This window comes from Pseudoalteromonas sp. T1lg22 (assembly GCF_002964645.1).
Taxonomy (GTDB): Bacteria; Pseudomonadota; Gammaproteobacteria; order Enterobacterales; family Alteromonadaceae; genus Pseudoalteromonas.
Window position 1 is genome coordinate 1 of record NZ_PQBY01000017.1, and the last position, 93858, is coordinate 93858.

Sequence of the window (93858 nt, forward strand, 5' to 3'; positions counted from 1 at the left end):
CATCCATGAAGTATCTCCCCTTCGCGCATCCATGCGCTCACTTCCTCGAACTGCGAAGCGGGGCTTCGGTTTCTCGTCACCCAAACTCAGCAGTGAAACGGAACAGCCGGATGGCCGGCCCCGGTCGAGGATAGTGTGGCATTTGCTATGTGAAAGTAGGTCATCACCAGGCTCCTATTCAGAAAAACCCGCTCAATGAGCGGGTTTTTTGCGTTTGTAGGTAGGCCTCTTAGGCCGACAATGCGGCATGTCATTGTGGCATGTATTTGCACCTTGTCGGGGTAAACCCCGACCTACAATCAATGTAGCGGGTTTTTTGCGTTTGTAGGTCGGTCTTTTAGGCCGACAATGCGGCATGGATTTGCACCTTGTCGGGGTAAACCCCGACCTACAATCAATGTAGCGGGTTTTTTGCGTTTGTAGGTCGGTCTTTTAGGCCGACAATGCGGCATGGGGTTGCACCTTGTCGGGGTAAACCCCGACCTACAACGGCCTTGTCGGCCAGCCCCGACTTAAAAAACTCCCACAGCTATCTGTAGGCGCGGCTTTAGCCTTGCAAAATCAAGATATAAAAAACACGCTTGGATTAGGCTGGCTTTTCTTGGTATTAAGGGAGTGAACTTGTTAGGCTATTAGGGATGATTAGAGAATAGTGTCGAGGTTGTTGTGATAGCACTAGGTGCATATTTATTGGTGTTTGCACTATTTGGGGTGGCTGCCACTTATTTTGCTAAATTTCTTTATTTTCAATGGCGCCGCCAAGAAATGCGGCCCCGATATATTATCAGGGCCTTACTTTGTCTCTTGGCGATTATTGTCCTGTCTTTACTGCTCAGCTTATTTGGTTACTGAGATTAGTAAACCGAAGAAGAGGAGCCCTGAATTTTAACGCACTGGGACTGTTGGCACTGGGTTGATGGACGCATTAGGTGTTCGCAAATGCTCACTGCCCCGGTCTTCAGGTTAAATTGACGCTCTTGCACAGTGATTTCTTCTGCCAATGTTTTAACCTGGGCGGCATCTGCTGTCTTAGTCGAAAATACAAGGTATTCATTGGCACCACCACAGGCTCTGCTGCCAACGGCAACCACCTGGCATTGCTCAGTGCTATCACAGGATTTATCCGCCGTAAGTTCATGGATCTGCTTATAACCTTGAGCGATAGACTCAGGGGTGGCGGTGATCTGCATATTTTCCACTCTGATAGGGTTTTTTGTAGTGACCAGCTGTTTAGGTGCCGGCTTAAGTTGGTTGTCTAGTTGTTGTGCTTGGTTTGGCTGTTCCGCAGCTAAGGTCTGAGTTTCCGCTTGGCTACTGTTATTACAGGCGCTAAGCGCCAGCACCGCGATGGCTATAAATGATAATCGCATAATAAGTTTATTCTTTTGTTGATGATCTTAAGCACCATCATACTGACATTTTAGCCGTGCGCAAATGCTTGCTTTTTATCCTTTAACCATACCTGCACTAATTTTCAATGCCCCCTTGGGTAAGCTTTTTGGGATCCAGTAATTGCAATAAGTCTTCATAGGGAATATCTGTTTCAGCGGCGGCGACATCGAGTATGGCACGCTTTTCGGCATAGGCTTTTTTAGCGATTTGCGCCGCTTTTTCATAACCGATAATTGGGTTTAGGGCGGTGACTAAAATAGGGTTTTTAGCTAAGGAGCGGGTGAGATTTTCTTCGCTTACCTTAAAGCTGGCGATGGCTTTATCGGCCAGCGCTCTACTGCTGTTGCTAAGTAACTCTATGCTTTGCAGTACGTTATAGGCGATCACCGGCAACATAACATTGAGTTCGAAATTACCTGACTGACCGGCGATTGTGATAGTGGTGTCGTTACCTATCACCTGAGCGGCGGCCATGGTGGTGGCTTCCGGGATCACCGGGTTGACCTTGCCGGGCATAATCGATGAGCCAGGCTGCAGTGCTTCCAGCTCTATTTCAGCCAAACCACCGAGCGGGCCCGAGTTCATCCAGCGCAAGTCATTGGCTATTTTCATTAGTGCCACCGCAGCGGTTTTAAGCTGCCCAGAAACGGCGACCACGGTATCCTGGGTGGAGATATGAAAGAAGAGGTTCTCTGCGGCACTGAAATCCACGCCAGTTTGCTTGGTCATTTCTTTGGCAAAATGTGTAGCGAAATGTGGATCGGCATTAATGCCAGTGCCGACCGCAGTGCCCCCTTGAGCGAGCTGTAACAGGGCAGCTGCGCTGTGGCTGATATGGGCTCTGGCGGCGACGATTTGCGTGTGCCAGGCTGACATGCTTTGCGCAAAGGTAACCGGCATGGCATCCATAAGATGGGTGCGTCCGGTTTTGACCAACTCGCCAACCTGTTCAATCTTGGCCGCGATCACCTCTGCAAGATGATCCAAGGCTGGTAGCAGTTCCTGCTCGATGGCAATGGCACTACTGACATGGATGGCCGTGGGGATTACATCATTAGAGCTTTGCCCCATATTCACTTGATCATTGGGGTGCACCTTGGCACCGAGCAGATCAGTGGCACGGGTGGCAATCACTTCATTGGCATTCATATTGGTGCTGGTGCCTGAGCCGGTCTGAAATACATCAACGGGGAAGTGTTCTAAGTGCTCTCCAGCGATGATTTCGCTACATGCTTTGGCGATAGCCGAACCTGTCTTGGTATCTAAATAGCCGAGCTCAGTATTGACCTTAGCTGCGGCGCGTTTGATATGGGCGAGCGCGGTAATAAAGCGGCTCGGCATGGTTAGCGAACTGATTTTAAAATTATTTACGGCGCGCTGTGTTTGCGCTTGATAGAGGGCGTTGACGGGAACCTTGAGCTCCCCCATGCTATCGTGTTCGCGGCGGTATTTAGGGGTCATGCTCTGCTCCTGAAGGCTAGTAAAGTCGGTAGTTAAGAAAGCCAGGCGCTAAGTTGTCGCCTGGCTTGATGGACTTTTAGTCGAGATAGGCTTTAAGCATCCACACCAGCTTTTCCTGTTCTTTGATGTAGTCGCTCATTAATGCCGCCGTGCCTTCATCTTCATTATCACTGGCATCGACAAGAATGTTGCGCTGCATCTTGATCAAGGTGGTATAGCCCTCAAGGAGGTTTTGCAACGCCTGACCACCATCGCTGATATTTTTAGCCTCGTTGATCTGGCTCAGCTCGATATAATCTGTAAACGCATGCAGCGGTTCCCCTCCCAGGGTAAGAATGCGTTCGGCGATTTCATCGACCTTTTCCAGTAACAGGTTGTAGATTTCTTCAAATTTGACGTGCAGTTCGAAAAAGTCGCGGCCTTTTATATTCCAATGAAAGCCTCGAGCGTTCATGTATTGAATTTGATAGCAGCTCAATAAGCGGTTGAGCTCATCGATGATAGTTTCTGTTTCTTGAGTATCTAATCCAATAGCATTTACTTGCGACATAGCTGTCTCCTTTGCGTTTAGAAGTTGTCTTCAGTATGGCTTAAAGCCCATTAATAACAAGCGGATAAAATCGATTTAAGCCATCAAATAAAATGATTTGCATACGCTTGTAACTAATGACATGGGCATGATTTATGCCAAAAACAAGGTGCTCATGGTGAAATATTGATCTATCGCAAAGGCGGATTGTGAGCTCAAAAAAGCGACACTGAAAGTTGATTTAGCGCAATATTTGTATGCACTAGGGGAGCATAATCTGAACATCGACATAGGAGATGTGGTTATGAATAAATCGAAAAAAGCTGAAATCACAGTTTGTGTTATTGCCGTTCTCACCTTTGTAATTACTTTAGTGGGTCACCTTGCCGGTGCCAGCTACGCAAATTCCGATGCCTTCGGCATGATTGCAGCACCTATCCCTCTAGTGCTGGCTATTATCGCTATGGTTGCTTATAAGATTGCCGCTGCTGCTGAGGATTAATCCTCGCGCAGTTGCTCAAGAATATAAGCAACGACTTTGCGGGAGTAGATCAGGCTGGTGTGGCTAAGGTGAAATATTTTGTGCTGCGCCATGCCGTTGAGCTTGGTTTCATCGACCTTGACCGTACCATCGCATGGGTGTCCCTGTTCAAACAGGGGTAACAGGCCCAGAGGTAAGTCACCGGCAATGCTGTAGAGCTTGGCGTTAAAGGGCCAGTCTTGATTTTCACTGGCCAGATATTCCAGGCTGTTTTTTAGCAGCGCCTGCATACCTTTTTGCTGCATATGATGGACTATCTTGGCACCCTTGTGGGGCGTGCCCAGGGTAAAAACCTTTTTTACCTGATCCGCTTGGGGGAAATCCTGGCTGAGATAGCGTCGTGCGATCAGGCCGCCCAAGGAATGGCAGACAAAGGCGCAGTCCTGATCGCCGATAAAGGCATTGATGCGGGCGAAGATCTCATCGGTATTGGGATCTAAGGTGTTATATGACAGGTTGAGTATATCGTAGCCGTGTTTTTGCAGCCGTGCGCACAGAGGGCGCATAACAAAACCCGACATATACAAGCCATGTAAAACTACTACCTTAGTGATCATACTTATCCTTACCCACACCTTGACCTAGGTCCGACATAATTCATGACGAATCGTCACCAACACTTTGTCCCAGTTTTGGCTATTTAGCCCTGACCCTGCCAAGAGGTCAAGGTAATTTGCAGCGTTTGCTCCTGGTTGCTCACCCATACTTCGGCATCTTCTATGCTAATGGTGAGGTCGACGCTGCGCGAGGCCATGGCCGCCAGTTGCTGAGTCTGCTCATAGTTCAAGCTGATCACCCTAAGATTTTTAAACTGGCTTAACTTTTGCTGATTCTTTTGCCACCAAATTTCCTGGTTGTTTTCGCCATAGGCGTACAGCACTACTTCTTGGGCACGAGTGCAGGCTTTTTTGAGGCGCTTTTCATCGGGCAGACCGAGATCTATCCACAGGCTGATGCTGTCATCCATTTCCCGTTGCCATAATTCCGGCTCGTCTTCGGCGCACAGGCCTTTGGTAAATTGCAGCTCATCATTGGCATGTAAGGCAAAAGCCAGCAGGCGGATCATCAGTCGTTGCTCGGTTTCCGAAGGATGCTGGGCGACGGTTAAAGGGTATTCTTGATAGTGGTGGCGATTCATATCACTGATATTGAGACGCGCTTTAATTATGGTGGCCTTTAATGCCATAACAACTACTTCCTAGGCGAGCAAAGCGGGCAGTATACACCCTCATCTGCTCATTTGCTCTAGCTCGTTGGCAGGCAAAGTCGTGAAACTCGGCGCCAGCGATAGTACAATAGGGGTTATTGGTAGAGTTGCATGCGTAACTTCGGCGCTCAAAGTGGTGTTTTATAACGCTGCACCAGCAACTGCTTGATTAAATATAAGGTTATAAAGCGAATGAGTAGAGCAGGAATTCAATGGTTTCCGGGCCATATGAACAAGGCGCGCAATGAAATAAAAGAAATCATGCCGCAAATGGACGTGATTATTGAAGTACTGGACGCGCGTATTCCCTACAGCAGCGAGAACCCCATGGTGGGTGCACTGCGCGGCGATAAGCCGGTGATCAAGATCCTGAATAAGGCCGATTTGGCCGATCCACAGATGACCACGCAATGGCTCAATTATCTTGAGCAGGAAAGTGGTGTTAAGGCTCTGCCGCTGGAGCATGATAAGGCCGCGCAGGTGGGCAAAATAGTCGAGCTGTGTAAAAAGCTGGTGCCTCACAAGGTGGGTGCCGATAAACAAATTAAAGCCATGATCATGGGTATTCCCAATGTTGGTAAGTCGACCTTGATCAATACCCTGGCGGGGCGTATCGTCGCCAAAACCGGTAACGAACCGGCGGTAACCAAGGCGCAGCAGCGGATTAAAATCGATGAAGGCATCATGCTTTATGATACCCCAGGAATGCTCTGGCCCAAGGTTGAGAATGAAAACTCCGGCTATCGCTTAGCAGCCACCGGCGCTATTCGCGATACCGCCATAGATTATGAAGAAGTGGCCAGCTACACCGCGGAGTATTTGCTTCAAGCTTATCCGCAGTTGCTGATTGACCGTTACAAGGTTAACCCCTTACCCGAGCATGATTATGACTTTATGTTGGCGGCGGGTAAAAATCGGGGCTGTATTCGTGGTGGTAACCAGGTAGACCTGCATAAGTTCTCGGAAATTTTAATCAATGAGCTGCGCGATGCAGTGCTTGGCCGAGTGAGCATGGAAACGCCTGAGATGCGTGAGCGCGAAGAGCTGATGGTGGCTGAACTACGCGCCGCAGCCGAGGCCAAAAAAGCGGCCAAGGAAGAAGAAAAGCGTCAGCGCCGCGCCCGGGCCCGTAAGAACCGCCGTTAATCTACGGGTATTAAATCACAGACATAAAAAAAGCCCGCAAGGGCTTTTTCTACCCTAGAAAGTATCACTATTTACGGTGAGTGTGTGACACAAAATAGTAGCATTGTGTGACATAATTGAAAGCACAAATGGCTTTTGTGCAGCTCTCTACCCATACTTATATATCTTAATCTAGGCAGGGAGTGCCACACATGCAATACGTCTACACCAAGCATACAGGCAGCAAAACATGTCTAACTTGTGTTAACCACCAAAACCCCAAATCGATTGATGTTATAACTCGAGACCTCGTTACCAATGCCGATATTAAGTTTATCGAAAAAGAGTTAAGCGCTAAGTTCTTAAGAGCAGTGGGCGAAGTGCATTATCTCTTTAGGAAATATTAGAATTTTATTGTATATCTAGTACGATGTATAAAACTTCGAGGCTGCAGGCTATTAAATCTATGGAAGGTATTGAATACTCGAACTTTGAAAAAGAGACTCTTAAAGCTATAAAGCATTGTACTGGTCGAGTCAGACAATGCTGTGAAAATGCCATAAAGCATTTGGAAAAAGCCTGTATTTTAGAGGGCTTCGATAATGAAATGGCGGTATTCAGAGGTATAACAGCCGAGGAAGAAGCTGCGACTGCCCTCATTCTTTGCTTAAAAAATCATCGTTATAGAAATGCGGAGAAGTTAGACTTCAAAAAACATCTAGTGAAATTAGGGGGCTCTCAATTTCTAGAACACTTAAGGAAACAACTTTTCAGCTACCTTAAAGTCCAAGATTTCCCCGCTGAGTTAGCGAGGCTGTATTTTACAGAGGTTAATGGACGTCCTGCTTTGGGGTTGAAATTAAAACTAAAAAATACTGGCTTTGATATCATTCCGAAGCCACCACTTAACTTCAGCTCGTTTGAAAAAAGTTCAGGCCAACATATTAAATATGATGCTACTTTTAAAAGATTTTGGGCTGAGAACGATATTGATAACGCCCTTAAATACCTAAAGAGTATAGCTAACGAGAGAAATAAGCTTCTTTACGCTGATAGTTCAGGGAAGCCTTGCGTAGAAGGTCATGTTGATGAGTACATTGTCTCTCAAAAAGACAAGGTTTTTAGGTTTCTATACCTTATTCTATTGATAGACCCTTGGGAGAAAAAAGAGGGCAAGTCAAAATTTGTACAGCAGGCTCTGGATTCTTATCTACTTTTACTTGAGAAAATAGATGCACATGAATGTGCTGAAATGCACCAAAATTTGGGAAGCTTAACTTGAAAATATATGCACTATTGTTCCTTGTGCTTTGTTTATCCCAACAATTGCATGCGAAAGAAATTGACGTGTACGCTTTTTGTGATGCATCCACTAAGTTTCTGAAGAAATTATCAGTACTTCCCTTGGAAGATTTGGTTGCTGTAAAAAGCGCCATAGCAGCTTCTAGTTCGTTAGAGGAGCTTTCAGTAGCGTCGGGAGTGCCATACATAGATTGGATAGAGGATACTCAAAAACAGCTCTTAGTTAGTGAGAGTGATGCTAAGCTCATTGTTTTCGAGCAGGTAAAGCCAATTGAGTTTTCGAGATATAGCCGAGTAATAAATATGCATGGCGTAAAAGATCACCGTTTATGGGATAAGGTACTTAACGATTGTGTATCTGTTAACCTAGCAGCTTTAATTGATTAGTTTAGTCGATAAGTGATTGTCTTTTAGTAAGACTCTATTCTAATTTCCTATCCCATAACGGTATGTACATCACTCGTATCATCAAAGGTAAAAGGAATAGGTGGGGGGCAAAAATAAGAATTAAAATTACTGCTACTACAGAACCAAAAATAAAACTGAACCACAGTACGAAACCACCAATTAGTAAGCCTGTTACAACGATGTTCCAAATTAATCTAAAGGGTAAAAAAACTATGTTTTCTAGCACAACATACCTTGTCTATAAGCGCTATTTTATCAAATAACGATACAGCATAGCGCTTCTGTAATTCAAGGTTTCAGCAAGACTGATATCGTTTATGAATGGGGACACTCGTTAATGTGGGTTAATAGGTTTATGAAAAATTTTGGGTTTATCGCAACTATATTTTTAGCTTTTTCCTTTGTGGGATGTAGCTCGGGCAAAAAGCTCACAGAAGAGGAAGTAGATATTTTAACTCGGCTCTATAAAAATATACAAAAGAGACAGACGCAGCGATTTACAGGACGAGATGAGGAATTGAAAGCCTATGTAGATGCTTTTGTTGTATGCAACACCAAAATATACCCCTACCATTCTGAACAGGCAGAGATTACACGCTCGTTAATTCAGGACAAGTTATATTCTTATGTTGGCTTTATAGAAGACAATTCTTATTATAACACTGTGCATTTTGCCATGGCCAATCCCGCATTGGGTTTAGAAGTGTCCCCGATATTCGAATTACTTGCATCACCTACTTTAACTCAGAAAAAAGTATTGAGAGATAACTATGATACCTTCATAGGAGGTGCTAGAAAACAACTGGAAGATTATTCCACCAAACTTATTGAAGAGAAAAAATCCTTTGCTAATTTGCCAATTGAAGAGAGGAGACAAAAGGGTTTAATTCTCGTTTCACCGTTTATTTGTAGCGAGGCTGATTCTTACCTTGGGTTGTTCGACTATTCTTTAGTTGGCGAATTTAAAACATTATCTAGAACTTCGGCTGCTGAAATGATTAGAAGCTCTAGCAGTCAGTCCAGAATTAAAGCTATAGAGCAATTTAATAAACTCCCTAACAATTAGAACCTGTTCAAATTACTAGGATGGTGGAAAAATATATAGTTGCGAAAGGTCTGCTGAGCGCCTTGATGGCGCCGCTACTTTTTTACAAGCATTTCGGTAAAATATCTCGTTGATTTTAAAGAGTTAAACTTAGCCTATCTAAAAGCCTTTTAGCTTGAGTAGTTTGCCACTTCTTACCATCAGCGTTGACGGAGCTTAGAGTTCTAGCAAGAGCGCTATAAGATTTATGATTCTTGAGTAGTTCAGTCACAAGGGGGCGTAATTTTTCAGCTCTAGCTACAGCAGCTTCTCTCTTAGCTAGTATCATTTTATCGTGACCTTCTCTAATACCTCCAAGCTTTACACCTCTAGCTTTAGCTTCTTTCAGAGCAGCTTTGGTTCGTTTACTTATAAAGTCACGTTCCTGCTCTGCTAAGGCCGCATATATATGAAGTTGAAATTTGTCTGCATTAGGCATTACAGCCACTTTAACATCAATCTCTTCAATAACTCTTGAGAACACACTCACTTTACGAGAAAGACGATCTACTTTAGCGATTAATAGCGTAGCGTTGTTACATTTACAGGCTTTTATGGCCTCTTGAAACTTTGGACAATCCTCAATATTTGAACCACTGTGAATGCTTGTGTACTCACTAAGTATCCTGTAGGGAGTGTCTGAGTATGTATCAAGGAAGATTGATATGTCTCGCTGCTGAGCCTCTAATCCCAGACCAGATTCACCCTGCTTTTTAGTCGATACTCTGTAGAACAAAACATACTTTCTCATATTCATGTCCACGTGGATTACGGTGTGGATTTTACACTATACGACTTCAGTTACACAATCAACCAGCATTGCAAAGTGTAACTATGTTCACATAAACATAATAAATATATATGTATCAATAATTTATGCATTATTTGATGCTGATACAGCGTCACGCTGACTAAATAAAAAATAAAAACCTTTATAATCAGTATGTTACCGATTTCAATTTAAGGCTAAGTAACTATTTATTTTTTCTTTTTCTTTTGACTATTAGCTTTCGCAATTCGTTAAACACATTTTGCGTTACGCAGCAGAAAGTAAGTTCTCAAAAGAGACTCTATTATCTGTCACTATACAGTTCTTTCTACCTTTTGAAGTCGCTCTTTTTGCTATGTAGGCCATCCAATTTAATACCTTCATAGCGTTATTATTTGTAATGTTGACTAGGCAACGCTGACCAATTGTATTCGCTTTAATAGCAGCCCTACGCTCATCGGAAGTCTCATAAAATACATCCCACAGAGCCAAATGCTGTGTGTCATATTTATTAAAGTCTGTGATGATGTTGTAGCCCGTAAATTTGTAAGGGCGTGCATAATCGACAGATCGCATTTTTTCCACTGCTGGTTTGAGCATGGATTTATTACCTTTGTTCTTAAGCATCTCTCTGACTTTAGATCTAAAGCTTTTGTGAGGATCTAAGCTAGGACTACATTGGTAAGTAATAAAGCAATGGAAGTGTGAGCCTTTAGTTACAGTAGACAACTGATCTGTGGGATCAGTATGCACTTTTGAAGATTCCTTAGAATATTCTTGCTTGATGACAAGTAGACTCTCAGGGAAAGATTTATTTAGTAGGTTTGTAACATCATTAAATCTAACATTATCGTTAGCGTACAAGATAAGATGGGCTATTTGCTCGCCTAGAATATTACCCTGTGAATTAGGATCAAATAAATCAGCTATCCTATTAAACCATGTTGCATTTACTTTTTCTTTGACCTTTGGTGATATATTTTTTATAAATCTATGCTTGGATTTAGGCATTTAAAACCTCCTTTTATTGAAAACCCCTTTTTAATTTTTTCATATAAACCTCTAAAGAGAACTAATAGTGGTTAACTAAAAAAGATAAAAACGAACCAAAACAGATAAAAAATAAAAAGCCTTAAATAACAGAAGGTTACAATTTCACCTTCACCTTAGCCTCAATCACTTTTCAGTGATTTAGATATTATTTTACTTTATAATTAATTATTTTTACCATTTTTAACTTTGGTTATTCGAACCTATATATAAATTCAAAACAAAGCTTACTTAGCTAAATTTTTATTTTAATAGGATATACTATTGATACCATTTGAATTATACGATCTCTATCAAAGCCTACTTTATATAGATTCAAGGCGAGCCTATAAGCTGGTGGTTGAGAATCAGAGAACGAGTAACCAAGCTTCTCTATGAGAGACTTGATATTTATTTGCTCTTTTACATTATTCATTGTTTTTATTTCCGTGTTGAAAGAGGGGCCAAATGCTACTCTCCATTGCAGGTGACCCCTCTTGGTTTGATTGTAAGCTGTTATTAAATGATGCTTAAAAGCGCTTCTTTTAACTTTTGCTGGTTGAGAGAATGCTTATTCTCAGCATCGACTCTTGCTTGCTCTTCTTGTTCAATGAGTAAATTCTCAATGTAGCTTTCTTTGATAGCTGTCAGTTCTGCTTTGTATTCTGAAGCAATTTGCTTTTCTAGAGCTTCTAATTCTTGATCTTGTTCTTGTTGTGGTTTCGTAAAGGCTATTCGGTATGTTCCACCAGCGACTATAGTTGTTCGTTGATAATCAATATCCGCATCTTTGAGAGTAGTAGTTAGAGCTTCTACAGCATCCTTAAACGTCCTGTATGGTAATATAACGAGCGCATTCGATTCTCTATCACCTAGGTTAGGAAACCCTTTTAAATAACTTATACGTGCATTCTGGACACGTCTATCTAGTTCAGCCTTGTCTATTTGCCAAGCTTGTTTATGTTCATCTAGTAATTTCTTCAGAGGAGGCGATAACTTTTTAGTCATTAGTACCTCCTAAAACTTGGTAAATAGCTTGGTTCATTGATAGTCCCTTGTTCATAAGGTTAAGAATTTTTAAGTAACTACCGTTGTTGCCATGTTGATCAAACTCAATCCCAATTTCTTTGAGTAAGTTTTTTAGTTTGGTGATAGTTTTAGTGTGTACGGAATTGATGAGCTGGCCTGTTTTTAGGCAATAAGTTTCCGCACAAACACTGTGTATAGTGTATGTGTTCATACTTTCCCTTTATAATTTTAATTGTTTAGAAATAAACTCATAGGTATGAGAGCATAGAAAAGCCGCGTATTGGGCTGTGATGAGTTGTAAACTGATTAGACAAGAAATTAATTAATCAGCTTACATACTCATTATAACACCAGATTGCTATTTTTGCAAATGATTCTCATTTACATGTAGCTTACTAGGTTGATATAACGCTGAGCTTTTTCAAGATTTAACTCAGTATACCCAGTGGTGACTGTTTTGGCCCCGTGCCCTATCAGTTTGTACTTGTATTCATCACTAATATCACCGAAGCAAGAGATAACGTTGTGTCTGAAGCTATAAAGCACTAACTGATTGCCAGCTTCGTCATTATTGGGTATCTCAAACTCTTTCCTGAATAATGCGAACCTATTAGTAAGCTGGTTACTATTAAGCTCGAATAGTTCATCATCCATGCTTTTTGTGTCTACGTAATCCATAAAGCCTTTCTCAAGGATTCTTTTGTGTATTGGCACCTTTCGTTTTGCATTCTTGGTTTTGCCGCTCAAGATTTGAATATAAATAATTGAGGTTTCTGTATCTGTAACTATTTGAGATTTCCTTAGAGTTGCAACTTCTTTATTTCTCATACCATGATAAGCCATAAGTAAAATAGGCCAAGAGTAGGGACTACTGAGATTCGCAAAACAATGCTTAACGATTAAAGTTGCTTTGTCTTTGGGCAGAGGAGCCCTTCCTGCTTCTCTATTTTTTGGGACTTTTAGAACAGCTTTATCCATGGGGTTATGGCTTATGTAAGACTTTCTAACAGCTTGAAAAAATACGATGTTTAGAACTTCCTTGGTATCACCCAAAGTTGAGGAGCTAAATAAGTATTTAGGGTTTATATTGTCTAGATCGCCATTTAAAAGAAGTTCCCAGCGATTTGCTCTTTGGATTTCTGTCTTTTCTTCATTCTTAATTTTATCGTTCTCAGGATTGAATCCTAGCTCTTGGCCACCTGAGAGTTTTGGCATTCGACACAAGAAGTGCCAATTCTCTTCTATTGTCTCAAATGTAATTTCATCAAGGTGGAGTCCCCTGAAGGCTTCCTTTAAGTCTCTGAATTTACCTTCATGCGATGTTCGCTTGGTTTTACTATAGTCTTTCCACAAATCAAATACTTCTTCCTCCATTTCTTCAAATAGTGGAGCTGTACTTTTTGGTAATGGGTTTAAGTGAGGAGCGGGAGTAGGTTGCCTAATGTTAAACCTGTTACACATGCTCTCTAGTTCTAACTTGAACGCAATGTTGTCACCATCTTTGTAGGCGTTAGTTAGGTTTTGTGCATGGATTTGAAGCTCATTAGATAGGTAATCTAGTTTTTCACTGTAAAGAGTTGGAAGAGCGAGAGCGTCATACAATTCGTGATTGGTTATCACCCATTCATCTGACTCGTCGTCGTACTTTGCAATATCAGTAGTAGAAGCACATGTTGCCTGTTTGCCTGCAGTTGAAGTTATTAAAGAGGTAATCCATTGCTTGAAAGTTGGGAATGATGGAATAGTTTGCTGGGATACAGGGTAACTACAGTTCTCTATCTGATATTTTGTGTATCTCTGTTTATCGGTTTCTTTGAACCACCGCTCCATATAGGTATTGTTTGTCCCTGAAAGAGGGTTTGTAACGGCTTTTCCGATTCTGGATAACTCATTCGCTCTATTTACTATTAAAGCTTCAATGTATTGATTTAACTCTTCTTTAGTCACAAGCTTTCCCTTACTTTCTGACTTATTGAGGTAATCTAATATAGCCTGAACATACTCTCTGCTTCTACTTGGAGAGTCGGTTTTTAGGCTTTTACGGTAAATACAATCAGATAAGCGAATATTGAAGTGATAGATTTCATGGCGTCTAATAGTGTGCCTTATTGTGTTCATACTTTGTGTCCAAATGTGTGACACTTTCTAGGGGACTATCTAACGTCATGAAATCACAGACATAAAAAAAGCCCGCAAGGGCTTTTTTGTTTTCATATCTACCGTCACCGATATGAGCAATGTAGCAAGTAAAATGTAGTGCGGTTGATGGATTGACCATATCAAGGGGCGTTGAATTGACCGCCATCAACCTGTGCCTTACGAGCGCTAAGCGTGTTTCAGGGTCGTGAAACAAATTTTCAGTAACAAGCGGGTTTAAATTCTCTCAACTTGTTGAGATTGATTATCAATTAGATTTAAGGGTCAGTCAACAGTTATTGCAAATAATTCTCAATTAAATTTTTCATGTCTTTTTATACTTAACTCGTTTAAGGTCAATAGCTAAGATCTGGCAATAGAATTATTGCTCCAGTCTCTCGCGGATTACGCTATGGTTATTAAAACAATAAAGGGGATGTACTAGTATGAGTCAAGATAATTACCCTCAAGGACATTTTTGCTGGGCCGAGCTGTGCTCAACAGACTGGCAAAACGGCAAGACCTTCTACGGCGATTTTTTCTCTTGGTCGGCGCACGATCAGCCTATTGGAGAAGGTGTGTATTACACCATGCTGCAAAAGCAGCAGCAGGATATTGCCGCCATGTATCAGATGCCCGCCGATCAGCAGGCGCAGGGCGTGCCTAGCTATTGGCTGACTTATATTGCCGTTGATGATGTCGACAGTAAAACCGCCGCTGCCAAAGAGCTTGGAGCCAGCATAGTGCATGGTCCGCATGAGGTGCCCGGTGCCGGGAAAATGGTGTTGCTATGCGATCCCGGTGGCGCCATGGTGGCTTTATGGCAGGGTCAGGGCCATAAGGGTTCACAACGTAAGAATGAAACCAACACCCCTTGCTGGTTTGAACTGGCCACCCGGGACATGCGCGCCAGCACCGAGTTTTATAAGCAGCTGGTGGGCTGGCATAGTGAATCACACCCTATGGACGATATGGAATACAGGGTTCTCAGCATTGATGGTGAGGAAATTGGCGGCATGCTGGAAATGAATGAGCAGTGGCCGGACGACATTCCATCGCATTGGATGGTGTATTTTCAGGTTGATAACTGCGATGAGCAGGTGGAGCTGGCAAAAAAACTCGGCGCTGAGGTGTGCGTAGAGCCTATAGATATTCCGGATATTGGTCGCTTCAGCGTGATTAATGACCCCCAAGGCGCGGTATTTTCGGTTATTCAACTACAAGGATAAGGCAATGACTCAACATGTGGTGATTACCGGTGCCAATCGTGGCATAGGCCTGGAATTGGCTAAGCAGTACGTGAATGCCGGTGCCGAAGTAAGCGCCTTGGTGCGCCAAAGCAGCGATGAACTTGATGCTTTAGGTGTTCAGGTGATCTCTGGTATCGATGTTTGCGAACCCGAGCAGGTACGTGATCTGGCAACCAAACTTGATAATAAGCCCATAGATATTTTGATTAACAACGCCGGGGTGTTACACAACGAAACCTTGGCGGATATGGACTTTGCGGCGATAGAGCAGCAGTTTGCCGTCAACGCCCTGGCACCTTTGCGCGTTACCCATGCCTTGGGGCATTTATTGCCCGCCGGTGCCAAGGTGGCGATGATCACCTCACGCATGGGCTCTATTGCCGACAATGGTTCTGGGGGCTATATAGGTTATCGCATGTCTAAAGCGGCCCTGAACGCTGCCGCCGTGAGCCTGGCCCACGAACTTAAGCCGCGTGCCGTTGCGGTTGGTTTATTTCATCCCGGTTTTGTGCAAACGCGTATGGTGGGTTTTGCCGGTGACGTCAGCCCCGAGGTCGCAGCGCAGCGCATAAAGCAGCGGATCGCCGAGCTGGACTTGGCCAATACCGGCGGCTTTTGGCATGCCAATGGTGAGCGCTTACCCTGGTAAGCGGCTCACTACTTCACTATCTACATTTAAGCAGGCGGCAAGTGTGTATAGGATCACCTGCTCCGCCTCATTAATTTCGCCATCGTGGCTAATGCAGAGCTGGCAGGCTTGGACCAGCACCTGCTTCTTCGCCTGCGGCAAGGCTTTCACTATGCTTAAGGCGCGTTGTAAACGGGTGACCTGACATTGGGCATCGCCATAATAGCGCATGGGTAACTGCAAGGCCTCGGAAGCAGCATTAAGGGCTGTTGCCTGTTGCTGCTCATCACTGTGACCAAAGCTGGCAAGGGCGTTAAGCAATTGCTCGCAGGCCGTTCCGATAAGCTTTTTATTAAGCCCACCTATGGCGCTTGTACTGGCTTCACTCAGGGCGTGGGCGCTCAGTTCATAGAAGGACCAGGCATGAAGGTCCAAACTACCATCTACGACAACAATATTTTTTAGCTTGGCTAAAAACTCCCGCTGTCCATGTATTGGCAAACAACGTAGTGCCCCTATGGCAACCTCCAACAGCATCAGCTTTTTACTCATGCCAAGCCCTGCCAAAGAGGCTTCCGCCTGGTCGAATTTAAAGGCATCGACATAGGGTAACGCGACAATCTGACGCAGTTGTGCTTGGCGCTGCTGCCAGTCTTGATGCAGGCAGAGCATCATTACCAGCCACTGGGCATCCACTGGCTCATGAGCCAGGTAACCAAGGTTGGCATCGACTCCTTCAAGTTTTATCTGATTCAGGTTGTTGTTTTGATGTCGCGCCACCTGAAACTGACTTTGCTCATGCGCCGCCATCATGGCGCCATGCACCGTCGTATGGGCATGGCCTCTGGGGCGTTCGGTAAGCACGCCATCCCAGCTGGGGTCCAGTGCTCGGATGCGCTTGCTCAGAGGCGGATGGGTGCTTAACCAGGATAGCCAGGGACTGAGCGCATCGGAAAAAAACAAATGGCTATATAAATGCGCATTGTTTTGTCTCAAGGTGTTTTTGCGTGGGCTTTCGGCTATTACCAGTAAGGCCTGAGCCAGGTCATAGGGGGCGCGAGTGAGTTCGGCGGCTCCGGCATCGGCGAGGTATTCCCGCTGGCGACAGACCAGGGCCTTAATGGCATCGCCGAGCTGAGTTCCAAGCCAGCCAAACAGGGTAAGTATCAGGCCAACGATGGCGCCAAAGCCGGCTCCGTCGCCTTTTTGGGCGTGTCGGCGCGAGGCATGCATGGCGCTGTAGATAAGATTTTCACCAGCCTGGCCAATAAAGGTAATGCCGAAGAGTAAGGCCGTCATACGCACATTAAGGCGCACATCGCCGTGACGAATATGGCTGAACTCATGAGCTACCACCGCCTGTAATTGCTCGCGACTTAGCTGTTGTAAGGCTCCTTGAGTAACGGCAATAACACTGTCCTGTTTGTGATAACCGGCGGCAAAAGCGTTGATGCTGGGCTGACGTTCAAGTACATAAACCCCGGGTACCGGCATTCGTGCGGCGATGGCAACTTCTTCAACCACGTTCAGCAATTGACGATGCAGTGGATCATAACTGTTGCTTTGCACCTGCTCACCACCGAGTTGTTGAGCAATAACGTGACCTCCGCGGCGCAGTTGCAGGTATTTATAGACCACGGCCGCCATGATCACTGAGCCTATGGTCAGGGTGACGCCAAGGTGTATACGGCTGCCGTTCTCCAGAGGTTGAAGACCATAATTAAAGAATGTATAGGGATCGGTGGCGAAGACGCGCATCAACCACAGTAATGGCCAATGGGCGAGGGCGATCAGCAGGGTGACCGCGAGAACAAACAAGGTAACCAGCAGCCAGGTTTTACGCCTAGCCTGGCGCTGGTGTTCAAAGAAGTTGTGCACGGCTAGTTAAAGGAAACTTTCGGTGCCTGACGTTGTACTTGTGGGTCTTCCAACTGCAATAGTGGCGCATCGATACCATGACCCGTCATTTTCGCAACCAGTACAGGAGGGAAGCTTTGCTTAAAGCTGTTGTACTGCATCACCGCGTCGTTATAGGCCTGGCGGGCAAAAGCGATACGGTTTTCTGTGCTGGTAAGCTCTTCGCTTAGGTTGGCCATGGTGCTGTCGGCTTTAAGGTCGGGATAATCCTCGACACTAATTTGCAAGGCACCGAGGGCACTGCTTAGTGCGCCTTCGCTGGCGGCCAGCTGTGCCAATTTGGTGGCATCAATATTGCCTTGATGCAGCGCTTGCAGGGCGCTTACCGCCTGGTTACGGGCGGCGATAACCGCTTTTAGGGTGGTGTTTTCATGATCCAGATACGCCTGCGCGGTAGCAACCAGGTTAGGCACCAGGTCATGGCGGCGGTGTAATTGCACGTCTATCTGTGCAAAGGCATTTTGAAATTCGTTCTTATACTGTACTAGATTGTTGAAGATTATTACCACGGCTATGGCGACAACAACCAGTATGATTAAAAGTACTGTCATGTGCGTTCTCCTCCCTAATTACTTGGTTAATATACCCTATCTGGTTACAAAAGCAGCCAAAGCAAAGACTTTTTTTGCTATTATGAGGGCTGATTATCGACTTTTTCGGGGTTTTCCGTGGAATTATCGCAAGGCGCTGTGCTTAGCCTCCCTTTGTTTTTACTCAATGACTCACTTTATTCTCGCGACATGAATGAACCAGATCTGCTGTTAGAGATAGAGCTGGACGAAGATCTGCTGGCGCATTTATGCCAAAACCCCAGCGCCGAGCAAACGGTGAGCCTGCAGCTTAGCAGCTATGAGCTGCGTCCTCAGGCTCAGCCCTTGTTGTCTTGTGAGCATCAGGCCATGCTGACTTTAAGTCGTGGCCCGTTATTGGCAGCAGTCCTGGAGTGCAGCGATGGTCAAAGCTACGTTTCGCCCCAGTTGGAAATGATGCCAACCTTCGACCTCGGTGACGAATATGAATAAACTGGCGTGGATGCTGGTTCTGGCGTTTTGTACCGGCTGCGCCGTACTTGGTGCTCAGAAATATGACAGTCTCTACGGCCAACAGCTGGTGGAAAATCGTCAGCATCCCATTTCTATCGAGCAGCAGAACTTCTTCCAACAAGAGGTTAGACCCATAATCGATAACCGCTGTGTGGTCTGTCATGGCTGTTATGATGCGCCGTGCCAGCTGAAAATGTCCTCACCTGAGGGCATAGAGCGTGGTACCTCAAAAGACTTGGTGTATGACGGTACCCGGTTATTGGCGTCCGAGCCGAGTCGTTTATTTATCGATGCACACACCACGGCGCAGTGGCGTGATAAGGGATTTAATCCGGTGCTCAATGAGCGCCAGCAAAATCCTCAGGCCAATTTAATGGCCAGCGTTATGTATCGCTCCCTGGCTCTTAAACAGCAGCATCCTTTGCCAGAACAGGCCATCTTGGGTAAGGAGTTTGACTTTAGCCTGGATCGCCAGCAAAGCTGCCCGACCATAGAAGAATTTGAAGACTACGCTCTCGACAACCCGTTGGCGGGTATGCCCTATGGCTTACCTGCGCTAAACAATGCGGAAATGGCAACCCTGACGAATTGGTTGCAGCTGGGGGCGCCCTTACCCGACGCCCCGGAGATCAGTACCGGGTTACAGGCCGAGGTCGATAAGTGGGAAACCTTTCTTAATCGCGACGAGTTAAAGCACAGATTGAGCGCCCGTTATATTTATGAGCATTGGTATCTGGCCAATATCTATTTTGCTGATGTGGAGCGCGGACAATTCTTTAAGCTGGTGCGCTCCAGCACGCCGCCGGGGCAAGCCATTAAGGTGATCGCCACCCGCCGTCCTTATGAAGACCCCAAGGTTAAGCGCGTTTATTACCGTTTACAGGCGTCCCACAGTACAGTACTGGCGAAAACCAATATTCCGCTATTGCTGAATGACGGTAAACTTGCGCGTCTGCAGCAGCAGTTTATTGATGCCGAGTACCAGGTCACCCGTTTGCCCGGTTATAGCATAGAGGTGGCCTCCAACCCCTTTAAGGCCTTTGCCGCCATCCCGGTGCGCTCTCGCTATCAGTTTATGTTGGATGAGGCCGAGTTGATTATTCGCGGCTTTATTCAAGGCCCGGTATGTCGCGGGCAAATCGCCCTCAATGTGATCAATGACCAATTTTGGGTGGCCTTTGTCGATCCGCAATTTATCGGTGCCGAGCAATTCGAGCAATTTTTAGAGCGTCATGAAGACACTCTGGATATGCCAGCGCAGGAACAAAGTAATGCACTGCCCATCTCTAGCTGGGTCAAATATGCCGCCAAGCAAAGCGAATTTCTAGAAGCCAAAGCGGCTTTGGCAAACGAAGTTTTTGCCGACGGTCAGCACTTAACCCCGGACCTGCTCTGGCAGGGGGAGGGCTATAATGACAATGCCGCCTTGACCATTTTCCGCCATTTTAACAGTGCTACTGTGGTGAAGGGCTGGGTGGGCGAAGCGCCGAAAACGGCGTGGATCCTCGACTATTCCCTGTTCGAGCGCATTCATTACCTGCTGGTGGCCGGGTTTGATGTTTACGGTAATGTCGGTCATCAGCTGCTCACCCGTCTCTATATGGACTTTTTGCGTATGGAAGGGGAAGACAACTTTTTGTCTTTATTACCTCTGGAGGAGCGTGCCCAATTGCGTGCCCACTGGTATCGCCGCTCACCGAAAAGCCTGGTCGAGTTCCTTAAAGACTCGGACATCCGCTTTACCCAACCCAGCGGGATAAGCTATAGCAGCGACGATATGCAGCAGGAGCTTTATCGCAAGTTGGCGGCCAAACTGGAGCCTGTGCTGAGCAAACGTTATGACTATCGTCAGGCGCCAGAGGTGTTGCAGCGCCTCAATGCCCTAGATAGTAAGGCGGTAAACCTATTGCCCCAGGTCAGTTATATCCTGGTGGGCGATAAGGAGTCTGAGTATCAGGCCTATACCCTGGTGCACCATAACGCCCATTACAATATCAGCAGCCTGCTACGCGAAGAGGCGCAGCGCGCCTACGATGAAGATAAGGCTTTGGTGGTGCCCGGTTTTATCGGTGACTATCCGGAAGCCTTGTGGGTGCTCAGTGAAGAGCAGCTAACTGCCTTTGTGCAAGGCTTGGAACAGATGCGCAATGAGCAGCAGTATCGGGCCCTGAAAAGTCGCTTTGCGGTGCGTCGCAGCGACCCGGATTTTTGGCGCTATAGCGACTTGTTACACCAGGTCTCAAAGCGCTACCGCGGCAATGAATACGGCCTGTTTGATTATAATCGTCTGGAAAATCGTTAGCTTAGCAGTTTATGGTGCAACAATTTTATAACACTTGTGTACTAGTGTTTGTTTTGGCAAAATTGTTGTGCTCGTGCCTATTAGAAAGAGAATAACAATGCACTATTGGTCTATATTTTTAATTATTGTCGCAACGGCATTCACTGCTCAGGCGAATGAAAAGAAGTTGAATAAGTGTATTAGCCCTTCGGGTAAAGTGGCCTACACCACGGAGCCTTGTCCTGCGGGACACCGTGAACAGGTGGTGCGTGAGCAGATGTCGCTGATGCAGTTTGCGCAAAAAGCGCGTCAGGCACCGGACGTAGGCCCTAAAGAAGCCGACGAAACCGACCTGGCTTTTTATCTGCGTAGTAACTTTACGCACACCGATTGGGTTGAGAATATTCAGCGCAGCTACCTGGAGCAAGGTAATGCCGTGGTGGTGGTAAACACTTTCCGCTTGCATAAACTTGAAGGCATTTGTCAGGCCACTCAGCAATGGATTCAAGAGCACCCTCATCCTATTTTTAATCTTCAGGATATGCGTTTTGAATTTACCAGCGGTGCCCCCTTTGAATCCCGATATGTGACCCAAGGGGTCTGTGATTACCGCTTAAGATAAAATTTAAGAGACACAAAAAAGGAGCCTGGGCTCCTTTTTTATTGCCTTGAATTCGCTGCAGACCCAGAGCCAGAGTAGGGGAAGTGGCTAATCCCTTTCACTCTCTTTGCAGTTAACGGTATGATAGGTTTATTAACCGCGAATGTGAGAGATAAAATGTCGAGTGCTGCAAAAAAAATAGCCGTTATGTTGGAAATGCAACATGCCATGAATACCAAAGTGCATGAGCAATGGTTTGACCAAGGCTTTGAATGGTATCGAGCAATCTGGGTTGAGTGTGCGGAAATGCTCGATCACTACGGCTGGAAATGGTGGAAAAAGCAAACGCCCGACACCGAGCAAGTAATATTAGAGCTGGTGGATATTTTTCACTTTGGCCTAAGCCTACGCATTGACGGTGAAACCTCTTTTGCCGATCTAGCCGCCGCTCTTGAGCAGGAAATGGCGCAAGTGCATAGCGAAGCGGATTTTAAAGCCACTTTAGAAGTCTTGGCCGCCAGTGCGGTGAATGACAAATCCTTTAACGCCGCGGCATTTGCCGGCTGTATGCAGCAAATCGGCATGAATATCGATGACCTGTATCGTGGTTATGTTGGTAAAAATACCCTTAATTTCTTCCGCCAGGATAACGGCTATAAGGATGGCACCTATATCAAGGTGTGGCATGGCCAGGAAGACAACGAGCACCTGGTGGAAGTGGTGAAAAGCCTGGATACAGAAAACCCAGACTTTGCCCACCTGGTTTACCAGGGCTTACAACAACGTTACCCAGCGTAACCCTAGATAGGTAAAATATCCCGATAGTCGGTGATATTTTCATACCCGGCTAGCTGGCGACTCGGTTGCTTGCTATCCGGGTTGGCCACCGCCAGCAGGTGGCCAATACCAAAGCGTTTGGCCGATGCCAGCACAGCCGCACTGTCGTCCACAAACAAGGTGCGCTCCTTATCGAATTTCAAATCCTCTTGCACCTGCAGCCACAAGCTCTGCTCTTCCTTACTGACACCATAGTCATGAGTGGAAATAAGCAGATCCAGATACTGATCCAGCTCGGTCATCTCCACCTTCAGGCTTAAACTGTCGCGATGGGCATTGGTGAGCAGAATCAATTCCTTACCCGCCGCTTTTAAGGCCTTGAGAAACACAATAGCGTCATCACGGATGGAGATAAGGTGTTGTATCTCGCGTTTAAGCTCCATGATCGGCAGCTGTAATTCCTGCTGCCAGTAATCCAGGCAATACCATTGCAGTTGTCCATGCACCTCTTCATAGCGCTGGGCTATGATATCGCGGGCTTCGACGAGACTTATTTGGTGGCGCTTGGCATAGGCCTGGGGGATCAGTTCCAGCCAAAAATGATTGTCAAAATGCAGATCCAGTAAAGTGCCATCCATATCCAGTAGCACGGTGTCGATATTGGCCCAATTTGGCATAGGCTTTTCCTATTAAAACAATTATGATGAGCATTAAGGTGATAATAACAAAGTCGCGGCCATGACACAGAAAAAGCATCCAACTCCTCCACAAATTCTCGACACGCAAGTGGTTGCTCAAAGCCGCTTATTCACAGTCGAAACCTTAGATTTATGTTTTTCCAACGGTGAGCAGCGCCAGTATGAACGTATTCGTGGCGGCGGCAGAGGAGCCGTGCTTATAGTGCCGGTTACCGAGCAGGATGAGCTGATCCTGGTGCGCGAGTATTGTGCCGGCACCAATGATTATCAGCTGGGGTTTCCCAAAGGCTTGATCGATCCCGGTGAAACCCCTGAGCAGGCGGCGGTGCGTGAACTTAAAGAAGAAGTAGGCTTTGGCGCACATAACTTGAAGGCCCTCAAGAAGGTATCATTGGCGCCAAGCTATTTTAATGCCCATATGCACATTATTGCCGCCACTGAACTTTATCCCGAACGTTTACCCGGTGATGAGCCCGAACCCTTAGAGGTGGTGTACTGGCCAAAATCACAATGGCAGCAACTGTTGGCAGAACCGGATTTTACTGAGGCGCGAAGCGTTGCCGCTTTGCTATTATTAGTGAAGGCTTCCTAGTAAGTTTTAGGAGAGGGGGTAAGATTGCAACAATTCTTAGAGCCATGCATTGAATTGGCTGAACAGGCTGGCTTAGCAATTATGGCGATTTATCGTCAGCCGGATATTGGCAGGCAAGTAAAAGCCGATGATACGCCGGTCACTAAGGCCGACCTTGCGGCGAACGCGGTATTGGTCGCCGGTCTGCAAGAATTAGCAAGCGATATCCCCATTATGTCCGAAGAAACGCCTATTCCCCCCTTGGCGGACAGAAAACACTGGTCTCGTTATTGGTTGTTGGACCCAATGGATGGCACCGGCGAGTTTATTCTTCAAAGCGGCGACTTTGCCGTCAATATTGCCCTGGTTGAGAATAATCGCCCGGTTTTAGGGGTGATCCACTGGCCGGCGAAAAACATCACCTATTATGCCACCTACCAACATGGTGCTTTTAAAAAGAGTGCTAAAGGCATAGAACGCATTAGTGTGGCGCAACCAGGCGGCCTTACGCTTGCGGTCAGTCGCAGGCAAAAACTCGAAGCGGTAAGCCAATACCTAAACACCACATTTGATACCGTACCCTTAGGCTCCTGCTCGTTAAAGGCCTGCATTGTTGCCGAAGGTAAGGCCGACTGCTTTATGCGCATCGGCCCTACAGGCGAGTGGGATACAGGCGCCTCACAGGTGATAGTTGAAGAGGCTGGAGGCAGTATTACCGATGCCGAATTCAATCCTCTGACCTATAATCAAAGGGAGTCGACCGAAAATCCCGACTTTATAGTTATGGGTCACCCCGATTGGGAATGGCAAAAGATGATCAGCCCACATCAACGCTCGCACCACGACTGAATTGGTGGAAAAAGCAGCATCTAGTCGCGTTCTTAGCATTTAAACTTGCATTTTCACTCTTTTGCTATATTATGGCGCTCTCGCTGGCTAGGGGACACTCCTCAATACCAGCGGTAGAAGCTAAATCAGTGTGTTTTTGACAGGGTTGAGTTTCGAAATTTACAGGCGCGGGATGGAGCAGAATGATAAATCATTCGCCGGACTGCTAAGCCTAAAAGCCGAAGGTCGTCGGTTCCCGACGATGATGAAGCTTTAAAGTCTACTGGCGCGGGATGGAGCAGCCTGGTAGCTCGTCGGGCTCATAACCCGAAGGTCGTCGGTTCAAATCCGGCTCCCGCAACCAACTTCTTTTTGTTCGGTTAGAAGTCAAAAATAAACCTTCAGTCTACTGGCGCGGGATGGAGCAGCCTGGTAGCTCGTCGGGCTCATAACCCGAAGGTCGTCGGTTCAAATCCGGCTCCCGCAACCAATTCTTAATTGGATACGCCACTTCTTTCGAAAGCAGAAGCAAAACAACTTTCAAGTCTACTGGCGCGGGATGGAGCAGCCTGGTAGCTCGTCGGGCTCATAACCCGAAGGTCGTCGGTTCAAATCCGGCTCCCGCAACCAATTCTTAGTGATTTCTCAATTAAAGTTTTCAAATTTATTATTGTTCGACCTACGGTCGTCGCCACGGCGTGTCGCGTTCACATCCGGCTCCCGCAACCAATTCCTTGGTAGATTTTCTTATTATTCTCCCTTGAATCTATAATTATCGACCTCCGGTCGTCAGTTCGCTTTCAACGTTCACAGCACCCGAAACCAACTTTTAGTTTTTTCTCACTTAAAGTTTTCAAATTTATTCTCTTCCGACCTCTGGTCGTCGGTTCGCCGTCAATATTCACAGCTCCCACAAGCACTTTCCTTGTAAACTTTCTCTGTAGGTCATCCAGGATCGCCACCACTGCGTATCGCCTTGATATCTTGCTCTCGCTAATATCAGCTTGAAACACCACTTCTACCTCGCTTTTCGCGCTCCTAAAATACTGGCCGTACCAAGTTTCGATCTCATTTTTTATCATGGTGCGGCAGCGGACGACATTTTAAGCATCCGCGAAGACCCGCTCGCTTAGTTTTTCTAAATTTGATTGCATTTTAAGCGGTTTCTATGATGATGTTCGCCACGAGAGGTGATATACTCCCGCCGAATAATTTTTCGACCAATCAGAGTATAGAAATGGCAGATTTATCAAAATACAGAAATATTGGTATTTTCGCGCACGTTGATGCGGGTAAAACGACCTCTACAGAACGTATTCTTAAGCTTACCGGTAAGATCCACAAAATCGGTGACACGCACGATGGTTCTACTACCACTGACTTCATGGAACAGGAAGCTGAGCGTGGTATCACAATCCAGTCAGCTGCGACTACCTGTTTCTGGAAAGACCACCGTTTCAACATCATCGATACTCCTGGACACGTAGACTTTACTATCGAAGTATACCGTTCACTTAAAGTACTAGACGGTGGTATCGGTGTATTCTGTGGTTCTGGTGGTGTTGAGCCGCAATCAGAAACTAACTGGCGCTATGCGAACGAATCTGGCGTTGCTCGTCTGATCTTCGTTAACAAACTAGACCGTATGGGTGCTGACTTCTACCGCGTTGTTGACCAAGTAGAAAACGTACTAGCTGCAACTCCTCTTGTAATGACTCTTCCTATCGGTATCGAAGACGATTTCAGCGGTGTTGTTGACGTTCTTGAGAAGAAAGCATACATCTGGGATGACTCAGGCCTTCCAGAAAACTACGAAGTAACTGACGTTCCTGCAGACATGGTAGACAAAGTTGAAGAATACCATGAGATGCTAATCGAAACTGCAGTTGAGCAAGACGACGACCTAATGGAAGCCTACATGGAAGGTGAAATGCCTTCAATGGAACAGATCAAAGCTTGTATCCGTAAAGGTACACGTGATCTAGCCTTCTTCCCAACTTTCTGTGGTTCTGCGTACAAGAACAAGGGCATGCAGCCTATCCTTGACGCCGTTGTTGACTACCTACCGTCTCCAACTGAAGTTGATCCTCAGCCACTAACAGATCCTGATACAGGTGAAGCGACTGGTGAAGTAGCAACAGTTTCTGTTGACGAGCCGTTCCGCGCACTTGCGTTTAAGATCATGGACGACCGTTTCGGCGCCCTAACCTTTATCCGTATTTACTCAGGTAAGCTTAACAAGGGTGACACCATCCTTAACTCAGCTACTGGTAAAACTGAGCGTATCGGCCGTATGGTTGAGATGCACGCGGACGAGCGTACAGAGCTTTCTTCTGCACAAGCCGGTGACATCATCGCAGTTGTTGGTATGAAGAACGTGCAAACTGGTCACACTCTTTGTGATCCTAAGCACGAATGTACACTAGAGCCAATGATCTTCCCTGATCCAGTAATCTCAATCGCTGTTGCTCCTAAGGACAAAGGCGGTAACGAGAAGATGGGTGTTGCTATCGGTAAAATGGTTGCAGAAGATCCTTCTTTCCAAGTTGAAACTGACGAAGATTCAGGCGAAACCATCCTTAAAGGTATGGGTGAGCTTCACCTAGACATCAAGGTAGACATTCTTAAGCGTACTTACGGTGTAGACCTAATCGTTGGTCAGCCTCAGGTTGCTTACCGTGAAACTATCACTCAAGAAGTTGAAGATAGCTACACGCACAAGAAACAGTCTGGTGGTTCTGGTCAGTTCGGTAAGATCGACTACCGTATCAAGCCTGGTGAGCCTAACTCTGGCTTCACGTTCACTTCTTCAGTTGTTGGTGGTAACGTTCCTAAGGAATTCTGGCCAGCAGTTGAAAAAGGCTTTGCTTCAATGATGGATCAAGGTGTACTTGCAGGCTTCCCTGTGCTAGACGTTGAAGTTGAGCTATTCGACGGTGGCTTCCACGCAGTTGACTCATCAGCAATCGCGTTCGAAATCGCTGCTAAAGGCGCATTCCGTCAGTCTATCCCTAAAGCGGGCCCTCAGCTTCTTGAGCCAATCATGAAAGTTGACGTGTTCACTCCGGAAGACAACGTGGGTGACGTAATCGGTGACCTTAACCGTCGTCGTGGTATGATCAAAGACCAAGAAGCAGGCGCTATGGGCGTTCGCATCAAGGGTGAAGTACCACTATCTGAGATGTTCGGTTACATCGGCCACCTACGTACTATTACTTCAGGTCGTGGTCAGTTCTCTATGGAGTTCTCACACTACTCACCTTGTCCAAACAACGTAGCGGACGAAGTAATTGCAGCTGAAAAAGCGAAAAAAGCTGCTAAGTAATTAGCCGTCTTTTTTACAGAAAAACCCAAGTCCTAGACTTGGGTTTTTTTATGCCTAAAATCTCGCCAGCCGATGGCCTTACTGACTTCTCTCTGTCATATTCTCGTCATCTTAGGGTCAACAAACAGTTATTTTTTAGCAACATTCCTTCACTAGAGTATGGGCTGCAGCAAGGAAATCCCTTGCTTTGAAGCATCAGCGCGACAGAGGCGTATCTCTACCCTGCGCTATTTAACCAATACTCGGGAACCAATCATGAAAGTGACAAAGTTAGCCCTTGCTACATCAGTGGCTCTGGCCCTATCAAGCCAGGCTTTTGCATCTGTTTTGCCAGAAGCACAAGCCAATAGCCAGTGGTATCAAGCCGACCAAGACAAGCTGAACACTAAGCTACAGCAGGCCACTGCAGAGAAAAAAACTAAAGCTAAAAACGTGATCCTTTTTGTCGGTGACGGCATGGGCATTTCGACCCTGACCGCAGCACGTATTCTACAGGGCCAAGACAATAACAAGCTCGGCGAAGAAGGTTACCTTAGCTTCGAGCAATTCCCGTATTCGGCGCAAATGAAAACCTATAATGTCGATGCCCAGACTCCAGATTCGGCGGGTACCATGACAGCCATGGTTTCCGGTGTAAAAACCGATGCCGGTGTTATCGGTGTTGACGAAGATGTAGAGCGCGGTAACTGCGCATCGGTTGCTGGCAATGAGCTGGTAACGGCGCTGGAACTGGCCGAGATCCGTGGTTTAAGCACCGGGGTTGTCTCAACTGCGCGTATCACCCACGCAACGCCAGCGGCAACCTATGCCAAGTCGGCCGACCGTAACTGGGAAGATGTGTCAGACATGCCAGAAGAAGCGGTTGCCGCAGGTTGTCAGGATATCGCCGCACAGCTGGTTAACTTTGAAAAGAATTTAGAAGCACGCTACCTGGGCACAGATGTCGATGGTATCGAAGTCGTGATGGGCGGTGGTCGTCGCCACTTCTTGCCTAAAGACGAAGCTTTTAACAGTGACGATGCCCTTAGCACGGTTGAAGGCGACCGCACCGATGGTCTTGATTTAACGGCGCAATGGCAAGAGCAATACGAAAACGGTGTGTATGTTTGGGATCGTGCCGGTTTTGAAGCCCTTAGCGATAATGCCGAGCGTGTGTTTGCGCTGTTTAATGAATCGCATATGCAGTATGAGCAAGACCGCGAAAACGATATTGCCGGTGAGCCTTCGCTTTCTGAGATGACGGCTAAAGCCATAGATATCCTTGATAACAACGACAAGGGCTTCTTCCTGACCGTAGAATCGGGTCGTATCGACCACGCCCACCATGCCGGTAATGCTTACAACGCTCTGTATGACACCATTGAACTGGCCAAAGCGGTACAGCATGCGGTTGAAAATACCAACCCGGAAGAAACCCTTATCCTGGTTACTGCCGACCACAGCCATGTATTTACCATTGCCGGTTATCCGAAGCGTGGTAACCCTATCCTGGGTCAGGTTGTGGCCGTAGGCAGCGAGAAGCCAACTTTGGCCGCCGATGGTAAGCCTTACACTACCCTGGGTTACGCCAATGGTCTGGGCTTCCGTGACCTGGGCGTTGAAACCGATGCCGACGCCAGCTACAACGATGCGCCTATGGCGGGCCGCCAAGATATCACAGGTATGGACACATCGACTCCAGGCTTCCACCAAGAAGCAACTATTCCATTAAGCTCAGAAACTCATGCCGGTGAAGATATTTCTCTGCATGCCACGGGCCCAGGCGCACACTTGGCGCAGGGTGTTGTTGAGCAAAGCGTGGTTTTCCACATTATCGATTCGGCGCTTGAGTTAACCAAGCAATAAGGAATTAATAAAATGAAAAAGTTAAGTTTTCTTTCTCTAGCAGTGCTGGCTGCATTAGCTGGTTGCTCGGATGATGATGCGCCAAAGACCCTAAGCCTGGACAGCGCTATCCCGGTTGGTGACAGCCAGTGTATCAATGGCGGTGTTTTGACTCAGGTTGGTGCCGACGATAATGGTAACGGCCAGCTAGAGCAAGGCGAAGTAGATGGTAGTAAAACCGTTTGTAATGACGTTAAAACCTCACTGGATGCATCTGAGCTGGCAAGCTTAACCAGCAACCCTTGGTTTACTGATGCGCAGCAAAAGGTGGGTCAGGCTCAAGAGCGTAGCGAAGCGTTAGCAACGACTACGGGCAAGGCTAAAAACGTGATCCTGTTTGTTGGTGATGGCATGGGTGTTTCTACCGTGACTGCGGCGCGTATTCTTGCCGGTCAGCTAGAAAACAAGGCCGGTGAAGAACACCAGCTTAGTTTTGAAGCCATGCCTTACTCTGGTTTCGCAAAAACTTATAACGTCGATGCACAAACACCGGACTCAGCCGGTACCATGACCGCCATGGCCTCGGGCGTAAAAACCGATGCTGGCGTGATCGGTGTGGCCGAAGCGGTAGAGCGCGGCAGCTGTGCTTCTGTTTATGGTAACGAGCTGGTAACGGCATTAGAGCTGGCGGAAATTGCCGGTAAGTCTACCGGTATTATCTCAACGGCACGTATTACCCATGCCACTCCGGCGGCAACCTATGCTAAGTCGGCAGACCGTAACTGGGAAGATGTCTCTGATATGCCGGCCGCAGCTGTGGCTGAGGGCTGTCAGGATATCGCCATGCAGCTGGTTAACTTCGAGGAAAACCTGGAAAAACGTTTCGCAGTAGATGTGGACGGTATCGAGGTAGTTATGGGTGGCGGTCGTCGTCACTTCCTGCCTAAAGACCCTGCATTTAACAGTGCCGATGCGCTTAGCAGCACAGAGGGTGATCGTACCGATGGTATCGACCTTACGGCTAAATGGCAGCAAGCCTATCCAAGCGGCACTTATGTGATGGATCAGGCCGGCTTCGATAAGATTGACCCGGCGAGCACAGAGCGCGTATTTGGTTTGTTCAACGAATCACATATGCAGTACGAGCAAGACCGTGCCAATGACGTAGCCGGTGAGCCGTCGCTGGCCGAGATGACCACTAAGGCCATCGACGTACTTGATAATAACAATGAAGGCTTCTTCCTGACCGTGGAAGCGGGTCGTATCGACCATGCTCACCATGCCGGTAATGCTTATAACGCCTTGTATGATACCGTGGCCTTTGCCGATGCGGTACAAGCGGCTATCGACAATACCAACAGCGAAGAAACCCTGATTATCGTTACCGCTGACCACAGCCACGTATTTACCATTGCCGGTTATCCTAAGCGTGGTAACCCAATTCTGGGTAAGGTTGTCGGTGTAGGCAGCGATAAGCCAACTCTGGCTGCCGATAATATGCCTTACACTACCTTGGGTTACACCAATGGTAACGGCTTTAAAGACTTGGGCGCAGAAACCGATGCCGACGCCAGCTATAACGGCGAAATCGTTACCGGTCGTGTTGACCTTAGCGGTATCGATACTGCATCTCCAGGTTTCCACCAGGAAGCCCTGGTACCTATGAGCTCAGAAACGCACGCCGGTGAGGACGTGGGTGTTTATGCTCAAGGCCCTGGCGCGCACTTGGTAACAGGTACCAATGAGCAAAGTTACATCTTCCACGTGATGAACTATGCCGCTGACCTGGTAAGCAAAGCAGAAGCCAAGCTAGCTAAGTAATAAGCCATGGGCCGAGCCGATGCTCGGCCCTGCTTATACCAATTCACTTAAATAGCTAATCATTCTAGCGGGCTAAATATCGTGCTAACTGCGTTAGAATTTTTCTATGTAGAATAACTACATAAGAAAAACTCCGCCTTGTTATCACATCATTTATCCAGCGCTATATTTGCTCACATACCCAACAGAATTGGTATTGAAGGAATAAAAATGAAGTATTTTCCCCTCGCGGCACTGTGTTGTGCCCTTACGGGTGTTGCCAACGCAGCCCCAGCCGAACAATGTGATGCCAATGCCGACGTGCTTAAAGCCAGCTATCAGCAACAACAGGGCAAGCAGGACGGTAAAGACTTTAACCTGTGGCGTTTGCATCAGGAAGTTGCCCATCAGGCGATGGCTCAGGGCCTTGTTGAAAAATGGCAACGTTTAAGCGCAGGTCAGCTACGTCCAATACGCTATTTTGAGCAATACCAAAGAGGTATTGAGTACCAGCCCGGCGAGCTTAAAAGTCAGGGTCAAAAAATTGAGTGGGCCCAAAAATATCAGTTAGTAAGCAATGCCTTACTGGAGCAACCGCTGCGCTCTGAGGGGCAGGGCTGCGAACGTGAAGAATTCTATGAGCATGGCAATAAACAGCAAAAGCTGGCCATTACCTGGCTACCCGAGCTTAAGCTGGTAAAAAACATGACCCTAAGTCAGCAGGACGACCAAGGTCAGTGGCAGCAAGTAAACAGCTTAAAGCTGCAGGGTTATGAGCTTAACCCACAAGCGGTTGAGCGCCAGTTCGCACTTTGGGATAGTTACCAGAGCACCGACTATGCGGATGTTGGCGACAACGAGCAAGACCCTTTCCTGGCGAAAATGATTAATCAGGGTTTTATCGAGCATGGTGCCTCGGGCTTTTACAGCAGTGATGGTCAGGCGCTAAAGGGTGGTCATCACCATTAGTTTTTTTCGGGCCGCCGACAACGGCGGTCTTGTACTGCGCTGACTATCGCGGTCATGTAGGTCGGTGCTTTGCGCCGACAAAGGAAGTTACTGATAGATTTTGTCGCGTTGGGTGAGCGCGTTAAGAAAATAGTCCGGTGAACTATTTTTAGCAAGCGAACGCCTTGAGCTAGCGAAAGGCCGGGGACGGCAATCAAGCTTCATGATGAATTGCTAGTAATGCTTTTCAAATTAAATCTTGTCGCGTTGGCGACGACAACCAAAGGGCGGTTTACGCCAACCGCCCCTTGGAACCCCAAGGCGCCCGTGATTCGCTAATGCTTTCGAACTCAGGTTTTTGTTAAGCGTTCCGCTTAGCTTTCAACACGGTTTAACGAGTCGTCCTGACTCGGTAAACCTAACTCGATATCCCTATCTCGTTGTTTCAAGCACACTCCACAACAAAAGCCGATTTCTCCAGCGCGAATCAAAACGGGAAAGCGATACCTGTGGTAGTCGAGCTAGATTTAAGAATTATAAGACTATAAATGGAGGCTCGGTTTTAAACTGTGCACCTGTTATTGCCTGTAATCAAAATGACTGGTAACTTTTTGGTATTATTAAATAAAATTTTAGTTAGCGTGAAAAACCTGGGTTGTGGATAACTTCCTTAACCGGGAATTCGCACTAATACACTGTTATATTTTCTAGAGAGATGCTCTAAATGTTCGAGAAAGAAGTAAGGGAAAAGCTTGAGTGTATGCGTATTGACTCTGAAAGATACTATACCGACTTATTAAATAAGTTTGGCGAACAAGCTACAGTATTTAACGAAATTGTTAAACATTTCAATACAAGTAAAAAAGTTGGAGATCACTCTGAATTTAATAATTTCTGGCAAAGCAAATACCCAAACATAAGTACAGATACTGAGCTGTTTAATTTTTCTTATGAGCTTTATAACAATTTAAAAAGATTCTATGAAGGCGGAGTATTCGAGCTTTTTAAACGAAAGCAAGCTGAATGGGGCGCTCCAGAAATAACGATATTAGAGTCTGATGTTCCTCAACACAGCAACGACAAAGACGCTCTAAATGATATTCAAACGATATATAGGGGATTAGACCCATTAGAGCATGAGGGAAAAGATTATTATCAGTCTTGGACTACTTGTAAAGATAAAGCTACCGAGTTTGCCAAGACCACCTATAGTCATAAGCCAAGTGGAATTGTTGTTAAGTCGAGCATAAAAAGGAAAGACATTCTTTATTACGATAAAAACGACACAGAAAAAGAGGTTATTGTAAAAAAAGGTGTAATTAAATGTGCAATAAAAATATAACAAGTCAAAGCACTCGGACGCAGCAAAGCTACGCCGGTGTTTGAGGCGTTAATTCAAATCTAACAGCCATTGACCTGACAACAAACTATGGCACGAATTGCCATTAAACATTCCCAACAAAAAGGGCAGATACACTATCTGCCCTTTTTAGTAATAAGCGTTTTCGTTCGATTAGTACTTGGTGGCGCGGTAACGCAGGGTTACTTCACCGTAAGGCTGGTTGCCCTGAACACGTACCTTCCATTTGCCCGCTTTTGGGTTAGTGAACTGGCAAAGCTCTTCTGAGCCGCTGTTGCGCGAGGCGCAATCGGCGTGTTTATTCGTGCCGCGGCGTTGCCTGCTGACAAAGAGATCCGCTTCACCCCAGCCGCCTACCAGTTCGATATCCAGGTAATCGAAATCGCTGGGTAGCTCTATGGTGAAGTTTTTCGGTTGGAACGAGCCGCTGATGGCGGTGAATTCGCCGCTGAGTTCTTCGCTTGGCTTTGGCTCTGCCTTAATGGCGACAATCACAGGGTCGTGATCCGAAGCGCGATACGTATGGTCAGCGTACCAGCTGGCTTGTTGCTCTTGTGTTTTAAATTCCAGATTGTAATCCAGCACGCGCGGTTCATCGGCGTTGATATGCCAATCCGTTGCTGCGACCACCTTGGCCATCAGACTGGGTGATGCGAGGGCATGATCCAGACTACCCATGCGGCCTTGGAAGTTATAGGAGTAGCTCAGGTTATCACCGTCCAGAGTCGGTAGCACGTTAGCAAAACCGGCGTCAGCAAAGGCTTGCATCGGCTCTTCCATGGCGTAGGCATTAATATCACCTACCAGTATGATGTCCTCGTCTTCAACACCGGTCGGGTGATTAGCAAGCCAGCTGGCAAATTCATTGGCGCCGGCCACTCGGGTGGCGTTAAAGCAGGCCTGGCCGTCATTTTGATCTGCATCCAGACCTTGAGCGTTGCCACAGCCGCCTTTTGACTTAAGATGCGCAACGGCAACGGTCAGCACCTCATCGGTGGCAATATCTTTAAATGTTTGCGCTATGGCGGCGCGGTTGCCGTAGGCAAATGCACCCTGGTCGTTAATGGCGGCAAGGCCATTTTCCTCTACCTTGTCCTTGCGATAAATCAGCGCCGTGGTGATGGCATCGCTACCGACTTGGTCGACACCAAAATCGACAAAGGCATATTCGCCCTCGCTGCTGGCCGCATTCAGGGCGTTAACCAAAGAGCTCAGGGCACTGAAGTCACCAAAGCCATCGTTTTCGATTTCCATCAGGCCGATAATATCCGCGTTCATGGCGGTGATGGCGCTGACCAGTTTCTGCTCCTGGCGAATAAATTCTTCCAGGCTGTCGGCGCCGCGAGCGGTGGGGAAGCCACCTTGCTGACCATCACCATTGAAGTAATTTAAAACGTTAAAGCTGGCCACCTTGATATCGCCCTCGGCCAAAAGCTGAGGTGCTTGAGTACGTGGATTGGCGGCAACAAACTGAGGTGCCGTGCTTGGGTGCAGACGGTAACGATCAAAACCATATCCCAGTACCCCGGTCAGGCCGCTGACCGTGTCGCCCAGGCGCAGCGTGTTATAGGCATCAAGACCCGGCGCCGGGTAGGCTATGTGAGCTGGGTTTTGACGGGTTGAGCCATCATCAAGCAGTAATTGCTTTAACAGGTTATCGGCTTCTACCGCATTGGCGGCAGCGCCGGGCAGGGCAACCTGAGTGCCTTGATACAAACGCTCGCTTGCCAGGCCTACTTCGCCGTAGCGCGCCAGGTTGTAGTTATCGACCACATACATAGGCTGGGCAAGAGTCACCAACATGCCTTCATAGGCTTCCAGGTCGTTTACATCCGCTACCGGCAGGGTCAATGGTGCGGCACTCACTGCGGCTGTGCCACAATCGACCAGGGCGGTTACATCTTTAAGCTGGGTAGCGCCATAGTATTCGGCTACCGTGGCGATTAGGCGTACTCGCTCACCGACATTCACGTCATTATTTCTGTGATATACGAAGATACCTTCCGAAGTGCTTGGGTCGTTATCGCTTTGCAGTGAAGATAAGAAGAAGCCACTCAGCTCATTGCTGTTTTGGAAGTCGGCACTGACCACGGCCTCAACCACCACCTGCTCACCGGCCATGGGGCTGACCGCACCATTACCCTGAATGCTGTGGATGGCCGTGGCGGTATCGGCACAGGTGAGGCTGAAATCCGGCTCTGGTTCAGGCTCTGGCTCAACCGGGGGGTTAGTGCCCAGATACTGACCGAGATCGCTAAAGTTATCATTGCCGGCGCCGCTAAAATAAGCGCTTGGATCATAAGCTGAGGTGATATCCGTGCGTGCCGGTGTGCCATCGATGCGGCGCAGGGTATTGTTTTGCGTTGTACTTGTGCCAGCACCCCAGCTTGAGCCTGGGTCCATACCCACCTGACCCATGCTGTCGATAACCTCGCCTTGCTTGCTCAGTACTATGGCATCATCACCGTTAAACCAGCCGCTGCCATTGGTTAAAGCAGCGGTTGCAAGTATCTCTGCCGCCGCCAGACTATGAGCGGCAACATACACGCCTTGCGGCGCCAAGGTGCCCGTCAGCGGTAGGGTTAAGCCGGCGCTGCTGCTGCCGTTAAAATAAAAGGCTAACTGGTACTGGCTTAAATCGATTTCGCTGTCGGTCGGGTTGTAAAGCTCGATGGCCTTGTTATTGCTGCTGCCTTCAACGTATTCGGAGATAAAAATATCCGCTTGTGCCGAGAGCGACACAAAGGCGCTGGCAACCGCCAGTGCTATCGGTGTAAAGGTGTTTTTCATGGTATGAATCCCGTGTTTCTAGTTAGATTAACCCTTAAAGGGGTACATAGTTTACGGGGGAGAGGTTACACTTAGGTGTCAATAATTTAACCTAAATGTGATGATTTTAGGGTCTGTTGACCTTTGTTGTTTGTTTCTGCAGCAGTTTGTAGCGGATTTATACAAGGCGGCACATGTGTGGTGTAGTTATTCTACATGAACATGTAACAACACAGTAGAAATGCGCTACAAGCGCTGCCCTACGGGTTCATCTAAACGCATCCTGCTCTGTGTTACTCGCTATGAACATAGAATGACTATGCATCATAACGAGCGTCGTGATCAGAATGCGTTTAGATTGAACATAAAGTAAACCGCAAAGATAAACAGACCCTAATAAAAGGACGATAATCTAAGTTACCGTCCTCTAAGCAATTATTTCTCGTTAAGCCAAACAGCGGCTTGTTTGGCGAAGTAGGTAAGAATGCCGTCGGCACCAGCACGTTTAAAGGCCAGCAGGGATTCCATTATGGTGTCACGCTCGTTTAACCAGCCGTTGTTAATGGCGGCCATATGCATGGCGTATTCGCCGCTTACCTGATAGGCAAAGGTAGGTACCGCAAATTCGTCCTTTACGCGACGGACAATATCCAGATACGGCATGCCCGGCTTTACCATCACCATGTCGGCGCCTTCTTGCAGGTCCAAAGCCACTTCACGCAAGGCTTCGTCCGAGTTGGCCGGGTTCATCTGATAGGTTTTCTTATCCGCACCCTTAAGGTTACCCGCAGAGCCCACCGCATCGCGGAACGGGCCATAGTAGCTGGACGCATACTTGGCCGAGTAGGCCATGATTTGCGTATGGATAAAACCATGTTCTTCCAGGGCTTCACGAATGGCGGCGATACGACCGTCCATCATATCCGATGGGGCCACCACATCGGCACCAGCCTCGGCATGAGACAGCGCCTGCTTCACCAGGATTTCCGTGGTCACGTCGTTGATCACATAGCCGTTGTCATCAATGATGCCGTCCTGACCATGTACCGTGAAGGGATCTAATGCCACATCTGTGATAACGCCAAGCTCAGGTACCGCTTCTTTAAGGGCGCGCACCGTACGTTGGGCCAGACCTTCCGGGTTGTAGGCTTCTTCCGCGTGCAGCGACTTTTTATCGCCAGGCGTCACCGGGAACAAGGCAATGGCAGGCACACCAAGGGCTGCCAATTCTTTGGCTTCTTCAACCAGAAGATCGATAGACAGGCGCTCAACGCCCGGCATTGACTCTACCGCTTCGCGACGGTTTTTTCCTTCCAACACAAAAACGGGGTAGATCAGATCATTGACGCTAAGCTCATGCTCTTGGGTCAAACGGCGTGAAAAGTCGTTTTTGCGCAAACGGCGCATACGGGTGTAAGGAAATAAATCGAGTCCTGATTGAGGCATGGTGCTCTCCTGTACATTGAGTGTAAGCCGGCAAGGCGATGCCGCGCAGTATAGTTGGCCATTTTACCAGCTAATCCAAGGGGATGCTCTGGCAATGAGATAATTTGTTGATGTCGCGCATAGTTATCAGCGCGTTTGTTTTTAGCGGTCGAGGGCAAACAGGGTGTTGAAGTTGGCGATGCTGAGGGCGCTTATTTGTTCTTCCGGTACCCCATAATGTTCGCTTAGATGCGCAACTACATAGGGCAGATGAGCCGGTTCGCAGCGGCGTGATTTAGGCTTAGGGCGAATGGTGCGCGGCAATAAATAGGGGGCGTCGGTTTCCACAAGCAGCTTATCCATGGGAATAACATTGAGCGCATCGTTAAGCTCGCCGCTACGGCGCTCGTCGCATACCCAGCCGGTAATGCCCAGATACAGGCCCAGGTCTAAATAATTTTGTGCCTGCTGGCGGTTGCCGGTAAAGCAGTGCAATACCCCGTGGGGTTGATACTCACGCAGCATGGCAAGCATATCGTCATGGGCATCACGCTCGTGTAAATACACCGGCATATTGAGCTCGTTAGCAAGTGCTAACTGACTGGCAAATATTTTTCTTTGCTGGGGGCGGGGTGAAAAGTCACGGTTATAGTCAAGGCCGCATTCGCCTATGGCAATCACTTCCTTGGCCTGGGCCATGGCGCTGAGATTGGCGGCGAAATCGTCCGTGGCATCCTTGGCATTATGGGGGTGAATGCCGGCGCAACTATAAAGGTTAAATTGCTGCGCCAGAGCCAGCGCTTCTCGGCTGTCGGCTTCATCGCAGCCGATCACCATCATGGATTGAACGCCGGCCTCGCGAGCGCGGGCAACAACGGCATCAAAGTCATGGCGAAATTGACTGCTGCTGAGGTTAACGCCGGCGTCGATCATATTAGTCGGTGCGTTTTACGCGGATACTTTTATTGCTGCCTTGTTTTTTCAACAAGAAGGAATTGAACATGGCGCGACTGATCACTACGGTATCGTTTTTACTGATACGGAATGATTCAGTGCCAACCTGGCGCCAGCGCTGACCGTTGTCCAGGGTAATGATAAGCTCACCGTATGGCGCTTCTTTAATGCTGCTGACCTTGGCTACAAGTTCATCACCATTTTCTTCATTGCGCTGTTTGTGCTCTAAGCCAAAATCACCCTTGTCTTTTTTGCCCTTGTTGGCGGCGTTTGCATTGGCATTGGCATTGCCTGCAGCCGCGGCAGAAGCCTCTGCGCCTTTGCCTTGTGACTTACCAGCCTTGTTAGCAGGCACATTGGCTGGCACATTGGCAGGCATGCTGTCGATTGGCTTGCCGGCCATAATGTTGTCGTAACATAAAAGGCGACGAAAATCGTTTTCGATAAAGCTACACGCTTTTAAGGCCTGAATATTTACACCATCATCGGCCTGAGCCGTGGTGCTTAGGGTGGCTAGTAATGCTAGCGAGGCGGGCACGAGGTATTTTTTCATTGCTTTTCTTCCTGTGATTCTTCCGATGACGGTTTCGCGCTGTAAAATGCAGCCAAAATAAGGCCAAGCTCAAATAATAACAGCATGGGCAAGGCAAGCAAGGTTTGTGATAGCACATCCGGTGGCGTTAGAAACATCGCCAGTACAAAGGCACCGACCACTATATAAGGGCGCTTTTCTTTAAGGCTGGTGGTCGAGGTGACGCCGCTCCAGCATAACAACATGATGGCGACGGGAATTTCAAAGGCGATGCCAAAGGCCAAAAACAACTTAAGTACAAAGCCTAAGTAGCTGCTGATATCTGGCGTCAGGGTCATGACCTCGGGGCCAATGCCGGTGAAAAAGCTGAGGATAATCGGCAGCACGACAAAATAACAAAAGGCGATACCGCCGTAAAACAGCACTATGCTTGAGAGCAGCACGGGGATCAGCATACGCTTTTCATGGGCGTATAAGCCGGGCGCTATAAAGGACCAGATTTGGTGCAAAATAAAGGGAATGGCGGCAAAAAGCGCGACAAACAAGGTCAATTTAAAGGGCGTAAACAGGGGGGCCGTCACATCTGTGGCGATCATCTGGCTGTTTTCCGGCAGATTTTCTACCAAGGGGTTGGCGACGAAGGAGTAAATATCATTGGCGAAATAAGCCAGGCCAATAAAGATCACCAATACCGCAATCACAGAGCGCAACAAGGTGTTACGCAGTTCAAGTAAGTGCGAAATAAAGCCGGATTGCGCGGGTTCAGTCATGATTTTTCTTTGTGCTTTGCAGGTCGTTGCTGGTGTCTGTGGTAGGCTCGGACGTTATGCCCGCTTGCTCTTTATTCTGGACGCTTGTTGCCGTGCTATCCGTATTCTCATAGCTGCGTGTGACCGACTGTGCGGCGCGCTGTAATTGCGCCACCGATTCTTGCAGTTCCGGGGAAATATCGCTCATATTTTGCTGCTCGGCTTTTTTGAGGTTCTGATGTAGCTCATGCACGCGCAGCTCTTCACTGACTTCGGCGGAAATATGATTAGCCATGGTTTTGATTTTGCGTATCCAGGTGCTGACGGTACGTATGGCCACCGGCAAACGCTCGGGGCCCAATACGATCAGGCCAACTATGGCCACAACCAGCAATTCCCACATGCCCATCGGCGCTTATACCTTGTCTTTATCTTGCGCAGCGGTTTTATCGGCGGCCGGGTTGGTCGCGTTATCTTGCTCGCTGATCTTTTCTTGAGTGGTCGTTTCGGTTTTATCTTCGTCTTTTACGGCCTTCTTAAAGCCTTTCACCGCACTGCCTAGATCGCTGCCGATGTTACGTAGTTTTTTGGTGCCGAATAGCAATACAATGATCGCTAAAACGATAAGTAGCTGTACCCAGCCGACGTTACCAATGCCCATATTATGTACTCCAATATGCGGATAATTGTTCGACGAGTATACCTTGTACTACGTCGAGCTAATAGTATAAATCTTTACGGGGGAGACCCTATCCCTTTCGCCAACCCAGCCAACAAAGGCCTGCTCCCAAGGTGGCGCTAAGTGCGGCCCCAGTATACCAGTGGTTGATGACCAAAATACTACTGACTATCAAGGCACTGCAACCAATTAAGGTAAGCAGCACGGGTTTGTGGTTATTGGCCTGGGGTGGCGGCTGCAGATGCTGGCGCTTCAGAGCGTGATAGAGCAAATCCGGGATCTCGGGCATCTTTTCCGCCCAAAATGGCAAATTAGCATACATTTGCTTGGCCACGGCCCAAGGACCTACTTGTTGTTTGACCCAATCTTCCAAGAAAGGTTTCGCCGTTTGCCACAGGTCCAGCTGCGGGTAGAGCTGGCGACCCAGGCCTTCAACATAGAGCAAGGTTTTTTGCAGTAACACCAGTTGCGGCTGCACTTCCATATTAAAACGTCGTGCCGTATTGAACAGGTTAACGAGCACATGGCCGAAGGAGATCTCCGCCAGCGGCTTATTAAAAATCGGCTCACACACGGTACGAATAGCAAATTCGAATTCTTCTATGCTGGTATCGGCAGGCACCCAGCCCGAGTCCACATGCAGCTCCGCCACCTTGCGGTAATCGCGGTTAAAAAAGGCGATAAAGTTCTCAGCCAGGTAGCGTTTATCGTCTTTATTCAGGGTGCCGACAATGCCGCAGTCTATGCCTATATACTGCGGGTTGTGCGGGTTCTCGTGAGAGACAAAAATATTGCCTGGGTGCATATCGGCATGGAAGAAGCTGTCGCGGAATACCTGAGTAAAGAAGACCTCAACGCCGCGTTCGGCCAGCAACTTCATATTGGTACCTTGCTTTAGCAGGGCATCGGTGTCGGAGACAGGAATACCGTAAATGCGCTCCATCACCAGCACATTGCTGCGGCTGTAATCGCTGTACACATAGGGAATGTAGAGGGATTCAGAACCTTCAAAGTTGCGTCTGAGCACAATGGCATTGGCGCCCTCACGCATTAAATCCAGCTCATCGAGCAGGGTTTTCTTATACTCTTTGACCACTTCAACCGGGCGTAAACGACGGCCCTCGCGCAGTAGTTTGGCCACCACCTTGGCGCATTGTTGCATCAGGGTGAGGTCGGCATCGATCTGCTTTTTGATATCGGGGCGAATGACCTTAACCACCACTTCCTGATGCTCGCCGCTGCCATCGGCCAGCTTGGCGGTATGTACCTGAGCGATGGAGGCAGAGGCTAATGGGGTGGTGTCGAATTCGCTGAAAACGGCGCTGATATCGTCGATTTCTAACGCCTGTTCGATAATTTTCTGCGCCAGGTCGCCGCTAAACGGCGGCACCTGGTCTTGCAGCAGCGCCAGTTCGTTGGCGATCTCAGGAGGCAAGAGGTCGCGGCGGGTAGACAGCATTTGTCCAAATTTAATCCACACCGGCCCTAGGGTTTGCAGGGCCAGGCGCAGGCGCATGCCTGCGGGTTTGTCGCGATGGCGGTTGCGTAACCAAAAGGCGCTGCTTCTGGCCAGTTTGGCAAACCAGGGCAGTTTATGGCGCGGCAGCAGCTCATCAATGCCGTATTGCAATAAGGTTTTGGTGATGAAATACAGTCGCGCTACGGCCACAATTAACCTCTTGTTTGCTGCATTGGCATTTGCGCCAATAGTTTATCTAGGCGCTGTTCCAGCTGTTGGACATCGCTCTTTAATTGGCGATTCTGACGGGTGAATTGGGTCAGTTCCAGCGGGTGAATGCTTACTTTAAGCTCGTCTTGTAACAGCGTCAGCAGTATATGATCCAGCTTGCCTTGTGCTTCTAACGCCCGGGCTTTGCCTTGGCTGACAGCTTGCCATAATAACTGCGCTGGCGCATCGCCGATATATTGCGACCAATGTTCCGGCCAGTCGATATCGAGCTCGCTAAAGGCCTGACTAAAGGCCTGGGCAAGATGAATATCGCCGTCGATATCGAGTTTATGCTGGCGGATAAGCTGGGTCAGGCGCGATGGCTCTTTAAGCTTCATCAGGGTGTCGGTATCGGCACTGATAAAGCAATCACTGTACTCGGGCTGTGCATCGTGCACTTGCAGCATCAGGCCTTCGCTGGCGTAGACGACGCTGATAAATTGCTGCCAGTCGCGCACATGTACCACAAGGCTTTGCCCCTGTACCTTGGCAAGACGGGCCTGCACCTGGGGGTCGAGGGAGATTAGCCTGTTGGCGAGAGTTTCTATGGCGGCGATAGCAAAATGCCCGAGCATGGCCGCTCCTTAAAACTTAAAGCCGCGATGCAGGGCAACGATACCGCCGCTCATATTCTGATAGCTGGTCTGCTCAAAGCCCACGTCTTTCATCATGCCCTCTAATGTTTCTTGATCCGGGTGCATACGAATAGACTCGGCAAGGTATTTGTAAGACTCGCTGTCATTGAGCACTACCTGGCCCACCTTAGGCAGAATATTGAAGGAATAGATATCATAAAGCTTAGTCAGTACTTCATGCTCAGGCTTGGAGAATTCCAACACCAGCAGACGACCGCCTGGCTTAAGCACGCGATACATGGAAGCCAAAGCCTTGCTTTGGTCGGTCACGTTACGTAGACCAAAGGCGATGGTGATCACGTCTATGCTGTTGTCCGGAAACGGCAGCTCTTCGGCGTTCATCTGTACATATTCGATATTGCTGACCAGGCCACGGTCGCGCAATTTGTCACGACCTACCTTGAGCATCGAATCATTGATATCGCCCAAGATCACGCGGCCGGTATCGCCAACCAGCTGGCTGAATTTAGCGGTCAGGTCGCCGGTACCACCGGCTAAGTCAAGAATTGTTTGGCCTTTGCGGGCGCCCGAGCTGGCTATGGTTACGCGTTTCCATAGACGATGAATGCCAAAAGAGAGCAAATCATTCATTAAATCGTATTTAGCTGCGACCGAGTGGAAAACATCGGCAACATGAGCCGCTTTTTCGTTTGCCGCGACCGTTTTATAACCAAAATGCGTGGTTTTTTGCTCAGCTTCTTTCATGGTAATTCAAGCCTAGAGGGAATTTGGCCATAGTGTACTTGAGGGCCCGTAACAGCTCAAGGATTAAGCCATTTTTACGCTCGCTCTGATTTTGCCTAATGCCTATAACGGCAGGGCACAAAACAGCGAGGCGAACAAAAGAAGGGAGATTTGGTCGCATCGACTTTGACACACATAGCCGCTGGGCTAGAGTAGGGCATCATAGTGCATTGCAATAACGAGAACAGAAATATGCAGTCTCCCTTTAAGTTGAAAACATTGGCCCTGGCCACTGCCTTGGTATTGGGCGTTAGTGCCTGTGCGGCGCCCAGCAAAACCGCGCCCCTGAACCAGGATGAGACCTTTACCCAGGTCGCCGAGCAAATCGTCAAATATCGCGAAAGTGTGAATCCTTACCGGCAAGAGGTGGACGGTTATCTGCTGGCCAACCTCAGCCCCGAGTACCTCAAGGCGCAGTACGAGCAACGCCAGGCCTTGCTTGCCCAGCTTGATGCCATAGATAGCGAGGCACTCAGCGGCGAGAACAAGATCAATCTACAGATTATCCGCGCTCAGGTGCAGAACCAGCTGGATGAGTATCGCTTTAATACCCATTATATGCCGCTGACCTCAGAGTACGGCTTTCACTCGTCGCTGTCCTTTATGGTTGCCCGTGGCGATTACAGCTCAAAAGCTGGTTTTGAAACCTACCTTAAGCGCTTAAGCCAGGTGCCGCGTTTCTTCGAGCAGAATATTTATTGGATGAACAAGGGCCTGGAAACCGGTCTGACTCAACCTAAGGCGGTACTCGCCGGTTATGAAGAGTCCATCAGCGCCTTTTTGGTGACTGATGTTACCGAATCCGAGTTTTATGGGCCTTTTAAGCAAAATACCGCCGGTATCAGCGATGATGAATTTGCCCTGCTACAAAGTCAGGCCAAGGAAGTGATCGGCAAGCAGGTGTTGCCAGCGTATCAAAACTACTACGACTTTTTCGTTAACACCTATCGCCCCGGTGCCCGCGATACCATAGGCATCTCGAATGTGCCTAACGGCGAGGCCTTTTATGCCAATCGCGCCAAGCATTACACCACCACCGAGATGACGCCAAAGGAAATCCATGAACTGGGTTTGCAGGAAGTAAAACGCATCCGTGGTGAGATGCAGGCGATCATCGATGAGCTTGGCTTTGAAGGCAGTTTTGCCGACTTTGTTGAGTTCTTGCGTACCGATCCGCAGTTTTACGCCACCACCCCGGAAGAGTTGCTGAAGGAAGCGTCTTATATCGCCAAAAAGATGGACGCTCAGTTGCCAAAATTGTTTAAGGAGTTGCCTCGTAAGCCTTATGGTGTTGCGCCGGTTCCCGCCAACATAGCCCCTAAATACACCACGGGCCGCTACTCGGGCTCCAGCCGTGATGACGAAGCAGGCTTCTACTGGGTCAATACCTATGCTCTGGATAAGCGCCCCTTGTATGTGTTGGAAGCACTGACCTTGCACGAAGCGGTACCGGGTCATCACCTGCAAATTTCCCTTAATGCCGAGCTGGATTACCTGCCAAGCTATCGCCGTAATGCCTATCTTTCGGCCTTTGGTGAAGGCTGGGGTTTGTACAGTGAATACTTGGGTATTGAAGCGGGCTTCTATCAAGACCCTTATAGCGACTTTGGTCGCCTCACCTATGAAATGTGGCGTGCGGCGCGTTTAGTGGTGGATACCGGCATGCATATGTTCGGTTGGTCGCGCCAGCAGGCGCTGGATTTTATGAGCGAAAACACAGCATTATCACTGCATAATGTGAAAACGGAAACGGATCGCTATATCTCCTGGCCGGCTCAGGCACTGTCGTACAAAATTGGCGAGCTGACCATTAAGCGCTTACGTGCCAAGGCGGAAAAAGCCCTGGGTCATGACTTTGACGTGCGCGAGTTCCACTATCAGGTCTTGCGTCATGGTTCTATTCCACTTAATGTACTAGAGCAGCAAATTGACCAGTATATTGCTGAGGCATTAGCGACCAAGAAAAGCTAGAATGCTGAAATATTACAAGAAATTGGGCGCCTAAGGCGCCCAAATAGTTAGGGATAAGGCGAATTATGCCGATATTGATTAAGCGCCTTTTGCTCACCATTCGCAGCCATATCGACCAGCTCAGTTGGCAGGCGGTGGTACTCGCAATTTTAGCGCATATGGGGATAACCTGGCTGCTGCTGGCGGCCGCCGGTGAGCAGGCGCTGCTGGCGCCAAACACGTTTTTTTATTATTACGTGGTCACCACTTCAACCGTGGGGTATGGCGATTTAAGCCCAGGCTCAGATCTGGGGCGCCTGCTGGTGGCCCTGGTGCAAATTCCTTTCGGTTTGGCATTATTCGGTATGCTGCTGGGTAAGGCCGGACAAACCATTACACATATAATAAGGCGTGCTATGACAGGTGAAAAAGACGTAACGCATTTTGCTAACCACATCATTATTTTCGGTTGGCACCCAGTGCGCACTCGCAAAATGGTGCGCTACATTCTTGCCGATGACAAACGGGTGCGCAGAGACATAGTGCTGGCGGTGACCGATGATATAGAGCACCCTTTCTTTTCTGAGCCCAATGTCAGCTTTGTAAAACTGAGCAGCTATACCGATGAAGAGCAACTCAAGCGTGTTGGTATCAGTACCGCCGATCGCATCATAGTGGAAGGGGCGGACGATAACCAAAGCTTCACCACGGCGCTGAAGATCAGCAAGTTAGTGAAGGAAAGCGCCCATATCTGTGCTTATTTCGATGATGAAAGTAAGGCGCAAATGCTGAGCGAGCACTGTGCCAACGTTGAATGCAGCTCTAACCGTACCGCCGAGGTGCTGGTTCGCTCGATGGAAGACCCAGGTGCCAGTCGAGTGCAGCAGGAAATTATGTCGAGTCTCCATGGTGACACGCATTTCTCCATGGTGATCCCAAACGAAGTCAGTCGCTTCACCTATGCGGATATTTTTGAGCTCTTTAAGCGCCAGTATGACGCCACCATTTTAGGCATTGCCCATAATCGCAGCGCCCTGGATATGGATCTCAACCCACCGCTGGATTACGCCATTCAGGGCGGCGATATTATTCACTATATTGCCCCGGTACGCGTTCTTGCCGCCGAGGTAAAGTGGCCGTAATTGGTATTACTCACCTTCCTTGAGCAGCCAATCCAAGCCTTGGATTGAGGTGCTTGGGAAGGCGGTGGCATGACGAGCCTCCTCTATAATCCTCAGTTTGATTTGGCTGTGACTCGCCGGCAGGCTGCGCAGCTTATCAAACAGGGCCTGTGCGCCGGCCACCATATCCTGCCCCTCGCCATGCGCTGGGGTTTCTAAACTACCCACACCTATATAGACTTTGGGCGCTGCCTTACTGGGCTTTAGCTCTAAAGCCAGAATAGACTGGTTATCAAACCACACCGATGGGCTGCCCAGAATATAGGTGCTGAACATATCCGGTTCTTGCAGCAGTAAATAGGCGCCGAACAGTCCACCTAAAGAATTCCCCATATAGGTGCGCTGCGTTGCCAGAGCGCGGTAATTTTTTTGTATATGGGTAAATACCTGTTCGCGAATAAAGCGCGCATGTTTCGCTGCTTCGCCGGTGGCCAGCTTCCAGCTCGATTCTTTGGTTGGGGTGTAATCACGAACGCGGCTGCTCTGGCCCTTGTCGCCTTGAGCGTAACCAATGGCAACTAAAATGGCCTCGGGCATGGCCCCTGAATTCATCGGGAAGCGAGTGGCCCCGGAGACCAGTTGAAAACTGTAATGGCCGTCGGTGAGGTAAATAACCGGGTAGTGTTTACTTGGGTTTTTAGCATAGGAAGCAGGCAGCTTAATATACAGAGGGTAGGTATGCTGGCTATGGTGATCCGTTAATTCGATGACCTGGCTGCGGGGGATGGAATACGCGCCTTGTTGGCCATAGGCAAGTCCGCAAAAGAGTAATAACAGCAGCGAGAATAACCGCATAAACACACCTAAAATCAATTAATTTGCTTCAATTTTGCACCATACTAGCAGCTATCTAGCAGCTATACTTTGACGGCGACCATAATACCAATTCACTTAAATAGCTAATCATTCTAGCGGGCTAAATATCGTGCTAACCGCGTTGGAATTTTTCTATGTAGAATAGCTACATAAGAAAAATTCCGCCTTGTTATCACCTCATTTATCCAGCGCTATATCTGATCACATACTTAACAGAATTGGTATAAATTAATTACCTTGGTTGCCAACCTTTTTGCTTGCTACTGCGTCTTGTAATAAAGATTTGATTTTCACTATGACAGAAACCACCACGGCGTTATTGGTTCTGGCCGCACAAAAAGGGGACGCGAGCGCCTTCTCGGCCTTGTGTGAGCGCCACTATCAGGGCAGTTACCGCTTTGCCTTTAAGCTCTGCCAGTGTGAGCAGGAGGCGGCGGATCTCACTCAGGAGGTATGGAGCAAGGTGGCCAAAGATATTCGCGCTTTACTCGAGCCCAGTGCCTTTAAAGCCTGGTTGTTTCGCGCCGTGTATCGGCGCTTTATCGACCTAACGCGACGTCGGCAAAAAGAGCTGCTGGTGGCCGAGCCACCGCAGCAACAATGCGGGGATACGGCCAAGGTAGAGCGGCATATAGACTTACTCGCCCTGATAGCCCAACTGCCGGGCGTGGAGCGCCATAGTGTGTATTTGTTTTATTTAGAAGAGTTGCCCATAGCGGATATCGCCAGGGTACTAGATACACCCCTTGGCACAATTAAATCGCGCTTACACAGTGCCAGACAGAAGTTAAGCCAATGGGCCCAAGACGAAAGAGGAAGCGAGCATGAATCTAGAGCAGCAAATTAAGTCGGAGTTGGCGCAGGAGCGCCAGCAATTAGACGGTATTTTAAGCCGGGATGAGGGCTTATTTGCCCGCTTGGGGCAAACCTATCAGGGCTCCATGCGCTTCTGGGTGTGGTTTTCAACTCTGTTGGCCTTGATTGCCACGGCGGCCTTTATTTATTGCGGCTATCGCTTTTACATCGCCACCGAGGTCGGTGCCCAGATTTTTTGGGCGGTGTGGTTTATCGTCGGCCTTATGGTGCAGATTGCGGTGAAGCTATGGATCTTTATGGAAATGAACCGCAACTCCATTATTCGCGAGATTAAACGCACCGAGTATTTATTGCTTGAGCGCAGCCAAAAAAAAGCCACCGAGTAGGTGGCTTTTTCGTTCATTGTTAGTCCAGGGCCTTAAAGCGAATCGCCGTACCGCCGCTGGGCGCCAGCTTAAGCGTAAGCTGGTCCTTGCGGGTGACCACCTGCTTGCTGATAGCCATGCTGTAGGGGTTATTCACCCATTCGGCATCCTCGCCATCGGCATAGATCTGCGCCTCAAAGTGTTTACCCGGCTCTAAAAAGTCGAGCTTGATATCGACCTTGCGGGCTTCACCATCGGTAATGGCGCCCAGATACCAGTCGTTACCACTGTAGTGATCGCGCTTGCGCTCCTTACGGGCAAAAACAACATACTCGCCCATTTCACCGGCAATGGCCTGGCTTCGCTCCCAATCGGTGGGCACATCCTGGATAAACTGGAAGGCATCCGGCTTGGCCAGGTAGTTACGGGGTAAATCCGCCGCCATTTGCACCGGGCTGTAGAGCACCACATAGAGCGCCAGCTGTTTCGCCAGGGTGGTTTGCGGGCGGTTGGTATCCGCGCCTAGGCCGTTAAAGCCCATATCGAAGATCCCCGGAGTGAAGTCCATTGGCCCCGCCAGCATGCGGGTGTAGGCCAGCATTGGCGTATGCGCCGGTGGGTTCGGCGGTGTGCCCCAGGCATTAAATTCCTGACCACGCGAGCCTTCACGGGTGATCCAGTTCGGGTAGGTGCGGCGCAGGCCGGTGTCTTTGATCGGCTCATGGGTATTGATGCTGAGCTGATACTTGGCCGCCAGTTCAATATTGTAGAGGTATTCGTTAGCCATAAACTGGCCGTCGTGCCACTCGTAGCGGGCGATACCCTGCTCATCGATGCGTTTGATATTGCCGCCATCGGCAACATAGCCGGTTTTGATCTGGCTTACGCCATGTTTCTGATAGAGCTTAAAGGCGTCTTCCATCTGGTTGCGATAGTTGCTGACATTGCCCGAGGTTTCATGGTGACCGATCAGTTTCGCACCCACCTTTTCACCGTGTTTGGCGATGGCGGCCAGGTCGAAATCATCATAGCTTTTGGTAAAGCTAAAGACATCGCCATTAAAGAACCAGTCGCCGTCCCAGCCTTGGTTCCAGCCTTCAACGAGCACGCCATCGAAGCCATATTTGGCGGCAAAGTCCAGGTATTCAATGGTGTTTTCTGTGGTGGCGCCGTGTTTTTCACCGCTGCCCCAGGTGTTTTCATTGATATGCATGCCCCACCAGATACCCACGTATTTACCCGGCTTCACCCAGGATACATCGCCGAGTTTATTCGGTTCATTGAGGTTGAGGATCAGGTGCGAGTTAAGTAGCCCGGTGGCCTTATCGGCGATTTGAATGGTACGCCAGGGGGTGGTGAAACCGTTTTCGGTTTTTACCGCAATGCCGTCAGACCAAGGCGTTAAATCGGCTTTAAAAATACCCGGACGACGCTGGTTCAGAGTCATGCCGGCATAATCGACTAGGGCGGCTTCGTGAATACTGATATGGACGCCATTACCCATTTTCAGGGTAAAGGGCGTATGAACATGGGCTGCCTCGCTGGCGTCGGTGCGCTTATAGACGTACTCGTAACGGTTCCAGCCACGGGCCGGGATCCACAGCGCTTCGTTGTTTTGTCCGGCCAGAGCAAACTCGGTGAGCTCATCGGTGATCTGGTAGTCGGGGCGCTCTTTGCCTTCTAATTCATAACGAAAGCCCAGACCGTCATTAAAGGCGCGCACCCGCACCCTGTAGTTGCGGCTGGCATCGCTTTCATCGCTGAAGGTAACCGCCAGTTCGTTGTGATTGTCACGGATAAGGCGTTGCTCGCCCCAGGGCTGTTGCCAGCTTTGGTCGACGCTTTGAGTTTGCGTCTCGGTGATCACCAGGCCATCGCGTAGCGGTGCCGCGTCCTTAAAGTAAAAGCCGAGCTTGGATGTGTTAATCACCGGCTTACCGGCAAACGTCACCTGGTAACTTGGGGCGCCTTCATCACTTAAAGAAATTTGGATCTGGCCGTCGGGAGAGCTGACGCTCACGGTTTTTGCCAGCGCTAATGGCGATGCCAAAAGCAAAGGGATAAATACTCGCATTGACTTGTCCTGGTAATACATAACGCCTAAAGAGAAATCTTAGGGTAAGGTGAATCCAGGGTGATCACATAGAAATTGCATACGTATTCAAAGGCGAGGGGCTAGCTGCAGAGGTAAAAAAGGCGAGTTGAACTCGCCTTTTTTTATTTTGTTTCGCCTGCGAAGGCTCTTGCCATAAATGGCGGCTCGCTTAAGGCGCCCTGGTGGATACCCGGGGTGTAGTATTCGGTTTGTAGTGCTTGTGGATCACAGGCGCGGAAGCCGTCGAAACCCATGCCTTTACGAGCCAGAGTCACAGACCATAAACCCGACGGGTAAATAGGCTGCGGGAATGGCAAGGTTTGCAAGGCGCCAAAGCCCACTTCCTTCATCGCACCGCGCATTTCCAATAGTAATGGCATATGCATTAGCGGGCTTTCGCTTTGCTGTACCAGCACGCCGCCAGGGCGCAGGGCTTGCAAGCAACTTTGGTAGAAGGCGTGGTTGAACAGGCCTTCACCCGGGCCAACCGGATCTGTGCCGTCAACAATCACTACGTCGATAGACTCAGGCGCGGCTTCGCGCATGTATTTGATGCCGTCATCAAATAACAAGGTTGCGCGTGGGTCCTGGTTTGAAGTGCACAGCTCAGGGAAATACTTCAGCGACATTTCGGTAACCACTTGATCTATATCGATTTGCGTGACCGACTCTACGCTGTCGTGCTTAAGCACTTCACGCAGGGTGCCGCAGTCGCCGCCGCCGATGATCACCACGTTTTTCGGATTCGGGTGGCTGAACAGCGCAGGGTGGGCGATCATTTCATGGTAAAAGAAATTCTCGCGGGTACTCACCATGGTGCAGCCGTCAATGATCATCAGGTTGCCAAAGTCGGTGGTTTCATACATGGCAACATGCTGAAAGGGAGACTGTTTTTCTTCAAGTAATTTGTTGATACGCAGTGAGAAAGCACTGCCATCACGGTCACTGATTTCGGTAAACCAGTGGTTTTTATCTAAACTTGTCATGTGTTACATAATCACCAATAAATGAGAAACGCAATTTTGCCAGTGTGCAGGGCAATGCTCAATCACATTTTAGCTGCATTTATGTGATTTTCTATTCGCTAGTGGCAATAAGAGGTATTAAACTAGCGGCAAATTCTTGGGTCAATATTGAGAGCAGAGTTATGGAAAAGGGTCCCCTGACAGGTCACCCAGCGGGTTACCAGGTCGCTCAATCCGTTTATAACGTCAGTCATTGGAGCGATGGCTACTTTGATATTAACGCTCAGGGTGAGCTGGTGGCTTATCCTGATGGCGATAAAAATAAACCCGGTTTGGCATTAAATGCCTTAGTCGAGCGTTTTAAAGAGCAAGGCCTGACCTTGCCGGTGTTGGTGCGTTTTACCGATATTTTGCAGCATCGTGCATCGCGTTTAATTTCTGCCTTCAGTCAGGCCAAAACCGCCAAGGGTTATCAGGGTGACTATACCTGCGTCTATCCGATCAAGGTAAACCAGCAGCGCTCTGTGGTATCCAAGTTATTGGCGCACAACAGTGGTCAGGTCGGCTTAGAAGCCGGTTCTAAGCCTGAGCTGATGGCCATTCTCGGCTTGGCCGAAAAAGACATCACCATAGTCTGTAATGGTTACAAAGACAGCGAGTTTATGCGTCTGGCGCTGATCGGTCAGGCTACCGGCCACAAGGTTAATATTGTTATCGAAAAGCTTTCCGAGCTTGATGCGCTGATCCGCGAAATGGATGCCATGGCCCTTGAAGCGCCAATCGGTATTCGTATTCGTCTTAATTCCGTGGGTAAGGGCAAATGGCAAAATACCGGTGGTGAGCGCGGCAAATTTGGTTTGACCGCCTCTCAGGTGCTGCAGGCCGTTGAGACCTTAAAGAAACATAATAAGCTGCATTTAATGGAGCTGGTGCATTTTCATATAGGTTCGCAAATCGCCAATATTCGCGATATCCAACGAGCGCTAACCGAATGTGCCCGCCACTATGCGCAGTTGTGCCAAATGGGCGTGCCGCTGAAAACCGTGGACGTGGGCGGCGGCTTGGGTGTTGACTACGAAGGTTCGGGCTCACGCAGCAGCTGCTCAATGAACTACACGGTTGAAGAGTATGCCAAAAACGTGGTGGCCGCCTTTGCTGAGGTGAGCGATGCCAACGATCTGGCTCATCCGGCCATTATTACCGAATCGGGCAGGGCGCTGACCGCACACCATGCGGTATTGATCACCGATGTGGTGGACGTAGAAAAAGCACCTAATAACGAGGTGGCGATAGCCGATGATGCAAACCTGCCTAAGGTGGTGCTGGAAATGCAGCAAACCTGCGCCGGTGTTAACGCCCGAATGGCCATTGAAAGCTATCACGATGCCATGCATCTGTTCAGCGAGGCTCATGCTCAATATGTGCATGGCATGCTGGGTATTGAGCAGTGGGCCCTGGTTGAGCAACTTTATTTCCGTACCCTGCACAAGGTGCGTGCTTGTTTGAGCGAGTCGGCACGTGCCCATCGCGAGGTGATTGACGAGCTGAACGAAAAGCTGGCGGATAAGCTGTTTGTAAACTTCTCATTATTCCAGTCGCTACCGGATGTGTGGGGTATTGGTCAGTTATTCCCGGTACTGCCCATCGAACATCTAGATAAGCCGTTGGATCAGCGCGTGATCATTCAGGATATTACCTGTGATTCAGACGGACAAATTCGCGAGTATGTAGATGGTGCCGGTATCGAAGCCAGTCTGCCCATTCCACGCTATGAGTTTGGTCAGCAATATCATATTGCCATGTTTATGGTTGGTGCCTATCAGGAGATCCTGGGCGACCTGCATAACCTGTTTGGTGACACCGATTCTGTGCATGTGGAAATGCACGGTGAAGAGTACCGCCTGACCAATGAAATCAAGGGCGACAGTGTTCAGGACGTATTAAAATTTGTTCATTACGATAGTGAAGCCTTGGCGGCGCGTTATCAGCAAAGAGTCAGCGCAATGGCTATCGAAGCGGCGCTGAAGCAGAGTTATCTGGATGAGCTAAATCACGGATTAAGCGGCTATACCTACTTTGAAGACTAGCCCGGGTTTGTTGCCAGTCGGCAACAGAACCCTTTTCCGTTAAAGACAAAAAAGCGCTATCATTAGCGCTTGTTTTTTATACCCAAATAGGAAAGTTGTTGTGCGTGCAGTGGTTGCTTTATTTCGGCAAATTGTGAGTATTGGCTTATATACCCTGAACACCTTATTTTGGTTTCTCCCCATAGTCCTGTGTGGTGTTTTTAAGCTTATCCCCATTAGGCCCTGGCAAAAAGCCATGAGCGCCTTGGCAAAAACCATGGCCAGTTGTTGGGTTGCGGGTAACTCCTTAAATCAAAAACTGATTACTCCTTATAAACTTAAAGTGATCGGGCTTGAGCAACTACGCAAAAAAGATTGGTACCTGCTGGTGGCTAATCACCAAAGTTGGGTCGATATTCTGGTGATGCAGCGCATCTTTCGCGGCCGCATCCCGTTTTTGAACTTCTTTTTGAAAAAAGAACTGTTGTATGTGCCGTTTTTAGGCCTGGCCTGGTGGGCGCTGGATTTTCCTTTTATGAAGCGAACCAGCAAGTCGCAGTTGAAGAAAAACCCTAAACTGCGCGGTAAAGACATAGAAACCACGCGCAAGGCCTGTGAAAAGTTTAAGGAAATGCCGGTGTCCATAGTCAACTTTGTTGAGGGTACCCGCTATACAGACGCCAAGCATCAGCGTCAAAACAGCCCCTTTAACCATTTACTTAAGCCTAAAGCCGGCGGGATCGCCTTTGTGTTGCAGGCCATGGGCGAGCAGATCAGTAAAATAGTGAATGTCACCATTCATTACCCGGGCGGTATTCCTACTTTTATGGACTTTGCCGGCGGTAGGGTGAAAGAGGTTGTGGTGCATGTGGAAGTGCGTCCACTGGACTCGCAGCTGATCGGCGACTATAGCAACGACAATGCATTTCGCGTAGAGTTTCAGCAGCATCTCAATGCTCTTTGGCAAGAAAAAGACTCGACCCTGAAGCAGCTAACGCAGCAGAATAGGAACTAATTATGCTGAAACGATTATTGCCCAAATGGCTGGTGGGAAGCCTGGCGACCTGCTTATTGCTGGTAAATACCCTAGTGTGGGGAGTGATCGTTTTTGTCCTTGGGCTGGTAAAACTTATCCTGCCGTTTTATGCCACTACTGTGGTGCTGCATTGGGCCTACAGTGGCTGGCGCCTTGGCAATCGCTTGGCGTTACAGCTAGGTTGCGAGCGCTTTAATGTGCGCTTTGACGGTAAGGTCGACCCCAATGCCTGGTATCTGTTGATTGCCAATCACCTGAGCTGGCTTGATATCGTGGTGCTAAGCGCCGTTACCGAGCTGCCGGCGCCGAAGTTTTTCCTTAAGGATGAACTAAAATACGTGCCCTTTATCGGCAGCGGTGCCTGGGCCATGGGTATGCCCTTTATGAAGCGCGCCAGCAAGGAACAAATTGCCAAGAATCCAAAGTTAAAGGGCATGGATGTAGAGCGTACCAAACGCAGTTGCAATAACTTTAAGCAATACCCATCCTGCATAGTTAACTTTGTTGAGGGTTCGCGCTTTACTCCGGGTAAACAGCAGCGCCAACTCAGCCCGTTTGCCTATTTGCTCAAGCCCAAGGCTGGCGGCATCGCCTTTGCGTTACAGGTTTTAGGGGAAAGGTTTGACGGTTTGCTCGATGCCACACTATGCTATCAATCTCAGGGAACCCATATCTGTCGTGATTTTATGCTCGGACGCCTGACCCAGATAGACTTACTGGTCAATGTGCGTGACATAGCGCCGCAGCTGATCGGTGATTATCAGCAAGACAAGGCGTTTCGGGTCGAGTTCCAACAACAACTCAACGATATTTGGCAGGCCAAGGATGAGCTTATCGCCCAGCAACAAGCACCCACAGCCGCCCCCGACTGCGCCAAAGTAGTAGATAACACAGGAAAGGTGTAACTCAGCTATGACCCAAAGTCATTTACAAAAATTGCTTAAGCCCTTATTCGCCGACACCGAGCGTGCCGAGTTGCTAAGCACGATTTCAGCGACGGGTATCGGTCTGATGGCCATTATCCTGCTGTACTTCTTTTTAAGTAGTTTAATGTTGCCGGCGCTGCAAAGCCTGATGATGCGCATTGCACCACAGCGTACCTCGGCCTTGAAGCCGCTGTTGATTAAATTGAACCGTCGTTTGGCCGGCTTTATTTGCTGTGTTGCCTTTCTGGCGTCCTTCCAAACCGTGGTGCAAATCCCCGAGCTTTACCTGGATATTATCCATTCCTGCGTGAAGATTTTGCTTATCGTATACGGTGGTTTTATCGTCAGCAGCATGGTGAGCATAGGCGGTGCGCTTTACAACCAGTTTGAATTCTCCCGCGAGGTGCCGATTCAGGGGCTAATTCAGCTGGTTAAGCTGATCACCTTCATCATCTGTGCGATTTTAATTTTTGCCCTGCTGCTGGAAAGGTCACCTACCTATATTATCTCCGGCTTTGGTGCCATTGCCGCGGTGACCATGTTGGTGTTTAAAGACACTATTTTAGGTTTTGTGGCCAGCATACAAATAGCCGCCAACCGTCTGGTGACCTATGGTGACTGGATTCAGGTAGACAGCTATGGCGCCGATGGCGAGGTGATCGACCTGGGTTTGAATACCGTGAAGGTGCGCAACTGGGATAACACCATCACCACCTTGCCGACCTATACCCTGGTCTCCGGCTCGTTTAAAAACTGGCGCGGCATGCAGGAGTCCGGCGGCCGCCGTATTAAGCGCTCGCTCAATATAGATATGAACAGTATCCGTATCGCCGATGAGGAGTTGCAGCAAAGCATAGAGGAAACATTGCAGCTGTCCGAGTATATCAACACCACATCCTTGCCGGATAAGGTCACCAACCTGGGTCTATTTCGTCGTTACGCCGAGGGCTATTTGAAACAGCACGACCGTATCAATAAGGATCTCACCCTGATGGTGCGTGAGTTACAGCCCTTGAACCATGGTCTGCCCATTGAATTCTATTGCTTTAGTGCCGACAAGCGCTGGATTTCCTACGAGCATATTCAGGCGGAAATTATGGATCATCTGCTGGCGATCCTGCCCATCTTTGAGCTTAGGCCTTATCAGAGCGTAAGCGGGCAAATGAATGGCTCCAGTTAGCCGAATAATCTTAAGAATTTAATCTAAAAAGCCCGGCAAGCCGGGCTTTTGCTTTACAGCCTATCTCGTTAGTAAGGCAATTGCTCCAGCAGCAGTCCCAGCGCCGCAAAGACGGCAATCAGCATCAGCACAGGTGGCTTAAAGCGTTGCAACCACCACCATCCCAAGGCGACAAAAACAACGTACCACCACTGGGTTACACCAGCGGGAACTATGGGGCTATAGAGCGCCGCCAAAATAAAACCGACCACAGTAGCGTTGATGGCAGTGCTTACGCCGGCCAGCAAGGGGTTGCTCATCAGCGCTTGCCAATGACGGGCGCAGCCTAGTACCAGTAAGAAGCCGGGTAAAAAAATGGCCAAAGTAGCAATTAAGGCGCCCAACAAGGGGGTTGAAGGCGCTAAGACAGCACCAAGATAAGTCGCAAAGGTAAACATGGGACCGGGAATGGCCTGCGCCGCCGCATAGCCAGTTAAAAAGCTGTCGGCATCCACATCGGTCAATATGGTATCGAGTAGGGGCAACACCACATGCCCACCGCCAAACACCAGAGAGCCCGCCTGATAAAACTGGGCGCTGAGCTGCCACAACTCACCCGTAGCGGCGAAACTCAGGATAAACAGCAGGGCAAAAAGCAGCAGCGGTAGCTTGCTAAGGCCTGTGCTTGCTTTGTCTGCGTCTTGCGTTGTGCCTTCATCCTTAAAGGGTTGCAGTTGCCATGCCCCCCAGATAGCCGCCAGCACCAAGATCAATAACTGGGTATACAGGCTGGGGATTAATATCAAGGCACCCGCACTGAGTAACGCTAACGCCCGGGTATGCCAGGTGCGACAGAAGCTTTTACTCATGCTAAACACTGCATCGGCGACAATCACCACGGCGAACAATTTAAGCCCGGTGATCAGCCCCGTAGTGGCCCAAGGCAGCTGTTGTGCTCCCAATGCCAGCAGCACCATGATCAGCATGGAGGGCAGGGTAAAACCGATAAAGGCGGCGATCCCCCCGGCTAAACCGGCGCGCTCTACACCAATGGCAAAACCTACCTGCGAGCTGCCCGGTCCGGGAAGCAATTGACTAAGGGAAATAAAATGCCCGTATTGCTGCTGAGTCAGCCACTTTTTATTTTCCACAAAGTGACGTTGAAAGTAACCTAGGTGTGCCGCCGGGCCACCAAAGCTAGTGCAACCAAGCAACAGGAACTGGTAGAAGATGGATAACAATTTCATAGTTTCATTATACTTAGAGCTTGTGTAGATTATGTGACACTATAGAGGTGTTCCATTTGGTTGCAACAACATTGAGGTTGTTATGAAGATGCGCACAGTGTGCTGGGTGCCACTAATATTATCGCTGTTCATTCCCATGGCCGCTGTGCAAGCCAGCACAATTACCGTCGCTATAGATCATGCACCTCCTTATAGTTCTACCCATGGCGCTCAGGCTAAAGGCCTCTTGCTCGATATTCTTACGCCCATCGCCGATGAGCTTGGGCTTGAGCTTAAGGTGGTCCCTTGCCCCTTTTCGCGCTGCGTGCATATGCTGGAGCAGGGCGAGGTCGATATTATGGGCGGCCTTATTCGTACTAAGCAGCGCGAGCAGGGACTGACCTTTGTTACTCCCGCTTATATGGCGCTGCACTCATCTTTTCGTTTTTATTCCCTGCGCGACAGCGGCATGGAAATCACCGGCTACGAAGCTCTTTACGGCAAGCGAATTGCAGTGATGCGCGGAGCGGCGCACTTTGCCCGTTTCGATAAAGACCGGGAAATGATCAAGGTGCCGGTAACCTCGGAGCAGGTGGCGCTGCAAATGCTGCTAAAGGGCCGGGTGGATTTATTTATTGGGGTTGAAGAGACCGCCGAGCATGCCATGAGCATCTTGCAGCAGCCAATGCACAAATTGGTTAAGCAGCCTTATCAGTACCGCGATTCGATCTTTGGCTATATGGCCTACAGTCGCGATTTTGCCAAGACGTCCCAGGCAAAACAAATCACTTCTTTATACCAGGACCTTGCCGAAGGAGGTCAGCTAACTGAGCTGGTGAAGCCTTATGCGCTGCCGCCGATCGCTAGGTATTGATAACAAGACCATTGAAATTAGTGCAATAAATCATTTTTACTGGCACCATTTTAACCGTAAGTTCATGCAAATCTGTTACCATCCCCCAATAGGACAAATAATAGGAAAATAAATCATGGCTAAACGACTAAACACTTTGACTCCTGTCGTGGCACTAACCTCAGTGGCATTGTTATTAACGGGCTGTCAGGCAACCAATACGCAAAAAGGCGCAGGTATCGGTGCCGGTGTCGGTGCGGTATTAGGTAAAGCCACAGGCGATCATGATGATAAGCGTATCTTCATCGGTGCCGCTATCGGTGCACTAGCCGGTGCAGCGGTAGGTAACTACATGGATAACCAAGAGCAGGCGTTTCGTGATGAGCTAGCCGGTTCTGGTGTTGAAGTTGTGCGTGAAGGCGACAACATTCGCCTGGTAATGCCGTCAAACATTACCTTTGCTACCGAGCAGTCGTACATCTCAAGCGGTTTTCATGACACTCTGAATGCCATCGCCAGCGTGATGAACAAGTACGAGAAAACCTACCTAAGCGTACAAGGTCATACCGACAGCACGGGTCGCAGCGAATACAACCAAAACCTGTCTGAGCAGCGTGCGCTAAGTGTGAAAAACTACTTGGTGAACAGCCAGATCCTGGCGGCGCGTATCAGCACTCAGGGTTACGGTGAAAGCCGTCCTATCGCCGACAACAGCACGGCAAATGGCCGCGCTCTAAACCGTCGCGTAGAAATTCAAATCGTACCTAACGTACAAAACTAAGCGGAGGCGCTGGGCTGATTAAACTGCAGCTCACAAAGCTTTCGATACAGCGGCGATTGTTGCATTAAGCTAGCATGATCGCCGCTGGCAACCACCTTCCCCTTATCCATTACCACAATTCGATCGGCGTGCATCACGGTACTTAAGCGATGGGCGATGATCAGTGTCGTACGCGACTTCATCAGTTCAGTTAATGCCGCCTGTACATGGTGCTCACTTTGCGCATCAAGGGCGCTGGTAGCCTCGTCAAGTAACAGAATTTTCGGATCTTTGAGTATGGCTCTGGCAATGGCGATACGTTGTTTTTGCCCGCCGGATAAACGCACTCCGCGCTCTCCTAAAAAGCTGTGGTAGCCATCGGGTAACTGTTCGATAAACTCGTCGGCATAGGCCTGCCTGGCGGCGGCGCTCACCTCGTCCTGCGTAGCTCCTTCCTTGCCATAGGCAATATTGTGATAAACATCGGCGCTGAACAGTACGGGGTGCTGGGCCACCATGGCCATTTGTTCGCGAATATCATGCAAGCTAAGCTCGCGGATATCCGTGCCATGCAGGCGAATGCTGCCGGCACTGACATCGTAAAAGCGTTGCAGCAGTTCAAATAAGGTGCTTTTGCCGGCACCGGAAGGGCCGACTATGGCTACAGTTTCGCCCTGGGTGATCTGTAAATTAAAGGCCGATAGGGCGCTTTGCTGTGGTCTGGAAGGATAATGAAAACTGACGTCTGTAAATTCGATAACATCAGCCTGAGCCTGGGTATTCAGGCTTTGTGCCTGTGTCGGGTCAAGAATTTCGCTTTGCACTTCCAGTAATTCAATCAGGCGTTTGGCCGCGCCGGCGGCTCTTTGCAGCTCACCATAAATTTCCGCCACCGTACCCACCGCCATGGCCACAACTATGGCGTAAAACACAAAGGCGGCCAGTTCGCCGCCGGACATCTTCCCGCTAAGCACATCGACACCGCCGCTGTAGAGCATAAAGCTGATGCCGGAAAAGCTGATAAAGATCACAAAGGCGATAAGAAAAGAGCGCTGCATAATGCGTTTTTTAGCTACCGCAAAAGCCTTATCAACCTCGCCGTCAAAGGCGGCCAGTTCACTGCCTTGGCGATTAAAACTGTGCACGGTTTTGATGTTTTGCATCACCTCGCCGGCATAAGTGCTGATATCGGCGATGGCATCCTGTGAGCTGCTGGCCAAAGTGCGCACCCGACGGCCAAAAAGCTTCATGGGCAGCAGCACCATGGGTACGCATAAGAGCACTATCAGGGTGAGTTTCACATTGGTGATAAAGAGCATAATGACGCCGCCGATCAGCATCAGGGTGCTGCGCAGCGCCATGGATAAGGACGAGCCGACTATGCTTTGCAGCAAGGTGGTATCCGTGGTCAGGCGTGACATGATCTCGCCGCTGCGATTTTCTTCAAAATAACTTGGGTGCAGAGCGAGAATGCGGGCAAACACTGCCTTACGAATATCGCTGCTGACCCGTTCGCCAAGCCAGGACATCAGATAAAAGCGGCAAAAGATGCCTACCGCCATCAATGCAATCAAGCTGATCAATAAAAAGACCGAGCCGCGCAATTGCTCCATGGAGCCGGCGATAAAACCCTGGTCTATCACCTGCTTCAAGCCCTGACCCAGGGAAAGGTTAATGCCTGCGGTGAGTACCAAGGCAAATAGCGCAGCGGCCACCACCCACTTGTAGGGTAAAAGAAAGCGGAAAATCGGTCGTAAGTGACGTAGCGCACTTTTCTCATTAATGGATGTTTCGGTATTGGATGCAGCCATGGGGGTACCAGATTGAATTGTCCATTTGAGTGTAACAGAGCGGCGTAAGCAAATGTAATAACGCCTTTTATTTTTGCGACTAAGCTTTAACGACTATCAATTTAAAAGCGACTAATAAAAAGGAATGATAATGAAGCAGGTAAACACCCTATCTCGTGCCCTATGTGCGTTCGTCGGGGCCATGTCTCTGACCAGCACGGCGGCGCTGGCCGACTGGCGTAACGAGCCGATTTATAATCAGCAGTATCAATCCATTAACACCTGCCAGGGCCAGTATCCCAGCTATTGGCAGGACCCGAATTTTCAGCCAATGTGGGCGGGACAAACACTGACCAATGTGCCTAATCAGGCCTACGCTGGTCCGGTGTTTCAGTTATCCGATGCCTTCCCTGGCCAGCCAGTTGACGATAAACAGGCGCAGGCCTGGCGGGATAAACGCTTCGACGCCTTGTTTGCCGAGGGCACCAGCGCCAAAGACAAGTATAAGCTGGCGTTGGCCTACAGTGAGGCGGTGATGTATTATATTCTCGCCGGTAATGTGCAGCGCCAGGACAGGGAAGACTTCGATGTATGCGAAAACCAGGTGCGCCCCTGGTTCCATATGCCGTTTCAAACCTATGATGCCATGTCGGGTCGGGAGTTTACCCATGGCTTAACCCGTGAAGCGCCGGTGACCTTCTCGGTGCAGGCGGGCACCGGCACCGATCAATCTACCATGTGGGCGGTGGCTATTTACAATGCGACCGCCGCTTATACGTTGGGGCAGGTGTGGCAAGACGGCGGTGCTAAGGTGCCAAGCGACAATATTCGCTTTGATGAGGGCGCGGTGATCGCCAAGCCCTTATTTAATACCTCAACCGTGGCACAGTTGCCGATATTGACCAATATGCCCAGCTGGGACGCCAATATTTCCGATCCGGCTTTTTGCGCCTGTAAGCCCAGCGATAGCAATCGTCACGAGTGCACATTGCAGGAAGAAAGTCAGCAATGTCCGCGCAGTTATGCTCAATGGGGTGATGTAAAGCTGCTGCAATTCGATTTTGCCGTCAAAGACAGCCGTGCTCGCGATACGGGTTGGGTCTATGGCACCTTCGTCGCCGATGGCCTGCGTAAAGCGAAAGAGAAAAACCCATGGCAGCGCATCAGCCTGCTCGGCATGATGTGGGGTAATGACACACCGCCCGCTGGTCACTATGCCATCAGTTACCCTCAGGCACCCCGAGAAAATGGCTTTAAAGAAGCGGTAATTATTTGGGACAGCGTCGATGAGCTGAACAAATACGCGGGCTCAGGACGCATGCGAGCGCCTGGGCACCTGGGCTGCAATCAGCGCCTCAATGGTCCTGCCGATAACAGCAACAGCTCCTGTATGTCGTGCCATGGCAGCGCTTCGGTACCGGATAAAAACTTCGATACACCCCCCTTGTTGTCGCAGTTTTCCGGCGATCAAACCCATCAATGTGTGGCGCCGCTGATCAGCAGCACCAGTGCCGGAATCGACAGAGGCGGTGACAGCGCCCAAGTGAAGTATCAGGTGGCGTTTGACACAGTGGATGCGACTTATTTTACCAATGTGGGTGCTGGAGAGTCGTTTAACATGATGGTGGTCAATGAACAGGGCCAGAAGGTTAACTTGATGCATGACAGCAATGCGCCCAATTATGCCGATGATGATACCAAGCAGTGGCGTTCGCTCGACTATTCCTTGCAGATGTCCATCGCCCTCAAGCAGTGGTTGCAATGGCAGGCCAACGCTCAGCTTGACGCTAAGCAGCGTGTCCATTTTAAAGAGCTGCGACGAAACGTCGAATAACTATTGATAAAGCCCGCATTGAACTGCGGGCTTTTTTTATATACTAATAAACATAAAACAATCATTAACAGGTTTACTTATGAACGCGATCGGCACCTTTACCGTGACACTAAACCCCCAGGATGCCTATGCCACCGGCGTCGACGGCATTAACCTTGGGCGCATGTCGATAGACAAAACCTTTAGCGGCGATCTGCATGGCATTAGCCAGGGAGAGATGTTGAGCGCCATGACTGTGGTACAAGGCTCCGCCGGTTATGTTGCCATCGAGCAGGTTACCGGTACCCTGGATGGCAGAAAAGGCAGCTTTGTGCTGCAGCACTTCGGTACCATGAATCAGGGCCAGGACCGACTCGTCCTCGAAGTGGTGCCTGACTCCGCCAGTGGCGAATTGCGTGGTCTATCTGGGCTGATGCGTATTCGTATCGATAAGGGTGTGCACCATTATGAATTCGATTATCGCTTGGAGTTTGATGATGAGTAGCGAAACGATTTTAAACACCGCCCAGTTTGACCCCAAGGTTAAGCAATACTGGCTGACCATTTGGTTGCTAGTGGCCAGTATCACCTTGTTTGGCATCGCCTTACTGCCCATTGTCGCTGTCTTGGTATGGTGGCTTGGTGGGCGCATTTTGGCGGCCATGTCGGCGACCTTAAGTGAAAAGAAGCTGGTGGTGAAGCGTGGTATCTGGGTGCGTGAGGAGAAATCCATTCCGCTTGATAAAATTACCGATGTGGCCATGACTCAGGGCCCGCTGATGCGAGTATTCGGCTTGCATAGGTTAAGTTTTGAAACCGCCGGACAGTCCGGGCCGGGAGCCTTGGTGTCCTTGCTTGGGGTGGTGGATGCGCATCATTTTCGCGAAGCGATTTTAACGCAAAAGGAGCGAGCCGCAACACAGCAGGGTGAGCACCATCATGGACAAAGCGCCGCGCAAGGCGGTACTAATCAAGATAACCAGGCGCTTATGCAACGCCTGGTCGATGCGGTGGAGCGCATAGACGCGCGCTTAGCGCGCCTTGAACAAGAGCCAAAGGCCACAGCAAAGGCCACGCCAAAGGCTTCGTCCGACTAGCCCAGAGGTTGCAACTGCGGATTGCCTGCCAGCATCTGCAGCTGTTGGCCACGCTCGGCGCTGACCTGGTAGGCGCGGGCCTTGATGGTATCAACATAATGCCATTGTGCCTGCGCCGCAGCGGCGCTGAAGGTCACGGTCAAAAAGCCGCGGTTTACCAGGTTGTTATAACTCAGATCATCGATCAGCAGGGCAATCACCTGTTCCATTTGCGCTATGGCTTGTGGGTCTTGCGTGTTGAGTGACAAATACTCTTCAATACCCGGTGATGAAACCGATGCGGTAGCAAATTCGACCCCGGCGGCCTGATCACCGGCGATGGGGTTGGCAGCGTCGGTACGCAGTTGTCCCGCCCAGCCATTGTGGGTATCACCGGCCAGCACCACCAGATTCTTCTGCGTAGCCAGGGCTGTGCCTAAAATTACTTCCCTTTCATAGGCATAGCCATCCCAGGCATCCAGATTATAAGGCAATACAGTTTCTACACGAGCGCGCTCAGCCTCGGTGACGCTGGGGTCGCCGGCTAAATGCGGCCCTTAATTTGTGCCAGCTCGGCAAATAAAATGTTGGCCTGTGCCAATAGCGGCGCGGTGTCGCCACCTTGAGCCAGGGTGCCTTGCACCGCGGCCAATAACATCATCACCTCGGCGGGCAGATGCATCTTGGTCATCAATACCTGTTGACCTAATACCTGCCATTGCTGGCTTGAAGTGCTGATACCGTCGGTAAGCCAGGTAAGCTGCTCGCCACCAAGTAAGGTCCTGCTTGGAGCACCAATGGCGCTGGCAAAGTCGTACTGGCCTGCGGCCGTGGTGAGGTCAAAGTCGCCGTAACTGAGTTGTTCATCACGTGCCAAGACGCGGGTATCGAGCATGTACAAAGAAACCAGGTTGCCGAAGTCGAAGCGACGATAGATTTTTTCTTTGTCGGCGACGTTGCGGATTGGCATCCATTCAAAATAGGCTCGCAGCGCCTGCATTTTTCGCTCTTCGAACGGGCCTTCCGAATCATCATGGTTTTCAGCACCACTGTGCCAGGTATCATTACTGATTTCGTGGTCATCCCAGACGGTGATAAAGGCGCAATGGCCGTGCGCCGCCTGCAGATCCGCATCCCGGCGATACAGAGCGTAACGTTTACGGTAGTCGTCCAGGGTAATAATTTCTTCGTTGTTGTCGCTGGCTAGCTCGCGGCCAAGGGCTGCGGCGTCTTCACTGGCATAGCCGCCGGCACCATATTCATAAATGTAATCACCCAGATGCAGGATGGCATCTAGGTTTTCCTGCTTGGCGACTTCGCCATACACATGGAAATAACCGGCCGGGTAGTTGGCGCAAGAAAGTACCGCCAGTTTAACCTGATCTATGTCGCCGACGGGCAGGGTTTTACCCTTACCTGTGGCCGAGGTGATACCGTAGGAAATAAAGCGATAATAGTAGGTGGTGTTGGCATCCAGCCCTTGTAAATCGACCTTCAGGGTAAAGTCGGTGTCCGCACTCACCTCGGTTTGGCCATCATGAACCAGGGATTCAAAGTTGGCGTCGGTGGCCGCTTGCCACTGTACCTTTACGCGAGTAACGCTGGGGTCTTTGGGCGTCACGCGAGTCCAGATTATCAGGCTATCGTTAAGGGGATCGCCGCTGGCTACGCCATGGTCGAAGCTAACATTAATTGTTCTTCGTCGCTGTCATTGTCGAGTACACAGCCGCTTAGGCCAAGAGATAAAACGGCAGCGCCAAATCCCGCTGCCGAAGCTTTTAAAAAACGTCTACGAGTAAACTGCATTGGTTTGTACCTGTTATTTTTTTATGATGCAGAGCTTATCCGACCAGTGTTACTGTTCGGTGACAAGCATGTCAACTAGAAGACGCTACATACCTCCTCGGCCTTACAGCTGATCACGGTGACATTTTCATAACCGACCCGGGTGAGCTGTTCGGCGGCTAAGGTGGCGCGGGCGCTGCTGGCACAGTGCAGATAGATAGGACGGCTGGCGTCTTTTTCTATTTCCATCAGCTTCATTTCCAGCACGCCGCGAGGAATATTAATGGCACCAGTAGCCGCCTTGGTAGCGTGCTCGGCAGGCTCACGCACGTCAATTAACAGGCCGTGGTTCTCGGCCAGCTCCGCCTTGGCTTGTTGCGCATCAACGCGGCGCTGCTTGGGAACTATGGTTTTTAGTAAGTCTGGGATTGGGGTGAGCATATTATTCCTCCATGCCTAATTTGCGTAGTAAGGCCATCATTGGACACCAGCCGGAAAACGCCGATTGGATCAGGTTAACGGCGATAAACGCGGTAAACCACAGCCACATTGGGCTGACCAGATAAGTTAACAATAGCGACAATAAAATCATGATGCCAGCGATCAATCTGAGTGCGGCGGGTATTTTCATGGTAAGCCCCTTGTTGGTAATTTGTTCAATTTAATTATATTAGCAAAATCTAATTTAGCAATAGTTAATATTAGACTTTACTAATGTTAGCTTCTATACTGATTTGCATACTTCAATTCTCTAGCTTAACCGGGGGAACTCGTGGACCTGATGAAAATGGCAGACAATGCCGAGCAGGCTCAAGCCTTACTAAAACTGCTGGCCAATAAAAATCGGCTGATGATTCTTTGCTGCCTGCAACAAGGTGAGCTCAGTGTTTCTCAGCTTAATGAAAGTGTGCCCTTAAGCCAGTCCGCCTTGTCTCAGCACCTGGCCGTACTGAGGCAGGAAAACATAGTGAGTACCCGCCGTGAGAGTCAGACCATTTATTATAGCTTGTGCAACGACCAGGTACGGGCCGTGCTCAACACCCTGTACACGCTGTTTTGTGAGGAGTAGGCCGTGACTTGGTTAGATAGAGGAGTGAGGGCCAGCCTGGGTGGGCCTCTGCCCTTGTTTATCTTTATTATCGCCTTGGTGGCCGGCGCCTTTGCATTGCAGCAAACGCCCCGCGAAGAAGAGCCGCAAATTGTTGTGCCCATGTTCGATATCCTGGTTGATGTCAGTGATATAGAAGCCCCAGAGGTCGAACGCTTGGTCACCGTGGAACTGGAAAAGCTGCTGGCGCAGATAAAGGGCGTTGAACATATTTACTCGGCCACCCAAAATGGCCGCCTGGTCAGTACCTTACGGTTTGAGGTCGGTCATTCCCGCGAGCAGGCGCTGATTGATACCTACGCCAAGCTTTATGCCTATCAGGACACCATGCCGGCGGTGGTACGCCAATGGCAAATTAAACCCATAGAAGTGGATGATGTGGCCATCGTCATGCTGGGTTTATACAGCACGGCGCCGCAGTTATACGACGATTATCAACTGACACGTATGGCGCAGGAGCTGGCAACCCGATTGCAACGGCTTGAAGACACCAGTGAGGTTAAGGTGATCGCGGGGCGTACCCGCAGCGCCAATATCTATCTCGACAGCGCCGCCCTTAATGCCCATAAAACGACGATTTCGGATGTGCTTTATGCCCTAAGCGTGGCTAACCAGTTGCGGGATGTGGGTAAGGTCAAAGATGCTCAGGGACACTGGCGCCTGCAAGTACAAGGCGGCGATGCCTTGCGCTCACTGGAGCAGCTTAAGTCCCTGGTGGTCAATGTGGTTAATGGTCAGGCGGTGCGCCTCGACAGCGTTGCCAGCATAATCGATGGCCCCGGTGAGGCGCAGCATTATCAATGGTTGCAAACCCAGGATGGTCAGCCCCAGCTGCCCATGGTTACCCTGAGCGTGGCGAAACAGGCCGGTGCCAATGCCGTGGCGGTGGCTCGCGATGTTCATGCGCAAATGCAACAGCTGCAAGATGAGTTGTTACCGCCCGAGGTTAAGGTGGTGACGCTGCGCGATTATGGTCAAACCGCCAATGAAAAGGTCAATAATCTGGGAGCCAGCCTGGTATTTGCCATAGTCACGGTCGTGCTCTTTATTGGTGTGTTCCTTGGTTGGCGTCCGGCCATAGTGATCGCCCTGGCCCTGCCCATTTGTTATGGCCTGACCCTGAGTTTTGACTGGGCCTTTGGCTACACCATTAACCGAGTGACCCTGTTTGCCTTGATCTTGGCCCTGGGCTTGTTGGTGGATGATCCGATCACCGGTATCGATAACATCAGCCGCTTCTTTAGCCATCAAGGCAGTGTGCAGGATCGCATTGTGGGGGCCATGGCGGAGATTCGTACGCCCTTGTTGATGTCGACCCTGACCATTATGGTGGCCTTTTTCCCATTGGCCTTTATAACCGGGATGATGGGGCCCTATATGGCACCCATGGCCTTTAACGTGCCGATCAGTGTGGCGCTTTCTACATTAGTCGCGTTTTTTGTAACCCCTTGGCTGGCGATGAAAATTCTTAAGCCCAAGGGCGATGAGGTGGCCGAACAAGCCCAAGCCGCCAATCTCTATACCCGGATGCTGGACTACTTTTTACTGCGCCGCAGTCGTGCCAAGCTGATGCTGCTGGTGGTGTTGGTTTTATTTATATTCAGTGCCTGTTTACCCTTGTTGCGCGCGGTGCCGCTTAAGTTATTGCCCTACGATAACAAGAGTGAAGTACAGGTCTTGGTGGATATGCCCGAAGGCACTTCGTTGGAGGATACCTCGGCGCTGCTGAGCAAGGTGCAGGCGCTAAGCTGGCAGTTGAACGAGGTGCAAACCATAGCCGCTTATGCCGGTCAGCCATCAAGTATGGACTTTAATGGCATGGTGCGGGGTTATTATCGCCGCTATGGCGATCATTTGGGTGAGTTACGCATCCTGTTACGCGATAAAACCGAGCGTCAGCATCAGTCCCATGCCGTGGTATTGCGTTTGCGCCAACAGTTGGAGCCACTGGCCAATAAGGGTATCAGCATCAAGGTGATCGAAGTGCCGCCTGGGCCGCCGGTGCTTAGTACCCTGGTTGCCGAAGTCTATGCCGAGCCCTTTGTGAGTGAGCAACAACATCGTCTTGGTGCCGAGTTAATTGCCCAGCGTTTGCGCCAGGAGCCCCATGTGGTGGAGGTGGATAGCACCCTGGAGCGTCAGCAGCAACAACTGCGTTTTGTCACCGATAAAACCAAGGCGGCGCTGTCTGCCTTGAGTACCTCAGATGTGGTCGATGCCATAGCTGTGGCGGTGCAGGGCAGAGAAGTGGGTGCCTTGTATGTGACCGAAGAAGCAAAAATGCTGCCCATTCGTGTCTCGCTTCCCTATGCCCAGCGCGACCAGGCCCACTTATTGGCCTTGCAGGTGAAGGGGCAAAGACAAATTAGCCAGACCAGTAACGATCTCGGTCTGGTGAGCGCGCCGCAACCCCTGGTGCCTTTGTCCGAGGTGGGTGAGTTTCATCTTGAGCCTCGACCGCAGGCCATTATGCGCAAGGATCTTAAACGGGTGATTTATGTCACCGCCGAGCTTAACGGTCGCACTCCGGCGGAAGTGATCGCCGATATCAGTGCCGACCGTGGCCCAGAGGAAGTGGAGCCGGTATCTTGGCAGCAACGTAGTTTCTTTAACCCAGGCGGCAGTGCAGCCTGGCAGTTGCCCCCGGGCGTTGATGTGTCATTCAGTGGCGAGGGGGAGTGGCGCATTACCATAGATGTCTTTCGCGATATGGGCATTGCCTTTGCCTTTGCCCTAGCCGCCATCCTGGTGCTCTTGCGTGTGCAAACCCGCTCCATGAGCTTATCCCTGATCATTATGTCGGCCATCCCTTTGACCGTAATCGGCATTATGCCCGGCTTTTGGCTGCTGAATCAGTTTGGCGAGCGCCAGGTTGCCGGTGCGCCAGAGCCGGTGTTATTCACTGCTACGGCCATGATAGGCATGATAGCCCTGGCCGGCATTGTGGTGCGTAACTCACTCATTTTGGTTGAGTTTATTAATCAGGCTCGGGCTCAGGGCATGGCCATTAAGGAGGCCTTGGTGGCCGCCGGACGAGTGCGTATGCGCCCGGTGTTATTGACCGCGGGCACCACCTTGTTGGGCAACATAGTGATTGTTTTTGACCCCGTGTTTAGCGGCCTCGCTATCGCCATTATTTTCGGCATTATTGCTTCTACTTTATTCACCCTGCTGGTGGTGCCGCTAGTGTACTACCTAGTTTATGCTGATGAGGAACACACGCATGCAACCTAAGTTAGTGATTGTCCTTGTAGTCGGCTTCTTAGTCGCTGCGATAATTTGGTTTTCCGGAGTGCTAGATCAACATCTGGCGCCGGGGACAAAACAGGCGCCTGCGCCCTACAGCGGGCAAACCCAGCGCGTTGGCAGCGAGCCGGTAGTTGCGTATGAGGCCGTACCCGGTCAGGTGATTGCTCAGCAAAATACCAAGGTAGCGGCACGGGTGATGGCGCAAATTGAGCAAATTACCGTGCGTGCCGGCGATATGGTGGAGCAGGGCCAGGTGTTGATCCGTCTCGATGAGCAGGAGCTAACCACTCAATTGCAACAGGCCAAGGCCCAGGTGCAGGCGCTGCAGGCTTCATTCACCCAGGCGCAAAAGCAATTACAGCGCGCAAAGGAGCTTTTTGCCCAGGGACTTATTGCGCAAAGCGATATAGATGCGGCCACCGCCAATCATGATAATTTATCCGCCAGCTTGCAACAGGCAGGGCAGCGCCAGCAACAGGCACAAATTGCCTTGGGTTATGCCACCATTACCGCGCCCATTTCCGGGCGTGTAGTAGAGCGCTTTGCCGAGCCGGGCGACACAGCAACGCCGGGTCGCGACTTATTGGCCATATACAACCCGCAGCAGTTACAGCTGGAATTTGCGGTGCGTGAGCGCCAGGCGGTCAATCTGCGCTTGGGCGATATGCGCCAGGTGGAGGTCCCGGCCTTGGGTGTCAGCGAGGCCACCGAATTAGTAGAAATCGTGCCCGCCGCCGACAGTGCTTCACGCTCGCTACTGGTGCGCATGGCAGCCCCTAAAAACGCGCAGTTGCTGCCCGGTCTTTACGCCCAGTTACAGCTGCCCTTGCCTCAGCATGAGGCGGTGATGATCTCGCCGCAGTATGTGCACAGCTATGGCCAGCTCGATATGGTCTTAGTGGTGGAGAATAAGCAGTTGGTGCGTCGCTATGTGCGCCTTGGACGAGTGATAGGCGATCAGGTTGAAGTACTGAGCGGCCTGCGCCCTGGCGATGAAATCGCTATCGATGCCAAACCACCAAGGCTATAGCCTGCCTTATGATATGCCCAAGATCACCGCTGTCGGTGCTCTTGGGCATCTTCATTCATAAATATTTACATTATTAATATTTACTTCACCTTTGTACCTAATTAGCCGTGTGATATAAGAGTAACTTTATAATAATAAAGCTAATTTAAGGACAATCAGGTGCTAACAATTCAAGGTCTTACCAAAACCTACAGCAATGGTGTGCAGGCTTTAAAGGGCGTGGACTTAGATATCCCCAAGGGCATGTTCGGTCTTTTGGGCCCCAATGGCGCGGGTAAATCATCGTTAATGCGAACCATAGCGACACTGCAAAGTGCCGACGGTGGCAGCATCACCTTCGATGGTATCGATGTGCTCAACCAGCCTCAGGAAATTCGTCGCCGTTTGGGTTACCTGCCCCAGGATTTTGGTGTGTACCCACGTATTAGCGCCTATGAGCTGCTCGACCACCTGGCCATTCTTAAAGGCCTAGACCAGGCCAAAGAGCGTAAAGAAGTAGTGGAAGGTCTGCTCGCCCATACTAATTTGTATCAACATAAGTCTAAGTCGGTGAGTGGCTTTTCCGGCGGTATGCGCCAGCGTTTTGGTATTGCCCAAGCGCTGCTTGGCGACCCGGATCTGCTGATTGTTGATGAACCCACCGCCGGCCTAGACCCGGAAGAGCGTAACCGCTTCCATAACCTCTTGGTGAGCCTGGGCGAGCAAAAGGTGGTGATCCTCTCTACCCATATCGTTGATGATGTCAGCGAGCTGTGCCCGAACATGGCGGTACTGGCCGGTGGCGAAATCCTCCTTAAGGGCAACCCCATCGACCTGACGCAACAGCTTAATGGCCGTATCTGGCGCAAAGAAGTGGTCACCCAGCAAGAAGCACAAGAGCTTGAACAAAATTTGCCGGTGATTTCCAAGCGTTTGTTTGCCGGCAATACCATATTGCATGTGTTTGCCGAGCAGGCGCCGGAAGGCTTTGAAACCGTGGCCAGTAATCTGGAAGACGTGTACTTCTCGACCTTGCATCAGCAACGCCTGGCAGCATCGGCCTAAGGAGGGGTTATGTTGTTAAAAATGCTCACCTTTGAGCTGCGCTATTTTGTGCGCCAGCCATCATTCTATGTGTCCAGCCTGCTGTTCTTTTTACTGGCATTTTTCGCCACCGTTTCCGATAAGGTGCAAATAGGTGGCAGCAATGTGAACGCCAACAGTCCCTATACCATCTTAATGATGATGGCGGTGCTATTGATCTTTGCCCTGTTTGCCGTGGTGAACTTTGTCGCCTCCTCGACCATACGCAACGACAGTGAACATATGGCTGAGCTGGTATACAGCAAACCCATAGCTCAGCGCAGTTATCACCTCGGCCGCTTTCTTGGCGCTTTTTGTGTCACCGTGCTGGTTTTTGCCTTTGTGCCGCTAGGGATCTTCCTCGGTACCTGGTTCGGCTCTTTGGTAGGTTGGTTAGACCCTGAGCTACTGGCCCCCAACAAGCTGCAATATTACCTGCAGCCCTTTGTGATCCTGGCGGTGCCAACCCTTTTCGTGATGGCGGTAAGCTGCCATGTGGCGGCGCTGCGCTTTCGTACCATGATGGCCGTATATATTGCCGCCGTGGTGCTCTTTATTGGTTATAACGTGGTGTCGGTGTTTTTCGAGCAACCGGAATTCCGCTTATGGGCGGCGCTGTTCGACCCCTTCGGTTTTGGTGCCTTTATGGATGCTACCCGCTATTGGACGGTGGCAGAGAAAGACACGCAAACCTTGGCCTTGGAAGGCAATGTTCTTTATAACCGTTTGATTTGGTTAAGCGTTGCCGTTGTGCTCTTTGTCACCATGGGTCTAAAGGGCGGTTATCAGAGCGGTGCCAAGGATAAAAAGCCGCAGCAGGCTTCACCCTCTATGCTTAAACGCGCGCAGCAAGCGCTTAGCAATAAGATTGCCGTGCGTCCGGCGCAGATCAGCACTAAAAGCCAGTTTTTACTGCGTACCCGCTTCGAGATAGTACAGGTGGTCTTTAGCGCGCCCTTTATGATTCTCGCGGCGCTGACCCTGTTTATGTTGATCTCGCCCTTGTTGGTTCCGGGTCAATGGTATGGCACCTCAAACTGGCCGCTGACGCAGGCGATGATCCCGCTGATCAAGGGAGTGATGGGCATGTTTATGATCATCATCCTGGTGTATTACAGTGCCGAGGTGGTGTGGCGTGAGCGCAATTCTAACTTCGGTGACATTATCGACTCTTACCCCACCCATAACCTGGTTTTTTGGGCGTCAAAGTTGTTGGCTATCACCACGGTATTGGTGCTGCTCTACAGCGCTGGCATGCTCTTTACCATCACCTATCAGCTGGTGAAGGGGCAGTTTAATATCGAACTTAGCCAGTATTTGTTCCGCCTTGGTTACCTGACCATGGTGCCCCTGGTGATGACCACCATATTGGCGTTTTTCTTCCAGGTGATCAGCCCGAATAAATACGTGGGCATGCTGCTGTTTATCATCTATTACGCCGTGAACATGGTGCTTAGCAATTACGGTTTTAGCCATAATATGTATCGCTTTGCCTCTTCGCCGGCGGCACCTTATTCCGATTTGAATACCTATGGTCACTTCTTAACCGCAGTGCACTGGTACAACTTATACTGGCTGGGTTTAACCCTGGTCTTAGCGGCCCTAGGCTATGGCCTGTGGCACCGAGGTCCGCAGCAGACGCTGCTTTCGCGCCTGCGTTTGCTGGGTTATCACTTAGGTAATAAAGGTAAGTTGGTCGCGACCTGCGGTCTGGTGATCTTTGTTGCCAGCGGCAGCTGGATATATCACAACACCCGGGTGTTGAACGATTACCAAACCCAAGATCAGAGCGAGGACCTGCGCGCCCAGTACGAGCAACAACTGGTGCAGTATAAGGATGCTCCTATTCCCGCAATTACCAAGGTGGATGTGACCGCGGATATTTACCCGCATGAGCGCCGCATGGTAGCCAAGGCCGAGGTGGAGTTTACCAATACCAGAGAGCAGTCCATCAGCCGTTTTCTGGTAAGCAAGCCAAGATTTAGCTCCCAGTGGCAGCTTAACCTTGAGGGCGGGCATCTAGGGGAGGAGCTCAGCGAGTTTAAATCCTGGTGGTATGAATTTGATACCCCGTTACAGCCGGGTGAAACGCGCACGGGTGAAATGTCTGTGGTGCGCGAACATCAGGGCTTTAAGAACAGTGGCTTTGATACCCAATTGGTTGAGAATGGCACCTTTATCAATAACTATGAACTCTTCCCGGTATTTGGTTACCGTGGCGACTATGAGTTGCAAGACCGCAATGAACGTCGCAAGCGCGGCCTGCCGGAACTGGAGCGTGCCCATGACCTTAAAGACAGCCGTTATTACCAGCAAAGCTTCTTTGGCCAGGGTGTGGGCTTTATCGACTTTAGCGCCACCATTAGCACGAGTCTGGATCAATTCGCCATCGCGCCCGGTTACCTGCAACATGAAGAGGTGGACGAGGAGCGTGGACGCCGCACCTTCCGTTATGAGATGGATGCGCCCATGGTGCACTTCTATAACATTATGTCGGCCCAGCTTGAGGTGAAGAAGGAACAATATAAGGGCATAGATATCGAGGTGTACTATCATAGCGACCATGCCTGGAATATAGATACCATGATCCAGTCCACCAAGGACTCCATCGACTACTTTACCCAGGCCTTTGGCCCGTACCAGCACAAGCAGTTACGTATTTTGGAGTTCCCCGGCTATCGCTCGTTTGCGCAAAGCTTTGCCAATACCGTGCCTTATTCGGAGAACATCGGCTTTATTACCGATTTGCGTGATGCGGACGATATCGATGCGCCTTATTATGTGACCGCTCATGAAGTGGCGCACCAGTGGTGGGGTCATCAGGTGGGTGCAGCCGATGTACAAGGTTCGGCGGTTATTTCCGAAACCCTGTCGCAATACAGCGCCATTCAGGTGTTGCGTGAAAAGTATGGCGAGCAAAAGCTGCGTAAGTTCTTAAAGTATGAGCTGGATCGCTACCTGCAAGGGCGAACCCGAGAAGCCCATGAAGAAATGCCGCTGTATCGCTCGGAGAACCAGCAGTACCTACACTACCAAAAGGGTTCTGTGGTGATGATGGCCATCGCCGATCGCATTGGTGTAGAGCGTACCAATGAGGCGTTAAAGGCATTTTTACAGGCCTTTAAGTATAAAGACGACCCCTATCCGACCACCTTGGATTTGTTGTCTTACCTCAAAGCGGATGCCGACGAACAGGAACAGGCCTTTATCGATGATCAGTTTAAGCGCATTACCCTGTTTGAGCTGGGCGTGGAAAAGGTGGAAGTGGCCGAGCAGGCCGATGCCGATGGCAAGTTTAAGGTCACGCTAACGGTAACGGCTAAGAAGGCATTTGCCGATGGCAAGGGCAATGAAACCGAGCAGCCCATGGCACAGCTGGTGGATATTGGCTTGTTTAGCGAGGACCCGGAGAAGTTGAGCGCCGAGGACGCGGTGATCTATCTGCAAAAGCATCAGCTCACCAGTGGTGAAAATACCCTGGAGCTATATGTAGACAAGAAGCCGAGCTATGCCGGGGTTGACCCCTTGGTGAAGCTGGTCGATAGAGACAGCGCCAATAACATCAAGAAACTCTAATGCTGTTTATCACCGCCGGGTTCCTCGGTGGTGATATGCACAGATACCAATAGTGGGTTGTGATCCGAACTGGTGCGCTCCAGCGTTTGCGCCGAGGTGAGGGTCACGCCTCTTATCCATATTTGATCTAGGGGTAAATCAAACACCCGGGTACGATGATCCGGTGTAAAACTGACCCTTGTCATATCTAGTTCACTCAGCAGCCCTTGCACCAGTTGCCAGCGCGCGCGACTCCAACTGTTAAAGTCTCCGGCAAAGATCACCGGCCCGGAATGAAGCTTGATTAATCCCGATAACCGCTCCAGCTGTTGCCTATAGTCGCTGATGCCAAGAGTAAAGTTAATGCCGTGCATATTCACCAGCAATAAGGAGTCACCATTAGCCAAAGGATAGCGACTGATACTCGATGCTTTGGGGGTACGCAACCAGGGTTCCCGCTGATAAAAACGACAATAAAGCTGGGGCGACCAGTCGCTTAGCAAGGCCAGCCCGGTTTGCTGATTGAGGCCCTTGTAGCCTGGCGAAAAACGGGTGTGGGGCTTGAGTTGTAACAGCGCCTCATCGGTGATGGCTTCTTGCAGCAGCATAATATGGCTTTGCTCTGACAGGGCGTGCAGATCTGTCAGTAATTCAGGCTTGGCCGCCTTATAAATATTCCAGCTGAGCAGTCTGAGTTCCGATACCGGCAAGGGCAGGCTTACCGGCTCACCGGGCTGGGTTAATAGCGCAGCGCAGGATTGGGGTGAGTCGGCACTAAAGGGCGACGCAGGCAAAGGCTCCGGCAGCACGGCCTGTTGCCACTGAATAAAGAGTAAATAAAGCAGAAAATAGAGACTCGGCACAGGCAGCCTTAGTAAACCTACTGATTGGCAAGATTATAGTGGCAAAAATGGCTTTAGATGCCAAACAGAAAAGATAAAGGGCCTTACGGCCCCGGTTTGCAGCAACAATAAGAGGGTATGACTTTAAGCTTAAAGCTCAAAGTCTAAGCTGTATGAAACATACGCTTTTAAATCATCATCCGCGTCCAGGTCGGTTTGCAGCAGGCCAAAGGTAAAACCCGACTTGCTGATACTGACGCCATAATCTATGTAACTGTCGTCTTCACCGTACCATTCCTGCACGGTATCGCCGCTGGAATGGCCGAAGTGAAGCGCCAGTTCGGTATCTTTTAAAATGGTAAAGCTGGCGTTGAGCTCAAGGTAGAGCATGTCTTCTTCGTCGGTGGCATCGCCTTCGGCATTGACCAGGTAACTGGCACCGGCGCTGAGCCATTGCCAGCTCACCGAGCCATAGATCTCACCAAAACCAATATCTCCCTCGGCATCCGGATAGGCGTAATAGATATAGCCGACATCGTAGCCTATGTCGTCGATTGAACCGGCGAAGCCCGCGTACAAGTCCATTTCATAGCTGGTGCTGGCGGCATCGCCGAAATCGATATTCGACAGCCAGGTGCCGGCATAAAAGCCGGTGTCGGAGGCGTAGTCTATGCCACCGGATACCGCCGCCCCATCATCCGACTGGGTAATACCGCGCCAATAATAGTTAGAGCTGGCGGCGACGTTGGCGGTGACTTCCGCCTGGCTGGCCAGCGGGGTGAGGGACAGTGCCAACAAAGCCAGCACCGGCGCGTATTTCTTTTTGTTCATTTTCTCATTCCTGTAGTAACGCTGTGTTGAATATTTAGTTGGCAAGGCGTGTGCCAATAACGGAATATTTTTTAAAAGTTACTATTTTTCAGATGCTTGGTGGTATTTTGAGCTGTGTTGGCTGGTGGGCGGGGGAGTGCGGATGCACTCTGGTGGTGCATATTTTATGCTTTTGCACTCATTTTAACCAATGGTACTGCATAAGAATTCTTGTTTGGTTTTGTGTTGCTGGTGGTATTGGTTGTTAAATTAAGATCTTGTCGCGGTGGGTGAGCGCGTTAAGAAAATGGTCCGGTGGACTATTTTTAGCAAGCGAACGCCTTGAGCCAGTGAAAGGCCGGGGACGGCGCCCAAAGAGGGAGTGATTAATTTGGATGCAAGTAATTCGTCCATGAAGCTGGGTTCCTGTTCGTGACGAAGTTACGGCATACATGCCTCCACCTCCTCGCGCTGCGAAGCGGTGCTTCGGTCACTCGTCGCCCCCGCTTATCGCAGAGCTCTTCGCCTTCAAGCGGCGAGAGTGAAATTATTCACTCTCTTATTTCCGCTTTCAGCCACGCCTCGCTGTCTTAGCCACGCTTCGCAGCAAAAGCCGAGATCGAAAGCGCGAATTTTAACGGGGTTAGGCTGATACATTGAGGCTCTAAATTAGTATGGGATATGTTTATAGATTGCATGTGTGCGTCATCCAATCTAATTGTGAAAAAATTATATAGATTGATTTACATATTGAAGATGATAAGGTTTTCATTGGCGTTGGAACAACGATCAAATATTTATTGTAAAGGGATGTTACCTATGAAAAAGTCTTTAATTTTGGCTCTAGCTTTGGGGTGTTTTTCGAGTTTAGCCAATGCTACTAGCCTTTCATCGAAATTAGCCAACTCACCAACAGACCACCTTCAGCTTCTCGCAAATAATCTAAATATGTTCATGCTCTTAAATCTTGAAAAACTTAGAGAGCAGTCAGTTATTGAAAATAAAGAGTTTTTAGAAGTTTATTTTCGTGCATCAGTAGAAAATAATGGAACGCTTAAATTGCATGCTATGTATGAAGCGCCAGTCTCTTCGATTTCAAAGGCAAAATGTCAAGCTAAGCTTAAGAAATACGTGAATGAACTAAAGGAGAATGGCGGTATCACTACTTTTCAAGCCGTCTCTTATTATTACTTATCCCGCCAAGAAGCTCTTTCTCTTTTAAATGAATCGACCTATTCAATCACAATTGTCGCCAAGGAAAATAATGAACTACAAATATCATGCAGTTAGCCGGTAAGGGGTTAGAGGATTTCATGAGCAATAGTTCATAATATGACTGGGTTAAAACTTAATAATGATTAAAAGGAGTTGACATGGTTGATGCAGAAACGTTGATGAAACAAGCTGGCATGACAGCAGATACATGGCTAACGCAAGCCATTGAAGCTACAGAGCACTTGCCAATTTCTGAGGAATCAAGGGCGATGATCATTGCCGCCTATATACAAGCTGCAGCGCAAGATCAACATACTATGACCATCAGGGCGCTAGCGGAAAATGGTTTGTTAAATAGAAGAATGGACTAGTTTCTATGTTCAGCTTTTGTAATAAACCAGCTTTCAAAAAATCCAAGCTCACAGGCATCGATTTCCCGTTTTGATTCGCGCTGGAGAAATCGGCTTTTGTTGTGGAGTCTGTCATTGATAGCGAGGCACGATGCCGAGCTAGATTTATCAGTACAGGGAGGTGCTGTTAAATCGCATCAATGACTAAGCGGAACGTTTAACAAAACGCTGAGTTCGTAAGCATTAGCGAATCACGGGTTCGCGGAGTTTCCAAAGAGGGAGTCGAATCACTCCCTCTTTGGTTGTCGTCGCCAACACGACAAGATCTATCAGTCAAAACCACAGTCGGCGACTCGGCAAAATTTACTCAAAAGCACCTTTGTCGGCGCAGAGCACCGACCTACTTGCGGCCAAGCCAAACAACAAAAAGCGCCAGTCGGCGCCCCGACAAAAAGTTACAGATTACCCAAAAATAGCCCGCATCAAGCTAATGGTATCCGCAACACTGCGACCTTTTTCCACTTCACTGATAATCGAATCACGTTTTGCGCGAATATGCTCGGGAATGCCTTCTTCGGCCAGGGCGCGGTCAACCAGCAGGGCTGCCGATTCCTTGGAGCGCTTTCTCGCCGTGCTGTTGGCGCTGGCCGGGCTCGCCTTAGGCTTGTGTAACAGCTTAAAGTAGTTGGATTGCTCCATGGCGTTTTTATCAAAGTAGTAGAACAGACACGGAAGCAGGGCCTTAATATCCACTAAGCGCTGTTCCTGCTCGTTATCCCCTTGCGCCATGGCGAACCATGGCTGGCGGGCCAGGGTGCAAACTATGTCTTGCCAGTAGCGCTCAAAGTCGCGGTTGTTCAGTCTGGCAATATTCAATGCCGCGCATAGGGTATCGCTTTTGGCATTGGTAATGGGGGTGAACACATCGGGACGGCGCATCGCCAATAGGCGGGTGGCCGGGGCCAGGGTTGGCTTGTCATCGCTGCCGCTAAAGAGTTGCAGGTACGCAAGCACAAAGGCTTGGTAGTGCTCTAGGTTCACCTCGTCGGTGAGGGGGATATGTGCCAGTGCCGCCTCGACCGCCTGCGGTTGGTCGTCAAGAATTTGCGCAAAGGCCTTGTTGTTTTTGATGCCGGCAAAGAACTCCACATCGAAGCGATACACAGCCGGGTCGTGAGCGGCGGTGTGCTTGCCGATAAAGGCCAAGCGGTCTTCCTTGCTCATTTCCTGTAATGGCGTGCTTTTAATGCTGGCAATATGCTCGGCCAAGCTCAGGTGCTCAGCCAGCAATACACCTTCTTTATTTTGTTCAAGGTAGGCGCAGATCACCGGCCAAGGGGCAATACGCAGGGTTTTTAGCTGTAAAAAGCTAATCGCGTCCTTAAGTTGGGCTTGTAGTTTTTTCACCGTGGGCAGCTGCGTTGGCTCAAGCAAATCAAAGTTCAGGCGTTCGGTGGTCACATCAAGCAGCTCGTAGGCCCAGCCGAGAAAGTCTTCAGGGTGGTGCTCTACTTTGACCGCCATCAGGTTAAGGCTGATGTCCGCTGCCTGTTTGAGGATATTCTGATAAATCTGACTTTCTTGTTCTGCCAGCGCCATTTTAGATGGCGAGATAAGCAACTTCTTCATGCTAGGTACTACGCTCCGCTTGATACATTACAGCCCCGACCGAGTCTGTTGAGCCAGCGGGGCTGTGCATCATACTGAGATTGAGTTTTGTTGCAATATTGACATTCGCCTATTTATTTCGATGCTCTTAGCCGCGACTTCGCATTCGTAGCTAAGGAGTGGCCAACGCCATTTTTACAAAGCAATCACACCTGCGAGCCTCTAGGTTGCCGGTTAATATTTTTCCTTTATGTTTCTTGTGGATAGCAACTGCGTTATTCTTGCCACGAAACAACTACTTCGATTCAAAGGTGTGCAGAAGTCTCATGCTCATAGCCGCGGTTAACAACTCTTGGGCAAAACCAGCCTCGACTCTTTTCATATCAACGTTTGCTTTATTGGCCCAATTTTATAGTCCGCAAGTCGCAGCAGATGAGGTGGCAATTTACCTTGGTTATACATTGGGTGCGAATGATGATGATCGCATAACGGCCATTTCATACAGCTTAGAGAGCGAGCCATCTTTTACCTGGTTTGATGGTGTTGCATTCACTTATGGCGAGTTTAATGGCTTAGACAAGCATTATGGTTGGAATGAGTTCGATGATGTGCCCTATTTTTCAGCGGGCTTATATTGGCATCTATTGCAAGGGCAGCAAACCAGGCTTACTTTTGAGTTCGCCCCCACCTATGTAGACGGTAATTACTATTATGCTCACTATGTAGGAAGCCGCTGGCATTTTACATCCAGTCTTAGTTACACCTACTTTATTGCTCAGAGCGACGTGTTTACATCACTGCGCTACCAGCATACCTCTAACGGGGGGATTGAACCGCCGAACCCCGGGGTGGATGGCCTAGGTTTGCAACTTGGCTATCGTTGGTAAGCGGGAGCAGGCAGCTATCATCATATATTCATCCATCTCGACTACAATTACACTTTTATAGCCAATAGGTTATGCTACTAGTGTTGTCTCAAAAGGAACGAGGTTAAGCATGAAAACCCTTGCCAAGGTATTAGGTATTATTATTGTCGTGATCATCGGCTTGTTGATCGCGATTCCATTTTTTATTCCGGTCGATGCCATCTTTACTAAGGTGTCCGAGCAGGTGGAGAAAACCACCGGCCGTACTTTGACCATTGCCGGTGATAAAAACTTAGCGATTTTCCCGTCGCTACGCCTGGAGCTCAATGATGTCAGCTTTAGCAACATGGCCGACGGCTCACGCGCCAACATGGCGACCATGAAGCAGCTGGATATTCATATTCCCTGGATGTCGCTGTTCTCCGGTGAGGTAAAGCTGGATAAGTTCGTTATTCGCGAACCGGATGTCTTGCTGGAGACCAATGCTCAGGGCAAGGGCAACTGGCAGTTGTTTGACAAGGTGGCCGAGCAGCAACCTGAGCAAACCAAGTCTGGACAGGTTAGTCTTCCTGAAAACTTCGATATCGAACTCGGTGAAGTCGCCATCTATGGCGGTCAATTTACCTACCTCGATGGCCAAACCGGTGCCAAGCAGCAAATTTCCGACCTGGAACTGGCGGTGTTATTGCAATCACTGCGTAAACCGCTGGAGCTGAAAGGTGGCATTACCTATATGGCGCAGCGCTTTAACCTGGATGTGGTGGTCGATAACCCTATTAAAGCCATTGAAGGACGCCCGTTTGCGGTAACTAAAACCGTCGAGTCGGATTTGGTTAATGTTGAATTTAAGGGGCAAATCGCCGATCAAGGTCAAAATATTAGCGGTACTTTGCATCTTGATGGCGACTCGGTAAAAGACATCGCCAAGTGGCAGGGTGTTGAGCTTGATGCCAAGGATAACGCCTTTAATGCCTTCAGTGTTGATGGCAGCATGCAGATGCAAGGTCAGTCCTTGACCATTAATAAGCTAGTGGCCAAGCTTGATGAGCTTGCCATCGAGGGTATGAGTACCATCAACCTGGGTGAGCGTTTGGCGATTAATGCCAATGTTGACCTCGGCATGTTGGACCTAAACCCGTATCTACCCGAGCCGACAGAGACTCCTGCCGAAAAGCCGGCCGATGATGCCAAGGGCGATGCCAAGGCCGAGCCAATCGTCTGGGATGACACCAAGATGGACCTGTCAGCTCTTAATAGCCTGGATGCCAACGTGGTGGTGCGTTCAAGCGGCTTAAAGGCACGCGACATTACCCTAGGGGAAAACCAGTTCACCTTGAAACTACAAAATGCCGTGGCGAATTTAAGCATGGATAAGTTTGTGGCCTATGAAGGTCAGGGTAAAGGTACTGTGATGCTTAATGCCAAACAGGCGCCGTATCAAATCAATACTAATTTCAGTCTGGCAGGTATCAATGCCGAACCGCTGCTAACCGATGCAGCCAAGTTCGATAAGCTGATGGGCAAGGGCTCTATTGATTGGCAGTTGAGCACACGGGGCCAAAGCCAAAAAGACTTTGTGAATGCCTTAGCGGGTAAACTGAGCTTTAACTTTGCCGACGGTGCAGTGAAAGGGGCCAACGTGGCTGAGCTGGTGCGTAAGGCCAAGGAGCTGATCAAGGGTAACACCGCAGCGCTGGCCGATGGTTTAAATACCGGCTATGACGAGTCGCAAAAAACAGACTTTACCGCGCTAACGGGTAGCATGACGTTTACCAATGGTGTGGGCACTAACTCAGACCTGTCTTTGCAGAGCCCGCTTGTTCGTATCTCGGGTGAGGGTGAGGTGGATTTACCGGCGACCGAAGTGAACTATCGTTTAGTTACCGGTATCGTCGATTCCATCGAAGGTCAGGGCACCACGGATGACAGCACAGGCTTTAAAATTCCGATGCGTATTAAGGGCCCATTCCACGATGTGGGCATTAAGCTAGACGTGGCCGATGCGGCCAAGGAAGAAGCCAAAGAAAAAGTTAAAGACAAGGTAAAAGATAAGCTCAAGGGCTTGTTTGGTGGTTAATTGACCCCATATAGAAATTTAGCAACAGGGCGCTTTATGCGCCCTGTTTGTTTTGTAAGCAATTGAACCTTGGGGCAATTGAATGACTAGTAGGGGAAAAGGCCCGCTTAAGGGCATTTATCGCAGGCGAATATGCGTGTAGATACAGCCCCTTGGTCGGGAAATTAATTAAAAATTAGCCTACCTTTTGCGCGCCATTACTGATACAATTGCCCGCCCTCAGCAGTCATACAGCATAAAAGTTGCCTGATTATTGAGCGGATAAAATATTTAATGCCTTAATTTTTAAAGAGATTTAGGCTGTTTGTAACTACACCGGAGCATCTAAAATGATCCAAATGCAAACTCAGCTGGACGTTGCTGATAACAGCGGCGCTCGCAAAGTGCAGTGTATTAAAGTCCTTGGCGGTTCACACCGTCGTTACGCATCGGTTGGTGACATCATTAAGGTTTCTGTTAAAGAAGCTATTCCTCGCGGTAAAGTGAAGAAAGGTGATGTTAAAAACGCAGTAGTTGTGCGTACCAAAAAAGGCGTTCGTCGTCCAGACGGTTCTTTGATCCGTTTCGATAGCAATGCTGCAGTTATCCTTAACGATAACCTTCAGCCAATCGGAACTCGTATCTTCGGCCCTGTGACTCGTGAACTTCGTACTGAAAAGTTCATGAAGATCGTTTCACTAGCACCAGAAGTACTATAAGGAGTCGATCATGGCAGCAAAAATCCGTCGTGATGACGAAGTAATCGTACTAGCCGGTAAAGACAAAGGTAAGCGCGGTAAAGTGCTTTCAGTTGTAACTGAAACTGGTCGAGTATTTGTTGAAGGCGTAAACCTTATCAAGAAGCACCAAAAGCCTGTTCCTCAGTTGAACCAAGCTGGCGGTATTGTTGAGAAAGAAGCGTCTATCGACGTATCAAACGTTGCGATCTACAACTCGGAAACGGGTAAAGCAGATCGTGTGGGTTTCAAGTTTGAAGATGGCAAGAAAGTGCGTATCTTCAAATCTACTGGTAAAACTATTTAATAGTTGGAGTAGAAGATGGCGAAACTGCATGAAGTATACAAAGACAAAGTAGTAGCAGAACTTCAACAGAAGTTTGGTTACAGCTCTGTCATGCAAGTCCCTCAGATCGAAAAGATCACATTAAACATGGGTGTGGGCGAAGCCCTAGCTGATAAGAAAATTCTAGAAAACGCTGTTGCGGACCTAGAAGCAATCTCTGGTCAGAAGCCTCTAATCACTAAAGCTCGCAAGTCAGTTGCAGGCTTTAAGATCCGTGAAGGCTACCCAATTGGTTGTAAAGTAACCCTACGTGGCGAGCGTATGTGGGACTTCTTTGAGCGTTTGGTTTCAATCGCTATCCCGCGTATTCGCGATTTCCGTGGTGTAAGCGCTAAGTCTTTTGACGGTCGCGGTAACTACAGCATGGGCGTACGTGAGCAAATCATCTTCCCAGAAATTGATTATGATAAAGTAGATCGCGTTCGTGGTCTTGATATCACTATCACTACTTCTGCGAAAACGAATGATGAAGGCCGTGCGTTGTTAGAAGCGTTTAACTTCCCATTCAAGAAATAAGGGTAGGGTTATGGCAAAGAATTCAATGAAAGCGCGCGAAGCAAAGCGCACTAAATTAGTAGCACAGTACGCTGAAAAGCGTGCGGCACTTAAAGCTATCATCAGCGATGTTAACACATCAGATGAAGAGCGTTGGGACGCGGTTCTGAAACTTCAGAGTCTACCGCGTGATTCTAGCCCTGCACGTCAACGTAATCGTTGTAACATCACGGGCCGCCCACATGGTTACCTTCGCAAGTTCGGCCTAAGCCGTATCAAATTACGCGAAGCTGCTATGCGCGGTGAAGTTCCTGGCCTTAAAAAGGCTAGTTGGTAATAGAATCACGGGAGTAAGACTATGAGCTTGCAAGATCCTATTGCGGATTTGTTCACACGTATCCGTAACGGCCAGACTGCGAAGAAGGTTTCTGTTTCAATGCCATCTTCAAAGCTGAAAGTAGCAGTTGCTAAAGTGCTAACTGATGAAGGTTATGTATCTGGTTACTCTGTAACTGAAGGTGCTAAGCCTGAGCTTGCTATCGAACTTAAGTACTTCGAAGGCAAAGCTGTAATCGAAAATATCCAGCGTGTTAGTCGCCCTGGTCTACGCATCTATAAGAAGCGTGACGAATTACCTAAGGTAATGGGTGGTCTAGGTATCGCTATCGTATCAACTTCTAAAGGCCTAATGACTGACCGTGCTGCACGTAGTGCTGGCGTTGGCGGTGAAATCATTGGCTTTGTAGCGTAATCGGAGGGGACTATGTCGCGTATAGCAAAGGCACCTATTAATGTTCCTGCCGGTGTAGAAATCACGCTAAAAGGCCAGGATATCACAGTTAAAGGTAAGAACGGCGAACTTAGCCGTACGATCCACGAGGCTGTTGAAGTTTCATTCGAAGAGAACGTAATCAAAACGAACCCAGTTGAAGGCGTTGCTAACGCTTGGGCTCAAGCTGGTACTGCTCGTGCACTTATCAACAACATGATTGTTGGTGTAAACGACGGTTACGAGAAGAAGCTACAACTTGTTGGTGTTGGTTACCGTGCTGCGGTAAAGGGTAACGTACTAGATCTAACTCTAGGTTTCTCACACCCAGTAAACTTCGAGATCCCAGCGGGCGTCACTATTGAAGCTCCAAGTCAAACTGAGATCGTTGTTAAGGGCGCAGACAAGCAGCTAGTTGGTCAAACTGCTGCGAACATTCGTTCATACCGTGAGCCAGAGCCTTATAAAGGTAAAGGTGTACGTTATGCTGACGAACACGTGCGTCGTAAAGAGGCTAAGAAGAAGTAAGGTAAGACGATGGATAAGAAAACAGCTCGTCTACGTCGTGCTAAGCGCACCCGTAGAAATTTTATTGAACAAGGCAAAACTCGTCTTGTTATCCACCGCACGCCACGTCACATTTACGCTCAGGTAATTAGCCCTGAGGGTACTGTACTGGCTGCTGCTTCTACTGTTGAAAAAGCAATTGCTGAAACAGTTAAAGGCACAGGCAACATCGAAGCTGCGCAAGCAGTGGGTAAAGCAGTTGCTGAACGTGCGGCTGAAAAAGGCGTTAGCGCAAGCATCGCTTTTGACCGCAGTGGCTTTAAATATCACGGCCGTGTGAAGGCGCTTGCTGATGCAGCGCGTGAAGCCGGTTTGCAATTCTAGGAGTAGACAATGGCTAACGTAGAAGCAAAGCAACAACAGCCTGATTTGGCTGAAAAGCTAATCGCGGTAAACCGTGTGTCTAAAGTGGTTAAAGGTGGTCGTATCTTTAGCTTCACTGCACTAACAGTAGTTGGTGACGGCGCAGGTAAAGTAGGTTTTGGTTATGGTAAAGCACGTGAAGTTCCTGCTGCTATTCAAAAAGCAATGGAAAAAGCACGTCGCAACATGATCAACGTAGACCTTAAAGGTAATACACTTCAGCACCCTATCAAGGGTCGTCACGCTGGTTCTAAAGTGTACATGCAGCCTGCATCTGAAGGTACAGGTATCATCGCCGGTGGTGCGATGCGTGCAGTACTAGAAGTAGCTGGTGTACAGAACGTATTATCAAAGGCTTACGGTTCGACTAACCCGATCAACGTTGTTCGCGCAACAATTTCTGCTCTTGAGAACATGAAATCTCCAGAAGCAATTGCTGCGAAACGTGGTCTTAACGTTGAAGAGATTTTGGGGTAAGACACCATGGCAAACACAGTAAAAGTAACTCAAGTACGTAGCTCTATCGGTCGTTTACCGAAGCATAAAGCTACATTACGTGGCCTTGGTTTACGTCGTATCAACCACACTGTAGAGCTAGAAGATACGCCTTCAGTACGTGGTATGATCAACCAAGTTTCTTACATGGTTAAGGTTGAGGGGTAATTCGATGAACTTGAATACACTTTCTCCTGCTGCGGGTTCTAAAACACCTAAGAAACGTCTTGGTCGTGGTATTGGTTCTGGTCTAGGTAAAACTGGTGGCCGTGGTCACAAAGGTCAGAAATCACGTTCAGGCGGTAAAGTACGCGTTGGTTTTGAAGGCGGTCAAATGCCTATGCAACGTCGTCTACCTAAGTTTGGTTTCACTTCACGTAAGTCGCTTGCGTCTACTGAAGTAAATCTATTCGAAATCGCTAAAGTTGAAGGCGATGTGGTAGATCTAAACGCGTTACAAGCAGCTGGTCTGGTTAAGAAGAACATCCAGTTCGTTAAAGTAGTTAAATCTGGCGAAGTTTCTCGCGCGGTTACCGTTAAAGGTCTTAAAGTGACTCAAGGTGCTCGTGCGGCGATTGAAGCTGCCGGAGGCAAGGTAGAAGAGTAAGGAAGTACTTTATGGCTAAACCAGGTCAAAATATGCAAAGTGCACAAAGTGGGCTTGCGGAGTTGAAGCGTCGTTTACTATTTGTTCTCGGAGCTATCATCATTTACCGTCTAGGTTCATTCGTGCCGATCCCTGGGATTGACGCCGCTGTACTTGCCGAATTCTTCGAGCAACAAAAGGGCACCATTGTTGAGATGTTCAACATGTTCAGTGGTGGTGCGCTTGAGCGTGCTTCAGTGCTTGCACTGGGTATTATGCCGTACATCTCGGCCTCGATTATCATGCAACTATTAACGCATATACATCCTGCGATGATAGAGCTGAAAAAAGAGGGTGAGGCTGGGCGTAAGAAAATTAGCCAGTACACGCGTTATGGTACGCTCGTGCTTGCTACATTCCAATCAATCGGTATTGCTACTGGCTTACCGAACATGATGGAAGGGTTAGTTGTTAACCCTGGCTTTGGTTTCTATTTCACCGCTGTGGTGAGCTTAGTAACCGGCTGTATGTTCCTCATGTGGTTGGGCGAACAAATTACAGAACGTGGTATCGGTAACGGTATCTCAGTGCTGATTTTTGTTGGTATCGTAGCTAACCTGCCGTCTGCTATTGGTTCGACAGCCGAAATGGCGCGCCAAGGTGAATTGAACATTTTGGTACTGGTATTGATTGCGGTAATCGTATTTGCCGTTACTTACTTGGTGGTTTTCTTTGAACGTGGTCAACGTCGTATCGTTGTTAACTACGCGAAGCGCCAACAAGGTCGTCAGGTGTACGCTGCTCAAAGCACACACTTGCCGTTAAAAGTGAATATGGCTGGGGTTATTCCACCAATCTTTGCTAGTAGTATCATTCTGTTCCCTGGTACAATTGCAAGCTGGTTCGGCCAGGGTGAAGGTCCTGTAGCTGACGTGTTACAAGCTATCTCAACAGCGTTGACCCCAGGTCAGCCTCTGTATGCGATGGTCTTGGCAGCGGCTATTATCTTTTTCTGCTTTTTCTATACTGCGTTGGTGTTCAACCCGCGTGAAACTGCAGATAACCTGAAAAAATCTGGTGCATTTATTCCAGGTATTCGTCCAGGTGAGCAGACATCGAAATACATTGATAAAGTAATGACACGCCTGACATTGGCAGGTGCCTTGTATATTACCTTTATCTGTCTGGTGCCCGAGTTTATGACCATGGCATGGCAAACGCCATTCTACTTCGGCGGTACATCAATTTTGATTATCGTTGTTGTGATCATGGACTTTATGGCACAAGTACAGACCCATCTGATGTCACATCAGTATGATTCTGTGCTGAAAAAAGCGAACCTTAAAGGCTACGGCCGCTAAGGTCTGTTACGGAGTTGAGTAATGAAAGTACGTGCTTCCGTTAAGAAAATCTGCCGTAACTGCAAAGTAATCAAGCGTGCTGGTGTAGTACGCGTGATCTGCAGTGAGCCTAAGCACAAGCAAAGGCAAGGCTAATTAAACAGTCATGCAGGCTGAGTATCCTACTCGGCCTGTGTTTTTAATATTGGTTTGGTTATCGCTTGAGTATCCTTACGGGCTTTTCAAGAAGATGATTACCAAACTTTAAAATAGGAGATGTGTTAGTGGCCCGTATAGCTGGCATTAACGTTCCTGACCATAAGCATGCAGTTATTGGTTTAACAGCAATTTATGGTGTAGGTAAAACTCGCGCTAAGGCGATCTTAGCTGCGACTGGTATCGCCGAAACCACAAAAATCGGTGAACTTTCAGACGAAACACTTGACGTACTTCGTGAAGAAGTTGGCAAGTACACTGTTGAAGGTGATCTTCGTCGTGAAGTTACTTTGAACATCAAGCGTCTTATGGACCTTGGTTGCTTCCGTGGCTTACGTCACCGTCGTTCGCTTCCACTTCGTGGTCAGCGTACTAAGACTAACGCGCGTACTCGTAAGGGTCCTCGCAAGCCTATCAAGAAATAAGGTGGGGTAAGTTATGGCTAAAGCACCAATTCGTCGTAAGAAGGTAAAAAAGCAAGTTGCTGATGGTATGGCTCACGTTCATGCTTCTTTCAACAACACTATTGTTACTATTACAGACCGTCAAGGTAATGCACTATCATGGGCAACTGCCGGTGGTTCAGGTTTCCGTGGTTCACGTAAATCTACTCCATTCGCTGCTCAGGTAGCTGCAGAGCGTGCAGGTACTGCTGCTCAAGAATACGGTTTAAAGAACCTAGAAGTTTTCATTAAAGGTCCAGGTCCAGGCCGTGAGTCTGCTGTACGTGCATTGAACGCTGCTGGTTTCCGTATCACCAACATCACTGACGTGACGCCAATCCCTCATAACGGTTGTCGTCCACCGAAGAAACGTCGCGTATAACAATAGGTTAGGAGAAAGAACATGGCAAGATATTTGGGCCCTAAGCTCAAGCTAAGTCGTCGTGAAGGTACTGACCTGTTCCTTAAGAGCGGCGTACGAGCTATCGACTCTAAGTGTAAGCTAGAGAACGCACCTGGTCAGCACGGCGCCCGTAAAGGTCGTCTATCTGACTACGGTCTACAGCTACGTGAAAAGCAAAAGGTTCGTCGTATGTACGGCATCCTTGAGAAGCAATTCCGTAACTACTACAAAGAAGCTGCTCGCCTTAAAGGCAACACAGGTGAAAACCTACTTCAGCTTCTAGAGCAACGTCTAGACAATGTTGTATATCGCATGGGTTTTGCAAGCACACGTGCTGAAGCACGTCAGCTAGTAAGCCACAAAGCGGTTATGGTTAATGGTCGTGTTGTTAACATTCCTTCTTTCAACGTTTCTCCTGAAGACCAGGTAGAAATCCGTGAGAAGTCTAAGAAACAAGCGCGTATCGTAGCAGCTCTAGAATTGGCTGAGCAACGTGAAAAGCCAACTTGGGTTGAAGTTGACGGTAAGAAAATGGAAGGTACTTTCAAGCGCCTACCTGAGCGTTCTGATCTGTCTGCGGACATTAACGAACAACTAATCGTCGAACTTTACTCGAAGTAAAGTTAAGAGTTAAGAGAGGATAAAATGCAGGGTTCTGTAACCGAATTCCTAAAACCAAGGTTAGTCGATATCGACGCTATCAACCCGACTCGTTCAAAAGTGGTTCTTGAGCCGCTTGAGCGTGGTTTTGGTCACACTCTAGGAAACGCACTACGTCGTATTCTGTTGTCATCTATGCCTGGATGTGCAGTTACTGAGGTAGAAATTGATGGCGTTTTACATGAGTACAGCGCGAAAGAAGGCGTACAAGAAGACATCATTGAAATCCTGCTAAACCTGAAAGGGTTGGCGGTAAATATCGAAGGCAAAGATGAAGTTTTTCTGACCCTGACTAAATCTGGTGTAGGCCCTGTGACTGCGGCAGATATTCAGCACGATGGCGACGTAACAATCGCTAACCCTGATCACGTAATTTGTCACCTAACGACAAATAACAGCGAGATCAGCATGCGTATTCGTGTTGAGCGTGGTCGTGGTTATGTACCAGCGTCTAGCCGCGTATCCTCTGAAGACGATGAGCGTCCAATCGGCCGTCTGTTGCTTGATGCATCATTCAGTCCGGTTGAGCGTATTGCGTACTCGGTTGAATCAGCACGTGTTGAACAACGTACTGACTTAGACAAGCTAATCATTGATATGGAAACGAACGGCACTTTAGATCCTGAAGAAGCGATCCGCCGTGCGTCAACTATTCTTGCTGAGCAATTAGAAGCATTCGTAGACTTACGTGATGTTTCTGAGCCAGAAGAGAAAGAAGAGAAGCCAGAATTCGATCCTATTCTGCTTCGTCCAGTTGATGATCTTGAGCTAACAGTTCGTTCAGCAAACTGCTTGAAAGCCGAGCAAATTCAATATATCGGTGATTTAGTACAGCGTACCGAAGTTGAGCTTCTTAAGACACCTAACTTAGGTAAGAAGTCTCTAACTGAGATCAAAGACGTGCTTGCATCACGTGGTCTTTCTCTGGGCATGCGCCTAGAAAACTGGCCGCCAGCAAGCCTAGCTGAGTAATCTAGATCACTATATTTAGTTTAGTTAGAAGGATAGGGTCATGCGCCATCGTAAGAGTGGTCGTCAATTAAACCGTAACAGCAGCCATCGCAAAGCGATGTTCAGCAATATGGCTGGTTCTTTGGTGAAGCACGAAATCATCAAAACAACATTGCCTAAAGCGAAAGAGCTGCGCCGTGTAATTGAACCTTTAATCACACTGGCTAAGACTGATAGCGTTGCAAACCGCCGTTTAGCGTTTGCTCGCACGCGTGATAAAGAAGTTGTTGGTAAGTTGTTCAGCGAGATTGGTCCTCGCTACGAAAGCCGTCCTGGTGGCTACACTCGTATTTTGAAGTGTGGTTTCCGTGCTGGCGACAATGCACCAATGGCTTACATTGAACTAGTAGATCGCCCAGTTGCGACTGAAGAAGTTCAAGAAGACGCGCAGTCTGCAGAGTAAGTCTTAAAAAGACACAAAAAGCCGAGCTTATGCTCGGCTTTTTCTTTATATGGCCAAAATAAAACGTTTCCCTCTTCTATATATAGCTATTTGGCTACTCCTTTCTCTATATAAAACAAGCTAAATGTAACCAAATAGATCTAAAACAGATCTTTAACTGTTAAATACATCGGTTTTAGTTTCTTTTTTGCGCAAACGATCCGTTTTTCGCAATTTTCTTAAAAAAAGGGGTTGCGTCGAAATCGAATCTCCCTATAATGCGACCCCACTGAGACGGCAGGCAGCAACGCATAGCGAGGCGCTAGCGGCTCAGGGAGTCAAGTAAAACTGAGTTTTAAGAAACTTTAAACTTTCTCAAAATTAAGTGTTGACAACAAATCAGGGTTGAGTAGAATGCACAGCCCTCGAGACGCGAAAGCAACTCGAAACGTTCTTTAAAAATATGAAGCAATCATCTGTGTGGGCACTCGTACAGATTGAGTTCTAACAGCAGATTCTAGTTCGCTAGATGACGCA

The 93858-nt window shown here is 49.0% G+C and carries 90 protein-coding genes, 3 tRNA genes and 1 pseudogene; 60 read left to right on the forward strand and 34 right to left on the reverse strand.

Annotated elements, in window-relative coordinates; genetic code table 11:
• Positions 1–854 precede the first annotated feature (854 nt).
• The 3 genes from C2M24_RS12440 to C2M24_RS12450 form a co-directional block, all read right to left on the reverse strand.
• The gene (locus C2M24_RS12440; protein WP_105215281.1) at positions 855–1370 is read right to left on the reverse strand and encodes a hypothetical protein; all 516 of its coding nucleotides are present in this window, start codon (positions 1368–1370) and stop codon (positions 855–857) included.
• Between the two features lie 97 nt (positions 1371–1467).
• Positions 1468–2853 (reverse strand): class II fumarate hydratase, encoded by a 1386-nt coding sequence (locus C2M24_RS12445; protein ID WP_105215283.1) that lies wholly within the window; start codon positions 2851–2853, stop codon positions 1468–1470.
• A gap of 76 nt (positions 2854–2929) precedes the next feature.
• On the reverse strand, positions 2930–3403 hold the full coding sequence (locus C2M24_RS12450; protein ID WP_105200382.1) for a Dps family protein: 474 nt from the start codon (positions 3401–3403) through the stop codon (positions 2930–2932).
• Between the two features lie 283 nt (positions 3404–3686).
• Between C2M24_RS12450 and C2M24_RS12455 the strand changes: the two genes are divergently transcribed.
• Positions 3687–3884 (forward strand): hypothetical protein, encoded by a 198-nt coding sequence (locus C2M24_RS12455; protein ID WP_105200381.1) that lies wholly within the window; start codon positions 3687–3689, stop codon positions 3882–3884.
• On the opposite strand, the gene C2M24_RS12460 is transcribed toward C2M24_RS12455, so the two are convergent.
• Positions 3881–4480, reverse strand: a complete 600-nt coding sequence (locus C2M24_RS12460; RefSeq protein WP_105215285.1) for a PGAP1-like alpha/beta domain-containing protein — start codon at positions 4478–4480, stop codon at positions 3881–3883. The genes C2M24_RS12455 and C2M24_RS12460 overlap by 4 nt on opposite strands.
• Before the next feature lie 83 nt (positions 4481–4563).
• Positions 4564–5109, reverse strand: coding sequence for a YaeQ family protein (locus tag C2M24_RS12465; protein WP_105200379.1), 546 nt, complete (start codon positions 5107–5109; stop codon positions 4564–4566).
• Between the two features lie 213 nt (positions 5110–5322).
• Between C2M24_RS12465 and ylqF the strand changes: the two genes are divergently transcribed.
• From ylqF to C2M24_RS12490, 4 genes are all read left to right on the forward strand, one after another.
• Positions 5323–6276 carry a ribosome biogenesis GTPase YlqF gene (gene ylqF, locus C2M24_RS12470; RefSeq protein ID WP_105200378.1) on the forward strand — a complete coding sequence of 318 codons (954 nt, stop codon included), beginning with the start codon at positions 5323–5325 and terminating at the stop codon, positions 6274–6276.
• Between the two features lie 445 nt (positions 6277–6721).
• Complete coding sequence (locus tag C2M24_RS12480; protein WP_158683759.1) at positions 6722–7537, forward strand: hypothetical protein; 816 nt, start codon at positions 6722–6724, stop codon at positions 7535–7537.
• Positions 7534–7944: a hypothetical protein gene (locus C2M24_RS12485; protein WP_105215291.1), complete on the forward strand. Its 411-nt coding sequence runs from the start codon at positions 7534–7536 to the stop codon at positions 7942–7944. Before C2M24_RS12480 ends, C2M24_RS12485 begins: the two co-directional genes overlap by 4 nt.
• A gap of 376 nt (positions 7945–8320) precedes the next feature.
• Entirely contained in the window at positions 8321–9031 is a 711-nt protein-coding gene (locus tag C2M24_RS12490; RefSeq protein WP_158683760.1) for a hypothetical protein, read from the forward strand.
• Between the two features lie 115 nt (positions 9032–9146).
• Here C2M24_RS12490 and C2M24_RS12495 read toward each other — a convergent pair whose 3' ends face one another.
• The 5 genes from C2M24_RS12495 to C2M24_RS12515 form a co-directional block, all read right to left on the reverse strand.
• The gene (locus C2M24_RS12495) at positions 9147–9800 is read right to left on the reverse strand and encodes a recombinase family protein (protein WP_105215295.1); all 654 of its coding nucleotides are present in this window, start codon (positions 9798–9800) and stop codon (positions 9147–9149) included.
• 285 nt (positions 9801–10085) lie between these two features.
• A complete protein-coding gene (locus tag C2M24_RS12500; protein WP_105215297.1) occupies positions 10086–10829 on the reverse strand; it encodes a hypothetical protein in 744 nt (247 codons plus the stop codon).
• Between the two features lie 537 nt (positions 10830–11366).
• The gene (locus C2M24_RS12505) at positions 11367–11855 is read right to left on the reverse strand and encodes a hypothetical protein (protein ID WP_105215299.1); all 489 of its coding nucleotides are present in this window, start codon (positions 11853–11855) and stop codon (positions 11367–11369) included.
• Positions 11848–12087 (reverse strand): hypothetical protein, encoded by a 240-nt coding sequence (locus C2M24_RS12510; protein WP_105215301.1) that lies wholly within the window; start codon positions 12085–12087, stop codon positions 11848–11850. The genes C2M24_RS12505 and C2M24_RS12510 overlap by 8 nt, the downstream gene beginning before the upstream one ends.
• Before the next feature lie 170 nt (positions 12088–12257).
• Positions 12258–13823: a hypothetical protein gene (locus C2M24_RS12515; protein WP_158683761.1), complete on the reverse strand. Its 1566-nt coding sequence runs from the start codon at positions 13821–13823 to the stop codon at positions 12258–12260.
• Between the two features lie 635 nt (positions 13824–14458).
• Between C2M24_RS12515 and C2M24_RS12520 the strand changes: the two genes are divergently transcribed.
• Both C2M24_RS12520 and C2M24_RS12525 read left to right on the forward strand, forming a co-directional pair.
• Positions 14459–15241, forward strand: a complete 783-nt coding sequence (locus tag C2M24_RS12520) for a VOC family protein (protein WP_105215305.1) — start codon at positions 14459–14461, stop codon at positions 15239–15241.
• 4 nt (positions 15242–15245) lie between these two features.
• The gene (locus tag C2M24_RS12525) at positions 15246–15911 is read left to right on the forward strand and encodes an SDR family oxidoreductase (protein ID WP_105215307.1); all 666 of its coding nucleotides are present in this window, start codon (positions 15246–15248) and stop codon (positions 15909–15911) included.
• Here C2M24_RS12525 and C2M24_RS12530 read toward each other — a convergent pair.
• Complete coding sequence (locus tag C2M24_RS12530; RefSeq protein ID WP_105215309.1) at positions 15900–17768, reverse strand: M48 family metallopeptidase; 1869 nt, start codon at positions 17766–17768, stop codon at positions 15900–15902. The genes C2M24_RS12525 and C2M24_RS12530 overlap by 12 nt on opposite strands.
• Positions 17769–17770: 2 nt before the next feature.
• Entirely contained in the window at positions 17771–18358 is a 588-nt protein-coding gene (locus tag C2M24_RS12535; RefSeq protein WP_105200374.1) for a LemA family protein, read from the reverse strand.
• Between the two features lie 117 nt (positions 18359–18475).
• On the opposite strand from C2M24_RS12535, the gene C2M24_RS12540 reads away from it, so the two are divergent.
• The 4 genes from C2M24_RS12540 (at position 18476) to C2M24_RS12555 (ending at position 22530) form a co-directional block, all read left to right on the forward strand.
• Positions 18476–18829 carry a hypothetical protein gene (locus C2M24_RS12540; RefSeq protein WP_105215311.1) on the forward strand — a complete coding sequence of 118 codons (354 nt, stop codon included), beginning with the start codon at positions 18476–18478 and terminating at the stop codon, positions 18827–18829.
• The gene (locus C2M24_RS12545) at positions 18822–21152 is read left to right on the forward strand and encodes a fatty acid cis/trans isomerase (RefSeq protein WP_105215313.1); all 2331 of its coding nucleotides are present in this window, start codon (positions 18822–18824) and stop codon (positions 21150–21152) included. Before C2M24_RS12540 ends, C2M24_RS12545 begins: the two co-directional genes overlap by 8 nt.
• A gap of 97 nt (positions 21153–21249) precedes the next feature.
• On the forward strand, positions 21250–21753 hold the full coding sequence (locus C2M24_RS12550) for a hypothetical protein (protein WP_105200371.1): 504 nt from the start codon (positions 21250–21252) through the stop codon (positions 21751–21753).
• A gap of 156 nt (positions 21754–21909) precedes the next feature.
• Entirely contained in the window at positions 21910–22530 is a 621-nt protein-coding gene (locus C2M24_RS12555) for a dUTP diphosphatase (protein WP_105215392.1), read from the forward strand.
• A 2-nt stretch (positions 22531–22532) separates the two neighbouring features.
• Here the strand turns inward: C2M24_RS12555 and yrfG are convergent, their stop codons facing one another.
• On the reverse strand, positions 22533–23186 hold the full coding sequence (yrfG, locus tag C2M24_RS12560; RefSeq protein ID WP_105215315.1) for a GMP/IMP nucleotidase: 654 nt from the start codon (positions 23184–23186) through the stop codon (positions 22533–22535).
• 61 nt (positions 23187–23247) lie between these two features.
• Here yrfG and nudE point away from each other — a divergent pair, with 61 nt between their 5' ends.
• From nudE to C2M24_RS12615, 10 genes are all read left to right on the forward strand, one after another.
• Positions 23248–23799, forward strand: a complete 552-nt coding sequence (nudE, locus tag C2M24_RS12565) for an ADP compounds hydrolase NudE (protein ID WP_105215317.1) — start codon at positions 23248–23250, stop codon at positions 23797–23799.
• A gap of 24 nt (positions 23800–23823) precedes the next feature.
• A complete protein-coding gene (cysQ, locus tag C2M24_RS12570; RefSeq protein ID WP_105200368.1) occupies positions 23824–24627 on the forward strand; it encodes a 3'(2'),5'-bisphosphate nucleotidase CysQ in 804 nt (267 codons plus the stop codon).
• A gap of 266 nt (positions 24628–24893) precedes the next feature.
• Positions 24894–24970 (forward strand) — tRNA-Met (locus C2M24_RS12575).
• Between the two features lie 49 nt (positions 24971–25019).
• Positions 25020–25096, forward strand: a tRNA-Met gene (locus C2M24_RS12580).
• Positions 25097–25159: 63 nt separating this feature from the next.
• A tRNA-Met gene (locus tag C2M24_RS12585) sits at positions 25160–25236 on the forward strand.
• 607 nt (positions 25237–25843) lie between these two features.
• Positions 25844–27931 (forward strand): elongation factor G, encoded by a 2088-nt coding sequence (fusA, locus tag C2M24_RS12595; protein ID WP_105200389.1) that lies wholly within the window; start codon positions 25844–25846, stop codon positions 27929–27931.
• A 255-nt stretch (positions 27932–28186) separates the two neighbouring features.
• Entirely contained in the window at positions 28187–29776 is a 1590-nt protein-coding gene (locus tag C2M24_RS12600) for an alkaline phosphatase (RefSeq protein ID WP_105215321.1), read from the forward strand.
• Positions 29777–29788: 12 nt separating this feature from the next.
• Positions 29789–31576 (forward strand): alkaline phosphatase, encoded by a 1788-nt coding sequence (locus C2M24_RS12605; RefSeq protein ID WP_105215323.1) that lies wholly within the window; start codon positions 29789–29791, stop codon positions 31574–31576.
• Between the two features lie 210 nt (positions 31577–31786).
• A complete protein-coding gene (locus tag C2M24_RS12610; protein WP_105215325.1) occupies positions 31787–32524 on the forward strand; it encodes a hypothetical protein in 738 nt (245 codons plus the stop codon).
• 703 nt (positions 32525–33227) lie between these two features.
• Positions 33228–33845 carry a hypothetical protein gene (locus C2M24_RS12615; protein ID WP_105215327.1) on the forward strand — a complete coding sequence of 206 codons (618 nt, stop codon included), beginning with the start codon at positions 33228–33230 and terminating at the stop codon, positions 33843–33845.
• Between the two features lie 171 nt (positions 33846–34016).
• Here C2M24_RS12615 and C2M24_RS12620 read toward each other — a convergent pair whose 3' ends face one another.
• From C2M24_RS12620 to ubiE, 10 genes are all read right to left on the reverse strand, one after another.
• Positions 34017–36653, reverse strand: coding sequence for an ExeM/NucH family extracellular endonuclease (locus C2M24_RS12620; protein WP_105215329.1), 2637 nt, complete (start codon positions 36651–36653; stop codon positions 34017–34019).
• A gap of 414 nt (positions 36654–37067) precedes the next feature.
• Positions 37068–38078, reverse strand: a complete 1011-nt coding sequence (gene hemB / locus C2M24_RS12625) for a porphobilinogen synthase (RefSeq protein WP_105200363.1) — start codon at positions 38076–38078, stop codon at positions 37068–37070.
• Between the two features lie 141 nt (positions 38079–38219).
• A complete protein-coding gene (locus C2M24_RS12630) occupies positions 38220–38990 on the reverse strand; it encodes a TatD family hydrolase (RefSeq protein WP_105215331.1) in 771 nt (256 codons plus the stop codon).
• A 1-nt stretch (position 38991) separates the two neighbouring features.
• On the reverse strand, positions 38992–39564 hold the full coding sequence (locus C2M24_RS12635; RefSeq protein ID WP_105215333.1) for a hypothetical protein: 573 nt from the start codon (positions 39562–39564) through the stop codon (positions 38992–38994).
• On the reverse strand, positions 39561–40313 hold the full coding sequence (tatC, locus tag C2M24_RS12640; protein ID WP_105200360.1) for a twin-arginine translocase subunit TatC: 753 nt from the start codon (positions 40311–40313) through the stop codon (positions 39561–39563). The genes C2M24_RS12635 and tatC overlap by 4 nt, the downstream gene beginning before the upstream one ends.
• A complete protein-coding gene (tatB, locus tag C2M24_RS12645; RefSeq protein WP_105200359.1) occupies positions 40306–40701 on the reverse strand; it encodes a Sec-independent protein translocase protein TatB in 396 nt (131 codons plus the stop codon). Before tatB ends, tatC begins: the two co-directional genes overlap by 8 nt.
• Positions 40702–40707: 6 nt before the next feature.
• Positions 40708–40953 carry a Sec-independent protein translocase subunit TatA gene (gene tatA, locus C2M24_RS12650; protein WP_105200358.1) on the reverse strand — a complete coding sequence of 82 codons (246 nt, stop codon included), beginning with the start codon at positions 40951–40953 and terminating at the stop codon, positions 40708–40710.
• Positions 40954–41041: 88 nt separating this feature from the next.
• Entirely contained in the window at positions 41042–42640 is a 1599-nt protein-coding gene (gene ubiB / locus C2M24_RS12655; RefSeq protein WP_105200357.1) for a ubiquinone biosynthesis regulatory protein kinase UbiB, read from the reverse strand.
• Between the two features lie 2 nt (positions 42641–42642).
• Complete coding sequence (locus C2M24_RS12660) at positions 42643–43275, reverse strand: ubiquinone biosynthesis accessory factor UbiJ (RefSeq protein WP_105215335.1); 633 nt, start codon at positions 43273–43275, stop codon at positions 42643–42645.
• A gap of 9 nt (positions 43276–43284) precedes the next feature.
• Entirely contained in the window at positions 43285–44040 is a 756-nt protein-coding gene (gene ubiE / locus C2M24_RS12665) for a bifunctional demethylmenaquinone methyltransferase/2-methoxy-6-polyprenyl-1,4-benzoquinol methylase UbiE (protein ID WP_105200355.1), read from the reverse strand.
• Positions 44041–44271: 231 nt separating this feature from the next.
• Here ubiE and C2M24_RS12670 point away from each other — a divergent pair, with 231 nt between their 5' ends.
• Positions 44272–46050: a DUF885 domain-containing protein gene (locus C2M24_RS12670; RefSeq protein WP_105215337.1), complete on the forward strand. Its 1779-nt coding sequence runs from the start codon at positions 44272–44274 to the stop codon at positions 46048–46050.
• Positions 46051–46115: 65 nt separating this feature from the next.
• The gene (locus tag C2M24_RS12675) at positions 46116–47171 is read left to right on the forward strand and encodes a potassium channel family protein (protein ID WP_105200353.1); all 1056 of its coding nucleotides are present in this window, start codon (positions 46116–46118) and stop codon (positions 47169–47171) included.
• 6 nt (positions 47172–47177) lie between these two features.
• On the opposite strand, the gene C2M24_RS12680 is transcribed toward C2M24_RS12675, so the two are convergent.
• Entirely contained in the window at positions 47178–48005 is an 828-nt protein-coding gene (locus C2M24_RS12680) for an alpha/beta hydrolase (protein ID WP_105215394.1), read from the reverse strand.
• A gap of 316 nt (positions 48006–48321) precedes the next feature.
• Between C2M24_RS12680 and C2M24_RS12685 the strand changes: the two genes are divergently transcribed.
• Both C2M24_RS12685 and C2M24_RS12690 read left to right on the forward strand, forming a co-directional pair.
• On the forward strand, positions 48322–48873 hold the full coding sequence (locus tag C2M24_RS12685; protein WP_105215339.1) for an RNA polymerase sigma factor: 552 nt from the start codon (positions 48322–48324) through the stop codon (positions 48871–48873).
• A complete protein-coding gene (locus C2M24_RS12690; RefSeq protein ID WP_105215341.1) occupies positions 48851–49228 on the forward strand; it encodes a DUF6768 family protein in 378 nt (125 codons plus the stop codon). The genes C2M24_RS12685 and C2M24_RS12690 overlap by 23 nt, the downstream gene beginning before the upstream one ends.
• A 19-nt stretch (positions 49229–49247) precedes the next feature.
• On the opposite strand, the gene C2M24_RS12695 is transcribed toward C2M24_RS12690, so the two are convergent.
• Both C2M24_RS12695 and speE read right to left on the reverse strand, forming a co-directional pair.
• Positions 49248–51281 carry a glycoside hydrolase family 97 protein gene (locus C2M24_RS12695; protein WP_105215343.1) on the reverse strand — a complete coding sequence of 678 codons (2034 nt, stop codon included), beginning with the start codon at positions 51279–51281 and terminating at the stop codon, positions 49248–49250.
• A gap of 143 nt (positions 51282–51424) precedes the next feature.
• On the reverse strand, positions 51425–52288 hold the full coding sequence (gene speE, locus C2M24_RS12700) for a polyamine aminopropyltransferase (protein WP_105200350.1): 864 nt from the start codon (positions 52286–52288) through the stop codon (positions 51425–51427).
• Positions 52289–52449: 161 nt separating this feature from the next.
• On the opposite strand from speE, the gene speA reads away from it, so the two are divergent.
• From speA to C2M24_RS12720, 4 genes are all read left to right on the forward strand, one after another.
• Positions 52450–54354: a biosynthetic arginine decarboxylase gene (gene speA, locus C2M24_RS12705; protein ID WP_105215345.1), complete on the forward strand. Its 1905-nt coding sequence runs from the start codon at positions 52450–52452 to the stop codon at positions 54352–54354.
• A 100-nt stretch (positions 54355–54454) separates the two neighbouring features.
• Positions 54455–55348, forward strand: coding sequence for an acyltransferase (locus C2M24_RS12710; protein WP_105200348.1), 894 nt, complete (start codon positions 54455–54457; stop codon positions 55346–55348).
• Between the two features lie 2 nt (positions 55349–55350).
• Entirely contained in the window at positions 55351–56274 is a 924-nt protein-coding gene (locus C2M24_RS12715; RefSeq protein ID WP_105215347.1) for an acyltransferase, read from the forward strand.
• A 7-nt stretch (positions 56275–56281) separates the two neighbouring features.
• On the forward strand, positions 56282–57475 hold the full coding sequence (locus C2M24_RS12720) for a mechanosensitive ion channel family protein (protein ID WP_105215349.1): 1194 nt from the start codon (positions 56282–56284) through the stop codon (positions 57473–57475).
• Between the two features lie 68 nt (positions 57476–57543).
• On the opposite strand, the gene chrA is transcribed toward C2M24_RS12720, so the two are convergent.
• A complete protein-coding gene (gene chrA / locus C2M24_RS12725) occupies positions 57544–58701 on the reverse strand; it encodes a chromate efflux transporter (RefSeq protein WP_105215351.1) in 1158 nt (385 codons plus the stop codon).
• An 82-nt stretch (positions 58702–58783) separates the two neighbouring features.
• Between chrA and C2M24_RS12730 the strand changes: the two genes are divergently transcribed.
• Complete coding sequence (locus tag C2M24_RS12730) at positions 58784–59554, forward strand: substrate-binding periplasmic protein (protein WP_233999553.1); 771 nt, start codon at positions 58784–58786, stop codon at positions 59552–59554.
• A 115-nt stretch (positions 59555–59669) separates the two neighbouring features.
• Positions 59670–60314: an OmpA family protein gene (locus C2M24_RS12735; RefSeq protein ID WP_105200343.1), complete on the forward strand. Its 645-nt coding sequence runs from the start codon at positions 59670–59672 to the stop codon at positions 60312–60314.
• On the opposite strand, the gene C2M24_RS12740 is transcribed toward C2M24_RS12735, so the two are convergent.
• On the reverse strand, positions 60311–62104 hold the full coding sequence (locus C2M24_RS12740) for an ABC transporter transmembrane domain-containing protein (protein WP_105215353.1): 1794 nt from the start codon (positions 62102–62104) through the stop codon (positions 60311–60313). The genes C2M24_RS12735 and C2M24_RS12740 overlap by 4 nt on opposite strands.
• Positions 62105–62234: 130 nt before the next feature.
• Between C2M24_RS12740 and C2M24_RS12745 the strand changes: the two genes are divergently transcribed.
• From C2M24_RS12745 to C2M24_RS12755, 3 genes are all read left to right on the forward strand, one after another.
• Positions 62235–63917, forward strand: a complete 1683-nt coding sequence (locus tag C2M24_RS12745) for a hypothetical protein (protein ID WP_105215355.1) — start codon at positions 62235–62237, stop codon at positions 63915–63917.
• 79 nt (positions 63918–63996) lie between these two features.
• Positions 63997–64401 carry a DUF3224 domain-containing protein gene (locus tag C2M24_RS12750; protein ID WP_105200340.1) on the forward strand — a complete coding sequence of 135 codons (405 nt, stop codon included), beginning with the start codon at positions 63997–63999 and terminating at the stop codon, positions 64399–64401.
• Positions 64391–64993 carry a PH domain-containing protein gene (locus tag C2M24_RS12755; protein WP_105215357.1) on the forward strand — a complete coding sequence of 201 codons (603 nt, stop codon included), beginning with the start codon at positions 64391–64393 and terminating at the stop codon, positions 64991–64993. Before C2M24_RS12750 ends, C2M24_RS12755 begins: the two co-directional genes overlap by 11 nt.
• Here the strand turns inward: C2M24_RS12755 and C2M24_RS16345 are convergent.
• The 3 genes and pseudogenes from C2M24_RS16345 to C2M24_RS12770 all read right to left on the reverse strand — a co-directional run bounded on the left by C2M24_RS16345 (position 64990) and on the right by C2M24_RS12770 (position 67388).
• Positions 64990–66778 (reverse strand): annotated as a pseudogene (locus C2M24_RS16345) (alkaline phosphatase D family protein). The gene C2M24_RS12755 and the pseudogene C2M24_RS16345 sit on opposite strands and share 4 nt — an antisense overlap.
• Positions 66779–66853: 75 nt before the next feature.
• Entirely contained in the window at positions 66854–67198 is a 345-nt protein-coding gene (locus C2M24_RS12765) for a rhodanese-like domain-containing protein (RefSeq protein ID WP_105200337.1), read from the reverse strand.
• A gap of 1 nt (position 67199) precedes the next feature.
• A complete protein-coding gene (locus C2M24_RS12770; protein ID WP_105200336.1) occupies positions 67200–67388 on the reverse strand; it encodes a YgaP family membrane protein in 189 nt (62 codons plus the stop codon).
• Positions 67389–67538: 150 nt separating this feature from the next.
• On the opposite strand from C2M24_RS12770, the gene C2M24_RS12775 reads away from it, so the two are divergent.
• The 5 genes from C2M24_RS12775 to C2M24_RS12795 all read left to right on the forward strand — a co-directional run bounded on the left by C2M24_RS12775 (position 67539) and on the right by C2M24_RS12795 (position 76782).
• Positions 67539–67826 carry an ArsR/SmtB family transcription factor gene (locus C2M24_RS12775; RefSeq protein ID WP_233997945.1) on the forward strand — a complete coding sequence of 96 codons (288 nt, stop codon included), beginning with the start codon at positions 67539–67541 and terminating at the stop codon, positions 67824–67826.
• Positions 67827–67829: 3 nt separating this feature from the next.
• Complete coding sequence (locus C2M24_RS12780) at positions 67830–71099, forward strand: efflux RND transporter permease subunit (protein WP_105215359.1); 3270 nt, start codon at positions 67830–67832, stop codon at positions 71097–71099.
• Positions 71089–72144: an efflux RND transporter periplasmic adaptor subunit gene (locus tag C2M24_RS12785; protein ID WP_158683762.1), complete on the forward strand. Its 1056-nt coding sequence runs from the start codon at positions 71089–71091 to the stop codon at positions 72142–72144. The genes C2M24_RS12780 and C2M24_RS12785 overlap by 11 nt, the downstream gene beginning before the upstream one ends.
• A 159-nt stretch (positions 72145–72303) precedes the next feature.
• The gene (locus C2M24_RS12790; protein WP_105215363.1) at positions 72304–73188 is read left to right on the forward strand and encodes an ABC transporter ATP-binding protein; all 885 of its coding nucleotides are present in this window, start codon (positions 72304–72306) and stop codon (positions 73186–73188) included.
• A gap of 9 nt (positions 73189–73197) precedes the next feature.
• Positions 73198–76782, forward strand: coding sequence for an ABC transporter permease/M1 family aminopeptidase (locus C2M24_RS12795; RefSeq protein ID WP_105215365.1), 3585 nt, complete (start codon positions 73198–73200; stop codon positions 76780–76782).
• Here the strand turns inward: C2M24_RS12795 and C2M24_RS12800 are convergent.
• Together C2M24_RS12800 and C2M24_RS12805 are read right to left on the reverse strand one after the other, a co-directional pair.
• Positions 76779–77624 (reverse strand): endonuclease/exonuclease/phosphatase family protein, encoded by an 846-nt coding sequence (locus C2M24_RS12800; protein ID WP_158683763.1) that lies wholly within the window; start codon positions 77622–77624, stop codon positions 76779–76781. The genes C2M24_RS12795 and C2M24_RS12800 overlap by 4 nt on opposite strands.
• Positions 77625–77753: 129 nt before the next feature.
• Positions 77754–78434 (reverse strand): TorF family putative porin, encoded by a 681-nt coding sequence (locus C2M24_RS12805; RefSeq protein WP_105215369.1) that lies wholly within the window; start codon positions 78432–78434, stop codon positions 77754–77756.
• 798 nt (positions 78435–79232) lie between these two features.
• On the opposite strand from C2M24_RS12805, the gene C2M24_RS12810 reads away from it, so the two are divergent.
• Together C2M24_RS12810 and C2M24_RS12815 are read left to right on the forward strand one after the other, a co-directional pair.
• Positions 79233–79703: a hypothetical protein gene (locus tag C2M24_RS12810; RefSeq protein WP_105215371.1), complete on the forward strand. Its 471-nt coding sequence runs from the start codon at positions 79233–79235 to the stop codon at positions 79701–79703.
• 83 nt (positions 79704–79786) lie between these two features.
• Positions 79787–79999 carry a hypothetical protein gene (locus C2M24_RS12815; RefSeq protein ID WP_105215373.1) on the forward strand — a complete coding sequence of 71 codons (213 nt, stop codon included), beginning with the start codon at positions 79787–79789 and terminating at the stop codon, positions 79997–79999.
• A 441-nt stretch (positions 80000–80440) separates the two neighbouring features.
• On the opposite strand, the gene C2M24_RS12820 is transcribed toward C2M24_RS12815, so the two are convergent.
• Positions 80441–81607: a hypothetical protein gene (locus C2M24_RS12820; protein WP_105215375.1), complete on the reverse strand. Its 1167-nt coding sequence runs from the start codon at positions 81605–81607 to the stop codon at positions 80441–80443.
• Between the two features lie 305 nt (positions 81608–81912).
• Between C2M24_RS12820 and C2M24_RS12825 the strand changes: the two genes are divergently transcribed.
• The 19 genes from C2M24_RS12825 (at position 81913) to rplQ (ending at position 93342) form a co-directional block, all read left to right on the forward strand.
• Positions 81913–82473: an acyloxyacyl hydrolase gene (locus C2M24_RS12825; protein ID WP_105215377.1), complete on the forward strand. Its 561-nt coding sequence runs from the start codon at positions 81913–81915 to the stop codon at positions 82471–82473.
• A 109-nt stretch (positions 82474–82582) separates the two neighbouring features.
• On the forward strand, positions 82583–84529 hold the full coding sequence (locus C2M24_RS12830; protein ID WP_105215379.1) for an AsmA family protein: 1947 nt from the start codon (positions 82583–82585) through the stop codon (positions 84527–84529).
• Between the two features lie 329 nt (positions 84530–84858).
• Entirely contained in the window at positions 84859–85227 is a 369-nt protein-coding gene (gene rplN / locus C2M24_RS12835; protein WP_105189441.1) for a 50S ribosomal protein L14, read from the forward strand.
• Positions 85228–85237: 10 nt separating this feature from the next.
• Positions 85238–85552, forward strand: a complete 315-nt coding sequence (rplX, locus tag C2M24_RS12840; protein ID WP_105189440.1) for a 50S ribosomal protein L24 — start codon at positions 85238–85240, stop codon at positions 85550–85552.
• Positions 85553–85567: 15 nt separating this feature from the next.
• Positions 85568–86107, forward strand: coding sequence for a 50S ribosomal protein L5 (gene rplE, locus C2M24_RS12845; RefSeq protein WP_105189439.1), 540 nt, complete (start codon positions 85568–85570; stop codon positions 86105–86107).
• Positions 86108–86117: 10 nt separating this feature from the next.
• Positions 86118–86423: a 30S ribosomal protein S14 gene (gene rpsN, locus C2M24_RS12850; protein ID WP_105200323.1), complete on the forward strand. Its 306-nt coding sequence runs from the start codon at positions 86118–86120 to the stop codon at positions 86421–86423.
• Positions 86424–86444: 21 nt separating this feature from the next.
• The gene (gene rpsH, locus C2M24_RS12855) at positions 86445–86837 is read left to right on the forward strand and encodes a 30S ribosomal protein S8 (protein ID WP_105189437.1); all 393 of its coding nucleotides are present in this window, start codon (positions 86445–86447) and stop codon (positions 86835–86837) included.
• Between the two features lie 12 nt (positions 86838–86849).
• Positions 86850–87383, forward strand: a complete 534-nt coding sequence (gene rplF, locus C2M24_RS12860; protein WP_105200322.1) for a 50S ribosomal protein L6 — start codon at positions 86850–86852, stop codon at positions 87381–87383.
• A 9-nt stretch (positions 87384–87392) separates the two neighbouring features.
• Positions 87393–87746 (forward strand): 50S ribosomal protein L18, encoded by a 354-nt coding sequence (rplR, locus tag C2M24_RS12865; protein WP_105200321.1) that lies wholly within the window; start codon positions 87393–87395, stop codon positions 87744–87746.
• A 9-nt stretch (positions 87747–87755) separates the two neighbouring features.
• A complete protein-coding gene (gene rpsE, locus C2M24_RS12870) occupies positions 87756–88262 on the forward strand; it encodes a 30S ribosomal protein S5 (protein WP_105200320.1) in 507 nt (168 codons plus the stop codon).
• A 6-nt stretch (positions 88263–88268) separates the two neighbouring features.
• On the forward strand, positions 88269–88448 hold the full coding sequence (gene rpmD / locus C2M24_RS12875) for a 50S ribosomal protein L30 (protein ID WP_105189433.1): 180 nt from the start codon (positions 88269–88271) through the stop codon (positions 88446–88448).
• A 4-nt stretch (positions 88449–88452) separates the two neighbouring features.
• Positions 88453–88887, forward strand: coding sequence for a 50S ribosomal protein L15 (gene rplO / locus C2M24_RS12880; protein ID WP_105200319.1), 435 nt, complete (start codon positions 88453–88455; stop codon positions 88885–88887).
• 11 nt (positions 88888–88898) lie between these two features.
• On the forward strand, positions 88899–90227 hold the full coding sequence (secY, locus tag C2M24_RS12885; protein WP_105189431.1) for a preprotein translocase subunit SecY: 1329 nt from the start codon (positions 88899–88901) through the stop codon (positions 90225–90227).
• Positions 90228–90248: 21 nt separating this feature from the next.
• Positions 90249–90362, forward strand: coding sequence for a 50S ribosomal protein L36 (gene rpmJ / locus C2M24_RS12890; RefSeq protein WP_002959476.1), 114 nt, complete (start codon positions 90249–90251; stop codon positions 90360–90362).
• Between the two features lie 128 nt (positions 90363–90490).
• Positions 90491–90847 carry a 30S ribosomal protein S13 gene (gene rpsM / locus C2M24_RS12895; protein ID WP_105200318.1) on the forward strand — a complete coding sequence of 119 codons (357 nt, stop codon included), beginning with the start codon at positions 90491–90493 and terminating at the stop codon, positions 90845–90847.
• A 13-nt stretch (positions 90848–90860) separates the two neighbouring features.
• On the forward strand, positions 90861–91247 hold the full coding sequence (gene rpsK / locus C2M24_RS12900) for a 30S ribosomal protein S11 (RefSeq protein ID WP_022943956.1): 387 nt from the start codon (positions 90861–90863) through the stop codon (positions 91245–91247).
• A 21-nt stretch (positions 91248–91268) separates the two neighbouring features.
• The gene (rpsD, locus tag C2M24_RS12905) at positions 91269–91889 is read left to right on the forward strand and encodes a 30S ribosomal protein S4 (RefSeq protein ID WP_105200317.1); all 621 of its coding nucleotides are present in this window, start codon (positions 91269–91271) and stop codon (positions 91887–91889) included.
• 24 nt (positions 91890–91913) lie between these two features.
• Positions 91914–92900 carry a DNA-directed RNA polymerase subunit alpha gene (locus tag C2M24_RS12910; protein ID WP_105189428.1) on the forward strand — a complete coding sequence of 329 codons (987 nt, stop codon included), beginning with the start codon at positions 91914–91916 and terminating at the stop codon, positions 92898–92900.
• A 40-nt stretch (positions 92901–92940) separates the two neighbouring features.
• Positions 92941–93342, forward strand: a complete 402-nt coding sequence (gene rplQ / locus C2M24_RS12915) for a 50S ribosomal protein L17 (protein ID WP_105200316.1) — start codon at positions 92941–92943, stop codon at positions 93340–93342.
• Positions 93343–93858: the final 516 nt, after the last annotated feature.

Excerpts from the sequence above, each read along its gene's own strand:
- C2M24_RS12440 (WP_105215281.1), bottom strand. The coding sequence starts at position 1,370 with ATGCGATTATCATTTATAGCCATCGCGGTGCTGGCGCTTAGCGCCTGT.
- C2M24_RS12445 (WP_105215283.1), bottom strand. The coding sequence starts at position 2,853 with ATGACCCCTAAATACCGCCGCGAACACGATAGCATGGGGGAGCTCAAG.
- C2M24_RS12450 (WP_105200382.1), bottom strand. The coding sequence starts at position 3,403 with ATGTCGCAAGTAAATGCTATTGGATTAGATACTCAAGAAACAGAAACT.
- C2M24_RS12455 (WP_105200381.1), top strand. The coding sequence starts at position 3,687 with ATGAATAAATCGAAAAAAGCTGAAATCACAGTTTGTGTTATTGCCGTT.
- C2M24_RS12460 (WP_105215285.1), bottom strand. The coding sequence starts at position 4,480 with ATGATCACTAAGGTAGTAGTTTTACATGGCTTGTATATGTCGGGTTTT.
- C2M24_RS12465 (WP_105200379.1), bottom strand. The coding sequence starts at position 5,109 with ATGGCATTAAAGGCCACCATAATTAAAGCGCGTCTCAATATCAGTGAT.
- ylqF (WP_105200378.1), top strand. The coding sequence starts at position 5,323 with ATGAGTAGAGCAGGAATTCAATGGTTTCCGGGCCATATGAACAAGGCG.
- C2M24_RS12480 (WP_158683759.1), top strand. The coding sequence starts at position 6,722 with ATGGAAGGTATTGAATACTCGAACTTTGAAAAAGAGACTCTTAAAGCT.
- C2M24_RS12490 (WP_158683760.1), top strand. The coding sequence starts at position 8,321 with ATGAAAAATTTTGGGTTTATCGCAACTATATTTTTAGCTTTTTCCTTT.
- C2M24_RS12495 (WP_105215295.1), bottom strand. The coding sequence starts at position 9,800 with ATGAGAAAGTATGTTTTGTTCTACAGAGTATCGACTAAAAAGCAGGGT.
- C2M24_RS12500 (WP_105215297.1), bottom strand. The coding sequence starts at position 10,829 with ATGCCTAAATCCAAGCATAGATTTATAAAAAATATATCACCAAAGGTC.
- C2M24_RS12505 (WP_105215299.1), bottom strand. The coding sequence starts at position 11,855 with ATGACTAAAAAGTTATCGCCTCCTCTGAAGAAATTACTAGATGAACAT.
- C2M24_RS12510 (WP_105215301.1), bottom strand. The coding sequence starts at position 12,087 with ATGAACACATACACTATACACAGTGTTTGTGCGGAAACTTATTGCCTA.
- C2M24_RS12520 (WP_105215305.1), top strand. The coding sequence starts at position 14,459 with ATGAGTCAAGATAATTACCCTCAAGGACATTTTTGCTGGGCCGAGCTG.
- C2M24_RS12525 (WP_105215307.1), top strand. The coding sequence starts at position 15,246 with ATGACTCAACATGTGGTGATTACCGGTGCCAATCGTGGCATAGGCCTG.
- C2M24_RS12535 (WP_105200374.1), bottom strand. The coding sequence starts at position 18,358 with ATGACAGTACTTTTAATCATACTGGTTGTTGTCGCCATAGCCGTGGTA.
- C2M24_RS12545 (WP_105215313.1), top strand. The coding sequence starts at position 18,822 with ATGAATAAACTGGCGTGGATGCTGGTTCTGGCGTTTTGTACCGGCTGC.
- C2M24_RS12550 (WP_105200371.1), top strand. The coding sequence starts at position 21,250 with ATGCACTATTGGTCTATATTTTTAATTATTGTCGCAACGGCATTCACT.
- C2M24_RS12555 (WP_105215392.1), top strand. The coding sequence starts at position 21,910 with ATGTCGAGTGCTGCAAAAAAAATAGCCGTTATGTTGGAAATGCAACAT.
- yrfG (WP_105215315.1), bottom strand. The coding sequence starts at position 23,186 with ATGCCAAATTGGGCCAATATCGACACCGTGCTACTGGATATGGATGGC.
- nudE (WP_105215317.1), top strand. The coding sequence starts at position 23,248 with ATGACACAGAAAAAGCATCCAACTCCTCCACAAATTCTCGACACGCAA.
- fusA (WP_105200389.1), top strand. The coding sequence starts at position 25,844 with ATGGCAGATTTATCAAAATACAGAAATATTGGTATTTTCGCGCACGTT.
- C2M24_RS12600 (WP_105215321.1), top strand. The coding sequence starts at position 28,187 with ATGAAAGTGACAAAGTTAGCCCTTGCTACATCAGTGGCTCTGGCCCTA.
- C2M24_RS12605 (WP_105215323.1), top strand. The coding sequence starts at position 29,789 with ATGAAAAAGTTAAGTTTTCTTTCTCTAGCAGTGCTGGCTGCATTAGCT.
- C2M24_RS12610 (WP_105215325.1), top strand. The coding sequence starts at position 31,787 with ATGAAGTATTTTCCCCTCGCGGCACTGTGTTGTGCCCTTACGGGTGTT.
- C2M24_RS12615 (WP_105215327.1), top strand. The coding sequence starts at position 33,228 with ATGTTCGAGAAAGAAGTAAGGGAAAAGCTTGAGTGTATGCGTATTGAC.
- C2M24_RS12620 (WP_105215329.1), bottom strand. The coding sequence starts at position 36,653 with ATGAAAAACACCTTTACACCGATAGCACTGGCGGTTGCCAGCGCCTTT.
- hemB (WP_105200363.1), bottom strand. The coding sequence starts at position 38,078 with ATGCCTCAATCAGGACTCGATTTATTTCCTTACACCCGTATGCGCCGT.
- C2M24_RS12630 (WP_105215331.1), bottom strand. The coding sequence starts at position 38,990 with ATGATCGACGCCGGCGTTAACCTCAGCAGCAGTCAATTTCGCCATGAC.
- C2M24_RS12635 (WP_105215333.1), bottom strand. The coding sequence starts at position 39,564 with ATGAAAAAATACCTCGTGCCCGCCTCGCTAGCATTACTAGCCACCCTA.
- tatC (WP_105200360.1), bottom strand. The coding sequence starts at position 40,313 with ATGACTGAACCCGCGCAATCCGGCTTTATTTCGCACTTACTTGAACTG.
- tatB (WP_105200359.1), bottom strand. The coding sequence starts at position 40,701 with ATGGGCATGTGGGAATTGCTGGTTGTGGCCATAGTTGGCCTGATCGTA.
- tatA (WP_105200358.1), bottom strand. The coding sequence starts at position 40,953 with ATGGGCATTGGTAACGTCGGCTGGGTACAGCTACTTATCGTTTTAGCG.
- C2M24_RS12660 (WP_105215335.1), bottom strand. The coding sequence starts at position 43,275 with ATGCTCGGGCATTTTGCTATCGCCGCCATAGAAACTCTCGCCAACAGG.
- ubiE (WP_105200355.1), bottom strand. The coding sequence starts at position 44,040 with ATGAAAGAAGCTGAGCAAAAAACCACGCATTTTGGTTATAAAACGGTC.
- C2M24_RS12670 (WP_105215337.1), top strand. The coding sequence starts at position 44,272 with ATGCAGTCTCCCTTTAAGTTGAAAACATTGGCCCTGGCCACTGCCTTG.
- C2M24_RS12675 (WP_105200353.1), top strand. The coding sequence starts at position 46,116 with ATGCCGATATTGATTAAGCGCCTTTTGCTCACCATTCGCAGCCATATC.
- C2M24_RS12680 (WP_105215394.1), bottom strand. The coding sequence starts at position 48,005 with ATGCGGTTATTCTCGCTGCTGTTATTACTCTTTTGCGGACTTGCCTAT.
- C2M24_RS12685 (WP_105215339.1), top strand. The coding sequence starts at position 48,322 with ATGACAGAAACCACCACGGCGTTATTGGTTCTGGCCGCACAAAAAGGG.
- C2M24_RS12690 (WP_105215341.1), top strand. The coding sequence starts at position 48,851 with ATGAATCTAGAGCAGCAAATTAAGTCGGAGTTGGCGCAGGAGCGCCAG.
- C2M24_RS12695 (WP_105215343.1), bottom strand. The coding sequence starts at position 51,281 with ATGCGAGTATTTATCCCTTTGCTTTTGGCATCGCCATTAGCGCTGGCA.
- speE (WP_105200350.1), bottom strand. The coding sequence starts at position 52,288 with ATGACAAGTTTAGATAAAAACCACTGGTTTACCGAAATCAGTGACCGT.
- speA (WP_105215345.1), top strand. The coding sequence starts at position 52,450 with ATGGAAAAGGGTCCCCTGACAGGTCACCCAGCGGGTTACCAGGTCGCT.
- C2M24_RS12715 (WP_105215347.1), top strand. The coding sequence starts at position 55,351 with ATGCTGAAACGATTATTGCCCAAATGGCTGGTGGGAAGCCTGGCGACC.
- C2M24_RS12720 (WP_105215349.1), top strand. The coding sequence starts at position 56,282 with ATGACCCAAAGTCATTTACAAAAATTGCTTAAGCCCTTATTCGCCGAC.
- chrA (WP_105215351.1), bottom strand. The coding sequence starts at position 58,701 with ATGAAATTGTTATCCATCTTCTACCAGTTCCTGTTGCTTGGTTGCACT.
- C2M24_RS12730 (WP_233999553.1), top strand. The coding sequence starts at position 58,784 with ATGAAGATGCGCACAGTGTGCTGGGTGCCACTAATATTATCGCTGTTC.
- C2M24_RS12735 (WP_105200343.1), top strand. The coding sequence starts at position 59,670 with ATGGCTAAACGACTAAACACTTTGACTCCTGTCGTGGCACTAACCTCA.
- C2M24_RS12740 (WP_105215353.1), bottom strand. The coding sequence starts at position 62,104 with ATGGCTGCATCCAATACCGAAACATCCATTAATGAGAAAAGTGCGCTA.
- C2M24_RS12745 (WP_105215355.1), top strand. The coding sequence starts at position 62,235 with ATGAAGCAGGTAAACACCCTATCTCGTGCCCTATGTGCGTTCGTCGGG.
- C2M24_RS12750 (WP_105200340.1), top strand. The coding sequence starts at position 63,997 with ATGAACGCGATCGGCACCTTTACCGTGACACTAAACCCCCAGGATGCC.
- C2M24_RS12755 (WP_105215357.1), top strand. The coding sequence starts at position 64,391 with ATGATGAGTAGCGAAACGATTTTAAACACCGCCCAGTTTGACCCCAAG.
- C2M24_RS12765 (WP_105200337.1), bottom strand. The coding sequence starts at position 67,198 with ATGCTCACCCCAATCCCAGACTTACTAAAAACCATAGTTCCCAAGCAG.
- C2M24_RS12770 (WP_105200336.1), bottom strand. The coding sequence starts at position 67,388 with ATGAAAATACCCGCCGCACTCAGATTGATCGCTGGCATCATGATTTTA.
- C2M24_RS12775 (WP_233997945.1), top strand. The coding sequence starts at position 67,539 with ATGAAAATGGCAGACAATGCCGAGCAGGCTCAAGCCTTACTAAAACTG.
- C2M24_RS12785 (WP_158683762.1), top strand. The coding sequence starts at position 71,089 with ATGCAACCTAAGTTAGTGATTGTCCTTGTAGTCGGCTTCTTAGTCGCT.
- C2M24_RS12795 (WP_105215365.1), top strand. The coding sequence starts at position 73,198 with ATGTTGTTAAAAATGCTCACCTTTGAGCTGCGCTATTTTGTGCGCCAG.
- C2M24_RS12805 (WP_105215369.1), bottom strand. The coding sequence starts at position 78,434 with ATGAACAAAAAGAAATACGCGCCGGTGCTGGCTTTGTTGGCACTGTCC.
- C2M24_RS12810 (WP_105215371.1), top strand. The coding sequence starts at position 79,233 with ATGAAAAAGTCTTTAATTTTGGCTCTAGCTTTGGGGTGTTTTTCGAGT.
- C2M24_RS12815 (WP_105215373.1), top strand. The coding sequence starts at position 79,787 with ATGGTTGATGCAGAAACGTTGATGAAACAAGCTGGCATGACAGCAGAT.
- C2M24_RS12820 (WP_105215375.1), bottom strand. The coding sequence starts at position 81,607 with ATGAAGAAGTTGCTTATCTCGCCATCTAAAATGGCGCTGGCAGAACAA.
- C2M24_RS12825 (WP_105215377.1), top strand. The coding sequence starts at position 81,913 with ATGCTCATAGCCGCGGTTAACAACTCTTGGGCAAAACCAGCCTCGACT.
- C2M24_RS12830 (WP_105215379.1), top strand. The coding sequence starts at position 82,583 with ATGAAAACCCTTGCCAAGGTATTAGGTATTATTATTGTCGTGATCATC.
- rplN (WP_105189441.1), top strand. The coding sequence starts at position 84,859 with ATGATCCAAATGCAAACTCAGCTGGACGTTGCTGATAACAGCGGCGCT.
- rplX (WP_105189440.1), top strand. The coding sequence starts at position 85,238 with ATGGCAGCAAAAATCCGTCGTGATGACGAAGTAATCGTACTAGCCGGT.
- rplE (WP_105189439.1), top strand. The coding sequence starts at position 85,568 with ATGGCGAAACTGCATGAAGTATACAAAGACAAAGTAGTAGCAGAACTT.
- rpsN (WP_105200323.1), top strand. The coding sequence starts at position 86,118 with ATGGCAAAGAATTCAATGAAAGCGCGCGAAGCAAAGCGCACTAAATTA.
- rpsH (WP_105189437.1), top strand. The coding sequence starts at position 86,445 with ATGAGCTTGCAAGATCCTATTGCGGATTTGTTCACACGTATCCGTAAC.
- rplF (WP_105200322.1), top strand. The coding sequence starts at position 86,850 with ATGTCGCGTATAGCAAAGGCACCTATTAATGTTCCTGCCGGTGTAGAA.
- rplR (WP_105200321.1), top strand. The coding sequence starts at position 87,393 with ATGGATAAGAAAACAGCTCGTCTACGTCGTGCTAAGCGCACCCGTAGA.
- rpsE (WP_105200320.1), top strand. The coding sequence starts at position 87,756 with ATGGCTAACGTAGAAGCAAAGCAACAACAGCCTGATTTGGCTGAAAAG.
- rpmD (WP_105189433.1), top strand. The coding sequence starts at position 88,269 with ATGGCAAACACAGTAAAAGTAACTCAAGTACGTAGCTCTATCGGTCGT.
- rplO (WP_105200319.1), top strand. The coding sequence starts at position 88,453 with ATGAACTTGAATACACTTTCTCCTGCTGCGGGTTCTAAAACACCTAAG.
- secY (WP_105189431.1), top strand. The coding sequence starts at position 88,899 with ATGGCTAAACCAGGTCAAAATATGCAAAGTGCACAAAGTGGGCTTGCG.
- rpmJ (WP_002959476.1), top strand. The coding sequence starts at position 90,249 with ATGAAAGTACGTGCTTCCGTTAAGAAAATCTGCCGTAACTGCAAAGTA.
- rpsK (WP_022943956.1), top strand. The coding sequence starts at position 90,861 with ATGGCTAAAGCACCAATTCGTCGTAAGAAGGTAAAAAAGCAAGTTGCT.
- rpsD (WP_105200317.1), top strand. The coding sequence starts at position 91,269 with ATGGCAAGATATTTGGGCCCTAAGCTCAAGCTAAGTCGTCGTGAAGGT.
- C2M24_RS12910 (WP_105189428.1), top strand. The coding sequence starts at position 91,914 with ATGCAGGGTTCTGTAACCGAATTCCTAAAACCAAGGTTAGTCGATATC.
- rplQ (WP_105200316.1), top strand. The coding sequence starts at position 92,941 with ATGCGCCATCGTAAGAGTGGTCGTCAATTAAACCGTAACAGCAGCCAT.